At 73.0% G+C, this 108,439-nt stretch carries 122 protein-coding genes, 5 pseudogenes and 1 riboswitch (2 of these 128 running past the window's edge); of the genes and pseudogenes, 36 read left to right on the top strand and 91 right to left on the bottom strand.

The features are described from left to right. Together ABEA53_RS12025 and ABEA53_RS12020 are read right to left on the bottom strand one after the other, a co-directional pair. On the bottom strand, nt 1-1,082 hold the 5' portion of the coding sequence (locus ABEA53_RS12025; RefSeq protein ID WP_345481422.1) for an O-acetylhomoserine aminocarboxypropyltransferase/cysteine synthase family protein. 226 nt of this gene lie to the left of the window's left edge; only the first 1,082 of its 1,308 coding nucleotides appear in the window; it begins with the start codon at nt 1,080-1,082; its stop codon lies beyond the left edge, outside the window. Between the two features lie 74 nt (nt 1,083-1,156). Further along, nucleotides 1,157-2,032 (bottom strand): alpha/beta fold hydrolase, encoded by an 876-nt coding sequence (locus tag ABEA53_RS12020; RefSeq protein ID WP_345481421.1) that lies wholly within the window; start codon nt 2,030-2,032, stop codon nt 1,157-1,159. 45 nt (nt 2,033-2,077) lie between these two features. Here ABEA53_RS12020 and ABEA53_RS12015 point away from each other — a divergent pair, with 45 nt between their 5' ends. Together ABEA53_RS12015 and ABEA53_RS12010 are read left to right on the top strand one after the other, a co-directional pair. Then, nucleotides 2,078-2,470 (top strand): SRPBCC family protein, encoded by a 393-nt coding sequence (locus ABEA53_RS12015; protein ID WP_345481420.1) that lies wholly within the window; start codon nt 2,078-2,080, stop codon nt 2,468-2,470. After that, complete coding sequence (locus ABEA53_RS12010) at nt 2,467-2,883, top strand: hypothetical protein (RefSeq protein ID WP_345481419.1); 417 nt, start codon at nt 2,467-2,469, stop codon at nt 2,881-2,883. The genes ABEA53_RS12015 and ABEA53_RS12010 overlap by 4 nt, the downstream gene beginning before the upstream one ends. A gap of 33 nt (nt 2,884-2,916) precedes the next feature. Here the strand turns inward: ABEA53_RS12010 and ABEA53_RS12005 are convergent, their stop codons facing one another. The 4 genes from ABEA53_RS12005 to ABEA53_RS11990 are packed head-to-tail and all read right to left on the bottom strand — an operon-like array spanning nt 2,917 to nt 7,247. Then, entirely contained in the window at nt 2,917-3,669 is a 753-nt protein-coding gene (locus ABEA53_RS12005; RefSeq protein WP_345481418.1) for an ABC transporter permease, read from the bottom strand. A gap of 40 nt (nt 3,670-3,709) precedes the next feature. Beyond that, nucleotides 3,710-4,831, bottom strand: a complete 1,122-nt coding sequence (locus ABEA53_RS12000) for a bifunctional 2-methylcitrate synthase/citrate synthase (RefSeq protein ID WP_345481416.1) — start codon at nt 4,829-4,831, stop codon at nt 3,710-3,712. An 11-nt stretch (nt 4,832-4,842) separates the two neighbouring features. Next, nucleotides 4,843-5,751, bottom strand: coding sequence for a methylisocitrate lyase (gene prpB / locus ABEA53_RS11995; protein WP_345481415.1), 909 nt, complete (start codon nt 5,749-5,751; stop codon nt 4,843-4,845). Further along, entirely contained in the window at nt 5,751-7,247 is a 1,497-nt protein-coding gene (locus ABEA53_RS11990) for an MmgE/PrpD family protein (protein WP_345481413.1), read from the bottom strand. The genes prpB and ABEA53_RS11990 overlap by 1 nt, the downstream gene beginning before the upstream one ends. 74 nt (nt 7,248-7,321) lie before the next feature. On the opposite strand from ABEA53_RS11990, the gene ABEA53_RS11985 reads away from it, so the two are divergent. Further along, a complete protein-coding gene (locus tag ABEA53_RS11985; protein ID WP_345481412.1) occupies nt 7,322-7,573 on the top strand; it encodes a hypothetical protein in 252 nt (83 codons plus the stop codon). Between the two features lie 30 nt (nt 7,574-7,603). On the opposite strand, the gene ABEA53_RS11980 is transcribed toward ABEA53_RS11985, so the two are convergent. From ABEA53_RS11980 to ABEA53_RS11970, 3 genes are all read right to left on the bottom strand, one after another. Further along, entirely contained in the window at nt 7,604-7,873 is a 270-nt protein-coding gene (locus ABEA53_RS11980; RefSeq protein WP_345481411.1) for a hypothetical protein, read from the bottom strand. Beyond that, nucleotides 7,837-8,886 carry a hypothetical protein gene (locus ABEA53_RS11975; RefSeq protein WP_345481410.1) on the bottom strand — a complete coding sequence of 350 codons (1,050 nt, stop codon included), beginning with the start codon at nt 8,884-8,886 and terminating at the stop codon, nt 7,837-7,839. The genes ABEA53_RS11980 and ABEA53_RS11975 overlap by 37 nt, the downstream gene beginning before the upstream one ends. A 68-nt stretch (nt 8,887-8,954) precedes the next feature. After that, nucleotides 8,955-10,148, bottom strand: coding sequence for a DUF6716 putative glycosyltransferase (locus ABEA53_RS11970; protein ID WP_345481409.1), 1,194 nt, complete (start codon nt 10,146-10,148; stop codon nt 8,955-8,957). Nucleotides 10,149-10,223: 75 nt separating this feature from the next. Here ABEA53_RS11970 and ABEA53_RS11965 point away from each other — a divergent pair, with 75 nt between their 5' ends. From ABEA53_RS11965 to ABEA53_RS11950, 4 genes and pseudogenes are all read left to right on the top strand, one after another. Beyond that, a complete protein-coding gene (locus ABEA53_RS11965) occupies nt 10,224-10,883 on the top strand; it encodes a glycosyltransferase family 29 protein (protein ID WP_345481407.1) in 660 nt (219 codons plus the stop codon). Then, nucleotides 10,880-11,290 (top strand): hypothetical protein, encoded by a 411-nt coding sequence (locus tag ABEA53_RS11960; RefSeq protein ID WP_345481406.1) that lies wholly within the window; start codon nt 10,880-10,882, stop codon nt 11,288-11,290. The genes ABEA53_RS11965 and ABEA53_RS11960 overlap by 4 nt, the downstream gene beginning before the upstream one ends. Next, a complete protein-coding gene (locus ABEA53_RS11955; protein WP_345481405.1) occupies nt 11,287-12,468 on the top strand; it encodes a cytidylyltransferase domain-containing protein in 1,182 nt (393 codons plus the stop codon). Before ABEA53_RS11960 ends, ABEA53_RS11955 begins: the two co-directional genes overlap by 4 nt. Then, a pseudogene (locus ABEA53_RS11950) lies at nt 12,465-13,336 on the top strand (N-acetylneuraminate synthase family protein). The gene ABEA53_RS11955 and the pseudogene ABEA53_RS11950 overlap by 4 nt, the downstream one beginning before the upstream one ends. Nucleotides 13,337-13,406: 70 nt before the next feature. Here ABEA53_RS11950 and ABEA53_RS11945 read toward each other — a convergent pair. From ABEA53_RS11945 to ABEA53_RS11935, 3 genes are all read right to left on the bottom strand, one after another. Further along, nucleotides 13,407-13,778, bottom strand: coding sequence for a glyoxalase superfamily protein (locus tag ABEA53_RS11945; protein ID WP_345481493.1), 372 nt, complete (start codon nt 13,776-13,778; stop codon nt 13,407-13,409). Between the two features lie 163 nt (nt 13,779-13,941). Next, nucleotides 13,942-14,157 carry a hypothetical protein gene (locus ABEA53_RS11940; protein ID WP_345481404.1) on the bottom strand — a complete coding sequence of 72 codons (216 nt, stop codon included), beginning with the start codon at nt 14,155-14,157 and terminating at the stop codon, nt 13,942-13,944. Then, on the bottom strand, nt 14,154-15,311 hold the full coding sequence (locus ABEA53_RS11935; protein WP_345481403.1) for an inorganic phosphate transporter: 1,158 nt from the start codon (nt 15,309-15,311) through the stop codon (nt 14,154-14,156). Before ABEA53_RS11935 ends, ABEA53_RS11940 begins: the two co-directional genes overlap by 4 nt. Before the next feature lie 108 nt (nt 15,312-15,419). Here ABEA53_RS11935 and ABEA53_RS11930 point away from each other — a divergent pair, with 108 nt between their 5' ends. Next, nucleotides 15,420-15,830, top strand: coding sequence for a DUF3054 domain-containing protein (locus ABEA53_RS11930; RefSeq protein ID WP_345481402.1), 411 nt, complete (start codon nt 15,420-15,422; stop codon nt 15,828-15,830). A 12-nt stretch (nt 15,831-15,842) separates the two neighbouring features. On the opposite strand, the gene ABEA53_RS11925 is transcribed toward ABEA53_RS11930, so the two are convergent. Further along, on the bottom strand, nt 15,843-16,766 hold the full coding sequence (locus tag ABEA53_RS11925; protein WP_345481401.1) for an aldose 1-epimerase family protein: 924 nt from the start codon (nt 16,764-16,766) through the stop codon (nt 15,843-15,845). A gap of 182 nt (nt 16,767-16,948) precedes the next feature. Between ABEA53_RS11925 and ABEA53_RS11920 the strand changes: the two genes are divergently transcribed. Next, on the top strand, nt 16,949-17,788 hold the full coding sequence (locus tag ABEA53_RS11920; RefSeq protein ID WP_345481400.1) for a bifunctional 5,10-methylenetetrahydrofolate dehydrogenase/5,10-methenyltetrahydrofolate cyclohydrolase: 840 nt from the start codon (nt 16,949-16,951) through the stop codon (nt 17,786-17,788). Between the two features lie 67 nt (nt 17,789-17,855). On the opposite strand, the gene glyA is transcribed toward ABEA53_RS11920, so the two are convergent. Beyond that, nucleotides 17,856-19,157: a serine hydroxymethyltransferase gene (gene glyA / locus ABEA53_RS11915; RefSeq protein WP_345481399.1), complete on the bottom strand. Its 1,302-nt coding sequence runs from the start codon at nt 19,155-19,157 to the stop codon at nt 17,856-17,858. A gap of 51 nt (nt 19,158-19,208) precedes the next feature. Next, nucleotides 19,209-19,289, bottom strand: a riboswitch (ZMP/ZTP riboswitch). A gap of 389 nt (nt 19,290-19,678) precedes the next feature. Between glyA and ABEA53_RS11910 the strand changes: the two genes are divergently transcribed. Then, nucleotides 19,679-19,840, top strand: a complete 162-nt coding sequence (locus ABEA53_RS11910; protein ID WP_345481398.1) for a hypothetical protein — start codon at nt 19,679-19,681, stop codon at nt 19,838-19,840. A gap of 86 nt (nt 19,841-19,926) precedes the next feature. Here ABEA53_RS11910 and ABEA53_RS16935 read toward each other — a convergent pair. Beyond that, nucleotides 19,927-20,247: pseudogene (locus ABEA53_RS16935) on the bottom strand (transglutaminase-like domain-containing protein); the annotation flags it as partial. On the opposite strand from ABEA53_RS16935, the gene ABEA53_RS11905 reads away from it, so the two are divergent. Continuing rightward, on the top strand, nt 20,153-20,353 hold the full coding sequence (locus ABEA53_RS11905; protein WP_345481397.1) for a hypothetical protein: 201 nt from the start codon (nt 20,153-20,155) through the stop codon (nt 20,351-20,353). The pseudogene ABEA53_RS16935 and the gene ABEA53_RS11905 overlap by 95 nt on opposite strands. 26 nt (nt 20,354-20,379) lie before the next feature. Here ABEA53_RS11905 and ABEA53_RS16930 read toward each other — a convergent pair. The 3 genes and pseudogenes from ABEA53_RS16930 to ABEA53_RS11885 all read right to left on the bottom strand — a co-directional run. Further along, nucleotides 20,380-21,441: pseudogene (locus tag ABEA53_RS16930) on the bottom strand (TgpA N-terminal domain-containing protein); the annotation flags it as partial. Next, on the bottom strand, nt 21,434-22,597 hold the full coding sequence (locus ABEA53_RS11890) for a DUF58 domain-containing protein (RefSeq protein WP_345481394.1): 1,164 nt from the start codon (nt 22,595-22,597) through the stop codon (nt 21,434-21,436). The pseudogene ABEA53_RS16930 and the gene ABEA53_RS11890, both read right to left, overlap by 8 nt. Then, entirely contained in the window at nt 22,598-23,581 is a 984-nt protein-coding gene (locus ABEA53_RS11885; RefSeq protein WP_345481393.1) for an AAA family ATPase, read from the bottom strand. 122 nt (nt 23,582-23,703) lie between these two features. On the opposite strand from ABEA53_RS11885, the gene purU reads away from it, so the two are divergent. Next, nucleotides 23,704-24,564: a formyltetrahydrofolate deformylase gene (purU, locus tag ABEA53_RS11880; protein ID WP_345481392.1), complete on the top strand. Its 861-nt coding sequence runs from the start codon at nt 23,704-23,706 to the stop codon at nt 24,562-24,564. 240 nt (nt 24,565-24,804) lie between these two features. Beyond that, a complete protein-coding gene (locus ABEA53_RS11875) occupies nt 24,805-25,236 on the top strand; it encodes an Hsp20/alpha crystallin family protein (protein WP_345481391.1) in 432 nt (143 codons plus the stop codon). A 57-nt stretch (nt 25,237-25,293) separates the two neighbouring features. On the opposite strand, the gene ABEA53_RS11870 is transcribed toward ABEA53_RS11875, so the two are convergent. From ABEA53_RS11870 to ABEA53_RS11860, 3 genes are read right to left on the bottom strand one after another with little or no spacing between them, the layout of a single operon-like run. Further along, the gene (locus tag ABEA53_RS11870; RefSeq protein ID WP_345481390.1) at nt 25,294-25,623 is read right to left on the bottom strand and encodes a hypothetical protein; all 330 of its coding nucleotides are present in this window, start codon (nt 25,621-25,623) and stop codon (nt 25,294-25,296) included. Continuing rightward, on the bottom strand, nt 25,620-25,931 hold the full coding sequence (locus ABEA53_RS11865) for a DUF7882 family protein (RefSeq protein WP_345481388.1): 312 nt from the start codon (nt 25,929-25,931) through the stop codon (nt 25,620-25,622). Before ABEA53_RS11865 ends, ABEA53_RS11870 begins: the two co-directional genes overlap by 4 nt. Nucleotides 25,932-25,937: 6 nt before the next feature. Continuing rightward, nucleotides 25,938-27,152 (bottom strand): NADP-dependent isocitrate dehydrogenase, encoded by a 1,215-nt coding sequence (locus tag ABEA53_RS11860; RefSeq protein ID WP_345481387.1) that lies wholly within the window; start codon nt 27,150-27,152, stop codon nt 25,938-25,940. Between the two features lie 128 nt (nt 27,153-27,280). On the opposite strand from ABEA53_RS11860, the gene ABEA53_RS11855 reads away from it, so the two are divergent. The 3 genes from ABEA53_RS11855 (at nt 27,281) to ABEA53_RS11845 (ending at nt 28,648) form a co-directional block, all read left to right on the top strand. After that, entirely contained in the window at nt 27,281-27,733 is a 453-nt protein-coding gene (locus ABEA53_RS11855; RefSeq protein ID WP_345481386.1) for a GNAT family N-acetyltransferase, read from the top strand. Nucleotides 27,734-27,806: 73 nt separating this feature from the next. After that, entirely contained in the window at nt 27,807-28,325 is a 519-nt protein-coding gene (locus ABEA53_RS11850) for a GNAT family N-acetyltransferase (protein ID WP_345481385.1), read from the top strand. Beyond that, nucleotides 28,325-28,648 (top strand): MGMT family protein, encoded by a 324-nt coding sequence (locus ABEA53_RS11845; RefSeq protein WP_345481383.1) that lies wholly within the window; start codon nt 28,325-28,327, stop codon nt 28,646-28,648. Before ABEA53_RS11850 ends, ABEA53_RS11845 begins: the two co-directional genes overlap by 1 nt. A 16-nt stretch (nt 28,649-28,664) precedes the next feature. Here the strand turns inward: ABEA53_RS11845 and ABEA53_RS11840 are convergent, their stop codons facing one another. Then, on the bottom strand, nt 28,665-29,258 hold the full coding sequence (locus tag ABEA53_RS11840) for a TetR/AcrR family transcriptional regulator (protein ID WP_345481381.1): 594 nt from the start codon (nt 29,256-29,258) through the stop codon (nt 28,665-28,667). A 61-nt stretch (nt 29,259-29,319) separates the two neighbouring features. Between ABEA53_RS11840 and ABEA53_RS11835 the strand changes: the two genes are divergently transcribed. Further along, on the top strand, nt 29,320-30,726 hold the full coding sequence (locus tag ABEA53_RS11835) for an MDR family MFS transporter (RefSeq protein ID WP_345481380.1): 1,407 nt from the start codon (nt 29,320-29,322) through the stop codon (nt 30,724-30,726). A gap of 69 nt (nt 30,727-30,795) precedes the next feature. Here the strand turns inward: ABEA53_RS11835 and ABEA53_RS11830 are convergent, their stop codons facing one another. From ABEA53_RS11830 to sucC, 8 genes are all read right to left on the bottom strand, one after another. Continuing rightward, nucleotides 30,796-32,607, bottom strand: coding sequence for an ABC transporter ATP-binding protein (locus ABEA53_RS11830; protein WP_345481378.1), 1,812 nt, complete (start codon nt 32,605-32,607; stop codon nt 30,796-30,798). After that, nucleotides 32,604-34,388: an ABC transporter ATP-binding protein gene (locus ABEA53_RS11825; RefSeq protein WP_345481376.1), complete on the bottom strand. Its 1,785-nt coding sequence runs from the start codon at nt 34,386-34,388 to the stop codon at nt 32,604-32,606. Before ABEA53_RS11825 ends, ABEA53_RS11830 begins: the two co-directional genes overlap by 4 nt. Before the next feature lie 362 nt (nt 34,389-34,750). Further along, on the bottom strand, nt 34,751-35,242 hold the full coding sequence (locus tag ABEA53_RS11820) for an AAA family ATPase (RefSeq protein WP_345481375.1): 492 nt from the start codon (nt 35,240-35,242) through the stop codon (nt 34,751-34,753). A gap of 198 nt (nt 35,243-35,440) precedes the next feature. Next, nucleotides 35,441-37,018, bottom strand: a complete 1,578-nt coding sequence (gene purH, locus ABEA53_RS11815; RefSeq protein WP_345481374.1) for a bifunctional phosphoribosylaminoimidazolecarboxamide formyltransferase/IMP cyclohydrolase — start codon at nt 37,016-37,018, stop codon at nt 35,441-35,443. Next, nucleotides 37,015-37,602, bottom strand: coding sequence for a phosphoribosylglycinamide formyltransferase (gene purN / locus ABEA53_RS11810; protein WP_345481373.1), 588 nt, complete (start codon nt 37,600-37,602; stop codon nt 37,015-37,017). Before purN ends, purH begins: the two co-directional genes overlap by 4 nt. Before the next feature lie 10 nt (nt 37,603-37,612). Continuing rightward, nucleotides 37,613-38,776: a cell division protein PerM gene (locus ABEA53_RS11805; RefSeq protein ID WP_345481372.1), complete on the bottom strand. Its 1,164-nt coding sequence runs from the start codon at nt 38,774-38,776 to the stop codon at nt 37,613-37,615. Nucleotides 38,777-38,904: 128 nt separating this feature from the next. Beyond that, nucleotides 38,905-39,789: a succinate--CoA ligase subunit alpha gene (gene sucD, locus ABEA53_RS11800; RefSeq protein WP_345481371.1), complete on the bottom strand. Its 885-nt coding sequence runs from the start codon at nt 39,787-39,789 to the stop codon at nt 38,905-38,907. Nucleotides 39,790-39,803: 14 nt separating this feature from the next. Then, nucleotides 39,804-40,967, bottom strand: coding sequence for an ADP-forming succinate--CoA ligase subunit beta (gene sucC, locus ABEA53_RS11795; RefSeq protein ID WP_345481370.1), 1,164 nt, complete (start codon nt 40,965-40,967; stop codon nt 39,804-39,806). A gap of 126 nt (nt 40,968-41,093) precedes the next feature. On the opposite strand from sucC, the gene ABEA53_RS11790 reads away from it, so the two are divergent. Further along, nucleotides 41,094-41,591 (top strand): MarR family winged helix-turn-helix transcriptional regulator, encoded by a 498-nt coding sequence (locus ABEA53_RS11790; protein ID WP_345481369.1) that lies wholly within the window; start codon nt 41,094-41,096, stop codon nt 41,589-41,591. A 91-nt stretch (nt 41,592-41,682) separates the two neighbouring features. Here the strand turns inward: ABEA53_RS11790 and ABEA53_RS11785 are convergent, their stop codons facing one another. Both ABEA53_RS11785 and ABEA53_RS11780 read right to left on the bottom strand, forming a co-directional pair. After that, complete coding sequence (locus ABEA53_RS11785) at nt 41,683-42,108, bottom strand: GNAT family acetyltransferase (protein ID WP_345481368.1); 426 nt, start codon at nt 42,106-42,108, stop codon at nt 41,683-41,685. Further along, nucleotides 42,105-44,423 (bottom strand): ATP-dependent helicase, encoded by a 2,319-nt coding sequence (locus ABEA53_RS11780; RefSeq protein WP_345481367.1) that lies wholly within the window; start codon nt 44,421-44,423, stop codon nt 42,105-42,107. Before ABEA53_RS11780 ends, ABEA53_RS11785 begins: the two co-directional genes overlap by 4 nt. A gap of 215 nt (nt 44,424-44,638) precedes the next feature. On the opposite strand from ABEA53_RS11780, the gene ABEA53_RS11775 reads away from it, so the two are divergent. Beyond that, entirely contained in the window at nt 44,639-45,400 is a 762-nt protein-coding gene (locus ABEA53_RS11775; protein WP_345481366.1) for a Bax inhibitor-1/YccA family protein, read from the top strand. 173 nt (nt 45,401-45,573) lie between these two features. Then, a complete protein-coding gene (locus ABEA53_RS11770; RefSeq protein WP_345481365.1) occupies nt 45,574-46,812 on the top strand; it encodes a GDSL-type esterase/lipase family protein in 1,239 nt (412 codons plus the stop codon). 21 nt (nt 46,813-46,833) lie between these two features. On the opposite strand, the gene guaA is transcribed toward ABEA53_RS11770, so the two are convergent. Then, on the bottom strand, nt 46,834-48,465 hold the full coding sequence (guaA, locus tag ABEA53_RS11765) for a glutamine-hydrolyzing GMP synthase (RefSeq protein WP_345481364.1): 1,632 nt from the start codon (nt 48,463-48,465) through the stop codon (nt 46,834-46,836). A gap of 125 nt (nt 48,466-48,590) precedes the next feature. Here guaA and ABEA53_RS11760 point away from each other — a divergent pair, with 125 nt between their 5' ends. The 5 genes from ABEA53_RS11760 to ABEA53_RS11740 are packed head-to-tail and all read left to right on the top strand — an operon-like array spanning nt 48,591 to nt 53,116. Next, a complete protein-coding gene (locus ABEA53_RS11760) occupies nt 48,591-49,247 on the top strand; it encodes an NUDIX hydrolase (RefSeq protein WP_345481363.1) in 657 nt (218 codons plus the stop codon). Beyond that, complete coding sequence (locus tag ABEA53_RS11755) at nt 49,244-50,719, top strand: purine-cytosine permease family protein (RefSeq protein WP_345481362.1); 1,476 nt, start codon at nt 49,244-49,246, stop codon at nt 50,717-50,719. Before ABEA53_RS11760 ends, ABEA53_RS11755 begins: the two co-directional genes overlap by 4 nt. Beyond that, complete coding sequence (locus ABEA53_RS11750; protein WP_345481361.1) at nt 50,716-51,270, top strand: cysteine hydrolase family protein; 555 nt, start codon at nt 50,716-50,718, stop codon at nt 51,268-51,270. Before ABEA53_RS11755 ends, ABEA53_RS11750 begins: the two co-directional genes overlap by 4 nt. Beyond that, complete coding sequence (locus ABEA53_RS11745; protein ID WP_345481360.1) at nt 51,267-52,253, top strand: ADP-ribosylglycohydrolase family protein; 987 nt, start codon at nt 51,267-51,269, stop codon at nt 52,251-52,253. Before ABEA53_RS11750 ends, ABEA53_RS11745 begins: the two co-directional genes overlap by 4 nt. Then, nucleotides 52,250-53,116, top strand: a complete 867-nt coding sequence (locus ABEA53_RS11740) for a PfkB family carbohydrate kinase (protein ID WP_345481358.1) — start codon at nt 52,250-52,252, stop codon at nt 53,114-53,116. The genes ABEA53_RS11745 and ABEA53_RS11740 overlap by 4 nt, the downstream gene beginning before the upstream one ends. 144 nt (nt 53,117-53,260) lie before the next feature. Here ABEA53_RS11740 and ABEA53_RS11735 read toward each other — a convergent pair whose 3' ends face one another. The 4 genes from ABEA53_RS11735 to ABEA53_RS11720 form a co-directional block, all read right to left on the bottom strand. Beyond that, nucleotides 53,261-53,713 carry a DUF3817 domain-containing protein gene (locus ABEA53_RS11735; RefSeq protein WP_345481357.1) on the bottom strand — a complete coding sequence of 151 codons (453 nt, stop codon included), beginning with the start codon at nt 53,711-53,713 and terminating at the stop codon, nt 53,261-53,263. A gap of 24 nt (nt 53,714-53,737) precedes the next feature. Beyond that, nucleotides 53,738-54,553 (bottom strand): SURF1 family protein, encoded by an 816-nt coding sequence (locus ABEA53_RS11730; protein ID WP_345481356.1) that lies wholly within the window; start codon nt 54,551-54,553, stop codon nt 53,738-53,740. Further along, complete coding sequence (locus ABEA53_RS11725; RefSeq protein ID WP_345481492.1) at nt 54,550-56,208, bottom strand: glycerol-3-phosphate dehydrogenase/oxidase; 1,659 nt, start codon at nt 56,206-56,208, stop codon at nt 54,550-54,552. The genes ABEA53_RS11730 and ABEA53_RS11725 overlap by 4 nt, the downstream gene beginning before the upstream one ends. Before the next feature lie 184 nt (nt 56,209-56,392). Continuing rightward, entirely contained in the window at nt 56,393-57,511 is a 1,119-nt protein-coding gene (locus ABEA53_RS11720; RefSeq protein WP_345481491.1) for a GuaB3 family IMP dehydrogenase-related protein, read from the bottom strand. 112 nt (nt 57,512-57,623) lie between these two features. On the opposite strand from ABEA53_RS11720, the gene ABEA53_RS11715 reads away from it, so the two are divergent. Beyond that, complete coding sequence (locus ABEA53_RS11715) at nt 57,624-58,931, top strand: nucleotide disphospho-sugar-binding domain-containing protein (protein WP_345481355.1); 1,308 nt, start codon at nt 57,624-57,626, stop codon at nt 58,929-58,931. A gap of 70 nt (nt 58,932-59,001) precedes the next feature. On the opposite strand, the gene guaB is transcribed toward ABEA53_RS11715, so the two are convergent. Next, nucleotides 59,002-60,501 (bottom strand): IMP dehydrogenase, encoded by a 1,500-nt coding sequence (guaB, locus tag ABEA53_RS11710; RefSeq protein WP_345481354.1) that lies wholly within the window; start codon nt 60,499-60,501, stop codon nt 59,002-59,004. Between the two features lie 207 nt (nt 60,502-60,708). Here guaB and ABEA53_RS11705 point away from each other — a divergent pair, with 207 nt between their 5' ends. From ABEA53_RS11705 to ABEA53_RS11685, 5 genes are read left to right on the top strand one after another with little or no spacing between them, the layout of a single operon-like run. Further along, nucleotides 60,709-62,100 (top strand): branched-chain amino acid ABC transporter permease, encoded by a 1,392-nt coding sequence (locus tag ABEA53_RS11705; RefSeq protein ID WP_345481353.1) that lies wholly within the window; start codon nt 60,709-60,711, stop codon nt 62,098-62,100. Between the two features lie 8 nt (nt 62,101-62,108). Then, nucleotides 62,109-63,080 carry a branched-chain amino acid ABC transporter permease gene (locus ABEA53_RS11700; protein ID WP_345481352.1) on the top strand — a complete coding sequence of 324 codons (972 nt, stop codon included), beginning with the start codon at nt 62,109-62,111 and terminating at the stop codon, nt 63,078-63,080. Next, nucleotides 63,073-64,002, top strand: a complete 930-nt coding sequence (locus tag ABEA53_RS11695; RefSeq protein ID WP_345481351.1) for an ABC transporter ATP-binding protein — start codon at nt 63,073-63,075, stop codon at nt 64,000-64,002. Before ABEA53_RS11700 ends, ABEA53_RS11695 begins: the two co-directional genes overlap by 8 nt. Then, nucleotides 63,995-64,747 carry an ABC transporter ATP-binding protein gene (locus tag ABEA53_RS11690; protein ID WP_345481350.1) on the top strand — a complete coding sequence of 251 codons (753 nt, stop codon included), beginning with the start codon at nt 63,995-63,997 and terminating at the stop codon, nt 64,745-64,747. The genes ABEA53_RS11695 and ABEA53_RS11690 overlap by 8 nt, the downstream gene beginning before the upstream one ends. A 12-nt stretch (nt 64,748-64,759) precedes the next feature. Beyond that, nucleotides 64,760-65,584, top strand: a complete 825-nt coding sequence (locus tag ABEA53_RS11685) for a hypothetical protein (RefSeq protein WP_345481349.1) — start codon at nt 64,760-64,762, stop codon at nt 65,582-65,584. A gap of 220 nt (nt 65,585-65,804) precedes the next feature. On the opposite strand, the gene ABEA53_RS11680 is transcribed toward ABEA53_RS11685, so the two are convergent. From ABEA53_RS11680 to groES, 3 genes are all read right to left on the bottom strand, one after another. Beyond that, nucleotides 65,805-67,040: an ABC transporter substrate-binding protein gene (locus tag ABEA53_RS11680; RefSeq protein WP_345481348.1), complete on the bottom strand. Its 1,236-nt coding sequence runs from the start codon at nt 67,038-67,040 to the stop codon at nt 65,805-65,807. A gap of 182 nt (nt 67,041-67,222) precedes the next feature. After that, entirely contained in the window at nt 67,223-68,152 is a 930-nt protein-coding gene (rarD, locus tag ABEA53_RS11675) for an EamA family transporter RarD (RefSeq protein ID WP_345481347.1), read from the bottom strand. A gap of 217 nt (nt 68,153-68,369) precedes the next feature. Continuing rightward, entirely contained in the window at nt 68,370-68,666 is a 297-nt protein-coding gene (gene groES / locus ABEA53_RS11670; protein ID WP_345481346.1) for a co-chaperone GroES, read from the bottom strand. Between the two features lie 155 nt (nt 68,667-68,821). Between groES and ABEA53_RS11665 the strand changes: the two genes are divergently transcribed. Further along, nucleotides 68,822-70,003, top strand: coding sequence for a THUMP-like domain-containing protein (locus tag ABEA53_RS11665; protein WP_345481345.1), 1,182 nt, complete (start codon nt 68,822-68,824; stop codon nt 70,001-70,003). 17 nt (nt 70,004-70,020) lie between these two features. Here ABEA53_RS11665 and ABEA53_RS11660 read toward each other — a convergent pair whose 3' ends face one another. The 4 genes from ABEA53_RS11660 to tsaB all read right to left on the bottom strand — a co-directional run bounded on the left by ABEA53_RS11660 (nt 70,021) and on the right by tsaB (nt 72,574). Continuing rightward, complete coding sequence (locus tag ABEA53_RS11660; RefSeq protein WP_345481344.1) at nt 70,021-70,365, bottom strand: DUF4190 domain-containing protein; 345 nt, start codon at nt 70,363-70,365, stop codon at nt 70,021-70,023. A 90-nt stretch (nt 70,366-70,455) separates the two neighbouring features. Then, nucleotides 70,456-71,520: a tRNA (adenosine(37)-N6)-threonylcarbamoyltransferase complex transferase subunit TsaD gene (gene tsaD / locus ABEA53_RS11655; RefSeq protein ID WP_345481343.1), complete on the bottom strand. Its 1,065-nt coding sequence runs from the start codon at nt 71,518-71,520 to the stop codon at nt 70,456-70,458. After that, a complete protein-coding gene (rimI, locus tag ABEA53_RS11650) occupies nt 71,517-71,972 on the bottom strand; it encodes a ribosomal protein S18-alanine N-acetyltransferase (protein ID WP_345481342.1) in 456 nt (151 codons plus the stop codon). Before rimI ends, tsaD begins: the two co-directional genes overlap by 4 nt. Further along, nucleotides 71,969-72,574 carry a tRNA (adenosine(37)-N6)-threonylcarbamoyltransferase complex dimerization subunit type 1 TsaB gene (gene tsaB / locus ABEA53_RS11645; protein WP_345481341.1) on the bottom strand — a complete coding sequence of 202 codons (606 nt, stop codon included), beginning with the start codon at nt 72,572-72,574 and terminating at the stop codon, nt 71,969-71,971. Before tsaB ends, rimI begins: the two co-directional genes overlap by 4 nt. 86 nt (nt 72,575-72,660) lie before the next feature. Between tsaB and ABEA53_RS11640 the strand changes: the two genes are divergently transcribed. Beyond that, nucleotides 72,661-73,260: a LysM peptidoglycan-binding domain-containing protein gene (locus ABEA53_RS11640; RefSeq protein WP_345481340.1), complete on the top strand. Its 600-nt coding sequence runs from the start codon at nt 72,661-72,663 to the stop codon at nt 73,258-73,260. A 4-nt stretch (nt 73,261-73,264) separates the two neighbouring features. Here the strand turns inward: ABEA53_RS11640 and tsaE are convergent, their stop codons facing one another. Genes tsaE through glmS form a run of 4 tightly spaced genes read right to left on the bottom strand, consistent with a single transcriptional unit; the run spans nt 73,265 to nt 77,130 of the window. After that, complete coding sequence (gene tsaE, locus ABEA53_RS11635; protein ID WP_345481339.1) at nt 73,265-73,711, bottom strand: tRNA (adenosine(37)-N6)-threonylcarbamoyltransferase complex ATPase subunit type 1 TsaE; 447 nt, start codon at nt 73,709-73,711, stop codon at nt 73,265-73,267. Beyond that, nucleotides 73,708-74,877, bottom strand: coding sequence for an alanine racemase (alr, locus tag ABEA53_RS11630; protein ID WP_345481338.1), 1,170 nt, complete (start codon nt 74,875-74,877; stop codon nt 73,708-73,710). Before alr ends, tsaE begins: the two co-directional genes overlap by 4 nt. A gap of 25 nt (nt 74,878-74,902) precedes the next feature. After that, nucleotides 74,903-75,253: a holo-ACP synthase gene (locus ABEA53_RS11625; RefSeq protein WP_345481337.1), complete on the bottom strand. Its 351-nt coding sequence runs from the start codon at nt 75,251-75,253 to the stop codon at nt 74,903-74,905. Between the two features lie 23 nt (nt 75,254-75,276). Then, complete coding sequence (glmS, locus tag ABEA53_RS11620) at nt 75,277-77,130, bottom strand: glutamine--fructose-6-phosphate transaminase (isomerizing) (RefSeq protein ID WP_345481336.1); 1,854 nt, start codon at nt 77,128-77,130, stop codon at nt 75,277-75,279. Between the two features lie 87 nt (nt 77,131-77,217). Between glmS and coaA the strand changes: the two genes are divergently transcribed. Further along, a complete protein-coding gene (coaA, locus tag ABEA53_RS11615) occupies nt 77,218-78,183 on the top strand; it encodes a type I pantothenate kinase (protein WP_425550628.1) in 966 nt (321 codons plus the stop codon). Nucleotides 78,184-78,285: 102 nt separating this feature from the next. On the opposite strand, the gene ABEA53_RS11610 is transcribed toward coaA, so the two are convergent. The 6 genes from ABEA53_RS11610 to ABEA53_RS11585 all read right to left on the bottom strand — a co-directional run bounded on the left by ABEA53_RS11610 (nt 78,286) and on the right by ABEA53_RS11585 (nt 83,085). Continuing rightward, the gene (locus tag ABEA53_RS11610) at nt 78,286-78,747 is read right to left on the bottom strand and encodes a hypothetical protein (protein ID WP_345481334.1); all 462 of its coding nucleotides are present in this window, start codon (nt 78,745-78,747) and stop codon (nt 78,286-78,288) included. Continuing rightward, complete coding sequence (gene glmM, locus ABEA53_RS11605; protein ID WP_345481333.1) at nt 78,744-80,099, bottom strand: phosphoglucosamine mutase; 1,356 nt, start codon at nt 80,097-80,099, stop codon at nt 78,744-78,746. The genes ABEA53_RS11610 and glmM overlap by 4 nt, the downstream gene beginning before the upstream one ends. Before the next feature lie 23 nt (nt 80,100-80,122). Further along, on the bottom strand, nt 80,123-80,605 hold the full coding sequence (rpsI, locus tag ABEA53_RS11600) for a 30S ribosomal protein S9 (protein WP_345481332.1): 483 nt from the start codon (nt 80,603-80,605) through the stop codon (nt 80,123-80,125). A gap of 23 nt (nt 80,606-80,628) precedes the next feature. Continuing rightward, nucleotides 80,629-81,075, bottom strand: coding sequence for a 50S ribosomal protein L13 (rplM, locus tag ABEA53_RS11595; RefSeq protein ID WP_345481331.1), 447 nt, complete (start codon nt 81,073-81,075; stop codon nt 80,629-80,631). 184 nt (nt 81,076-81,259) lie between these two features. After that, nucleotides 81,260-82,120, bottom strand: a complete 861-nt coding sequence (locus ABEA53_RS11590; protein ID WP_345481330.1) for a tRNA pseudouridine synthase A — start codon at nt 82,118-82,120, stop codon at nt 81,260-81,262. 35 nt (nt 82,121-82,155) lie between these two features. Next, nucleotides 82,156-83,085, bottom strand: a complete 930-nt coding sequence (locus ABEA53_RS11585) for a GNAT family N-acetyltransferase (protein ID WP_345481329.1) — start codon at nt 83,083-83,085, stop codon at nt 82,156-82,158. A gap of 66 nt (nt 83,086-83,151) precedes the next feature. Here ABEA53_RS11585 and ABEA53_RS11580 point away from each other — a divergent pair, with 66 nt between their 5' ends. After that, entirely contained in the window at nt 83,152-84,204 is a 1,053-nt protein-coding gene (locus tag ABEA53_RS11580; protein ID WP_345481328.1) for an ATP-dependent DNA ligase, read from the top strand. Then, nucleotides 84,201-84,962 (top strand): type I 3-dehydroquinate dehydratase, encoded by a 762-nt coding sequence (aroD, locus tag ABEA53_RS11575; RefSeq protein WP_345481327.1) that lies wholly within the window; start codon nt 84,201-84,203, stop codon nt 84,960-84,962. The genes ABEA53_RS11580 and aroD overlap by 4 nt, the downstream gene beginning before the upstream one ends. 60 nt (nt 84,963-85,022) lie before the next feature. On the opposite strand, the gene ligD is transcribed toward aroD, so the two are convergent. From ligD to add, 36 genes and pseudogenes are all read right to left on the bottom strand, one after another. Further along, complete coding sequence (gene ligD, locus ABEA53_RS11570) at nt 85,023-86,045, bottom strand: non-homologous end-joining DNA ligase (RefSeq protein ID WP_345481326.1); 1,023 nt, start codon at nt 86,043-86,045, stop codon at nt 85,023-85,025. Nucleotides 86,046-86,175: 130 nt separating this feature from the next. Continuing rightward, complete coding sequence (rplQ, locus tag ABEA53_RS11565) at nt 86,176-86,784, bottom strand: 50S ribosomal protein L17 (RefSeq protein ID WP_345481325.1); 609 nt, start codon at nt 86,782-86,784, stop codon at nt 86,176-86,178. Beyond that, complete coding sequence (locus tag ABEA53_RS11560; protein WP_345481323.1) at nt 86,784-87,776, bottom strand: DNA-directed RNA polymerase subunit alpha; 993 nt, start codon at nt 87,774-87,776, stop codon at nt 86,784-86,786. The genes rplQ and ABEA53_RS11560 overlap by 1 nt, the downstream gene beginning before the upstream one ends. A 130-nt stretch (nt 87,777-87,906) precedes the next feature. Beyond that, a complete protein-coding gene (gene rpsK, locus ABEA53_RS11555) occupies nt 87,907-88,308 on the bottom strand; it encodes a 30S ribosomal protein S11 (RefSeq protein ID WP_119480713.1) in 402 nt (133 codons plus the stop codon). Nucleotides 88,309-88,345: 37 nt separating this feature from the next. After that, a complete protein-coding gene (gene rpsM, locus ABEA53_RS11550; RefSeq protein ID WP_345481322.1) occupies nt 88,346-88,726 on the bottom strand; it encodes a 30S ribosomal protein S13 in 381 nt (126 codons plus the stop codon). A gap of 174 nt (nt 88,727-88,900) precedes the next feature. After that, a complete protein-coding gene (gene rpmJ, locus ABEA53_RS11545) occupies nt 88,901-89,017 on the bottom strand; it encodes a 50S ribosomal protein L36 (RefSeq protein WP_119480711.1) in 117 nt (38 codons plus the stop codon). A 97-nt stretch (nt 89,018-89,114) separates the two neighbouring features. Then, nucleotides 89,115-89,336, bottom strand: coding sequence for a translation initiation factor IF-1 (gene infA / locus ABEA53_RS11540; protein WP_055965022.1), 222 nt, complete (start codon nt 89,334-89,336; stop codon nt 89,115-89,117). A 207-nt stretch (nt 89,337-89,543) separates the two neighbouring features. Beyond that, nucleotides 89,544-90,119, bottom strand: a complete 576-nt coding sequence (locus ABEA53_RS11535) for an adenylate kinase (protein ID WP_345481320.1) — start codon at nt 90,117-90,119, stop codon at nt 89,544-89,546. Further along, the gene (gene secY / locus ABEA53_RS11530; protein WP_345481319.1) at nt 90,119-91,444 is read right to left on the bottom strand and encodes a preprotein translocase subunit SecY; all 1,326 of its coding nucleotides are present in this window, start codon (nt 91,442-91,444) and stop codon (nt 90,119-90,121) included. Before secY ends, ABEA53_RS11535 begins: the two co-directional genes overlap by 1 nt. Before the next feature lie 114 nt (nt 91,445-91,558). Next, complete coding sequence (rplO, locus tag ABEA53_RS11525; RefSeq protein ID WP_345481318.1) at nt 91,559-92,047, bottom strand: 50S ribosomal protein L15; 489 nt, start codon at nt 92,045-92,047, stop codon at nt 91,559-91,561. Next, a complete protein-coding gene (gene rpmD, locus ABEA53_RS11520) occupies nt 92,047-92,229 on the bottom strand; it encodes a 50S ribosomal protein L30 (RefSeq protein WP_345481317.1) in 183 nt (60 codons plus the stop codon). The genes rplO and rpmD overlap by 1 nt, the downstream gene beginning before the upstream one ends. Then, nucleotides 92,229-92,963 carry a 30S ribosomal protein S5 gene (gene rpsE / locus ABEA53_RS11515; RefSeq protein ID WP_425550627.1) on the bottom strand — a complete coding sequence of 245 codons (735 nt, stop codon included), beginning with the start codon at nt 92,961-92,963 and terminating at the stop codon, nt 92,229-92,231. The genes rpmD and rpsE overlap by 1 nt, the downstream gene beginning before the upstream one ends. A 50-nt stretch (nt 92,964-93,013) precedes the next feature. Next, the gene (gene rplR / locus ABEA53_RS11510; protein WP_345481316.1) at nt 93,014-93,373 is read right to left on the bottom strand and encodes a 50S ribosomal protein L18; all 360 of its coding nucleotides are present in this window, start codon (nt 93,371-93,373) and stop codon (nt 93,014-93,016) included. A 2-nt stretch (nt 93,374-93,375) separates the two neighbouring features. Further along, the gene (gene rplF / locus ABEA53_RS11505; RefSeq protein WP_345481315.1) at nt 93,376-93,912 is read right to left on the bottom strand and encodes a 50S ribosomal protein L6; all 537 of its coding nucleotides are present in this window, start codon (nt 93,910-93,912) and stop codon (nt 93,376-93,378) included. 6 nt (nt 93,913-93,918) lie between these two features. Further along, a complete protein-coding gene (gene rpsH, locus ABEA53_RS11500) occupies nt 93,919-94,317 on the bottom strand; it encodes a 30S ribosomal protein S8 (protein WP_345481314.1) in 399 nt (132 codons plus the stop codon). Nucleotides 94,318-94,390: 73 nt separating this feature from the next. Further along, on the bottom strand, nt 94,391-94,972 hold the full coding sequence (gene rplE, locus ABEA53_RS11495) for a 50S ribosomal protein L5 (RefSeq protein ID WP_345481312.1): 582 nt from the start codon (nt 94,970-94,972) through the stop codon (nt 94,391-94,393). Nucleotides 94,973-94,975: 3 nt separating this feature from the next. Further along, entirely contained in the window at nt 94,976-95,335 is a 360-nt protein-coding gene (gene rplX, locus ABEA53_RS11490) for a 50S ribosomal protein L24 (RefSeq protein ID WP_345481311.1), read from the bottom strand. 3 nt (nt 95,336-95,338) lie between these two features. Continuing rightward, nucleotides 95,339-95,707, bottom strand: a complete 369-nt coding sequence (gene rplN, locus ABEA53_RS11485) for a 50S ribosomal protein L14 (protein WP_133764864.1) — start codon at nt 95,705-95,707, stop codon at nt 95,339-95,341. Nucleotides 95,708-95,711: 4 nt separating this feature from the next. Beyond that, nucleotides 95,712-96,038 carry a 30S ribosomal protein S17 gene (gene rpsQ / locus ABEA53_RS11480; protein WP_345481310.1) on the bottom strand — a complete coding sequence of 109 codons (327 nt, stop codon included), beginning with the start codon at nt 96,036-96,038 and terminating at the stop codon, nt 95,712-95,714. Then, entirely contained in the window at nt 96,038-96,388 is a 351-nt protein-coding gene (gene rpmC, locus ABEA53_RS11475; protein ID WP_345481309.1) for a 50S ribosomal protein L29, read from the bottom strand. The genes rpsQ and rpmC overlap by 1 nt, the downstream gene beginning before the upstream one ends. Next, complete coding sequence (rplP, locus tag ABEA53_RS11470) at nt 96,388-96,807, bottom strand: 50S ribosomal protein L16 (protein WP_345481308.1); 420 nt, start codon at nt 96,805-96,807, stop codon at nt 96,388-96,390. The genes rpmC and rplP overlap by 1 nt, the downstream gene beginning before the upstream one ends. Then, nucleotides 96,807-97,553 (bottom strand): 30S ribosomal protein S3, encoded by a 747-nt coding sequence (gene rpsC / locus ABEA53_RS11465; protein ID WP_345481307.1) that lies wholly within the window; start codon nt 97,551-97,553, stop codon nt 96,807-96,809. Before rpsC ends, rplP begins: the two co-directional genes overlap by 1 nt. Continuing rightward, nucleotides 97,553-97,948: a 50S ribosomal protein L22 gene (gene rplV, locus ABEA53_RS11460; protein ID WP_345481306.1), complete on the bottom strand. Its 396-nt coding sequence runs from the start codon at nt 97,946-97,948 to the stop codon at nt 97,553-97,555. The genes rpsC and rplV overlap by 1 nt, the downstream gene beginning before the upstream one ends. Nucleotides 97,949-97,973: 25 nt before the next feature. Then, entirely contained in the window at nt 97,974-98,255 is a 282-nt protein-coding gene (rpsS, locus tag ABEA53_RS11455) for a 30S ribosomal protein S19 (RefSeq protein ID WP_133764853.1), read from the bottom strand. A gap of 12 nt (nt 98,256-98,267) precedes the next feature. Further along, nucleotides 98,268-99,107, bottom strand: a complete 840-nt coding sequence (gene rplB / locus ABEA53_RS11450) for a 50S ribosomal protein L2 (protein WP_345481304.1) — start codon at nt 99,105-99,107, stop codon at nt 98,268-98,270. 16 nt (nt 99,108-99,123) lie between these two features. Next, a pseudogene (rplW, locus tag ABEA53_RS11445) lies at nt 99,124-99,425 on the bottom strand (50S ribosomal protein L23). After that, nucleotides 99,422-100,032, bottom strand: a pseudogene (gene rplD / locus ABEA53_RS11440) (50S ribosomal protein L4). Before rplD ends, rplW begins: the two co-directional pseudogenes overlap by 4 nt. A gap of 2 nt (nt 100,033-100,034) precedes the next feature. Further along, entirely contained in the window at nt 100,035-100,688 is a 654-nt protein-coding gene (gene rplC, locus ABEA53_RS11435) for a 50S ribosomal protein L3 (protein WP_345481303.1), read from the bottom strand. Nucleotides 100,689-100,699: 11 nt separating this feature from the next. Next, nucleotides 100,700-101,008, bottom strand: a complete 309-nt coding sequence (rpsJ, locus tag ABEA53_RS11430; protein ID WP_116648288.1) for a 30S ribosomal protein S10 — start codon at nt 101,006-101,008, stop codon at nt 100,700-100,702. Between the two features lie 698 nt (nt 101,009-101,706). Next, entirely contained in the window at nt 101,707-102,627 is a 921-nt protein-coding gene (locus tag ABEA53_RS11425) for a carbohydrate ABC transporter permease (RefSeq protein ID WP_345481302.1), read from the bottom strand. Between the two features lies 1 nt (nt 102,628). Beyond that, on the bottom strand, nt 102,629-103,564 hold the full coding sequence (locus ABEA53_RS11420; RefSeq protein WP_345481300.1) for a carbohydrate ABC transporter permease: 936 nt from the start codon (nt 103,562-103,564) through the stop codon (nt 102,629-102,631). A 28-nt stretch (nt 103,565-103,592) separates the two neighbouring features. Beyond that, nucleotides 103,593-104,936 (bottom strand): extracellular solute-binding protein, encoded by a 1,344-nt coding sequence (locus tag ABEA53_RS11415; protein ID WP_345481298.1) that lies wholly within the window; start codon nt 104,934-104,936, stop codon nt 103,593-103,595. A gap of 54 nt (nt 104,937-104,990) precedes the next feature. Next, nucleotides 104,991-106,511, bottom strand: coding sequence for an arabinosylfuranosidase ArfA (gene arfA / locus ABEA53_RS11410; RefSeq protein ID WP_345481296.1), 1,521 nt, complete (start codon nt 106,509-106,511; stop codon nt 104,991-104,993). A 102-nt stretch (nt 106,512-106,613) separates the two neighbouring features. Continuing rightward, the gene (locus tag ABEA53_RS11405) at nt 106,614-107,120 is read right to left on the bottom strand and encodes a PaaI family thioesterase (RefSeq protein WP_345481295.1); all 507 of its coding nucleotides are present in this window, start codon (nt 107,118-107,120) and stop codon (nt 106,614-106,616) included. Between the two features lie 25 nt (nt 107,121-107,145). Then, nucleotides 107,146-108,168 carry a LacI family DNA-binding transcriptional regulator gene (locus ABEA53_RS11400; protein WP_345481294.1) on the bottom strand — a complete coding sequence of 341 codons (1,023 nt, stop codon included), beginning with the start codon at nt 108,166-108,168 and terminating at the stop codon, nt 107,146-107,148. A 9-nt stretch (nt 108,169-108,177) separates the two neighbouring features. Then, nucleotides 108,178-108,439: the 3' portion of an adenosine deaminase gene (gene add / locus ABEA53_RS11395; protein WP_345481293.1), read on the bottom strand. It continues 743 nt past the right edge of the window; 262 of the gene's 1,005 nt are visible here — the last part of the coding sequence; the start codon falls outside the window, past its right edge; its stop codon occupies nt 108,178-108,180.

Raw genomic sequence — 108,439 nt, 5'->3', positions numbered from 1 at the left:
CGCCCCGCCTCCAGGCCGCCTGCCACATCGAACGACACGATCGCGCCGCCGCCCTTCGGCAGCAGGCGCTGCGCCGCCGCGGACCACGGCGTGCCGGACAGCGTCGGGTAGTGCACGCGCTCGACCTGCGGGTGCGCGAGCAGGTGCTCGACCACGGCCTGCGCGTTCGCGACGTGCTGCCGCATCCGCAGGCTCAGCGTCTCGAGGCCCTGGATCAGCAGGAAGCTGTTGAACGGGGAGGGGGCGGGCCCGTAGTCGCGCAGCACGGTGCTGCGCAGGCGCCGGCTGTAGGCCTGCCGCTGCGGGGAGAACCGCTCCCAGTAGCCGCCCTCGCCGTGCCCGGCGTCGGGCACGTGGAAGCCGGGCCAGCGCTCGGGCCGCGCGCCGAAGTCGAAGGTGCCGCCGTCGACGACGACACCGCCGATGACGGTGCCGTGGCCAGAGAGGAACTTCGTCGTGGAGTGCACGACCACGTCGGCGCCGTGCTCGAGCGGCCGCAGCAGGTACGGGGTGGCGAGCGTGTTGTCGACGAACAGGGGCACGCCGGCCTCGTCGTGCGCGATGGCGGCGAGCGCCTCCAGGTCCGCCACGGCGCCGGTCGGGTTGCCGAGGCTCTCGACGAAGAACGCGCGCGTGCTCGGCCGGACGGCGGCGCGCCAGGCGTCGTGGTCGTCGACCGGCACCGCCGTCAGCGCGATCCCGATCTCGGCGAAGCGCTGCCCGAGCAGGTTCGTCGTGCCGCCGTAGATCTGGCTCGCCATCACGATGTGGTCGCCGCTGCGCAGCACGTTGAGCAGCGCCAGCGCGGTCGCCGACTGCCCGCTCGCGGTCGCGACCGCGGAGACGCCGCCCTCGAGGTGCGCGATGCGCCGCTCGGCGACCGCAGTCGTTGGGTTGCCCATGCGGGTGTAGCCGAAGCCCTCGACGTCGTCGAGCAGGAACTGCGCCGCGGCCTGCTCGGCGCTGTCGTAGACGAAGCTCGAGGTCGCGAAGATCGGCGTCGCCCTCGCTCCGGTGCCCGGGTCGGGCGAAGCGCCCGCGTGCACCTGCGCGGTGTCGAAGCCCCAGTCGTCGCTGCTCATGTCGAGTGGACGGTAGCCGCGCGCCGCCCCGGACCCCGCATCGCGCCGTAACACGACGACAAGCGGAGGGGCCGTCAGGCGGTGGAAGCGGCGATCGCGGCAGCGAGAGCGGCCGGGTCCTGCTCCTGCACGTTGTGGCCCGTCTCCGTCTCGACCACGGTCGCCCGCGGCACCCGGTCGCGGAACTCGGCCACGACGTCGTCGGTCAGGTAGCCGTGCCGGGCGCGGACGAGCAGCACCGGCACGTCCGTCTCCGTGAGCCCGATCCAGGGCGTGGCGATGTCCGGCAGCGCGGGCGCGTCCTGCGGCGGGTACGCCAGGTGGTGCGACCAGACGACCGAGCCGTCCTCCCGCACGCGCGTGTTCAAGGCGACGCCGCGCTCCAGCTTCCGCCGGTCGCTGCCGATGCCCGCCGCGATCGCGTTGTCCACGATGACGGCGCGGGAGGGGAACACCTGCGGCCCGGCGAGGAACTCGGACACCTGCCGCGCGTCGCCGATCCGGACGCCCGGGCTGATGTCGACGAGCACGAGCGCGCGCACCAGGTCCGGGCGGGTCGCCGCGAGCACCACGGCGGTGAGCCCGCCGAGCGACTGCCCGACGACCAGCTGCGGCGAGCCGTCCCCGACCGCGTCGAGCAGGGCCGCCACCGCTGCGGCGTTCGTCGCCGGGCGGTAGTCGAAGTCCGCGCGCCAGGAGGAGTCGCCGTGGCCGGGCAGGTCGACCGCGAGGGCGTCGCGGCCGAGCGCGAGCAGCACGCCGTCCCAGGTGTGCGCGTTGAGCCCGGCGCCGTGCAGCAGCGTCGTGCCGGGCCGCGCACCCCAGCGCAGCGCGCTGACGCGGCCGCCCGGCACGTCGGCCGCGATGCGCTCGACGGCCGGAAGGGGTCCGGCGACGCCGAGCTCGGCGGCCTCGTCGCGCAGGTGCTGGAACTCGTCGGGGCTGCTCACCCCTCGATCCTCGCGCCGCGCGGACGGGCGAACTACCGTCGGGTCATGGCGAGCACGCAGGTCCGCGTGGTGATCCACGCCTCCCGGTCCGAGGTCTACGACGTCGCCCGCGACCTCTCCGCCCTGCCGGCCTGGGCGGGCGGCCTGGCCTCGGGCGCGATCGAGCCGCTGAGCGACGACGCCCTCGTCGTCGACTCCCCCATGGGCCGCGTGACCGTGGTCTTCGCACCGCGCAACGAGGTGGGCGTGCTCGATCACGACGTGACGCTGCCGAGCGGCGACACGGTGCACAACCCGATGCGGGTGCACGCGCACCCCCACGGCGCCGAGGTCGTGTTCACGCTGCAGCAGGGCGACGCGTCCGACGAGGACCTCGCGCGCGACGCCGCCCTCGTGCAGGACGACCTGCACCGCCTGAAGGCGCTCGTCGAGGGATGAGGGCCCGCCGCGTCGCGAACATCCTGAACCTGTCGACCGCGCTGGGGCTCGTGGTCGCCGCGCTCGGGCGCGCGCGGGTGCGGCGCGGGCCGCACGGGCTGCTGCTCGCGGAGGGCTGCCGCCTGCCGCTCCTCGGGGCGGGCGCGATGACGATCGGGGACGTGGTGCTGACGAGCGGGCGGTTCGCCGACCTGGTCCGCGTGCTGCCGGCCGTGCTCGAGCACGAGTCCCGGCACGCCGCGCAGTGGCGGCGGTGGGGCGGCCTGCCGTTCCTGCTCGCGTACGGCGCCGGAGCGCTGTGGTCCCTGGTGTCGACCGGCGACCGCGGCGCGGGCAACCCGTTCGAGCGGGCCGCCGGGCTGGCCGACGGCGGCTACCGCGAGGTGCCGCGCCGCCGCCTCCTCCGCCGCTGACCCGGCACCCGCACCGCCGCCGCGGGGAGGGGGTCAGCCGCGGACGGGGCGCTGCTCCACCCGGCCCAGGAGGCGGACCGTCAGCGTGGCCGAGACGGCGCCCGCGGCGATGATGGCCGCGAGCACCACGATCTGGAACCGGCCCGCCTCGAACGGCGGCAGGCCGCCGAAGATCGCGCCGACGAAGGCGCCGGGCAGGGTGACGAGACCGGTCGTCTTGGTCTGGTCGACGTTCGGCACGAGCGCGGTGTGCACGGCGCCGCGGGCGAGCAGCCGGGTGGCCTCCTGCGGCTGGGCGCCGAGCGCGAGCCAGCCCTCCACCTCGTCCCAGTGCTCGTCGACGGCCTCGAGGAAGCGTCGGGCGCTCAGGGTCGTGATCGCCATCGCGTTGCCGACGACGATGCCGCCGATGGCGAGCAGGTAGCGCGGCGTCGGCGCGAGGGCGCCGCTCGCGAACACGACCGCGAGCGCCACCAGCGCGCCCGCGCCGATGCCCGCGGCCACCACGCGCAGGTGGCGGCGGCTCCAGCCGAGCCGCCGCGTGGACGTGCCGACCGCGACGGTCAGCATCACGAGCAGCGCGAGCGCGACCCAGAGCGGGCTCGTGATCACGCCGGTGAGCACGAGGCTGATCGCCGCGAGCTGCACCGCTGCCCGCACGACGGCGAGCGTCGGGCCCCACGGCTCGGGCACGCCCGCCACCGCGAGCACCACGACGGACACCGCGCAGAGCAGCAGCACGCCGACGAGCGTCGGCAGCAGCTCGCCGCTCACCACTCCCGCCACGGCGCCATCGTGCCGCATCGGCGACGCGAGGACGGCGGACTCAGCCGCCGACCGGCACCTCGCGCTCCTCCGGGCCGACGTAGGCCGAGAGGGGGCGGATCAGCGCGTTCGCCGCGCGCTGCTCCATCACGTGCGCGGTCCAGCCGACCACGCGTGCGGCGACGAACAGCGGTGTGAACTGCTCGGTGTCGAAGCCGAGCAGCCGGTACGCGGGGCCGCTCGGGTAGTCGAGGTTCGGCTTGATGCCCTTCGCGACATCCATCGCCGCGGCGAGCCGGTCGTACAGCTCGACGAGCGCGTCGGCGCCGTGCTCCTGCACGAGCCGGCGCATCGCCGCCTCCATCGTCGGCACGCGGGAGTCGCCGTGCTTGTAGACGCGGTGGCCGAAGCCCATGATCTTCCGCTTCGCGGCGAGCGCGTCGTCGAGCCACGCCTCCGCCTTCCCGGGGTCGCCGATCTCGTCGAAGGCGATCATCACGGCCTCGTTGGCGCCGCCGTGCAGCGGCCCCTTCAGCGCGCCGATCGCGGCCACGACGGCGGAGCCGAGGTCCGACAGCGTCGAGGTCACGACGCGGGCCGTGAACGTGGAGGCGTTGAAGGAGTGCTCGGCGTACAGCACCATCGAGATCCGGAAGACGTCGGCGGCGGTCGCCGTCGGCTCCTCGCCGAAGGTCATCCAGAGGAAGTTGCGCGACCAGTCGAGGTCGTCGCGCGGCTCGACGGGCTCGAGGTCGCGGCGGCGGCGCTGGTCGTAGGCGACGACTGCGGGGATCGCGGCGAGCAGCCGCTCCGCCTTCGCGAGCTCGGCCGCCGGGCTCGAGTCGTGCGCGTCGGCGTCGAGCGCGCTCAGCAGGCTGACCGCGGTGCGGACCACGTCCATCGGGTGCGCGGTCCGTCCGGCGGCGTCGACCACCGCCCGCACGCGCGGGTCGAGGGCGCGGCCGGCCCGCTCGCGCGCCTCGAACGCGGCGAGCTCCTCCGGGGCCGGCAGCTCGCCGTGCCACAGCAGCCACGCCACCTGCTCGAAGGAGCAGCGCTCCGCGAGCTGCTGCACGGGGTAGCCCCGGTACAGCAGCGAGTTCGTCTCGGGGTTGACCTTCGAGATCGCCGTCGTGTCGACGACGACCCCCGCGAGGCCCTTCCTGATCTCTCCGTCCGCCACGGCGACGCCTCCTAGGACCGGTTGTTCTGCAGGTCGAACGACGCGACCCCGTCGTCGAAGGTCGAGTACGCGGCGTAGTCCACCAGCTCGTACAGCCTGGCCCTCGTCTGCATCGTCGGCACCTCCGCCTGCAGGGAGCCGGAGGCGGCGAGCTCGTCGAGCCCGCGCTCGATCGCGCCCATCGCGATGCGGAGGAGGGAGACGGGGAAGATCACGAGGTCCACGCCGACGTCGCGCAGCGCGTCGACGGTGAACAGGTCGCTCTTCCCGAACTCGGTCATGTTGGCGAGGATCGGCACGTCGACGGCGGCCCGCATGGCCGCGAACTCCTCGAGCGAGGCCATCGCCTCCGGGAAGATCGCGTCCGCCCCCGCATCGACGAGGGCCTTGGCGCGGTCGACCGCGGCCCGCATGCCGCTGACCCCGCGCACGTCGGTGCGGGCCATGATCACGAGGCCCGGATCGCGGCGCCCCTGCACGGCGGCGCGGATGCGCTGCAGCGCGGTCCGCTCGTCGACGACCTCCTTGCCGTCGAGGTGGCCGCACCGCTTCGGGTTGACCTGGTCCTCGATGTGCAGCCCGGCGACGCCCGCGTCCTCGAGCGCCTGCACGGTCCGCGCGACGTTCATCGGCTCGCCGAACCCGGTGTCCGCGTCGACGAGCACCGGCAGGTCGGTCGCCGAGGCGACCTGCGCGGCGCGGGTCGCGACCTCCGTCAGCGTCGTCAGCCCGATGTCCGGCATGCCGAGCTCGTTCGCCATCACCGCGCCGGAGAGGTAGACGCCCTCGAACCCCTTCTCCTGGATCAGGCGGGTCGACAGCGGGGTGAAGGCGCCGGGCATCCGCACGATGCCGTCGGCCGCGAGCAGCTCGCGGAACCGGCGGCGCTTCTCGCTCGCGGTGACGGTGGAGGAGAGCATCAGAAGAGTCCCTTCGGCGCGGCCGGCACGGACCGCGCGGTGATCGTGAGGCCCGTGAGCTCGTCGGGTCGCAGCTCGGGCAGCCGCTCCGCCACGGCGAGGAACCGCTCGATCTCCTCGGGCTCCAGCACGCCGGCGGCGAGCGTGCGGAACTTGCCGACGTAGTCGGCGCGGGCGAACGGCCGGGCGCCGAGCGGGTGGGCGTCCGCGACCGCGATCTCCGCCACGACGCGGCGGCCGTCGGTCAGCTCGATCTCCGCCCGGCCGCCGAAGGCCTGCTCGGCGGGGTCGGTCGAGTGGTAGCGCCGCGTCCACTCCGGGTCCTCGTCGGTGGTGATCGCCCGCCACAGCGCGACGGTGTCGGGACGTCCCGCCCGGTCCGGGGCGTAGGAGGCGACGTGGTCCCACCGGCCGTCCTGCAGCGCGACCGCGAAGATGTAGGGCAGCGAGTGGTCGAGCGTCTCGCGGGTCGCGGCGGGGTCGTACTTCTGCGGGTCGTTCGCCCCGGAGCCGATCACGAAGTGCGTGTGGTGCGAGGTGTGCAGCACGATCCGCCGCACGGCGCCGGGCTCGAGCAGCTCCGGGTGGTCGACGCGCAGGCGGCGGGCGAGGTCGATCCACGCCTGCGCCTGGTACTCGGCCGAGTGCTCCTTCGTGAAGCTCGCGAGGATCGCGCGCTTCGGCTCCCCCGCCTCCGGCAGCGGCACCTCGTACGACGCGTCGGGGCCGTCGAGCAGCTGCGCGATCACGCCGTCCTCGCCCTCCCAGATCGGCGCGGGGCTGGTCTGGCCGCGCATCGCGCGGTCCACCGCCTCGATGGCCGCCTTGCCGGCGAAGGCCGGTGCCGACGCCTTCCAGGTCGAGATCTCGCCCTTGCGCGACTGCCGGGTGGCCGTGGTCGTGTGGAGGGCCTGACCGACCGCCTGGTGGATCGTCTCGGCGGGCAGGCCCAGCAGCGTGCCGATGCCGGCCGCGGCGCTCGGGCCGAGGTGCGCGACGTGGTCGATCTTGTGCCGGTGCAGACTGATCGCGCGGGCGAGGTCGATCTGCACCTCGTAACCGGTCACGATGCCGCGCAGCAGCGCGGCGCCGTCCGCGCCGGTGTGCTGGGCGACCGCGAGGACCGGCGGGATGTTGTCGCCCGGGTGCGAGTACTCGGCGGCCAGGAACGTGTCGTGGAAGTCGAGCTCGCGCACGGCGGTGCCGTTCGCCCAGGCGGCCCACTCCGGCGACCACCGGCCCTCGATGCCGAAGACCGTCGCGCCGGGCGCCGCCGGGTGCGCCTCCGCCTGCCCGCGGGCCGCCACGACGGGCGGCCGGGAGAGGGAGGCGGCCGCGACCGCCGCGTTGTCGATCACGCGGTTCACGACCATCGCGGCGACGTCGTCGTCGATCGCGACGGGGTCGACGGCGAGCTGCGCGATCGCCCAGGCGAGGTGCTGGTCCCGGGGGAACGCCTCGTCGCTGCGACGCGGCCGGACGGTGCGGCTCTGCATGCTCAGCACAGTAGCCACCGCACTCCCGGCGCTCGCTCGGCGCGTCGCGGGCATCGCCCCGGTACCCTCGGGACGTGGCGGGACGGCATGTGAAGAGCGAGGCTCCGGAACCGGGCGACGAGGTCGTCGTCGAGTTCGTGGACGCGCCCGTGCCCGACACCCGCGAGATCATGGTGATCCCCTCCGCCGGGCTGCCGCTGCGGCTGCAGCGCGACGGCGTGGAGTACGCGCTGACCGAGGGCCACGACGGCGACCCGGTGACGTACGACTACTCCTCCGCCGCGGCCGAGGAGGCCGCGCCCCGGCGTCGTCGGCGCCTCTTCTAGCGCCTGCCCGCCCGCCGCGTCCGCCGGGCGTCAGCTCGCGCGCTGCGCCGGCTGCCCGGTGCGGGCGCCGACCGGCGCCGGGAAGGCGACCGCGCGGGCCACGCGCCACAGGTCGGCCTCGTCGACCTCGCCGCCGGACGCCGTGATCGCGGCGCTCAGCAGCAGGTAGGTCAGCTCCACCTGCTGGTTGTCCCAGGTGCGCAGCACCACGTCGTCGACCACCACGCCGTACGTGTCGGTGAGGTGCTCGTCGACGGCCCGGATCAGGCCGCGCTCGTCCCCCGCCTCGATGTCGACCATGCCCGCAAGCGTAGGCGAGCCGGTCGCCGCAGGGCCGTCCCGCGTGCACCGCGCGTCGGCTCGGCGGCCACCTGCAGCGGTGCGAGCCGGCGCTGCCAGGCCTCCGCGGACGACCGCTCCACGGCGCCGAGCCGGTAGGCGCGGCGCAGGCCGGGCCAGGCGAGGAGCAGCCGGACGCGCAGCCGCACGGCGTCCGCCGGCAGCCCGGCGCGGGCTCCGCGGAGGACGGGCTCCCGCACCGGCGGCGCGTCGGGGCCGCGGAGGAGCGTCCGGATCCGCCGGTGCCGCTCGGCGACGACGTCCGTGCGGAACGCGAGCAGGTCGAGCAGGTCGCGGGCGAGGCCGGCGGCCAGCACCCGGGACCGCATGCCGGTCGGGGCATGCACGAGGGCGAGCAGCAGGGCCTCGACCGGTGCGGCGGCGGGGAGCGGCGCCGGTGCGCGCACGACGTCGGGCCGGAAGCCCGCGGCCTCCGCCCGCAGCACGAGCTCGGCGAGCGCGAGGTCCCCCGCCTCAGGAGCCGTGAAGCCGACGGCGCGCACCGCGTCGAGCGGCAGCACCGCGCCCCACCAGGTGGCAGGAGCCGGGCGCGGCGCCGTCGACGCCGTGAGGCCGACCACGTCGGAGGCGGTCGAGGCCTGCGCCCGCCGCGCGGCCTCCAGCAGGGCGTCGGTGTCGGAGACCGCGACGTCGTCGAGCAGCAGCACCGCCTCCGCACCCGGCTCGGTCACCGCCTCCCGCAGCGCCGCGGCGAGCGCGGTGGCGCGGTCCGCGGCCGGCGCGCGCACGGTGTGCACCAGGCCGGCCGGCAGCAGCGCCGCCTCGACGACCGGCGCCGCCGGTGCAGCGCCTCGGTCGACCACCACGACCCGGGCCGCCGCCTCCAGCAGCTCCGGCGTCGCGGCGAGCGCGTGCAGCGCCGCGCCGAGTGCGTCGTCGTCGGTGCGCAGCAGCCCCAGCACGAGCGCGCGGGGCCGCAGCGGCGGGCAACGGGGGTGCGGGAGCGGCTGCATGGGAAGGGCGACCGTACGGAACGCGGGCGTCCGTGCGGGAAGCAGGCGGTGACGACCGGATGAACGCGTCAGCGCTCGACGAGCCGCAGGGCGCGGCGCAGCACCCCCGCGGTGACGCGCTTCGGGGTGTACCGCCGGCTCGCGACCGTGCGCTCGGCGAGCGCCGCGTCGGTGGCGCGGCGGCCCGCGTGGAACGTCGAGTCCCACAGCGCCTGGTGCACGCGGGGCGCCTCGCCCGACGCCACCGCGAGCAGCCGCGCGGCGAACCGCTCGGCGGGCGACGGCCCGTCCGCGGCGGGGAACACGTCGTCGAGCCACGCGGGATCCGGCGTCCCGACGCGGTCGGCGTCGATGTCGTCGAGGCGGCGCAGCAGGCCGGAGGGCAGCAGGCGCGGGTTCAGCGCCGCGTCGTTGACCCACTCGGCGACAAAGGCGACGCGGGTCCCCGCCGCGATCGCCTCCAGCGCCGCGGTCGACGAGACGGTCACCAGCAGGTCGCTCGCGGGGATGAGCGCGTCGATCGGCGCGTGCTCGATCACGAGGTTCTCGGGCAGCCGCCGGCTCGCGGCCCAGGCGACGGGCGAGTGCTCCATGCGGTGGAACGTGTCCTCCCCCGGGCGGTGCCGCGGGCGGAGGAGGACCCGGCGGTCCGGGTGCCGCTCGGCGTAGGCCGCCAGCCGGTCCCACAGGTACGTCCGGTCCGCGGGCCGCCGGGGCACGGTCGGCTGGTCGGCGAACAGCAGGGTGCGCACCGGGCCCTCCCGGAGCGGGGCGGGGGTCGCGGGCAGCAGCGCGAGCCCCGCGAGCAGGAGGTTGTCGGCCGGCAGCCCGAGGCCGTGCGCGGCGCGGGTGAACTCGGCGAGGTCGGTGCGGGAGTTGACCGCGAGCACGTCGGCGAGGGAGCGCGAGAGGTACCCGCCGACGACGTCGTAGAGCACCATGCCGACGTAGCCGGCACCCACGACCGGCATGCGGGCGCCGGCGACCTCGTGCACCTCCCGGATGAACCGCTCGACCGTCGGCCCCTCGAAGACCGGCACCACGACGTCGCTCGCGGCCGCCGCGCGCACCAGGGCGTCCCACGGCTCGTACGAGACGGGACGCCGGGTCGCCGCGTCGACCTGCGCCCGACCGAGCTTGTGGGGCACCACCGTCGTCGGGACGCGGATGTCCGGCTCCGCCCCCAGGGCGGCGACCGCCTCCGCGATGCGCCCCGCGTACTTGAGGCCGGAGTCGAAGTTCGCGATCAGCAGGACGCGCATCGGCAACCTCCCCTTTCCCGTCGGCCGGGGAGGATAGGGGAAGCCGGTTACCGGCCGTGGTTACCATCCGGCCCCGTGCTGCCCCCTCCCGCGCCCCAGCAGACCCAGATCCTGCGGCGCCTGCTGCTGCCGCGAGCCGGCGGCAGGCTCCCCCGCACGGTCGCCGTGGTGGGCAACGCGCCGCTCGGCCCCTCCGCCGATCGCGCCGCGGCGATCGACGGCGCCGACCTGGTGGTGCGGATGACGACGTTCGCGGTCGACGGCGACGAGCCCGCGATCGGCCGTCGCACCGACGTCGTCGTGGTGCACCGGGCGCTGCAGCCCGGCCCGGACACCTTCCGAGACCACGCGCAGCGGCTCTACCTGCTCGCGGAGCCGGGCCGCGCCTACTGGGAGTCGGAGCCGCTGCCCGCGTGGTGGCCCGTCGACCTCGAGCTCGTGCCGATCTCGAACCAGGAGTTCACCTCGCGGACACGCAGCGCGCTGCGGCTCGGGCGTGTCGCCGTCGCATGGCCGACGACGGGGACACTCGCCGTTCACCTGATGCACCGACTGTTCCCGCATGCACGCATCCTGCTCGCCGGTTCGAGCCTCGTCTCGAGCCGTCCTGCGCGCGCTGCCCTCGATCACCACTGGGGCGGCGCCGTGGCGCTGACCCCTGAGCACAAGCTCGCCCGCGAGTCGCGGGCGCTCCGCGCCTGGCAGCGCGCGGGCTGGCTGGAGCCGCTCGCGTGAGCGCCGCCTTCCTCCGCCGGCTCGGCCCGCTGTGGCGGGTGCAGCGGCAGCGCCATCCCCGCGCCGCCGCGCGCATCGAGACCGCGGCCCTCGCCGCGCGGGGCGGTCTCGCCGACGAGGTGCGCACCCTGCGCAGCCGCGTCGCCGAGCTCGAGCGCGACCACCTGCTGCTCGCCGCGCACGTCGCGACCCTCACCGAGCAGGTCGGCTCCGGCACCCGTGCCGAGCCCGTCGACACGGACGCGGAGGCCGCGCGGCAGCGCGCCCGCCTGGCCGCCGTCGCGTTCTACGAGGAGCGGATCGGCCGGCTCGAGCAGCAGGTCGGGCGCCGCGGACACGCGCGGTCGGCCAGGTCTGAGGCGTCAGGCGGGCGAACCTCCGGTGAACGAGAGGGGACGGCCCCGTGAGCGGCTTCTCCCCCGCGGAGGCGGTCGCCGTCATCCCGGCCCGAGGCGGCTCGAAGGGCGTGCCCGGCAAGAACGTCGCCCCGGTGGGCGGGGTGCCGCTGGTCGCCCGCGCCGTCGCCGCAGCGCTCGGCGCGGGCATCGCCGACGTGCGGGTGAGCACGGACGACGCGCGCATCGCCGAGGCGGCGCGCGCCGCCGGCGCGGGCGTCATCGAGCGGCCGGCCGACCTGGCGGGCGACACGGCGACGAGCGAGGCGGCGCTGCTGCACGCCCTCGACGTGCTCGCCGCCGAGGGCGTCGAGCCCGAGGTGCTCGTGTTCCTGCAGGCGACGAGCCCGTTCATCGAGTCCGGCCCGCTGTCGCGCGCCGTGCAGCGGGTGCTCGACGGCGCGGCGGACAGCGTGCTCGCCGCGTTCGAGACCTACGCCTTCCTGTGGCGGCGCAGCGGCGCCGGGGCGACCGGTGTGAACCACGACGCCTCCTTCCGGCCGCGCCGCCAGGACCGCGAGCCCCACTTCCAGGAGACGGGCGCGTTCTACGTGCTCCGCGCCTCCGGGTTCCGGGAGGCACGGTTCCGGTTCTTCGGCCGCGTCGCGATCGAGCCGGTGTCGGCCGCTCGCGCGGTCGAGATCGACGACGCGCACGAGCTGGCGCTGGCCCGCACCCTCGCGCCGGTGTTCGACGACGTCCCTCGACACCTGCCGGTCGACGCCCTCGTCACCGACTTCGACGGGGTGCACACCGACGACGCGGCGCTCGCCTCCGGCGACGGCTCCGAGGCGGTCCGCGTGCACCGCGGGGACGGGCTGGGCGTCGAGCGGCTGCGCGCAGCCGGCGTGCCGATGCTGATCCTGTCGAAGGAGCGGAACGGCGTCGTCGCCGCCCGCGGGGCGAAGCTGCGGGTGCCCGTCCTGCAGGCGGTCGACGACAAGGCGACCGCGCTGTCGGCGTGGCTCGCCGAGCAGGGCGTGGACCCGGCGCGATGCGCCTACGTCGGCAACGACGTCAACGATCTCAGCGCCATGGCGCTCGTCGGCTGGCCCGTCGCGGTCGCCGACGCGCACCCGGCGGTCCAGCGCGCGGCACGACTGGTGCTGCGGAACCGAGGCGGCCACGGCGCCGTCCGAGAGGCGGCCGAGCTCGTGCTCGCGAGCCGGAACAGGAAGGAAGAGGCATGAGCGACGAGGTGAGGATCGGCCGGTTCACGGTCGGCGAGGGGCACCCGGTCTACGTGATCGGCGAGATCGGCCTGAACCACAACGGCGACGTCGAGATCGCGAAGCGGCTCGTCGACGTCGCCGCGGTCGCGGGCGTGCAGGCGGTCAAGTTCCAGAAGCGGACGCCGGAGATCTCGACGCCCGAGCACATGAAGCAGGTCCCCCGCGAGACGCCGTGGGGCACGATGACCTACCTGGAGTACCGGTACCGGTCGAGTTCGACCGCGACCAGTACGCCGAGATCGCCTACGCCGACAGCCGCGGCCTCGACTGGTACGCCTCCCCGTGGGACGAGCCGGCCGTCGACTTCCTCGAGGACCTCGACGTCGTCGCCCACAAGGTCGCGTCGGCGTCGGTGACGGACCTCGGGCTGCTGCGCCGCCTGCGCGAGACGGGCAAGCCGATCATCCTGTCGACGGGCATGTCGACGATCGAGCAGATCGACCGCGCGGTCGAGGTGCTGGGCACCGACGACCTGGTGATGCTGCACGCGACGAGCACCTACCCCCTCCCCGCGGAGGAGGCGAACCTGCTCATGATCCCGACGCTGAAGGAGCGCTACGGCGTGCCCATCGGCTACTCGGGCCATGAGCCGGGCCTGCAGATCTCGCTCGCCGCCGTGGCGATGGGCGCGGTCGCGGTGGAGCGCCACATCACGCTCGACCGCGCGATGTGGGGCAGCGACCACGCCGCCTCCCTCGAGCCGCACGGCCTGATGAGCCTCGTGCGCGACATCCGGATCATCGGCACCGCTCGCGGCGACGGCGTGAAGCGCGTCTTCCCGGGCGAGCTCGCTCCCCTGTCGAAGCTGCGCCGCGTCGACGGCTAGCCGCACCCCTCTTTGCTCACGCTTCTTGCCGCGCGACATCCGTTCGTGCGGCAAGAAGCGTGAGCGAAGCTCAGCGCTGCGGGAGCTGCTGCAGGGTCCAGCGGTTGCCGTCGGGGTCCCGGAACGTGACGAAGCGGCCCCACGCCTGCTCGTCGACGCCCTCCGCCTCGACGCCGGCCGCCCGCAGCTCGGCGAGCGCCGCATCGGCGTCGTCGACGACGAGCATCACCGCGTCGAGCGACCCGGGCGCCATCGGCGAGATGCCGGGGCCGAAGGCGATCGAGCACGCGGAGCCCGGCGGCGTGATCTGGACGAAGCGCAGCTGCGGGTCCACGACCCGGTCGTGGTCGACGTGCCACCCGAGCGCGTCGGCGTAGAACGCCTTCGCCCGGTCCGCGTCGCTCACCGGCACGAGCACCACCTGGATCTCCGCGCGCTGCATCCCGACCTCCTCGTCGAACACGTGGGATCAGCCTCCTCCGCAGAGGCCGGCACGGGAAGAGCCACCCGGCCCGCCCGCGTCGCGTTCCGCGACTCGGTCCACGAGCCGCGGAGCGACACCGCCCTGCGATCCGCCGGCGGATCGCAGGGCCATGAGCACCGGCTCAGTGGAACTGCGGGACGACGACCCAGAGCCCGAACAGGACCGCGGCGATGCACACGGCGAAGCACGCCCAGGCGCCGACGCGGGCGGGCGCGCTGGTGGTGCCGGCGGTCTCGAGCAGCCGCACGCCGCCCGAGTAGAACAGCGGCAGCACGACGCTCGCGAGCAGGACCACGCCGGCCACGATCGCGAACTTGCCCCAGTCGATGTCGATCACGCGGCGGCTCCCTGCAGCTGCGGCGCGGCCTCGGGCGCGCCCTCGTTGACGTTCCCGGCGTTGACGGGCTTCTTGGCGGCCAGGCGGAAGATCACGGCCACGCCGACGACGGCGACCACCGCGACGGCGACCAGGCCGATGGTGCTGCTGATCGCGACGAGGGCGGCGACGGCGCCGACGACCGCGGCGGCCGGCAGGGTGAAGATCCAGCCGAGGCCGATGCGCCCCGCGACGCCCCAGTCCACCTGCGCGAGCCGCTTGCCGAGCCCCACGCCGACGATGGAGCCGGACACGACCTGGGTGGTCGACAGCGGGAAGCCGAGGTGGGAGGAGGCGAGGATCGTCGCGGCGGAGGCGGTCTCGGCGGCGAAGCCCTGCGGCGACTCGACGGGCGTGATGCGCGTGCCGACCGTGCGCATGATGCGGAAGCCGCCGATCGCCGTGCCGAGCCCGATCGCGAGCCCGCAGGTGAGGATCACCCAGAGCTGCGGCCCGGTGCCGGCCTGCTGCACGTTCGCGGCGATCAGCGTCAGCGTGATCACGCCCATCGTCTTCTGCGCGTCGGAGGTGCCGTGCGCGAGGGCGACGAGGGAGGCGGAGACCGTCTGCGCGATGCGGAACGCCGGCTTCGCGTGCGGCACGGTGGCCTGCTTCGTCATCCGGTAGACGATCACGGTGCCGATCAGCGCGGCGACGCCCGCGACGAGCGGGGCGAGCAGCGCGGGGATCACGATGCTCGTGATCACGCCGCTCCAGCTGATCGCGCCGAGGCCCGCGCCGAGGATCGCGGCGCCGATCAGGCCGCCGAACAGGGCGTGGGAGGAGCTCGACGGCAGCCCGAGGTACCAGGTGACGAGGTTCCAGATGATGGCGCCGACGAGGCCCGCGAAGATCAGCGCCGGCGTGATCATCTCGTGCCCGCTCGAGTCGGTCTTGATGATCCCGGAGCTGATCGTCTTCGCCACCTCGGTGGAGAGGAAGGCGCCGACGAGGTTGAGCACGCCGGCGATGACGACCGCGGTGCGCGGCTTCAGCGCGCCGGTCGCGACGGAGGTGGCCATGGCGTTCGCCGTGTCGTGGAACCCGTTCGTGAAGTCGAACACGAGCGCGAAGACGACGACGAGCACGACCGTGACGAGCAGGGTGGTGTCCACGGCGGCGAAGCTAGGCGCGGGACGTGAACGGCGGGGAACGCGCTGCTGCGAGTCCGCCGACCGCGCCGCGCGCCCCTCCCCGATCGGGATCGCTGGGAGGATCGCGGGATGGACACTCGTCTGCGCTCACTCGTCGCGTTCGCGGTCGACCTCGTGCTCGTCGCGGTGTTCGTCGGCATCGGCCGCGCCAGCCACGGCGAGGACCAGTCGGCCTGGGTGGCCACGTTCTGGCCGTTCGCGATCGGGCTGGCCGTCGGCTGGGCGGCCGCGCGCGGCTGGCGCCGTCCGTTCGCGATCGCGCGCACAGGCCTGCCCGCCTGGGTCGGCGCGGTGGTCGTCGGCATGCTGCTGCGCGCCGTCAGCGGGCAGGGCGTGCAGGTCGCGTTCGTGGTGGTGGCGTCGATCGTGCTCGGCGCCTTCCTGCTCGGGTGGCGCTTCCTGCTCGTGGCGCTCGACCGGTCTGCGAGCCGCAGCGCGAACACCCCGGGTCCGGTCGGCTTCTTCCTCCGCCGCCGCTGACCGCGGCCGTCCTCAGGGGCGGACCAGCGCGAGGCTCCAGCCGCCGACCCACTGCTCGCCGGGCTCGAGCCACTGCAGGCCGGCGCCGGAGTTCAGCGCGTCGGGCGCGCACGTCATCGGCTCGATCGCGACCGCGTCGATGCGGCCGTCGTCGGTGTCGTAGACCGGGTTCGTGAAGACCTGCGCGTAGGCGAACACCGGCTCGGCCGACAGCTCCACCGCGGTGCCGTCGGGCGCGGTGATGCGGTGCCGCACGCGCCCGTCGACGGTCTCGAGGCCGGTGTACGCGGTGTCGAGGTCGAGATCCCGCAGCGCCGCCCCGGCGCGGAGGTCCTTCGGCGACCCCGCCACGGGCACCTCGCCCACGGGGAGGCTGCGCTCGTCGGTCTCGAGCATGCGGTCGCCGGACACCGTGACGACCAGGTCGCGCATCGCCGTGTCCCCCACGCGCAGGTACGGGTGGCAGCCGACGCCGAACGGCGCCCGCTCCGTCCCGACGTTGTGCACGCCGTGCGTGATCTCGACGCCCGTCGGCGTCAGCGCGTACCGCACGGAGGTGTCGAGGTGGAACGGCCAGCCGTGCTGCGGGAACACGGTCGCCGACAGCGTGATCGCGGACTCGGAGCGGTCGGTGACCCGGTAGCCGGTGTTCCGCAGCAGGCCGTGGGAGGCGTTGCCCTTCGCGGGCTCGGTGAGGTCGAGCTGCTGTGTCGTCCCGTGGAGCGTCCACCGGCCGTCGCGCACCCGGTTCGGCCACGGCACGAGCACGATCCCGGAGCCGCCGGAGGGCAGCGCGTCGGCCCCGTAGTCCTGCACGATCTCGGTGTCGCCGACGCGCACGCGGCGGAGGCACGCCGCGAGCTCGGCGATCGTCGCGGTGACGGTCCCCTCCTCCGCGTCGAGCCGGAGGACGTGCTGCTCACCGGTCGCGGGCATCCGCTGCTCCCTCGGGTCGTCGATCGCGGCCGGGTCCGGCCCGGGACGATGATCCCGCCGCTTGCTGAACGGGAGGACCCCGGTACCGTGGGGGCACGACCGGCGAAGGTGGGCCACCACCGGGGAGTACCGGCGGTGGCGTCGTCCGCCTGGGTGCCACCGCATGCAGCCCAGGAGGCACCATGCCCGCTCGCCTGATCGACGGCTCCGCACTCGCGGCCACCACCCTCGACCGCATCGCGGAGGAGGTCCGCGCCGGCGTCGAGCAGGGCCTGCGGCCGCCCTGCATCGCGACCGTGCTGGTCGGCGGCGATCCCGCCTCCCACACCTACGTTCGCATGAAGGTGCGCCGGGCGCAGCACGCGGGCCTCGCCACCCGCCGCGTCGACCTGCCGGACACGACGACGACGGAGCGGCTGCTCACCACCATCGAGGCCCTCTCGGCCGACCCCGAGATCGACGGGATCCTGCTGCAGCACCCCGTCCCGCCGCAGGTGGACGAGCGCGCGGCGTTCGAGGCCATCGCCGCCGACAAGGACGTGGACGGCGTGACCCTCACCTCCTTCGCGCGCATGGCGGAGGGCCGGGGCGGCTTCTCCTCCGCGACGCCGGGCGGGATCCTGCGGCTGCTCGAGGCCTACGACGTGGAGCTCCGGGGGCTGGAGGCCGTCGTCGTCGGGCAGGGCCCGATCCTCGGCCGGCCGCTGACCGCGCTGCTGACCGCGCACGGCGCGACGGTCACGGCCTGCCACGTGCTCACGAAGGACCTGCGCGCCCACGTCGAGCGCGCCGAGCTGCTCGTCGCCGCGGTCGGCAGGCCGGGCCTGATCCCGGGCGACTGGGTGCGGCCCGGCGCCGTCGTCATCGACGCGGGCTACACGGACGGCGCGGGCGACGTCGACTTCGAGGGCGCGAAGGACCGCGCGGCGCTGATCACCCCGGTGCCCGGCGGCGTCGGCCCGATGACGATCGCGACCCTGCTCGACCAGACCGTGGCGGCCTGGCGCACCCACGTCTCCTGACGCCGACCGCTTCTCATCTTTCCGGAGTTCTGGCTCCGCCAGAACTCCGGAAAGATGAGAAGGAGGGCTACCAGCCCTCGAGGCCCTGGTAGAGCGGGAACCGGCCGGCCAGCTCGCCGACCTCGGCGCGCAGCGCGGCGACGTCGGCGCCCGGCGTCAGCACGCGGGCGATGACGTCCGCCACCTGCCGGAACTCGGTCTCGCCGAAGCCGCGGGTCGCGAGCGCGGGCGTGCCGATGCGGACGCCGGAGGTGCGCATCGGAGGCCGCGGGTCGAACGGCACGGAGTTGCGGTTCACGGTGATGCCCGCCGCGTGCAGCAGGTCCTCCGCCTCCCGCCCGTCGATCGGGGACTCCCGCAGGTCCGCGAGCACGAGGTGCACGTCGGTGCCGCCGGTGAGCACGTCGACGCCGGCCTCGCGCGCGTCCGGCGCCGTGAGGCGCTCGGCGAGCGCCTGCGCGCCGGCGATCGTGCGGCGCTGGCGGTCGCGGAACTCCTCCGACGCCGCGATCTTGAACGCGGTCGCCTTCGCGGCGATCACGTGCATGAGGGGACCGCCCTGCTGGCCCGGGAAGACCGCGGAGTTGAGCTTCTTCGCGTACGTCTCGTCGCGGGACAGGATCAGGCCGGAGCGCGGACCGCCGAGCGTCTTGTGCACGGTGGTCGAGACGACGTCGGCGAACGGCACCGGGTTCGGGTGCAGCCCGGCCGCGACGAGGCCCGCGAAGTGCGCCATGTCGACCCAGAGCTTCGCGCCGACCTCGTCCGCGATCGCGCGGAACGCGGCGAAGTCCAGCTGGCGCGGGTAGGCGGACCAGCCGGCGATGATCACCGCGGGCCGGTGCTCGAGCGCGGCGTCGCGCACGCGGTCCATGTCGATGCGGAAGGTCTGCGGGTCCACGCCGTAGGCGACGGCGTCGTAGAGCTTTCCCGAGAAGTTCAGCTTCATGCCGTGCGTCAGGTGACCGCCGTGCGCGAGCTCGAGCCCGAGGATCGTGTCGCCCGGCTGCGCCAGCGCGGCGAGCACCGCGGCGTTCGCGGTGGCGCCGGAGTGGGGCTGCACGTTCGCGAAGCCCGCGTCGAACAGCGACTTCGCCCGGGCGATCGCCAGCTCCTCGGCGACGTCGACGACCTCGCAGCCGCCGTAGTAGCGGCGACCGGGGTACCCCTCGGCGTACTTGTTGGTGAGCACGCTGCCGGTCGCGGTGAGCACGGAGCGGGGCACGAAGTTCTCGCTCGCGATCATCTCGAGCGTGGTGCGCTGGCGCTCCAGCTCGTCGTGCAGGACGGCGGCGATCTCCGGGTCGACCTCCTCCAGCGGAGCGCTGAACGAGGACGCGGTGGCGGAGGGGATGACGGTGTCGGTCACGTGTGGCTCCTGGTCGGGAGGCGGGTGCGCAGGTCGCGCGGCAGCGGATGCGGACGGCGCCCAGGCGAACGGCGCGGTCCGATCAGCCGCTCCCCGGTGGTGACCACCTGAACGCCAGTCGCGGCGCCACGAGTGTACCGAAGAGCGATCGCGGCGCGAGGGTCGCCGCGAGACGGGCGCCGCCCGTCACCTGGCCGCGCAGCGCGTCGATCACCTGCTCGACGTCGCGCCTGGTCGCCGCCGCGGAGACCCGCGAGTACGCCTGCCGCTCGTAGGCGGCGCGCAGCCGTGCGAGCGCCGCCTTCGCCTCGGGCGAGCGCCCGGTCCGCTCGGCGAGCTCGGCCTCGATCCCCCGCGGGCTCCGGCCGCGCGCGGTCGGCAGGCCGAGGTCGCGCGCCGTGTCGAGCAGCTCCCGCCACGCCCCCGCCGGTCCGTCCTGCTCGAGCCGCCCGAGCCGGCGTCGGCGGAGGCCGCGGCGCAGCAGCCCCGGCAGCGCGAGCACGGCGCCGATCAGCAGCACGATGCCGCCGCCGCGCAGCAGCGCGCCGGTCGCGACCCCGGTGCCACCGCGGTTCGCGGCGGCCGCGGGGTCGGACTCGGTCGGCACGGGCGTCGCCGCAGCGGCGGAGGAGGCGCCGGGGGTGGGCGTCGAGGTCACGTCCGCGGTCGGCAGCGGCGCGTAGCTGGGCACGGCGCCACGGCCGGGGGTCGGCTCGAAGCGCACCCAGCCGATGCCGTCGAAGTAGAGCTCGGGCCAGGCGTGCAGGTCGTCGCTCGACACGGTCCGGGCGCTCGAGCCGACCCGCGTCTCCCCCGGCTGGTAGCCGACGACGATGCGGGCCGGGATGCCCTCGAGGCGCGCCATGACCGCCATCGTCGACGCGTAGTGGATGCAGTAGCCCGCCTTCACGGACAGGAACTTGGCGATGACCCCGAGTCCGTCGCCGTCGTAGCCCTGCTCGGCCGGCGTCTGCTCGTCGTAGGAGAAGGCGCCGTTGCGCAGCTGGTTCTGGATCGCGAGCGCGATGTCGTACGGGTTCGACGCGTTCCGGGTCCAGCGCTCCGCGGTCGTGCGGATGATCGACGGCACGTTCGAGGGCATCGCCAGCGACTGCTCGTCGCCCGCCGGCACGGAGACGGACGCGGCGCGCAGCTGCGAGGCCGTCGCGTCGACCTGCGCGGACCGCACGACGTAGGAGCCGACGGCGCCCGCGCCGAACCGAGAGAGCGTGAGCCCCCGGTCCTCCCAGCGGAAGCGGCCCTGCACGCCGGTGACGGAGGTCGCGGGGTACGGCAGCGGCAGCCGGTCGCCGATCGAGGACTCCGACGCGGGCGTGATCGTCGTCGAGGTCGTCCGCCGGTCCGCCGACTCGGGCGCTCCGGGCGCCTGCGGCACGGCCGTGAACCCGAGCGGTCCGCCGTCCGCGGGGTTCGGCGACCAGGTGCGGCCCGTGAAGTCCTCGAGCACCGCGAGGCGCAGGTAGACGGGCGCGTTGTTCCGGCTGGTGTACGACAGCACCGGAGTGTCCGCACCGCGGCGGAGGTCCTGCCCGAGCCGCAGCAGCGGGTTGGCGCCGCCGTCGATGACCGGCGCGCCGCCGGCCTGCGCGGAGGACGCGAACGGCGTCGGCAGCACGACCTGCACGAGCAGGGCGACGACGACCGCGATCGCGCCGCCCGCGGCGAGCCCGACGACCCTCGGGGCCCTTCCGCGGCGGCGGCGGTCGACCGCGATGAGGGCGAGCGCCGCGACGGCGACCGCGAGCAGCAGCAGGCCGTTCGTGCCGGTCGCGAAGGCCTTGCCGGGCACGATCGCGACCGCGACGACCACGAGCGTGCCGGCGACCGGGGCGCGCAGGCCGACGGTGACCAGGTCGGCGACGACCGCGACGACCGCTGCGCCGGCGGCGATGAGGATCGCGAGCTCGGCGGTGCCCTGCGCGGGCACGGAGTCGATGTAGATCTGCCGGAACGCGCTCGAGAACGCCTCCACGACCGCGTCCGCCGCGGCGTTCGGCGAGGCCCCGGCCGCCGCCGACGAGCCGGAGACGATCAGTGCGAGCACGATCGGCACCGTCGAGAGGCCGATCAGCGCCGCGGCCGCGGCGGGCAGCCCGACCCGGCGCGAGCCGGCGGCGGCGGCGAGCGCGATGGCGACGGTGACGCACGACTCGATCCACCAGAGTACGCCGTGCACGACGGGCAGCAGGGACAGGGCGGCGACGAGCACGGCGGCGCCGACGACGGCGGTCACCGCGCCCGATCCGCGGGGCGCCTCACGCATGGTGCTCCGCCCCGACCGCCTGCGCGCTGTCGCGCTGCACGACCTGCCAGCCGAGCGGCGGATCCACCTGGGCCGGCCGCGTCGCCACGATCGAGACGAGACCGAGCGCGCCGGTCGGCAGCGCGGGCAGCCGCGCCGCGTCGCGCGCCCCGCCGGGCCCGGTGATCACGTGCACGACCTGCACGTCGGTGGTCGCGAGCTCCGGCAGCACGCGCTGCGGCTCCGGGGCGCCGTACACGGGCTGCACCGTCGCGAGCGCGACGAGGGCGTCGATCGCGTCGCCGGTCGTCTGCCGACCGGTTGCGAGGCGCACCGGTGCATGCCGCTCGTCGAGCGCTGCCACGAGGGAGGCCGTGTACTCGACGGCCCACTCGAAGGCCGTCGCGTCCGGCCACGACTCGCTCCGCACGTCGAGCAGCAGCCCCGTGGCGGCGGTCGTGGCGGCGGTCTCGGTGCGCACCATCAGCTCGCCGCGGCGGGCGGTGGCGCGCCAGTCGACGCTGCGCATCGGGTCACCGGCCCGGTAGCCGCGCGCGACGATGTCGAGCTGGTCGCCGACCGCGCCGAACACCGTGCTCGCGCCGGTGTCTGGGTCGTTGCGGCGGATCGCGAAGGGCAGCTCGACGGGGTGGATGCGGGGCAGCACGACGACGTGGTCGACGCCGCCGACGCGCCGACGGGTCGAGGCGAGGCCGAGCGGGTCCGTGCGGGCGATGCGGAGGGGGCCCACCGGCACCGAGCCGCGGCTCCTGGGGGCGAAGTCGTAATCGATCAGCTGCGAGGGGCGGTCGGGCCGCACCGCCTGGAGCACGCCCTCGGCGCGCCCGGTGACGACGACCGAGCGGGGCAGGTCCTCGGTCCACTCGAGCGCACCGGGCGCTCGGCCCTTCACCGTGACCCGCACGTGCACGGGCCGCCGCTGCTCGGCGATCGCCGGCTCGATGCGCCGCTCGATGGACAGCTGCACGGGAGCGACGATCACGGCGACGACGCCCGCGATCACGGCGCCGAACAGGAACAGCGCGACGGCGAGCAGCGCGGGCCAGCCAACGGCGTAGGCGACGATCAGCCCGACGAAGGCGGCGCCGAGGAACACCCCGCCGCGGACGGTGAGGCGCACGGTCCTGAGGCCGGCCAGCGGCTGCATCGCCGCCATCTACTGCAGCGGGACCGGCGTGGAGGAGACGACCTGGCGGACGATGCGGGTGGCCGCGACGACCTGCCCCTCCCGGGCGTCCACACCGGTGCGCCGCAGCACGAGGCGGTGCGCGAGCACGTCGACCGCGAGCGCGTCGATGTCGTCCGGCAGCACGAAGTCGCGCCCGTCGATCAACGCGGTGGCCTTCGCCGCGCGCAGCAGCTGCAGGCTCGCCCGCGGGCTGGCGCCGAGCCGCACCTCGGCGTGGCCGCGGGTCGCGCCCACGATGCGCAGCACGTACGTCTCGACCGCCGGGGAGACGTACACGTCCCGCGCCTGCGCGGCGAGCGACGCGAGCGCGCCAGTGGACAGCACGGGCTGCAGCCGGTCGATGGGGTCGAGGCGGCCGTGGGAGCGGAGCATCGCCCGCTCCGCCTGCTCGTCGGGGTACCCCATCGAGATGCGGGCCATGAAGCGGTCGCGCTGCGCCTCGGGGAGCACGTAGGTGCCCTCCATGTCGACGGGGTTCTGCGTCGCGACGACGAGGAAGGGGTCCGGCAGCGGCCAGGTCGAGCCGTCGACGGTGACCTGCCCCTCCTCCATGCACTCGAGCAGGGCCGCCTGCGTCTTCGGCGAGGCGCGGTTGATCTCGTCGCCGATGACGACGTTCGCGAACACGGCGCCCGGCTTGAACTCGAACCGCGCCGAGGACTGGTCGAACACGGACGCGCCGGTCACGTCGGAGGGCAGCAGGTCGGGCGTGAACTGGATGCGGCTGATCGTGCCGCCCGTCGCGCGGGCCAGCGCCTTCGCGAGCATCGTCTTGCCGACGCCGGGCACGTCCTCGATGAGCAGGTGCCCGCCGGCGAGCATGACGGCGAACGCGGAGCGGATCACGTCGTCCTTGCCGTCGATCACGGTCGCGACGGCTGCGACGACCTCGTCCGCGGTCGAGCGCACCGACTCGGCGCCTCGGGAGTCGAGCGTGATTCCGTCCGTCATGGCGCCTTCCGTACCGAGCGATTCGCGATCACCATAAGCGAGTTCCGCCGCTGCGCAGCGCGAACGGGGAGGTCCCACCGTTACCTCTCCGTGATCGCACGCCGCTCGCTAGGGTGAGCGCCGTGACGGACGCCTCAGACGCCCACTGGGTGCTCACGTTCGTGTGCATCGACCGGCCCGGGATCGTGCATGCGCTGTCCGGGGCGATCGTGGCCGCGGGCGGCAACATCACGGAGAGCCAGCAGTTCTCCAGCCACGACACCGGGCGCTTCTTCCTCCGCCTGCAGGTGCAGTCGCCGTCGACCGCGCAGCAGTTCGCCGCGCACCTCGTGCCCGTGGCGAGCCGGTTCGACGCGGAGTGGCGCCTCGACCGCGTCGCCCGCCCCGTGCGCACCCTCGTGCTGGTCTCGAAGGCGGGTCACTGCCTGAACGACCTGCTGTTCCGCAGCCACTCCGGCCAGCTGCCGATCGAGGTGCCGCTCGTGCTCGGCAACCACGCGACGCTCGAGGGGCTCGCGGGCTTCTACGACGCGCCCTTCGAGCACCGCGCGGTCACGTCGCCGGAGACGAAGGCGCTGTTCGAGGAGCGCGTGGTCGCGGCGGTCGAGGAGCACGACATCGAGCTCGTCGTGCTCGCCCGCTACATGCAGATCCTCTCCCCCGAGCTCTGCGCGCGCCTCGCCGGTCGGGCCATCAACATCCACCACTCGTTCCTGCCGGGCTTCAAGGGCGCCAACCCGTATCGGCAGGCGCACGCCCGCGGCGTGAAGCTGATCGGCGCGACCGCCCACTTCGTGACCGAGGACCTCGACGAGGGCCCGATCATCGAGCAGAACGTGATCCGCGTCGACCACAGCGCGGACCCCCACGAGCTCGTGCGCATCGGGCAGGACGAGGAGAGCCGCACCCTCACGCAGGCGGTCCGCTGGTTCGCGGAGCACCGCGTCCTGCTCGACGGCCGCCGCACCATCGTCTTCCGCTGAACTCACCGCCTTCGATCCGCAGGGAGATCGAAGGCAGTGCCGCTTCGCAGCGCTGAACGCGCTGCGGTACGCGGCGGATGGTCGCGTCCGCGGGCGGTCGCCCGAGTCGACTGTTCCAAGCGGATTCTCGGGTTCGAAAGGCTTGGCACTCGTTGGGGGCGAGTGCTAATTTCTGTCATGTTGAGCCCGGTCGGCTCAACTTCGAGAACTCATCGCAGCCACGACTGGAAGGACGACACCATGGCGATGAACTTCGACCCGTTCCGCGAGCTGGACCGGATGACCTCGGCGCTCCTCGACAGCCGCCAGGGCCCGCAGCTGATGCCGATGGACCTCTACCGCGACGGGGACCACTACGTGCTCGCCGCCGATCTGCCCGGCATCGACCCCGGCTCGGTCGACATCGACGTCGACGGGCAGCTGCTGACCGTCCGCGCCGAGCGCACGATGCGCACGGCGGAGGGCGTGAAGTGGCTCGCGCAGGAGCGTCGCGGCGGCTCGTTCCTGCGTCAGCTCAGCCTGGGGCAGGGCGTCGACACCGAGCACATCGCGGCGACCTACGAGAACGGCGTGCTGACCGTGACGATCCCGGTCAGCGAGCGCGCGAGGCCCCGCAAGGTCGAGGTGGTCGCCGGCGGCTCGTCCGGCCGGCAGCACGCCGTCGAGGCCTGATCGGGCTGGAGCGCGGAGGGCCCGCCGCGTCTCGCGGCGGGCCCTCCGCACGTCCCGCTACGCGAGGGGGTCGAACTCGTCGAGTGCCGGGCCCGGGTCGTCGTCGCCGATGATGAACGTGGTGCGCACGCGGATGCGGTGCTCGAGGTCCGCGACCGCGTCCGCCACGTCCGTCTCGAAGACCTCGTCCTCCGCCCAGGCCGTGATCTGGCTCGCCGGCCCGATGAGGACCGTGATGGGCTCGATGAGCCCCGCCTCCGTCCGGCCCGGGATCGTGACGGTGTCCGACGAGTCGCCGTCGGCGAGCAGCCGCGCATACTCCAGCACGAGGTCGGCGAGGTGGTCGTCGGTCCCGAAGGTCTGCTCCGCGTAGGCGACGCGCTTCACTCGCGGGTCTTCACATCCGGCTCCGGCAGCAGGCGCAGCCCGGTCGGCTGGTTCGCCAGCTCCCGCAGCTGTCGCAGCCACTCCCGGTTCACCGCCGGATCGCGGCTCCCCGCGTACTTGAAGACGATCGGCACTCCCGGGGAGATCCAGAGCGAGCCGTGCCCGTCGCCCACGCCGGGCTCGTCCCGCCACGTGAACGAGAACGACTCGTGCGCCCGCAGCTTCGCGTAGATCACGAGCTGCAGGTGCGCGAGCGCCCGGTCGTCGACCGGGATGGTGACGTTCGTCCCGTAGATCAACGACCCCATGCGGACTCAGCCCAGCCGGGTGCGGAGGTTCTCGGTGATCGACGCGAGGAACTCCTCCGTCGTCTCCCACTTCTGATCCGGGCCGACGAGCAGCGCGAGGTCCTTCGTCATGGACCCGCCCTCGACGGTCTTCACGACGACGTCCTCGAGGGTGTCGGCGAAGTCGATGAGGGCCTGGTTGCCGTCGAGCTTGCCGCGGTGCTGCAGGCCTCGGGTCCACGCGTAGATGGAGGCGATCGGGTTGGTCGACGTCGGCTTGCCGGCCTGGTGCTGGCGGTAGTGCCGGGTCACCGTGCCGTGGGCGGCCTCCGCCTCGACGATCTTCCCGTCGGGCGTCGTCAGCACGCTGGTCATCAGGCCGAGCGAGCCGAAGCCCTGCGCGACGGTGTCGGACTGCACGTCGCCGTCGTAGTTCTTCGTGGCCCAGACGTAGCCGCCCTCCCACTTCAGCGCCGACGCGACCATGTCGTCGATCAGGCGGTGCTCGTAGGTGAGGCCGGCGGCGTCGAAGCGCTCCTTGAACTCGGTCTCGTAGATCTCCTGGAACAGGTCCTTGAAGCGACCGTCGTAGGCCTTGAGGATCGTGTTCTTCGTGGAGAGGTAGACCGGGTAGTTCCGGGCGAGGCCGTAGTTGAGGCTCGCGCGGGCGAAGTCGCGGATCGACGCGTCGAGGTTGTACATCGCCATGGCGACGCCGCCGCCCGGGGCCTGGAAGACCTCGAAGGACTGGGCCTCGCCGCCGTCCTGCGGCTGGAAGCTGATGGTCAGGGTGCCGGGGCCGTCGAAGACGAAGTCGGTGGCGCGGTACTGGTCGCCGAACGCGTGGCGGCCGACGATGATCGGCTTGTTCCAGCCCGGGACCAGTCGCGGGATGTTCGAGATGATGATCGGTTCGCGGAAGATGACGCCGCCGAGGATGTTGCGGATGGTGCCGTTCGGGCTCCGCCACATCTTCTTCAGGCCGAACTCCTCGACGCGCGCCTCGTCGGGCGTGATCGTCGCGCACTTGACGCCGACGCCGTGCTTCTTGATGGCGTTCGCGGCGTCGATCGTGATCTGGTCGTCGGTCTCGTCGCGCTTCTGGATGCCGAGGTCGTAGTACTCGAGGTCCACGTCGAGGTACGGGTGGATCAGCGTGTCCTTGATGGACTGCCAGATGATGCGGGTCATCTCGTCGCCGTCGAGCTCGACGACCGTTCCCTCGACCTTGATCTTCTCCACGAACACTGCCCTTCGGAAGTACGGATGCGCCCGGCGCACACCGCCGATCACTGTAGCGAGCCCTTCTCGGCGTCTCCCCGGGAAGCGACGGGATGACCGGGACGGGGCCCGCTCGCTACTCTGAGCGCGTGGCGGACCTCCACCTCGAACCCCTCTCGGCGGCGACCGTCGTCGCGGCGAACTCCCTGACCCTCAAGCCGGGCCAGGAGCAGTACGCCGTGCCGATCTCCCATGCGGAGGCGGAGCAGACCATCGACCCCGAGGCGGCGTGGCCCCGTGTGGTCCTCGAGGACGGCGAGGTCGTCGGCTTCATCAAGGGCAGCTTCGACCCGCACGAGTCGCGCCCGGAGTTCCGCTGCTGCATCTGGTCGATCAACGTCGCCGCGACGGCGCAGGGCCACGGCGTCGGCCGCTTCGCGGTGCACGGCCTGGCCGACGAGGCACGATCGCGCGGCTTCACGCGGCTGACGGTGATCTGGGAGCGCGGCGACGCGGGCCCCGAGGACTTCTTCCTCCACGTGGGCTTCCGCCCCGAGGGCGAGACCCGCTTCGGCGAGGTCATCGGCGCGCTCGACCTGTGATCCCGGGCGTCCTCGGACGTCCCGGGCGGCCGTGCAGGCCCGCCTCGTCCGATCCCGCCCGGGGACGCGGGGCGTGACCGCGTCCCCGGCTCGCCTGGCGCACGTCGCTGCCGGCGCGATCGACGTCGAGGCGCTGGCGTCGGTCTACACGGTCGTGTTCCGCGAGCCGCCGTACTCGGAGCCCGACGCGAGCGATCTGCGCCGCCGCCTCCCGATCCACGCGGAGCGCCCGGGGTTCCGGCTCGTCACGGCGTCCGTCGACGACCGGGTCGTCGGGTTCGCGTACGGCTACACCGGCGAGGGACGCGGGAGGTGGATCGAGCGGCTCGCCGCGCAGCTCGGCACCGCGACCGCGGGTCGCCCGCTCGGCGGCCACCTCGTGCTCGCCGAGCTCGCCGTCCTGCCCTCCGTCCGAGGCCGGGGCATCGGCGCGACGCTGCTGGACGCGATGCTGCGCGACCGCGCCGAGCCACGCGTCCTGCTGCAGACGCACGACGGCGACACCCCCGCGATGCGCCTCTACGAGCGGGCGGGGTTCCGTCGGCTCGCTGCGATGCCGCCGGACGTCGCGCTGATCCGGGACCTGCCCTGATGGCGGTCTTCGACACGAGCGGCGACTACACGCAGGCGGTGCTCGAGGTGGTCGCGGACATCCCGCCCGGCCGCGTCATGACCTACGGCGACGTGGCGTGGACCTTCGGCCGCCCGGGTGCGCGGGCCGTCGGCATGGTGATGCGGTTCCACGGCTCCGAGCTGCCGTGGTGGCGGGTGATCCGCGCCGGCGGCCATCCGCCGACCGGGCACGAGGACGCGGCCCGAGCGCATTACGAGGAGGAGGGCACCCCCCTCCTGCCCGCCACCACTCCAGCGGGCTACCGCATCGATCTCGCGAAGGCCGGGTGGTCCCCCTCCTGACCGCGGCCCAGGACGATCAGCGCAGCAGGGGCAGCCAGAGGTCGTCGACGATCTCGAGGATCCGCCGCTCCGGCACGGGCGCGAGCGTCAGCAGGAGGTCGTGCCGGAACAGGTCGAAGGGCAGCGTGACGAGGCCGTCGGACCGCTCGCGCGCCGGGATCTCGCCGCGCGCCATCGCGCGGTCGAGGAGCACCCGCCCACTGCCGGCCCGCTCGCCGAGCAGGCGGTCCCGCAGGTCGGCGGGCGACAGCCCGGTGTCGGAGGCGATGTTCGCCATGAGGACGCTGATCGCGGTGATGAAGCCGGCGCGGCTCGCGTTGAAGTCGCGCAGGCTCGTGAGCACGTCCTCGCGCAGCGAGCCCGTGTCGGGCAGCTCGCGGCGGACGAAGAGGCCCGCGTGGTGCATGGCTGCGACCACGAGGTCCGCCTTGCCCGGCCAGCGCCGGTAGAGCACGGGCTTGCTCGTGCCCGCCCGGGCGGCGACGGCGTCGTAGGTGGTGCCCGCGTAGCCCTGCTCCTGCAGCTCCTGCCAGGCGGCCTCGAGCAGGGCGTCCTCGAGCTCCGGTCCTCGTCGCCGGCGCTGCGTCGCCCCGTCCTCCTCAAGATCCACTTGCGTATCTTATCGCCCGCGTCTACCTTCCGAAGAAACGTCTTCGTATCTCAGGAGGATCATGGACCGGGACCTCAAGCGGCTCGCCGCCGCGCTCGTCGTCGGCGCGATGGCGCCGCTTTTCGACTCCACCATCGTGAGCGTCGCGCTGCACGGCCTCGCGGCGGACCTGCACGCCTCGGTGGACACCATCCAGTGGGTGACCACCGGGTACCTGCTCGCGCTCGGCGTGACGGTGCCGATCGTCGGCTGGCTGCAGCGCCGCGTCGGCGGCAAGCGGCTGTGGATGGCCGCGCTCGTCGTGTTCCTGATCGGCTCGGTGCTCTGCAGCCTCGCCTGGAACGCCCCGAGCCTCATCGCGTTCCGCGTCGTGCAGGGGATCGGCGGCGGGGCGATGCTGCCGCTGCTCACGACGCTGCTCATGCAGGCGGCCGGCGGGCAGGGCCTCGGCCGGCTGATGTCCATCGTCTCGCTGCCCACCGCGCTCGGGCCGATCCTCGGCCCGGTGATCGGCGGGCTCATCCTCGCTGCGGGCGACTGGCGCTGGCTGTTCTGGGTGAACGTGCCGTTCGTGCTCGTCGGGCTCGTGCTCGCCCAGCGCCTGATGCCCGCCGATGGACCGACGGTGCGCGCCCGGCTCGACGTCGTCGGGCTCGTGCTGCTCTCGCCGGCGGTCGTCGGCGTCCTGTACGGCCTCAGCGACGTGACGAAGGACGGCGGGTTCGCCCGCATCGACGTGTGGGCGCCACTCGGCGCGGGCGTCCTGCTGCTCGCCGGGTTCGCCGGGTGGGCGCTGCGCCGTCGAGACGGCGCCCTCGTCGACCTGCGCCTGCTGCGCCACCGGCCCCTCGCGGCATCCGCCTCCCTCATGTTCCTGACCGGCGCCACGCTCTACGGAGCGATGCTGCTGCTGCCGCTGTCCTTCCAGGAGCTGCGCGGCACGGACGCCCTCGGCGCCGGGCTGCTGCTCATCCCCCAGGGCGTCGGCTCGCTCCTCAGCCGGTCCATCGCGGGCCGGTTGAACGACCGCGTCGGCGGCCGGGCGGTGGCCCTCGTCTCGTTCGCCGTCGTCGGGCTCGCGACCGTGCCGTTCGCCTACGCGGGGGCGGCGACGCCGGAGTGGTGGCTGCTGCTCGCCCTGCTGGTGCGGGGAGTCGGCCTCGGTGCGGTGTTCATCCCGCTGATGGCGGTCGGCTTCGTCGGCCTCGCCAGGGAGGAGGTGCCGCACGCGAGCATCGTCACCCGCATCGCGCAGCAGCTCGGCGGCGCGGCCGGCACCGCGGTGCTCGCCGTGATCTTGCAGGGCGCGGCCGCGACGCTCGGCCCGGTCGCCGGGTTCCAGCACGCGTTCTGGTGGGCGGTCGGCTTCACCGCTCTCGCGGTCGTGCTGTCCCTGCTCCTCCCGGGCCGCCCGGAGCCGGTCGAGCAGGTCCCGGAGGCGGAGCGCCTGGAGGAGGTCGCCGCCTAGCGCCGAGTTCCATCTTCACGGAGTTCTGGCGCGCTGTCCCGCGCCAGAACTCCGTGACGACGAAGCGGGTCAGACCAGGGAGTCGCGCCAGGCGGCGTGCAGCGCCGCGAAGCGGCCCGTGCCCGAGATGAGGTCGGCGGGCTCGCCGTCCTCCACGATCCGGCCGTGCTCCATCACGAGCACCCGGTCCGCGATCGCGACCGTCGACAGGCGGTGGGCGATGATCAGCGCCGTGCGGTCGGCGAGCAGCGTCTGCAGCGCCTCCTGCACGAGCCGCTCGCTCGGGATGTCGAGCGAGGCCGTCGCCTCGTCGAGGATCAGCACCTCCGGGTCCGCGAGGAACGCCCGCGCGAAGGAGATCAGCTGCCGCTGCCCCGCGGAGACGCGGCCGCCGCGCTTGTTCACGTCGGTGTCGTAGCCGTCGGGCAGGGAGCGGATGAACTCGTCCGCGCCGACCGCCTTCGCGGCCGACTCGATCTCCGCACGGGTGGCGCCGGGCCGCCCGAGCTCGATGTTGTCCGCGACCGAGCCGGAGAACAGGTACGCCTCCTGCGTCACCATCACGACGGCGCGGTGCAGGTCCTGGTTCGTCAGGTCCCGCAGGTCGACGTCGTCGAGGGTGATGCGGCCGTCGCTCGGGTCGTAGAAGCGCGCGATCAGCTTCGCGAGGGTCGACTTGCCGGCGCCGGTGGAGCCCACGAGCGCGATCGTCTGCCCCGCCGGCACGTCCAGGTCGAAACGCGGCAGCACCTCCCGGTCGGTCCGGTACGCGAACCGCACGCCCTCGAAGCGCACCCGCCCGGTGACCCCGGTGCCCAGCGGCTTCGGGGAGACCGGCTCGGGCACCGTCGGGCTCTCCTCGAGCACGCCCGAGATCTTCTCGAGCGCCGCCTCCGCCGACTGGTACGCGTTGTAGAAGGTGGCGATGTCCTCCATGGGGTCGAAGAACCGCCGGCTGTAGAGCACGGCCGCGAGCAGCGCGCCGATCTCCAGCCCGCCGTCGATCACCCGGAAGGCGCCGAACAGCAGCACCGCGGCGACCGTGAGGTTGCCGATCAGCGTGAGACCCGGCTCGAGCACCGCGAACAGGCGGATCGCCCGCGCGTTGATCGACCGGTAGTCCTCGGCGAGCGCGCTGTACTCCTTCTGGTTGCGGGGCTCCTTGCGGAACGCCTGCACCGCGCGGATGCCCGTCATCGTCTCCACGAAGAACACGATGAGCTTCGCGGAGGAGACGCGCGACTCGCGGAAGGTCGCCTCGCTGCGCCGCTGGAACCAGCGGATCAGGAAGGCGAGCGGGATGAACGAGCAGAACAGGATCAGGCCGCTCCACCCGTCGAGCAGCACCAGCGCGACGGCCGTGAAGAGCATGTAGAGCACGCTCATCACGAGCTCGTTGATGCCGCCGTCGAGCAGCTCGCGGATGGAGTCGAGGTCGCTCGTCTGGCGGGAGATGATCCGGCCCGACGTGTACTGCTCGTGGAACTCGAGGCTGAGCCGCTGCGTCTGCACGAAGACCCGCTCGCGCAGGTCGATGAGCACGGCCTGGCTGATGCGCGCGGTCTGCACCGTGTACGAGGCGATGAGCACCCCGGACAGCACGCCGGCGATCAGGTACACGATCACCGAGCCGGCGAGCGGCATCGCCTGGCCCTTCAGCAGGGCGGGCAGACCGGAGTCGATGCCGTAGGCGATGATCGCCGGCCCGATGACCTGCAGCGCGGTGCTGACCAGCACGACCAGCGCCGTGACGATCAGCCGCTTCTTCAGCGGGGCCAGCAGGCTGCCGAGCAGGCGCAGCGAGCGCGCCCGCAGCTCCTTGCGCTCCTGCTTGGTGAAGTCGCGGCGCTCCTCGCCCGCGACGCCCGTGATCGCGCTCACGCGTCCACCTCCTCGAAGTGCTGCTCGTCCTCGAGGCTCGAGATGACGAAGCGGTAGCGCTCGCTCGTGGCGAGCAGCTCGCTGTGGGTGCCGACGGCGACGATCCGGCCGTCCTCCAGCAGCGCGACGCGGTCCGCGAGCTGCACGGTGGAGGGGCGGTGCGCGACGATCAGCGCCGTCGTGCGGGTGAGCACCTGGCGCAGCGCCGCCTCGACGAGCGCCTCCGTGTCGACGTCGAGCGCCGACAGCGGGTCGTCGAGCACGAGCACGGCGGGGTTCGCGGCGACCGCGCGGGCGAGCGCGAGGCGCTGCCGCTGGCCGCCGGAGAGGCTGAGCCCCTCCTCGCCGATCGTCGTGTCCAGCCCCTGGGGCAGGTCGTACACGAAGGACGCCTGGGCGATCTCGAGCGCCTCCTTGAGGACGTCCTCCCCCGCCTCCGGCCGGCCGAGCAGCACGTTGTCGCGCACCGAGGCCGAGAACAGGGTCGCCTCCTCGAACGCCATGGCGATGTGCGTGCGCAGCTCCTGCCGCGTGAGGTCGCGGATGTCGACGCCGTCGAGCAGGATCCGTCCGCCGGTGACGTCGTACAGGCGCCCCGCGAGCTCGACCAGCGTCGTCTTGCCGGAGCCGGTCAGGCCGACGAGGGCCATCGTCTCGCCGGGCTCGATCGAGAGGTCGACGCCGGCCAGCTGCGGCCGGGCCGCACCGGGCGCGTCGGGGTACGCGAACCGCACGTCCTGGAACTCGAGGCGTCCGTGCGCCTCCGTGATGTGCTTCGGCGTCTCGGGGTCGCGGATCGTGTTGTCCTCGTCGAACACCTCGAACAGCCGGTCGGTGGCCGTGCGGGTGTCGAAGAGCATCGACAGCAGGAAGCCGATCGACTCGAGCGGGAAGCGCAGCACCGTGGCGGTCGCGAAGAACGCCACGAGCTCGCCGACGGTCATCGCGCCGACGCTCGCCTGCTGCACGCCGACCAGCAGGCACAGCGCGAACGCGACGTCGGGCACGAGCAGCAGCCACAGCCAGATCTGCGCGACGGCCTTCGCCTTCTCGATCTCCGTGCCGCGCAGCTCCTCGGCGCGCTGCAGGAAGCCCTGCAGCTTGGTGCGGCCCCGGCCGAACGCCTTCAGCACGCGGATGCCGTGCACCGACTCCTCGACCAGGGTCGCGAGGTCGCCCTGCTGGTCCTGGCTGCGCCGCGCGACGACGTGGTAGCGCCGCTCGAAGCGGAAGCCGTTGATCCAGAGGGGGACGGAGCAGACCGTGAACACCGCGGCCAGCAGCGGGTTCAGGAAGGCGAGCACGACGACGCCGACGCCGATCGTGATGACGTTGACGATCAGGTAGATGAAGCCGAACGCGATGAAGCGCCGGATCAGGCTGAGGTCGCTCATCGCGCGCGACAGCAGCTGGCCGCTCGGCCAGCGGTCGTGGAAGGCCACCGGCAGGTCCTGCAGCTTCGCGTAGAGCGCTCGCCGCATGCTCGCCTCCACCCCGGTGGCGGGACCGACGATGTAGAGGCGGCGGGCGAAGTACAGCAGCGCCTCGAGCACGCCGAGGCCCGCGATCAGCGCGACCGCGCCGGGCACCCGGGACGCGTCCTTGGCCGCGAGGGGGCCGTCGACGATGTGCTGCAGCACCTGCGGCACCGCGAGGGAGACGAGCGAGGCGGCGAGCGCCATCGCCATGGCGACGACGATGCTGCGGCGCACCGGTCGCACGAAGGGGTCGAGGCGCCGCAGGGCCTGCAGCGTGGTGGGTTGCCGACTGGGCACGGTCATAGGGGATTCCTTCCCGCGGCCGCGTCGCCGGTCGGGCGCGCGGGAGCGGAGACGTCGGGAGCGCCGTCATCGGCGCCGGACGGGAGGTCGCGGCGGGCGCGACCGGAGGTGGAGCGGAGAGGAGGCTGCGCGTCAGGCGCGGGGGCGCGGCGCGAGCAGGACGACGGGCTCGACGAGGGTCGTGGACATGTCGGCCTCCTGCTCCTCGGCGGCCGGGCGCTCGGGAGCGGTCCGGTCGGCCGTCGCGCTCTCCCCGCCCGAGGGAGGTGTGGACGAGCTGCGGCAGCCCTCCAGCTTATGGAACGCACTGCCTTCGCACAACACTCCATCGGGAACAGATGCTGCGGGGCTCCCGCGACGGTTCACGGACCGCCGAGGACGCGTCGCACGACTGCAGCGACGCTCTCGTCGGCGCCGATCCGCTGCTCCTCGACGAAGGGCAGCGGGTTCCAGCCGTGGTACCAGCCGCGCATCTCCTCGACGTCGAACGCGGACGCCTTCGGCCGATCGGCGTGCCGCCGCACGGTCTCCTCGAACGACAGGTCGAAGGCGAGGAAGCGGGCGTCGTCGGCGAGCGCGGCGATGCGCTCCAGCATCCCGGCGTACCGCTCAGCGTTGAAGACGCCCTCGAGCACGAGGTGCTGCCCCTGCCCGAGGCAGTGCGCCGCCGCGGCCTCGAGCAGCGCGGCGTGCGCCATGCCGGTCGGGTGCGTCCGCCCCTGCCGCTCCGCGTAGACGACGCGGCGGAAGTGGTCCTGCTCCAGCACCGCCGTCGGCCACCCCAGCTCCTGCTGCAGCGCCTCGGCGACCGTGCTCTTGCCCGACCCGGAGTTCCCGCGCAGGACGATCAGCACGCCCCGAGCCTAGGCAGCAGCACGATCCCGGCGGCGGCCCGCCCGCGCTCCTGCTCATGGTCGGAGGCGGGGACGCGGCACCGCCTCCGGGTCCCCTCAGCGTCCGTGTCAACCACACGGCCGCAGATCGCCCGGCCCGTTCAGGGCCGGGCGACGCGGCACCGCCTTCGATCCGCCCGCGGATCGAAGGCCATGAGCTCAGTGGAAGAAGTGGCGCTCGCCCGTGAAGTACATGGTCACGCCGGCGGCTTCGGCCGCGGCGATCACCTCCGCGTCGCGCATGGAGCCACCGGGCTGCACGATCGCCTTCACGCCCGCCTGCAGCAGCACCTCGGGGCCGTCCGCGAAGGGGAAGAAGGCGTCGGACGCCGCGACGGAGCCCTCCACCCGGCTGCCGGCGCGCTGCACCGCGAGGTGGCACGAGTCGACGCGGTTCACCTGGCCCATGCCGATGCCGACGGAGGCGCCTCCGGCGGCGAGCAGGATCGCGTTCGACTTGACCGAGCGCACGGCCCGCCAGGCGAAGGCGAGGTCGGCGAGCGCCGCCTCGTCCGCGGCCGGACCGGCGGCGAGCGTCCAGGTGGACGGGTCGACGACGCCGTACCGATCCGGGTCCTGCACGAGCACGCCGCCCGACACCTGCTTGAACTCGCGGGTCGGCCGCTCGAAGTCGCGCGGAAGCACGAGGATGCGCAGGTTCTTGCGCTGGCTGAGCACCGTGACGGCCTCGGACGCGTAGGAGGGGGCGACGATCACCTCGGTGAAGATGCCGGCGACGGCCTCCGCCATCCCCAGCGTGACCTCGCGGTTCGCGGCGATGACCCCGCCGAACGCGGACACCGGGTCGCAGTCGTTCGCGAGCCGGTGCGCGGCGGCGATCGGGTCGACCGCGTGGGCGGGCGCGACCGCGATGCCGCAGGGGTTCGCGTGCTTCATCACGGCGACCGCGGGCTCGTCGAAGTCGAGCACCGCGCGGACCGCCGCATCGGCGTCGACCATGTTGTTGTAGCTGAGCTCCTTGCCGTGCAGCTGCGTCGCCTGGGCGAGGCCGCGCCCGGCGGGGTCGCTCCACAGCGCCGCCGCCTGGTGCGCGTTCTCGCCGTAGCGCAGCGGGGTCTCGACGAAGCGGTACTCCCCCGAGCGCACGGTCGCGTCGGCGCCGTCCGCGAACCAGTCGGCGATGGCGCGGTCGTACTGCGCGATGCGCTCGAACGCGGTCGCGGCGAGGCGTCGGCGCAGCTCGAGCGAGGTGCCGCCCTGCGCGACGGCCTCGAGCACGCCGGCGTAGGCGTCCGGCGCCGTGACCACGGCGACGTTCGCGAAGTTCTTCGCTGCGGCGCGGACCATGGCGGGCCCGCCGATGTCGATCTGCTCGACGATCGCCTCGTCGTCGGCGCCGGAGGCGACGGTCTGCTCGAACGGGTACAGGCTCGAGACGACGAGCTCGAAGGGGCGGATGCCGAGCGAGGTCAGCTCCTCCGCGTGCTGCTCGCGCCGCAGGTCGGCGAGCAGCCCGCCGTGCACCGCGGGGTGCAGGGTCTTCACGCGGCCGTCGAGGGACTCGGGGAAGTCGGTGACCTCCGACACCTCGGTGACGGACAGGCCCGCGGCACGCAGCGTCGTCGCCGTCGAGCCGGTCGAGACGAGCTCGACGCCGGCCGCGACGAGGGAGGCGCCGAGGTCGACGAGGCCGTGCTTGTCGCTGACGGACAGCAGCGCCCGGCGCACGGGCACGACGTCGGCGTCGCCGGGGTTCACGACTCGGGCGGTGGTCACGATGCGGCCTCCAGTTCGATCCGTCCCTCCGCGATCCCCTGGATCACGTCGGCGAGCAGTCGCCGTTCGACGGGTTTGATGCGGTCGTGCAGCACGCCCTCGGTGTCGCCGGGCAGCACGGGCACGCGCTCCCTGGCGAGGATCGGGCCGGTGTCGGCGCCGTGGTCGACGAGGATCACGCTGGCACCGGTCTCGGTCGCGCCGGCGGCGAGGGCGTCGCGCACCGCGTGCGCGCCGGGGAACTCGGGAAGGTATGCGGGATGCGTGTTCAGCAGCCCGGGCCGCAGCTCGTCGACGACCCGCGGCGGCAGCAGGCGCATCAGGCCGGAGAGGACCACGACGTCCGGCGCCCAGATCCGCACCGCCTCGAGCAGCGCCTCGCCCCACGCCTCCCGGGTCGCGTACTGCGGGAACGGCACGACGAAGGAGGGGACGCCGAACTCGTCCGCGTGGACCAGGCCGCCCGCGTCGCGGTCGGCGCCGACGGCGACGACGTGGGCCGGGAAGTCCGCGTGGTCGCAGCGCTCGAGCAGGGCGCGGAGGTTGCTGCCGCCGCCCGAGATCAGCACGACGAGCCGGAGCACGCGAGCGAGCCTACTGGGGCTCGTCCACCGCCTCCGACTGCGGGGGCGGCGCCCGCACGACGGCTCCCGCGACCAGGGCCGGCAGCCCGACCAGCACCGCGGAGAGCCCCGCGACGAGCAGCGCGTCGGGACCGACGGCCGCGAACCGCCCCGGTCCGGCCGCGCCGGCGGAGGCGGCGGCGAGCACTCCTGCGCCGATCCCGGCCACGACGCCGGTCAGGGCGCCGAGCGGCACGGCGCCGGTCGCGGCACCGCGTCGGCGCACGAGCAGCACGGCGGCGAACCCGGCGACGACGGGGAGCACGAGCACGGCGGCCGCGATCGCGGGCGGGTCGACGGGCACGGCACCGAGCACGGGCAGCGCGGGCAGCGGCCCGCTGGAGCCGGCGAAGGGGCCGATCGCGGAACCGGTGCCGAGGCTCGCGCCCGCGCCGACGATCCAGGCGAGCGCCCAGACGACGAAGGTCGGCAGGGCGAGCAGCTGCGCGCAGGTGAGCACGAGGCCGCCGACCGGTCCCGCGTCCAGCGACTCGTCGAGCGCGACGACGTCGGCGAAGCGGGCCAGCAGCAGCAGGGTGAGCAGCACGGCTGCCGCGGCTACGAGCAGGAGGAGGGCGATCAGGCCGGCCCGCACCCCGTCGGGCAGCGGTCGGACGCCCGCTCGGGTCGAGCGCAGACCGACGAGGGAGGCGGCGGCGGCGAGCAGCAGGGGCAGCAAGAGCCCCTGCCAGACGACGGGTGCGGCGATCGTCGAGGTGCCGACCCGGACGAGCACGGCGGAGGCGGCGAGGACGGCGACGAGCTGGGCGGCCCAGGCGAGGGCGGGCGCGCCCGTGGCGGCGGCTCTCCGGCCGGCCCGGACCGCGCACAGCGCGGTCACGAGGGCGGGACCGAGCGCGGCCGCGGTGACGGTGAAGGCGCCGCCCGGAGCGGCGAACCGCACGTCGACGCCGTGCCCGAGCAGCCAGACGTCGGCCGCGGCCGAGGCGTAGGGCGTCCACCCCTCCGCCCGCCCGAGCCCGGCCCACGCCAGCACGGCCAGCGCGGCGAGCACCGCGAAGGGCAGCGCGACGGCGAGCAGCCCGTCGACCGCGCCCACCACGGCGGCGCCGGCCCGGCGCGATCGCGGCCGGGTCGGCTTCTCGGGGGCGACGTCGGGTGCGTCGTCGATCACGGAGGAGGCGATGCCTCGAGGCTATGCAGCCCACTCCGCGATCGATCGAGCCCCGCCGGGGTGTCCCTCTTTCACGGATACGGGGATCCGGTCGCGGACCGCCGGATCCCCGTATCCGTGAACGGAGGTCAGGCGGAGAGGATCTCGCGCATCAGGGCGGCGGTCTCGGACGGCGTCTTGCCGACCTTGACGCCGGCGGCCTCGAGGGCCTCCTTCTTCGCCTGCGCGGTGCCGGCGGAGCCGGAGACGATCGCGCCCGCGTGGCCCATCGTCTTGCCCTCGGGGGCGGTGAAGCCCGCGACGTAGCCGACGACCGGCTTGGTGACGTTCGCCTTGATGAAGTCGGCCGCGCGCTCCTCGGCGTCGCCGCCGATCTCGCCGATCATCACGATCGCCTTCGTGTCGGGGTCCGCCTCGAACGCCGCGAGGGCGTCGATGTGCGTGGTGCCGATGATCGGGTCGCCGCCGATGCCGATCGCGGTGGAGAAGCCGAGGTCCCGCAGCTCGTACATCATCTGGTAGGTCAGCGTGCCGGACTTCGAGACGAGCCCGATCGGGCCCTTGCCCGTGATGTTCGCGGGCGTGATGCCGACGAGGGACTCGCCGGGCGTGATGATGCCGGGGCAGTTCGGCCCGATGATGCGGGTCTTCCCGCCCGTCGCCTTCGCGTGCGCCCAGGCCTCCGCCGCGTCCTGCACCGGGATGCCCTCGGTGATCACGACGAGCAGCGGGATCTCGGCGTCGATCGCCTCGATCATCGCGTCCTTCGCGAACGCCGGCGGCACGAAGGCGATGGAGACGTCGGCGCCGGTCTCGGCGATGGCCTCCTTCACGGTGCCGAAGACGGGCAGCTCGACGTCGCCGTGCGTGACGGTCGTGCCGGCCTTGCGCGCGTTCACGCCGCAGACGACCTGCGTGCCGGCCTTCAGCATCAGCGCGGTGTGCTTGGTGCCCTCGCCGCCCGTGATGCCCTGGACGATGACCTTGGAGTCCTTGTTGAGGAAGATCGACATGGCTGGTCCCTTACCTACTTGCGAGCGAGCTCGGCGGCCTTGGCGGCGCCGTCGTCCATGGTCAGCGCGAGGGTGACGAGCGGGTGGGCCGCCTCCGTGAGGATGCGGCGCCCCTCCTCCACGTTGTTGCCGTCGAGGCGCACGACCAGCGGCTTCGTCGCGGCGTCGCCGAGCATGCCGAGCGCCTGCACGATGCCGTTCGCGACCGCGTCGCAGGCGGTGATCCCGCCGAAGACGTTCACGAACACGCTCTTCACCTGCGGGTCGCCGAGGATCACGTCGAGGCCGGCGGCCATCACGGCCGCGGAGGCGCCGCCGCCGATGTCGAGGAAGTTGGCCGGCTTCACGCCGCCGTGCTGCTCGCCCGCGTAGGCGACGACGTCGAGCGTCGACATCACGAGCCCGGCGCCGTTGCCGATCACGCCGACCTCGCCGTCGAGCTTCACGTAGTTCAGGTTCGAGGCCTTGGCCTTCGCCTCCAGCGGGTCCGCGGAGGCCTTGTCCTCGAGCGCCTCGTGCGCGGGGTGGCGGAAGTCGGCGTTCTCGTCGAGCGAGACCTTGCCGTCGAGCGCGACGACGTCGCCGCCGCCGGTGAGCACCAGGGGGTTCACCTCGACGAGCGTGGCGTCCTCGCCCGTGTAGACCTCGTAGAGCTTCACGAAGACGGGCGCGACCTTCTCGATCAGCTCGGCCGGGAAGTTGCCCGCCTTCGCGATCGCGGTCGCCTTCTCCAGCGTGACACCCTCGGCCGGGTCGACCTCGATGCGCGCGAGGGCCTCCGGCCGCTCGACGGCGAGCTCCTCGATCTCCATGCCGCCCTCGAAGCTGGCGAGGGAGAGGTAGGAGCGGTTGGCCCGGTCCAGCAGGACGGAGAAGTAGTACTCCTCCTTGATGTCCGCGCCGGCCGCGACCATCACCCGGTTCACGGTGTGGCCCTTGATGTCCATGCCGAGGATCGCGCGGGCGGCCGCTTCGGCGTCATCGGGCGTCTTCGCCACCTTGACGCCGCCGGCCTTGCCGCGGCCACCGACCTTCACCTGCGCCTTGACCACGGTCACGCCGCCGAGGCGCTCGGCCGCAGCCCGCGCCTGCTCGGGGGTGTCCGCGACGATGCCGGCGAGAACCGGCACCCCGTACTGCTCGAACAGGTCGCGTGCCTGGTACTCGAAGAGGTCCATGGGACGTCCACGTCTCCTTGCCGTTGAGAACCGTGCAACCCTAGCCGCCGCCTGCTCGGCGCATCATGCGCGGGCGGCGCACCGCCCGCGTTGCCACGTCAACCCTCGCCGGGATACGGTGCCGGGATGGCCCCGGAGCTGACGAGCGGGGAGGCGTCGACCTGGCGCCTCATCCAGCGCCTGTCCGACCTCGCCAACGGCGTGGTCGAGCACCAGATCCGCTCCGCCGCCGACCTGTCGTCCGCGGAGTTCGAGGTGCTGCGCTGCCTCGTGGCGGCGCCCGAGCGGCAGCTGCGGCAGAACGAGCTGGCCGCGCTGCTCGGATGGGACAAGAGCCGCCTGTCGCACCAGCTGACGCGCATGCAGCACCGCGAGCTGCTCGACCGTCGCAAGTCCGGCCGCGTCCACGCCGTCGCGGTGACGCGCATGGGCGTGCAGAAGTTCGAGCTCGCCGACAACGCCCACGTGGCCGCCGTCCGCTCCCTGCTGCGTGAGCACCTGTCGACCGCCGAGCGGGAGGCGCTCGAGCGCACGGCCGCGGAGTCCGCCGCCGAGGCCCCCGCGCCCGTCCGGCCGATCACGGCCGCGGCCCCGCCGCGCATGCTGCGCGCCCGCACCACCTGATCGATCCCGCCCCTCGGAACGTGCTCCGGATCCCTGCCGCTCCCCGGCGTCCGATGCGGCACGGATCCGGAGCAGCTCCGTCCTCGAGGCGTCAGCCGTCGGGGACGAGGCGCTTGCCGAGGCTCGTGGCGGCATCGGACGCGTAGCCGAGGCGGTCGTAGAACGCGGCCACGGCCTCGTTGCCCGACCGGATCTGCACGTTCACCTTCGGGCAGCCCAGCGCGAGCAGGCGCGACTCCGCCTCCGCCATCAGCGTGCGGCCGAGGCCGCCGCCCTGCCGGTCCGGCGCCACCGCGAGGTAGTAGACCCAGCCGCGGTGGCCGTCGTAGCCGGCCATCGCGGTGCCGATCACGGCGCCGTCCTCTTCCGCGACGAGGAACAGCTCGCGCTGCACCTGCTTCTTCCGGGCGATGTCCCGGTGCGGGTCGTTCCACGGCCGCGTGAGCCCGGCCGCCGCCCACAGCGCGACGACCGCGTCCTCGTCGTCGTCCGCGAAGGGGCGGACGGAGGCGTTCACAGCTTGACGATCGGCGCGACCTTGACGAGCAGCCGCTTGCGCCCGGCGCTGTCGAACTGCACCTCGGCGATGCGCTTCGCGGCGGTGCCGGTGATGCCCTGGACGCGGCCCTCGCCGAAGTCGTCGTGCTTCACGCGGTCGCCCACCGCGAGCTCGAGGTCGCCGTTGTCGCGCACCTTGCCCGTGACGCGGTTCGTCCACTCCGTCTTCGGCTTCTGCTGCGCCGCGCCGCCGCCGGCGGCGCCGCTGGACGACCCGCCCCAGGCGAGGCTGCCCGCCACGCGGCTGCCGCCGCCGGGGCCGGCCATGCCGGGCGACTGCTTCCACTCGATGAGCTCGGCCGGCACCTCCGCGAGGAAGCGGCTGGGGGCGGAGACGCTCGTCTCGCCGTAGCTGTTGCGCGTCATCGCGAGCGACAGGTACAGCCGCTCCCGGGCGCGGGTGATGCCGACGTAGAACAGGCGCCGCTCCTCCGCGGGGCCGCCGGGCTCGTTCGCGCTCATCCGGTGCGGCAGCAGGTCCTCCTCGATGCCGGTGAGGAAGACCGCCTTGAACTCGAGGCCCTTCGCCGTGTGCAGCGTCATGAGGGAGACGGTGCCGGACGTGTCGTCGAGCTCGTCCGCGGCCGCGACCAGCGCGGTCTCGGTGAGGAAGTCGATCAGCAGGCCGTCGGGGTTGTTCCGCTGGAACTCCTTCGTGACCGCGAGCAGCTCCTCGATGTTCTCGAGCCGCGCCTCGTCCTGCGGGTCCTTGCTGGCGCGCAGCGCGTCGACGTAGCCGCTCCTGTTCATCAGCAGCGCGAGCACGTCGAACACCGGGACGGGCGCCATGCCCTCCTCCGGCGGCGCGGTCAGCGCGGTCGCCTCGTCGAGCAGGTCGGACAGCCCGGTGATGGCCTTCGCGATCTTCGGGCCGAACCCCTGCTCCCCCGCGTGCCGCAGCGCCGCCCGGAAGGTCATCCCGTTGCGCTCCGCGAAGTTCGCGAGCTGGGTCTCGGTGACCGAGCCGATGCCGCGCTTCGGCGAGTTGAGGATGCGGCGCACGGCGAGCGCGTCGGCGGGGTTGGCGACGGCGATCAGGTACGCCATGGCGTCCTTGATCTCGGCGCGCTCGTAGAACTTCGTGCCGCCGAGGATCCGGTACGGCACGGCCGACCGGATCAGGATCTCCTCCAGCGCGCGGGTCTGCGCGTTGGTCCGGTAGAACACCGCGATCTCGCGGTACTCGGTGCCCTCGCGGTGCAGCTGCTCGATCTCGTCCGCGACGAACTGCGCCTCGTCGTGGCCGGAGTAGCCCGTGAAGCCGACGATCTTCGCGCCCGGGCCGCCGGCGGTGAACAGGTTCTTCGGCTTGCGGTCGAAGTTGTTCGCGATGACGGCGTTGGCCGCGTCGAGGATGGTCTGGGTCGAGCGGTAGTTCTGCTCGAGCAGCACGACGGTCGCGTCGCGGTAGTCCTGCTCGAACTCGATGATGTTGCGGATGTCCGCGCCGCGGAACGCGTAGATCGACTGGTCCGAGTCGCCGACGACGGTGAGCGACGCGGGCTCGATCGCCGGCGCGGGCTTCGTCAGCTCGCGGATCAGCGCGTACTGGGCGTGGTTCGTGTCCTGGTACTCGTCGACCAGGATGTGCCGGAAGCGCCGCCGGTAGGGCTCCGCAACGTGCGGGAAGGCCCGGAACAGGTACACGGTCTGCGCGATCAGGTCGTCGAAGTCGAACGCGTTCGCCGCCTGCAGCGTCCGGGAGTACTCCCGGAACATGGTGAGGAACATCGCCTCCTTCGGGTCGGCGAGGTTCACCTGCCGCGAGAAGGTCTCGGCGTCGACGAGCTCGTTCTTGAGCTTCGAGATCTTCGCGGCGACGTTCGCGACCGAGAAGCCCATCACGTCGGCCTCGTGCTGCTTGATGATCCGCTTCAGCAGCGGTCGGGAGTCCCCGGAGTCGTAGATCGTGAACCCCGAGGCGTAGCCGAACACCTCCGCCTCGCGCCGCAGGATGCGCACGCAGGCGGAGTGGAACGTCGAGATCCACATGCCGTCCGCGGCATGACCGACGAGGTGGCGCACGCGCTCCCGCATCTCGCCGGCGGCCTTGTTCGTGAACGTGATGGCCAGGATCTGGCTCGGCCAGGCCTCCCGCGTCTCGAGCAGGGAGGCGATGCGGCGGGTCAGCACGCTGGTCTTGCCCGACCCGGCGCCGGCGACGATGAGCAGCGCGGGACCGCGGTAGAGCACGGCCTCCCGCTGGCGGGGGTTCAGCCCCTCGAGCAGCGCGGACGACACCGGTACCGACGAGGGCTGCAGCAGCTGCGTCATGATGCCGTCAAGGGTAGGCGCGTGCCCCGACATCGGGGGGCCCGCACGGCGTGGCGGAGACCGGGACCGCCGCGGTCCGGGACCGCGCCGGCAGCGGCGCGGCGGGACGCGATCCATAGGAACCGCATAGCGCTCCCCCCGCTGCGGCGGGGCGGATCTTCCTACACTCGTCTCTCCGGCGCAGGACCGCGTCGGCCCAGAACAGGACAGGACTCATGGCGAACCCCGCCCTCTCCAACAATCCCGCGTTCAAGAACAACAGCACGGTGAGCGCGGAGCAGCTCCAGGAGCTGTACGAGCGCCCCGCCGCCTCCTCGGCCGACACCGGCCGGATGACCTACGAGGACACCGCGGTCAAGACCGTCGTCCTCTTCGCCGTGCTCATCGCCACGTCGGCGGTCGGCTGGTTCGTCCCCGCCCTCGCGATCGTGGGCGCCCTGGTCGGCTTCGTGCTCGCCATGGTGAACACGTTCAAGCGCGAGCCGTCGGTGCCGCTGATCGTCCTCTACGCCGCGGCGCAGGGCCTCTTCGTCGGCGGCATCTCGCAGTTCTTCAACGTGCAGTGGTCGGGCATCCCGCTGCAGGCCGCGCTGGCGACCTTCGTGACGGTCGGCGTGACGCTGGCCCTGTTCGCGAGCGGCAAGATCCGCGCCTCGGCGAAGGCCACCAAGATCTTCCTGATCGCGATGGTCTCGTACCTGGTGTTCCAGCTCGTCAACGTCGTGCTGCAGCTCACCGGCGTCGTGCAGTCGCAGTTCGGCCTGCAGAGCGGCTGGCTCGGCATCGTCATCGGCCTGCTCGTCGTGGTCATGGCCGCGTACTCGCTGGTGCTCGACTTCGACCAGATCCAGCAGGGCGTCCGTCGCGGCATCCCCGCGAAGTACGGCTGGACCGGCGCCTTCGGGATCATGGTCACCGTCATCTGGCTCTACGTGGAGTTCCTGCGGCTCATCGCGATCCTGCGAGGCAACAACTAGCCGTCGCGACCGCCTGATCGGAGGGCGCCCGGGGAGCTCCCCGGGCGCCCTTCCCGCGTTCGGGGCGCCGCCCGGTGTTCCGTGCACCGTCTCGGCGTGTCGAGCCGGACGGGGGCGGTGACGCCGGGAGCGCGACCTAGCGTGGGCGGTCCTCCTCGAAAGGCCCCCGCTCCATGCGCGTCACCGCCCTGCTCGCCCCCTTCGCCGCCCGCTGGTCCCAGCGCGTGCGGAACGAGCTCGACCTCGTCCCCCACCCCGCGGACGCCGCCCGGCAGTTCGTCGCCGGGCCGGACCCCGACCGGGTGCTCGTGCTCGGCAACGGTCCGGCCGTCGGGTTCGGCGTGCTGACGCAGGAGCTGTCGCTGCCCGGTCATCTCGCCCGCCGGCTGGCCGCCGGCACCGGTCGCGGCGCCTCCGTCGACGTGGTGGCGCGACGGGGCGTCACCGCCGCAGCGGCGCCCGCGCTGCTCGGCGAGGCGCGCACCTCCCGCTACGACGCGGTCGTGCTGTGCATCGGCGCCAGCGACGCCTACAACCTGCTCGCGGAGGAGCGGTGGCGCGCCGACCTGGGCCGCCTGCTCGACGCCGTGCGCGCCGCCACGGCGCCCGAGACGGCGATCGCCGTGCTCGCGATCCGTCCCGTCCAGCGGCCGAGCGCGGCGCTCGGGCAGGCGGGCAGCCTCGTCGACGGCCACGCCGCTCGGCTCGACCGGATCGCGCAGGAGGTGTGCGACCGACGGCACGGCGTCGTGCACGTGACCGCCGCGGGCGCGCTGCCGGAGGCCCCGCGGTCGGCCGAGGCCTACGACCGACTCGCCGGGCTGATCGCACCGGTGCTCGTCGAGCACCTCGACCGGCTGGCCGCGAGGCCCGCGCCCGCCTCCGCCAGGCCCCTGCGCGCGCAGCCGGATCCTGAGGACGAGCGGCAGGCGGCGCTCGACCGCACCGGCCTCGTCGCGGCCGGGTCGAGCCCGCGGCTGGACCGGCTGCTGCGCACCGCCCGGGACCTGTTCGGCACCACGGGGGCGGCCGTCACGCTCGTGGACGGCGACCGCGTCGTCCTCAAGTCGTCCGTCGGCATGGACCCGCACGACATCCCCCGGTCGGTGTCCCCGTGCGACCGCACCATCCGGCAGCACGGCACCACGGTGCTCGGCGACCTGCGGGGCGAGCCGATCGCCGCGGACGGCTGGCGCTTCTACGCCGGGCACCCCCTCGAGTCCCCCGACGGCTACCGCATCGGCGCGCTCTGCCTGCTGGACACCCGGCCGCACGAGCCGCACGGCGTCGACCGCGTCGCCCTCGCGGAGGCCGCTGCCCGCATCGAGGCGCAGCTCTGGGCCGAGGTCGCCGCGCAGATGGAGCACGACGCCGCCGCGGAGCAGCCGCGGCAGCGCCTCGCCGCCTCCTGACCCCGCCGGGTCAGAAGGCGGTCACTCCCACTCGATCGTCCCCGGCGGCTTCGAGGTGACGTCGAGCACGACGCGGTTCACCTCGGCCACCTCGTTCGTGATGCGGTTCGACACCTTCGCCAGCAGGTCGTAGGGCACCCGCGTCCAGTCGGCGGTCATCGCGTCCTCGCTGGACACGGGGCGCAGCACGATCGGGTGCCCGTAGGTGCGGCCGTCGCCCTGCACGCCGACGCTGCGGACGTCCGCGAGCAGCACGACCGGGCACTGCCAGATCTCGCCGTCGAGGCCCGCGGCCGACAGCTCCTCGCGCACGATCGCGTCCGCGCGGCGCAGCGTCGCCAACCGGTCGCGGGTGACGCTGCCGACGATGCGGATCCCGAGGCCGGGGCCCGGGAACGGCTGACGGCCGACAATCACCTCGGGCAGCCCGAGTTCGCGGCCGATCGCCCGCACCTCGTCCTTGAACAGGGTGCGCAGCGGCTCGACGAGCGCGAACTCGAGGTCCTCCGGCAGCCCGCCGACGTTGTGGTGGCTCTTGATGTTCGCGGTGCCGCTGCCGCCGCCCGACTCGACGACGTCGGGGTAGAGCGTGCCCTGCACGAGGAAGCCGACCTTGCCGCCCTCCTCCTTCGCCTGCTCGACGACGTCCGCCGCCGCCCGCTCGAAGGCGCGGATGAACTCGCGGCCGATGATCTTCCGCTTGGTCTCGGGGTCGGAGACGCCCTCGAGCGCGTCGAGGAACACGTCGACGGCGTCGACGACGACGAGGTTGACGCCGGTCGCCGCGACGTAGTCCCGCTCGACCTGCTCCGCCTCCCCCTCGCGCAGCAGCCCGTGGTCGACGAAGACGCAGGTGAGCCGGTCGCCGACCGCGCGCTGCACGAGCGCCGCGGCGACCGCGGAGTCGACGCCGCCCGAGAGGCCGCAGATCACGCGGGCGTCGCCGACCTGCGCCCGGATGCGCTCGACCTGCTCCGCGATGACGTTGCCCGGGTTCCAATCCGCGGGGATCCCCGCGGCGTCGTGCAGGAAGCTCTCGATGACCTGCTGCCCGTGGACGCTGTGCTTCACCTCGGGGTGCCACTGCACGCCGTACATGCGGCGCTCGTCGCTCGCGAACGCCGCGACCGGGGTCGAGTCGCTGCTGGCGAGCACGCGGAACCCCTCCGGCGCCTCGGAGACCGAGTCGCCGTGGCTCATCCACACGACCTGGTCGCCCGGCTGGCCCGCCACGAGCGGGGCGTCCTCGCCGGCGGCCTCGGCGGACAGGCGCACCGCGGTGGAGCCGTACTCCCGCCGGCCCGTGTGGGCGACGGTGCCGCCGAGCTGCTGCGCCATCACCTGGAAGCCGTAGCAGATGCCGAGCACCGGCACCCCGAGCTCGAGGATGCCCGGGTCGAGGGCCGGGGCGCCCTCCTCGTACACGCTGGAGGGCCCGCCGGACAGGACGATGCCGGAGGGCTTCCGCGCCTTGATCTCCTCGGCGGTGACGCCGTGGGGGACGATCTCGGAGTAGACGCCGGCCTCGCGCACGCGGCGCGCGATCAGCTGCGCGTACTGGGCGCCGAAGTCCACGACGAGGACGGGGTTGGCCTCCCCGGGCGGACGCGCAGGAACGGCGGAGGGAGCGGATTCGGGCGGGGTGCTCGTCACCCCGCCAAGCGTACGGACCGCGGAGGCGCTCCGGCGTCGCGCGACGACCGAGTAAGGGTCGAGCGCACCCGAAGTGCTACGCTCGCGCCCACCACTTCGTGTCGAGTCGACCTTTAGGGGGTCCGGTGCCCGAGCAGCCCGTCACCGTCGCCGTGTCCACGGTGATCTTCGGGCTGCGCGAGCACGACGGCGAGCAGGCGCTGCACCTCCCGCTCGTGCAGCGCGTGCGGGAGCCGCACCTCGGGCGCTGGGCGCTGCCGGGCGGTCCGCTGCGCGCCGACGAGTCCCTCCGCGACGCCGCGCGGCGGAACCTCGCGGACACGACCGGGCTGAACCCGGCCCACCTCGAGCAGCTGTACACGTTCGGCGCCGTCGACCGCGGCGCCGCCGACCGCGTGGTCTCGGTCGTCTACTGGGCGCTCGTGCGCACCGAGGAGGCCGCGCTCACCCGCGACGACCCGCACGTCGCCTGGTACCCGGCGCACGCGCTGCCGCCGCTGGCCTTCGACCACGAGGAGATCGTCGGCTGGGCGGTCAAGCGCCTGAAGGCGAAGCTCGAGTACACGCACCTGTCCCACGCGCTGCTGCCCGACGAATTCACGCTCGGCCAGCTGCGGGAGGTGCACGAGGCGATCCTCGGGCGCCGCCTCGACCCCGCGAACTTCCGGCGCCGCGTCGAGGCGACCGGCACCGTCGCGCCCACCGGCGCGCACCAGGCCGGCGTGCGCCACCGCCCGCCCGCGCTCTACCGCTCCACCGCACGAGAGGAACTGCTCACATGACCGCCCTCGACCACGGCGCCCCGCCGACCGCACCGCCCGCACCGAACGGCATCGAGGCGAACGGCCTCAACGTCATCGCCGAGTCCGAGCGGAAGGGCCGCGCCCGCGACCTGTTCTGGCCCTGGTTCGGCGCGAACGTCTCGGTGCTCGGCCTCAGCTACGGCTCGTTCGTCCTCGGGTTCGGCATCACCTTCCTCCAGGCGACCGTCGTCGCGCTCATCGGCATCGTCGTGTCCTTCGCGCTCTGCGGGATCGTCGCCCTCGCGGGCCGCCGCGGCTCGGCGCCGACCATGCTGCTCAGCCGCGCCGCCTTCGGCGTGCACGGCAACCGGCTCGCCGCGGTGATCTCCTGGGTCCTGCTCGTCGGGTGGGAGACCGCGCTCACCTCGCTCGCGGTGCTCGCGACGTCGACGGTCTTCGGCGAGCTCGGCATCGACCTCGGGCCCTTCACGAAGATCGTCGCGCTGATCGTCGTCGCGGCGCTCACCGTCGGCGGCGGCATCGCGGGCTTCGACGCGATCATGCGGATGCAGAAGTGGATCACCGTGATCACCGGCGTCCTGACCGTCGTGTACATCGCGCTGACCGCCGGCTCCATCGACCTCGGCGCCGTGGCGAAGCTGCCCTCCGGCGACGCGACGGCACTGATCGGCGCGCTCGTGTTCGTGATGACCGGCTTCGGCCTCGGCTGGGTGAACGCGGCCGCGGACTACTCGCGGTACCTGCCGCGCAGCACCCGCGGCGGCGGCGTCTTCGGCTGGACCACGTTCGGCGGCGCGGTCGCGCCGATCGTCCTGGTGGTCTTCGGGCTGCTGCTCGCGGGCTCGTCGCCGAAGCTGTCGTCGGCCATCGGCGCCGACCCGATCGGCGCGCTCACGAGCCTCCTCCCGACCTGGTTCCTCGTCCCCTTCGCGATCGTCGCGATCCTCGGCCTCGTCGGCGGCAGCGTGCTGAACATCTACTCGAGCGGCCTCGCGCTGCTGTCCGCCGGCGTCCGGGTGCCGCGCTACGTCGCCGCCGGCATCGACGGCGTGCTCGTCATCGCGGGCACGATCTACGTCGCGTTCTTCGCGAACGACTTCGTCGGCCCGTTCCAGGCGTTCCTCATCACCCTCGGCGTGCCGATCGCGGCCTGGTGCGGCGTCTTCATCGGCGACGTCGCGCTGCGGAGGAGGGCGTACGCGGACGCGGAGCTGCTCGACCGGCACGGCCGGTACGGCTCGATCCGCCCCTCCGCGGTGCTGCTCGTGATCGTCGGCACCGTGCTCGGCTGGGGCCTCGTCGTCAACGGCACGGCCGGCTTCACCTGGCAGGGCTACCTGCTCGGTCCCCTCGGCGGCCGCGAGGGCGCCTGGGCGTACGCGAACCTCGGCGTGCTGCTCGCGCTCGTGCTCGGGTTCGTCGGCACGGTGGTCCTGACCCGCGGCGCGGTCCGCCGGCAGGAGTCCCTCCCGCTGCCCGAGGCGCGATGAGCGACGACGCCCGCCTCGTCGTCGTCGACATGCAGCGGGTCTTCGCCGACGCGGACAGCGCCTGGGCCACGCCCGGGTACGCGGCCGCGTCGGCGGGCGTCCGCCGCCTGCTGCCCGCGTTCACCGGCCGCACCGTCTACACGCGGTTCGTCGCGCCCGAGCACCCGGTCGGCGCCTGGGCGCCCTACTACCGGGACTGGGCGGACCAGCTGCGGCCGCCGACCGACCCGCTGTGGGACCTGACCGCCGAGTTCGCGCCCGGCGACGCGCCGATCGTCACCGCGACCACCTTCGGCAAGTGGGGCCCGGACCTCGCGGCGGCGACCGGCGGCGCGGAGCACCTCGTGGTGACCGGCGTCTCCACCGACTGCTGCGTGCTCTCGACCGCGCTCGCCGCCGCGGACGCGGGCCGCTTCGTCACGGTGCCCGAGGACGCCTGCGCGGGGCTGTCGGAGGCGGACCACCGGCGGGCCCTCGACGCGATGGCGCTCTACGGCCCGCTGATCACCATCAGCAGCGTCGACGACGTGCTCAGCAGAATGGGGGCATGAGCAGGAGGGACCGCGCGCTCGGGGCGCTCACCGGCCTCGCGATCGGCGACGCGCTCGGCATGCCGACGCAGACGCTGCCGCGCGAGGCCGTGCTCGCGTCCGGCGGGGTGACGGGCTTCCGCGCGGCGGCGCCGGACCACCCGCTCGCGCACGGGCTGCCGGCCGGGCACGTGACCGACGACACCGAGCAGGCGCTGCTGCTGGCGGACGTGCTGATCGCGGGTCGCGGCCGCGTCGATCCTGCGGACCTCGCGGAGCGCCTCGAGCGCTGGGAGGACGACGCCCGCGCCCGCGGCTCGCTCGACCTGCTCGGCCCGTCCACCCGCTCGGCGATCCGCGCGGTGCGGGAGGGGACGCCGCCGCAGCTCGCGGGGGCGAACGGCATGACGAACGGCGCCGCGATGCGCATCGCGCCGGTCGGTCTGGCGTGCCCCGCGACCGACCTCGGCGTGCTCGTCGACGCGGTGGAGGAGGCGTGCCTCGTCAGCCACGCCACCTCCGTCGCGATCGCCGGCGCGGCCGCGGTCGCCGCCGCGGTCAGCGCCGGCGTCGACGGCCTGGGCACCGCGACGTCGGTCGCGCTCGGCATCGCGGCGGCGCGCGCGGGCGCCCGGCGCGGCCGCTGGGTGGCGGGCGCGGACGTGGCCGCGCGGATCGCCTGGAGCACGGAGCTCGCCGGGCGGCACGACGTGGTCGTCGCGACCGATCGCGTGGTGTCGCTGATCGGCACGAGCCTCGCGACGCAGGAGTCGGTGCCCGCGGCGTTCGCCATGCTGCTGCTGCACCCCGACGACCCGTGGGCCGCGTGCTGCGCCGCCGCCTCGCTCGGCGGCGACTCGGACACGATCGCGGCGATGACGGGCGCCATGGCCGGCGCGATCCACGGGGTCGGGGCCTTCCCCGCCGAGGCGGTCGCGACGGTGCAGCGGGTGAACGACCTGCGGCTCGACGAGCGGGTGGACGCCCTGCTGGCGCTGCGATGACCGGCCGCGTCGTCAGCACGGGGAACGCCCTGGTCGACGTCGTCGCCGCGGTGCCGCACCTGCCCGACCGGGGCTCGGACGTGCTGGCGACGGGCGGGCGGCTCGAGGTCGGCGGCGGCGGGTACCGCGCCCTCGTCGCCGCCCGGGCAGCGGGGGCGGAGGCCCTGTTCGCCGGCCGCATCGGCATCGGGCCGCTCGGCGACCTGGTGCGCGCCGCGCTCCGCGGCGCCGGGATCCCGGCGCCGCTGCCGCCGGTGCCCGGCTCCGACTCCGGCTTCGTCCTCACGTCCGTTGAGCCCGACGGCGAGCGCACCTTCACGACCGTGCCCGGTGCGGAGTCGACCGCGCCCGCACTCGAGGGCTTCTCGATCGCGGCGGGGGACGTCGTGCACGTGCACGGCTACGGCCTGGTCGCGCCGGAGCGCGGGGCTCCGCTGGTCGACTTCGTCCTCGGGCTGCCGGCGGACGCGGTCGTGCTGCTCGACCCGGGCCCATTCGGCGCCGACGCCCCCTCCGTCCTGCTCGCCCGGCTGCTGCCGCGCATCGACTGGTGGAGCGGCAACACCGATGAGGCGCGCGCGGCCACGGGCCTCGGCGATCCGGCCGAGGCCGCCCGGCTGCTCGCGGCGACCGCGCGACGGGGCGCGGTCGTGCGGCAGGGCGCCGACGGCTGCCTGGTCGCGCTCCGCGGCGGCGAGGTCGCGGCGCTGCCGGCGCCGCCGGTCGTCGCCGTCGACTCGAACGGGGCGGGCGACACGCACGTCGGCACGTTCCTCGCGGCCCTGGCGGCCGGCACGGCGCCGCTCGATGCGGCCGCGCAGGCCAACGAGGCGGCCGCCCGCTTCGTCGCGACGCCCCGCTGACCCGCTGGCTCCGCGCGCCGGCCGAGAGCACGACAGCGGGAGCGTCCGAGCACGTCAGCAGGACGGAACGACGTCAGCAGGACGCAGAGACCCGAATCGTCCTGCTGACGTCGAATCGTCCTGCTGAAGCGCTCCGGACGGAGGTCAGGCCGGGAAGGGGGTCGCCGTGCGCTCGCGCTGGGCGAGGTACGAGCGGACCTCGCGCTTGACGCGGCCCTCCATGATGAACGAGAGCAGCGGCACGACGCCGCCGGCCGCGATCAGGATGAACCGCGTGATCGGGTACCGCATCACGGTGATCAGCACGAAGTCGCTGATGAGGTAGGCGATGAACAGGTACCCGTGCGCGATGAGGACGGCGAGGCTCAGGTTGAAGCCGCCGACCGCGCGCACCTGCTCGGGCTGCACGAGCGCGACCGGGCCGAGCGCCCCGCCCACCACGATCTCCGAGCCGAAGACGTAGCGCAGCAGCACCTCGGCGCAGACGAGCAGCAGGAAGGTGCCCGTCGCGTACGCGAAGACCTTGTAGAAGAGCAGGCTGCGCCGGATCGTGGGGAAGTCCCGCGTCGGCGGGACTCGAAGAGGGCTCCAGGGCACGAGCACCGATCGTAAGCGCTTTTTCTACACGTCGTGGTGGAGCTCGTCGTCCGCGATCGCGACCGCCTGGTCCTGCTCCCAGCGGTCGCGCACTAGGCGGTACCAGACGTAGAACGCGGCGACCGCGAACAGCGCCCACTCCGCCGCGTAGAGCAGGTTGAGCAGGTTCAGCTCGACGTCGCCGCCGGGCTTCGGGGAGTAGATCTCCTCGAGGCCGGCCGGCGCCTGCTCCAGCGTGAGCACGCCCTCGTAGGTCGGGGCGGTCACGTCCTGCGTCCACACGTTCACGAGCCGCGCGGTCGACACCGCGGTCAGCGCGGCCGGATCGCCGGAGGTGGAGGGCTCTGCCGGGTCGCTGTCCACGTACCGGCCGACCAGCGGCCCGTCGGTCGCAGGAGCGGCCTCGATCCGCTCCGCGGCGGCCCGCGCCTCCTGCTCCGTCGGCGCCCAGCCGAGGCCGACCGCGAGCGACGCGCCCTCCGGATCGTCGACGACGGCGTGGCCGACGACCCACCAGCCGCGCTTCCCGTCGTTGAGCCGGTCGCCCGCGATGACGGTGTCGGCGGGCAGCAGCCGGCCGCGGGCGCTGACCCGCTGACCGACCGATGCGTCCGTCTGCTGCTGCGCGGGCTGCGCGATGCTCGACAGCGCCACGCTGCGCTCCGTGGGCCGCTCGACCACCGTGCCCTGCTGGATCGCGCGGGAGATCTGCCACTGCCCGAGCGCCGCGAACAGCCCGGCGATCACGAGCGCGAGCAGCAGCAGGCCGATGGCCCTCGGCGTGCGGAACTCCGCCCGCAGGCTCCGGGTCGGAGCCTGCGCGGGCGGGGCGTCCGTCATACGGCCTGCACGATCTCCGGCGCCTCGAGCCGCACGCGGTCCGCCGACTCGTCGTCGGGCATCGTCTGGCTCTCGCGCTCGGCGCGCACCCGCTCGAGGTAGGTGTCGACCTCGAGCTGCTCGTGCTCGGCGTCCCAGCCCAGCACCTCCGCCATCAGGGCCGCGGCGACGGGCGCCGCGGACACGCCCCGGTCCCACGCCTCGATGGAGATGCGGGTGCGGCGGGCGAGCACGTCGTCCAGGTGCAGGGCGCCCTCGTGCGTCGTCGCGTACACGATCTCGGCCTGCAGGTAGTCGTCCGCGCCCGGCACCGGCGCCGCGAGCGCGGGACGCTCGGCGATCAGCGCGAGCACCTCCTCCGCCAGGGTGCCGAAGCGGTTGAGCAGGTGCTCGATGCGGGCCGGGTGCAGCCCCGTGCGGGCGGCGATGGCGGCGCGCTGGTTCCACGCCGCCTGGTAGCCCGCGCCGCCGACGAGCGCGATGTCCTCGGTGACCGACCCGGGCACGCGGCCGTCGAGCGCGCTCGCCGCGGCGTCGATCGCGTCCTTCGCCATCACGCGGTAGGTGGTCCACTTGCCGCCCGCGATCACGACGAGCCCCGGCACCGTGTGGGTGACGATGTGCTCGCGCGACAGCTGGCTGGTCTGCTCGCTCTCGCCGGCGAGCAGCGGCCGCAGGCCGGCGTACACGCCCTCCACGTCCTCCCGCGTCAGCGGGGTCGCGAGGACCTCGTTCACGTGGTCGAGGATGTAGTCGATGTCGTGCGCGGTCGCGGCGGGGTGCGCCTTGTTCAGCTCGTACTCGGTGTCGGTGGTGCCGACCAGCCAGTGGCGGCCCCACGGGATCACGAAGAGCACGCTCTTCTCGGTGCGCAGGATCATGCCCATCGTCGACTGGATGCGGTCGCGGGGCACGACGAGGTGCACGCCCTTCGAGGCGCGGACGTGGAACCCGCCCCGCTCCCCCACGAGCCGCTGCGTGTCGTCGGTCCAGACGCCCGTCGCGTTCACGACCTGCTTCGCCTTGATCTGGAACCGCTCGCCGGTCTCGAGGTCGATGGCGTCGACCCCGACCACGCGCTCACCGACCTTGACGAAGCCCTCGACGCGGACCCGCGTCGCCACGTGGGCGCCGTAGCGGGCAGCCGTGCGAGCGACCATCGTGCCGTAGCGCGCGTCGTCGACCTGCGCGTCGTAGTAGGTCATCCCGCCGACCATCGCGCCCTTCTTCAGCGAGGGGATGGCGCGGTACAGCTGACGGCGGGAGAGGTGCCGGTGGTGCGGGACGCCCGGAGGGCGGCCGCCGGTCCAGCTGAAGGCGTCGTACATCAGCATGCCAGCGCCGATGTAGAAGCGCTCCCACACGCGGTGCGTGAGGGGGAAGAGGAACTTGACGGGCTTGACCAGGTGCGGCGCGATGCGCTGCAGCAGCAGGCCGCGCTCGATGAGCGCCTCGCGCACCAGCGTGAAGTTCAGCTGCTCGAGGTAGCGGATGCCGCCGTGGACCAGCTTCGACGAGCGGCTCGACGTGCCCGCCGACCAGTCCCGCGCCTCCACGAGCCCCACCGTCAGGCCGCGGGTCACGGCGTCGAGCGCCGACCCGGCGCCCACGATGCCACCGCCCACGACCAGGACGTCGAGCTCCTGATCCCGCATCGCGCGGATCGCCGCGCGGCGCTGCGACGGGCCCAGCCCGCCCGCTCCGGTCGCCGCCGCGGGCGGCACCTCGTCGTCGATTCTCACCGGGTTCTGCGTGACCATGGCGCGCCTCCTCGAGTGCGGAAGCGTACCTTCGCCGCCTTCAGCCGCCCGGTCCCTGGCGGGCAGATTGCACGGATGTTCAGCGGTTGTCGTACGGCGCGACGACGACCTCGACGCGCTGGAACTCCTTGATGTCGGAGTAGCCCGTGGTGGCCATCGAGCGGCGCAGCGCACCGGCGAGGTTCACGGTGCCGTCGGGGCGGTGCGCCGGCCCGAACAGCAGCTCGTCGAGCGGCGCCGCCTGGCCGACCCAGACCCGCCGGCCGCGCGGCAGCTGGTCGTGGTGCGCCTCGAGGCCCCAGTGCCAGCCGCCGCCGGGCGCCTCGGTGGAGCGCGCGAGCGTGGTGCCGAGCATGACCGCGTCCGCGCCCACGGCGATCGCCTTCACGATGTCGCCGGAGTTGCCGAGCCCGCCGTCCGCGATGACGTGCACGTAGCGCCCGCCCGACTCGTCGAGGTAGTCGCGGCGAGCGCCCGCGACGTCGGCCACCGCGGTGGCCATGGGCGCGTGGATGCCGAGCGAGCTGCGCGTCGTGGTCGCCGCGCCGCCGCCGAAGCCGACGAGCACGCCGGCGGCACCGGTGCGCATGAGGTGGAGGGCCGCCGTGTAGGTGGCCGCGCCGCCCACGATCACGGGCACGTCGAGCTCGTAGATGAAGCGGCGCAGGTCGAGCGGCTCGGTCGACTTCGACACGTGCTCCGCGGAGACGGTCGTGCCCCGGATGACGAACAGGTCGACGCCCGCGTCGATGACCGTCTGCGAGAACTCCTGCGTGCGCTGCGGCGAGAGCGCCGCGGCGACGGGGACGCCGGAGGCGCGGATCTCCGCGATCCGGGCGGTGATGAGGTCCGCGCGGATCGGGCTGCGGTAGATCTCCTGCATGCGGGCGGTGGCCCGGTCCTCCGGCAGCTCGCGGATCTCGGCGAGCAGCGGCTCCGGGTCCTCGTAGCGGGTCCAGAGCCCCTCGAGGCCGAGCACGCCGAGGCCGCCGAGGCGGCCGAACGCGATCGCCGTCGCCGGCGAGGTGACCGAGTCCATCGGCGCGGAGAGGAACGGCACCTGGAACTGGAACGCGTCGATCGACCACGTCGTCGACACGTCCTCGGGATCGCGGGTGCGCCGCGACGGGACGACGGCGATGTCGTCGAACGCGTAGACCCGACGTGCCCGCTTCGCGCGGCCGATCTCGAAGTCCATGCTCACGGTCGGCAACCCTACCGAGGCGTCCCGACCGACCCGTCGATGCGTGCACCCGGACTGGGGGCGGCGTGCACCCCGCCTCGCCGCGCGGTGCACGGGAGGCTGAGGCGTGGCCCGCGTCCTGTTCACGAGCGCGCGCCAGGACGGCTTCGTCCTGCCGCTGCTGCAGCTCGTGCGGGCGATGGCGGCGCGGGGCGACGAGGTCTGGTTCCTGTGCGGCGAGGCGCACCGCGAGCGCATCGAGGAGGCGGGCGCGACGTTCCTGCGCCTCCCCTACGACGCCGAGGTGCCGCCGGGCCGCGTGCCGCGACGGCGCGGGCGCCGGAGACGGTCGCACGAGGTCCCCGACCTGCTGTGGACGCTCTTCCTCGGCACCGTGGAGGCGGACTTCCACGCGGTCATGGCCCTGCACCACCGGATCGGGTTCGATCTGCTCATCGCCGAGCCCACCTTCGTCGGCGCCACCGCCGTCGGGCTGCTGCCGCGCTACGAGCGCCCGGCGGTGCTGACGCTCGGGATCCTGCCGCTGCCCTTCTCCAGCCCCGACGTCGCCCCGTTCGGCGCGGGTCGGGTACCGCTGGAGGGACCGCTGAACCCGCTGCGGAACGCCCTGCTGCAGGTCGCGGCGAACGCGACCCGCACCGGGGCGCTGCGCCAGGCGTTCGGGGAGACGATCGAGCGGCTCACCGGGCACCGCCCGACCGGGCAGCTGTTCGACCTCGGCCTCACCGCGGACGTGTGGGCGCAGGCGTCCGTGCCGCAGTTCGAGTACCCGCGCCGGTCCACGCCGGACCGGGTGCGGTACGTCGGGCCGCTGCCCGCGCCGGCCGGGTTCCCGCTGCCGGACTGGTGGTACCACCGCGACGGCCGCCGGATCGTGCACGTGACCCAGGGCACCTACGCGAACCAGGACCCGACCGAGCTGATCGTGCCGACGATCGCGGCGCTGGCCGACGAGGACGTGCTCGTCGTGGCGACCACCGGCGGCCCGGATCCCGCCTCGGTCGAGCGCGCGCTCGGCGGCGCGCTGCCGGCGAACGCCCGGGTGGAGCGCTTCCTGCCCTACGACCACCTGCTGCCCGCGGCGCACGTGATGGTCACGAACGGCGGCTTCGGCGCCGTGCACCACGCGCTGCGCCACGGCCTGCCGCTGGTCGTGGCGGGCACCACCGAGGACCGTCTGGAGGTGAACGCGCGCGTCCGGTGGACCGGCGTCGGCGTCGACCTGCAGCAGCAGCGCGCGGACCCCGCGCGGGTGCGGACCGCGGTGCGGCAGGTGCTCGACGAGCGCGCACGGTTCCGACGAGCGGCGTCCCGGCTGGCGAGCGCGATCGCCGCGACCGACGCCGTGGCCTCGGTGCTCGACATCGCCGACGAGCTCACGAGCGCGCCGGCAGGCCGCCCCGCCCGACGCTGACGGGCAGTCGCGCGCCCTGGTCCCGGTCGCGCGAGACCGGGACTGCGGCGCGCAGCTGCGCGCGGGCGGGTCAGCGGCGGTAGTTCGGGGCCTCGGCGACCATCTGCACGTCGTGCGGGTGGGACTCCTTGAGGCCCGCTGCCGTGATGCGCACGAAGCGGCCGCGGTCCTTCAGCTCGGGGATCGTGCGGCCGCCGACGTAGAACATCGACTGCCGCAGCCCGCCGAGCAGCTGGTAGACGACGCTGCCGACCGGGCCGCGGTAGGGCACCTGGCCCTCGATGCCCTCGGCGATCAGCTGCTCGTCGCTCGGCACGTCCGCCTGGAAGTAGCGGTCGCGGGAGTACGAGGTCTTCTTGCCGCGGGTCTGCAGCGCGCCCAGCGAGCCCATGCCGCGGTACGTCTTGAACTGCTTGCCGTTGACGTAGATCAGATCGCCGGGGCTCTCGTCGGTGCCGGCGAGCAGGGAGCCGAGCATGACCGACTCCGCACCCGCGACGAGCGCCTTCGCGATGTCGCCGGAGTACTGCAGGCCGCCGTCCGCGATCACCGGGACGTCCGCCTCCCTCGCCGCGAGCGACGCCTCGTAGACCGCGGTCACCTGGGGCACGCCGACGCCGGCGACGACGCGGGTCGTGCAGATGGAGCCGGGGCCGACGCCGACCTTGACCGCGTCGACGCCCGCCTCGATGAGCGCCTGCGCGCCGCTGCGGGTCGCGACGTTGCCGCCGATCACGTCGATGTGCGCCGCGCGGGGCTCCGCCTTCAGCCGGCGGACGATGTCGAGCACGCCGCGGCTGTCGCCGTTCGCGGTGTCGACGACGAGCACGTCGACGCCCGCGTCGACCAGGGTCATCGCCCGGTCCCAGGCGTCTCCGAAGAAGCCGATGGCCGCCGCCACGCGGAGGCGCCCGGCCTCGTCCTTCGTCGCGTTCGGGTAGCGCTCGCTCTTCTCGAAGTCCTTCACCGTGATCAGACCGGTGAGGCGGCCCTGCTCGTCGACGAGGGGCAGCTTCTCGATGCGGTGCTGCGCGAGCAGGCCGATCGCGTCGTCGGGCGCGATGCCCTCGCGACCGGTGACGAGCGGCTGCTTCGTCATCACGTCGGCGACGCGCGTCGTCTCCTTCTCGAACGGCGAGACGAAGCGGATGTCGCGGTTCGTGACGATCCCGACGAGCTTCCCGTCCGCGTCGACGACGGGCAGCCCGCTGACGCGGAAGTGCGCGCACAGCCGGTCGACGTCCGCCACGGTCGCGTCGGGCGTCGTCGTCACGGGGTGCGTGATCATGCCCGACTCGCTGCGCTTCACCTGGTCGACCTGGCCGGCCTGGTCCTCGATGGAGAGGTTGCGGTGCAGCACGCCGATGCCGCCCTGGCGCGCCATGGCGATCGCCATCCGCGACTCCGTGACCGTGTCCATCGCGGAGGAGATCAGCGGCGAGGCGATCCGGATGCGGCGCGTGAGACGCGTGGTGGTGTCGGCCTCGCTCGGGATCACGTCGGTGTGCCCCGGCAGGAGCATCACGTCGTCGTAGGTGAGTCCGAGGAGTCCGAACGGATCGTCTGCCATGCATCCCCCAACCGGTGATTCGTGCGGGAATTCCCGTAGGCCAATGGTAGGAGGGCGCGGCGCTTCCACGTCACGGTCCGGTTGCGATCGGTCCCTGCACGGAGGATGGACACACGCCTGAAACACCCGAGGCAATACGGTCGAGGCCTTCCCACCGACAGCGGCGGCCCATCGACGCGCCGTCCCCGCCCCGGAGGTCCATCCCACTTGCGCCCCGACACGACCCGCCGACGAACCGGCCCGGCCGCGTTGCTGACGGTGTTCGCGACCGCTGCACTCGCCCTGATCCTCGCCTTCGCGGGCGGGACACCGGCGAACGCGTCGAGCAGCCCGTCGCCCTCACCGAACGCGAGCGCCGCTCAATCCATCCAGGTCTGGATCCGCAAGGCGTCCGACCGCAGCAACGTCTCGGGCGTGAAGGTGACGGTCTCGTCCGGCTCCTTCTCGCAGACGGTCACCACCGGCGACGACGGCAAGTCCCTCGTCGGCCTGCCCGGAGGCGGCACCTACAAGGTCCAGCTCGACGAGAAGAGCGTGCCGGAGGGCGCCGGATCCGTGCCGAACGGGCTGAACCCGCGGCAGGTGGTCGTCTCCGAGGGGAACCAGGCGGTCCCCGCCTACTTCATCCTCGTCGCGGCCGGAGCGGGGACCACGCCGACCCCCGGCGCGACGAGCGGCAGCAGCACCGCCGGTGACAGCGACGCGGGCCCGAGCGCGAGCCCGTTCGAGCTGGTCGTGCCGCGCATCGTGACGGGCCTCATCTTCGGCCTGCTGCTCGCCCTGGCCTCCATCGGCGTCTCGCTGATCTACGGCACGACGGGCCTGAACAACTTCGCGCACGGCGAGCTCGTGACGTTCGGCGCGCTGATGGGCTACGTCTTCTCCGCGGTCCTCGGCCTGCCGGGCATCGTGGCGATCATCGCGGCGACCGTGCTCGGCGGGGCCTTCGGCTACCTGCAGGACCTCGGGCTCTGGAAGCCGCTGCGCAAGCGCGGCGTCGCGCTGGTGCCGCTGATGATCGTCAGCATCGGCCTGTCGCTCGCGCTGCGCTACATCTTCCAGTTCATCTTCGGCCCCGACCAGCTCGTGCTGCCGGCCGACAACCGGGCCGCCCTGATCCTCGGCCCCGTCCGTCTCCGCTCGACCGACATTATCAGCGCGATCATCTGCATCGTCCTGCTGCTGCTCGTCGCGTTCGTGCTGCTGCGCACCCGCATCGGCAAGGCCACCCGCGCGGTGTCCGACAACCGCTCCCTCGCGGCCGCGTCCGGCATCGACGTCGAGAAGGTCATCCGCACCGTGTGGGTGGGCGCCGGTGCGCTCGCTGGCCTCGCGGGCGTGCTGATCGGCTACTACCAGTCGCTGCGGTGGGACACCGGCGCGAGCATCCTGCTGCTGATCTTCGCGGCGGTCACCCTCGGCGGCTTCGGCACCGCGTTCGGCGCCCTCGTCGGCTCGCTGGTGATCGGGGTGATCACCGACGTCTCGACCGTGTTCATCCCGAACAACCTGAAGTACGTCGCCGCGCTGGTCGTGCTGATCCTGATCCTGCTGGTCCGTCCGCAGGGCATCCTCGGCAAAGCCTCACGGATCGGATAGGACCGACCATGGACCTCAGCTTCCTGCTGCTGGCGCTCGGCCAGCTCATCTCGCCGCAGACGATCGCCTACGCGCTCGCCGCCCTCGGCCTCGCCGTGCAGTTCGGCTTCACCGGCCTGCTGAACTTCGGCCAGGCCGGCTTCATGGCCATCGGCGGCTACGCCTTCGCCATCACCACCCTGCGGCTCGGCTTCCCGTTCTGGCTCGCGGTGCTCAGCACCATCGTCGCGACCACGGTCATGGCGCTGATCCTCGGCATCCCGACCCTGCGCCTCCGCGCCGACTACCTGGCCATCGTCACCATCGCCGCGGCGGAGATCGTGCGGTACGTCGTGAAGACGCCCGACCTGATCCCGCTCACGGGAGGCTCGGACGGTCTGAACGGCTCGTCGACCACGTTCGACGCGCTGAACCCGATCCCTCCCGGCTCGTACGGCTTCGGCCCGCTGCGCTACGACGAGAACGACCTCTGGATCATCATCGTCGGCTGGATCTTCGTGCTGCTCGTCGCGCTGCTCGTGCGCCAGCTGATGCGCAGCCCCTGGGGCCGCGTCATCAAGGGCATCCGCGAGGACGAGGACGCGGTGCGCAGCCTCGGCAAGAACGTCTTCTCCTACAAGATGCAGAGCCTGATCCTGGGCGGTGCGCTCGGCGGTCTGGCGACGATCATCAACATCATCCCGACGTCGCTGCAGCCCGACAACTACGGCACCCAGACGACGTTCTTCCTGCTCACGATCATCCTGCTCGGCGGCGCGACCACGGTCTTCGGCCCGCTGGTCGGCGCGATCGTGTTCTGGGTCGTGCTGTCGCTCGCGGACGGCGTGCTGTCGTTGCTGATCAGCAGCCACGTGCTGCCGATCTCGACGGTGCAGCAGGGCCCGATCCGGTTCATCATCGTGGGGGTGGCGCTGATGCTCATCGTCATCTTCAGGCCGTCCGGACTGGTCGGCAAGAAGCGGGAGGCGTTCTTTGCCTGACACGACGGCTTCGGCGGCGCAGGCGCCGCTCATCGAGGGCGCGCCCGCGCCCGGCGTGAAGAAGGTCGACCCGATGGTGGTCGCGGACGGCGTGCAGCGCACGTTCGGCGGCGTCCACGCGGTCGACGTCGACCACGTGGAGATCCCCCGCGGCGCCATCACGGCGCTGATCGGCCCGAACGGCGCCGGCAAGACGACGTTCTTCAACCTCCTCACCGGCTTCGACAAGCCGAACAAGGGCACCTGGTCGTTCGACGGCAAGCCGATCGGCGGCGTGCCCGCCTACAAGGTCGCCCGCCGCGGCATGATCCGCACGTTCCAGCTGACGAAGGCGCTGAGCATGCTCTCCGTGATGGAGAACATGCGTCTCGGCGCGCAGGCGCAGCCGGGCGAGAACATCGCCCGCGCCCTGATCCCCGGGCTCTGGAAGCCGCGCGAGCAGGAGATCACCGATCGCGCGCGTGACCTCCTCGCCCGCTTCAAGCTCGACACGAAGGCCGACGACTTCGCCGCCAGCCTGTCGGGCGGGCAGCGGAAGCTGCTCGAGATGGCGCGGGCCCTCATGAGCCAGCCGAAGATGATCATGCTCGACGAGCCGATGGCGGGCGTGAACCCGGCGCTGACGCAGTCGCTGCTGCACCACATCCTCGACCTGAAGCAGACCGGCATGACCGTGCTGTTCGTCGAGCACGACATGCACGTCGTCCGCGAGATCGCCGACTGGGTCATCGTCATGGCCGAGGGGCGGATCGTCGCGGAGGGCTACCCGGACCAGGTGATGTCGGACCAGGCGGTCATCGACGCCTACCTCGGCTCCCACCACGACACGGACCTCGGCGACCTGTCGGAGGAGCAGCAGGCGGAGCTGCTCGACGAGACGCAGGCCGCGGTCGAGCGCGAGGAGGACGGCACCCATGGCTGACGACGACGTGGTGCTGCGCACCGACGCGCTGCACGCGGGCTACCTGCCCGGCATCAACATCCTGAACGGCTGCACGGTCGAGGTCGGCAAGGGCGAGCTCGTCGGCATCATCGGCCCGAACGGCGCCGGCAAGTCGACGCTGCTCAAGGCGATCTTCGGCCAGGTGAACATCCGCAGCGGCACGGTCACCCTGCGCGGCGAGGACATCACCGGCCTCGGCGCCGACAAGCTCGTGACCAAGGGCGTCGGCTTCGTGCCGCAGACGAACAACGTCTTCCCGAGCCTCACCATCCAGGAGAACCTGGAGATGGGCGTGTTCCAGCGCCCGAAGCTCTACGACCAGCGCATCGACGAGGTGCTCGGGCTGTTCCCCGAGATGAAGAAGCGCCTCAAGCAGCGGGCGGGCTCCCTGTCGGGCGGCGAGCGCCAGATGGTGGCGATGTCGCGCGCGCTGATGATGGACCCCTCCGTGCTGCTGCTCGACGAGCCGAGCGCGGGCCTCTCCCCCGTGCGGCAGGACGAGACGTTCCTCAACGTCGCCCGCGTGAACCGCGCCGGCGTCTCGGTGCTGATCGTCGAGCAGAACGCCCGCCGCGCCCTGCAGATCTGCCACCGCGGCTACGTGCTCGACCAGGGCCGCGACGCCTACACGGGCCGCGGACGCGAGCTGATGAACGACCCCAAGGTGATCGAGCTGTACCTCGGCACGCTCGCCGCGGACCAGGAGGCGGCGCGGGCCAAGTGACCCGTCGGCGGCGTGCGGCGACCGCGTGGGTCGCCGCTGCCGCCGGGGGTCGCCCTCGCGGGCTGCTCCTTCCCCACCGCCCCGGCACCGCGTGCGACGACGCTGCCCGGCGTCTCGGTGCGGGTCGTGCAGTACCGGTCGGACATCCCGCTGCGCCACGTGCAGCTCGAGGTCGTCAACGGGTCCGCGCGCACCGTCGTGGTCGCTGCGGCGTCGCTGCGGGGAGCGGGCTGGTCCCCCGCACCGCACTGGTCCGACGACGACCCGGCCGAGATCCGCGCCGGCACCACCGTCGACCTCCCCGCCGCGCTCACGACGGCCTCCTGCGAGGCCCGGTCGCCCCTCTCCTCCGCCCGGCTCCGGCTGCCGGACGGCTCGACGCGGACCGTGCGGGCGGAGGACTCGCACGGCACCCTCGCGCGGCTGCACGAGCAGGCGTGCTTCGCCCAGGCCGCGACGAGCACGGCGACGATCGTGTTCCAGGGGTTCCGCCCGGAGGGCCGCACCGCCGAGATCCTGCTCGACGTCCGGGGCGGCCCGGACGTCCGTCGGGGGCTGGTCGTCGAGCAGGTGCTGCCCACGACGCTGCTGTCGCCCCGCAGCGGCGACGAGACGTGGCGGGTGGACCGTCGCCTCGCCGCATCCGGCACCGTGCGCCTGCCGGCCGCACCGACGCGCTGCGACCTGCACGCGGTCGCGGAGGACAAGGTCGGGACCGTCCTGCCGGTGCAGGTCCGGCTGGCGGACGGCCGCAAGGGCACGATCGACGCGGTCGCGCCGAAGGCGCTGAAGGACCGCGTGCTCGCCTGGGTCGTCCGCGCCTGCGGCAACACCTGACCAGCGCCGCAGCACTGGAAGCACCGCAGGTGGCGCAGCATCGAGGACGCCCGGGACCCTTCAGACCATCCCGCCTCCCGCACCCCGAGCGCGAAGCGACGCGTACCGCGGCCCGTTCAGGGCCGCGAAGCGTACGAGCTGCGCCGCGGCGGCGCAGCAGTAGACGAAAGGCCCGGGACCGGCTCGCGCCGGTCCCGGGCCCCTGAGGGACTCCTGCGACCTAGTTCTTGGTCAGGTCGCCGAACTCGGAGCCCACGGCGGAGCTCTCGTTGCCCTTGGAGTACTTGTAGATCGAGACGTACGCCTGCGACGGGTCACCGTTCTTGTCGAGGCTGATGGGCCCCGAGATGCCGTCGTAGTCGATGTTCTTCGTGCCGGCCTTGACGAGCTTCGCGCACTCGGCGAACGTCTTGCACTTGGTGCCGCCCGACGTCACCTGCGAGAGGTTGTCGCGGATGGTCGTGCCGTCCGTCTTGCCGCCGACGAGCGCCGCGAGGGCGATCGAGACGGTGGCGTCGTAGGACTCGGGGCCGTAGGAGAACACGGTCAGCGCCTTGAGGCCGTCCGCCTTCGCCTGCGCCTGCATGCGGTCCTTGAAGTCGCTGGTCGCGACGACGCCCGGGTTCGTGAACTGGGCGCCGGCGATGTCGACGTTCTTGAAGTCGGGGGTGATGACGCCGTAGTTGCCGTCCGCGCCCCAGACCTTCGAGAAGGGGTAGCCCGCCTTGTCGATCTCCTGCGAGATGGACTTGATCTGGTCGAACGAGATCACGATCAGGGCGTCCGGCTTCGACGCCAGCGACTTGCTGACCTCGGAGGAGAAGTTCGTCGCGTTCGCGTCGAACGACACGTCGGAGGCGACCTGGCCGCCACCGCTCGTGATGGCCTCCTTGACGCTGTCGTTCAGGCCCTGGCCGTAGGAGTCGTTCTGGTAGAGGACGGCGACGTTGATCGCGCCCTGCTTCAGCACGGCCTGGCCGAGCACGCGGCCCTGGAGCACGTCCGACGGGGCGTCGCGGAAGAAGTAGCCGTTGTCCTTGTACGTGGTGAACGCGGGCGAGGTGTTGGCCGGCGAGAACTGCACGACCTTCGCCTTCGCGATCTGGTCGATGACCGTCAGCGACACGGAGGAGGACGCGGCACCGATGATGGCGCCGACGCCCGAGGAGAGCAGCGACGTCACGGACTGCGTGGCGATGTTCGTGCTGGTGTCGCCCGAGTCCTTCTGGATCGCGCTGACCTTGATGCCCGCGTTCGCCTTGTTGATGTCGGAGACGGCGAGGTTCACGCCGGTGATCTCGGGCGGGCCGAGCACGGCGAGCGTGCCGGTCTGCGGCAGGATCGTGCCGATCTTCAGGTCGAGCGACCCGGCGGAGCTCGAGGACGAGCCGCTCGGGGACGAGCCGGAGCAGGCGGTGAGGGCGACCGCAGCGGCAGCGGTGAGGGCGATCGCCACCGCAGCGCGACGTCCGCGTCGAATTCCAGGCATGGATGTCCTTACTTCTTCGGTCAGGGCAGGTCCGTGCGCGGGGCGCCGAACACGAGGAACCTACGGAAATCAGGTTCCGGGCGTGTTTCAGGCGGCGTTCATGTCCGATTCGTTGTGAATCCGTGACCCTTTCGCGGGCCGTGCGGCGCTCAGGCCGCGGAATCCGCGGGAACGGCGGCGGCCCGACGGGGCCGGGAGCGGACGACCGACTCCCCGACGAGGATTGCGAGCGCGGCCCAGACGAGCGCGAAGCCGGTCCAGCGCGCGGAGGACATCGGCTCGTGCAGCACCGCGACGCCGATCGCGAGCTGCAGGATCGGCGCGACGTACTGCAGGAACCCGACGATGGAGAGCGGCAGGCGCCGGGTCGAGGCGGCGAAGAGCAGCAGCGGGACCGCGGTGCCGATGCCGGCGGAGGTGAGCATCAGGGTCGGGAACCAGCCGGCGGTGCCCCACGCGAGCCCGGAGGTCGTGCCGACGACGATCAGCTGCACGATCGCGACCGGCACGAGCCAGGCGGTCTCCAGGGTGAGGCCGGAGACCGCGTCGACGCGGCCGAGTCGCTTCTTCACGAGGCCGTAGAAGCCGAAGGACGCCGCGAGCGCGAGCGAGATCCACGGCAGCGAGCCGGTCTCGACGGCGAGCACCACGACCGCGAGCGCGCTGACGCCGATGGCGACCCACTGCACGGGGCGCAGCCGCTCCCGCAGCACGACCACCCCGAGCAGGATCGTGACGATCGGGTTGATGAAGTAGCCGAGGGCGGCGTCGACGACGCGGCCGGAGGTGGAGGCGATCACGTAGACCGTCCAGTTCACCCAGATGAGCGCACCGGCGAGCGCGAAGGACGCCACGGCGGACCGGTCGCGGAGCACGCCGCGGAAGCGCCCGAAGCCGCGCGTGACCCCCAGCAGCAGGAGGCAGAAGACGAGCGAGAAGACGATCCGCATGCCGACGATCTCGAACGCGCCGGCCGGCTTCATCAGGAGGAAGTAGACGGGCATCGCGCCCCAGAGCCCGTAGGCGCCGATCCCGAACAGCAGCCCCGCCCGGGTCGACCCCTGGTCCTCCGACGTCACCGGGCGAGGGTAGTCCGTCGCGGCTCAGCGCTCAGACCGCGGTCGGCCCCTGACCACCCGAGCCCACCCGCCTCACCGACGACCCGCTGTCGCGTACCGCGGCGCGTGCAGCGCCGCGAAGCGACACAGGGCTTCGATCCGCCGCGGATCGAAACCCCATGAACACGGAAGGCCCCCGCACCGAGCGGTGCGGGGGCCTCCGAGAAGCGGGATGCGCTCAGCGCACCACGACGGCGAGCACGTCGCGGGCGGAGAGGACCAGGTAGTCCTCGCCCTGCACCTTGACCTCGGTGCCGCCGTACTTCGAGTAGATGACCCGGTCGCCGACGGCGACGTCGAGCGGCACGCGGTTGCCGTTGTCGTCGATGCGACCCGGTCCGACGGCGACGACCTCGCCCTCCTGGGGCTTCTCCTTGGCGGTGTCGGGGATGACGAGCCCCGACGCGGTCGTCTGCTCGGCCTCGACCTGGCTGATCACGATGCGATCCTCGAGCGGCTTGATGGAGACCGGCACGGTCCACCTCTGCTTTCCTGAGTGCTTCCTGCTGCCAATCGGAAGGACTGGCACGTGTGGGTTGGCACCCCGCACCGCAGAGTGCCAGCTCCCAACCCTAGGGCCCCCCTGGCACTCATGCAATGCGAGTGCCAGGCGCCGCCTACGGTGGAGGGATGGAACGCAGCGAGCTCGAGGCGCTGCTCAGCAGCCGGGTGCTCACGGCCGTCGACGACGAGGCGCGGCCGGAGACGCCCGCGGACGTGCTGGCCCGCTCCACGGCCCTGCGCCGCGCGGGCTTCGCGCCCGAGGAGGCCGCGGCGATCCTCACGCAGGCGGCCCTCCGCCGCCGCGCGCGGGTGAAGTTCGGCGAGTTCGCGGACCGCATGCTGTTCACCCGCGCGGGGCTCGAGCAGGCGACGCGGCTCGACGTGGCCGCCCGGCACGCCGCCCGCTTCCGCGATGCGGGCATCCGCCTCGTCGCGGACCTCGGCTGCGGCATCGGCGGCGACGCCCTCGCACTGGCCGCGATCGGGCTGCAGGTGCGGGCCGTGGAGCGCGACGAGGTCACGGCCGTGCTCGCGCAGTACAACCTGGCGCCGTTCCCGGAGGCGGAGGTGGTCGTCGCCGACGCCGAGCAGGTCGACCTGGCCGGGGTCGACGGGGCGTGGATCGACCCCGCCCGCCGCACGGCCGGCCACACCGACACCCGGCGGGTCGACGCGGCCGACTACAGCCCCTCCCTCGCCTTCGTCGAGCGCACGGCGGCCCGCCTGCCGACCGGCGTGAAGCTGTCCCCGGCGCACGACCGGGCCGACCTGCCGGAGGACGCCGAGGCCCAGTGGGTGTCCGACCGCGGCGAGGTCGTGGAGCTGGTGCTGTGGCGCGGCGGGCTGCAGCGCGAGGGCGTGCGCCGCGCGGCCCTGGTGTCGGGTCCCGGCGGCGTCGCGGAGCTGACCGCCGCGGCGGACTCGGCGGACGAGCCCGTCGGCGGGCTCGGCGACCACGTGCACGAGCCCGACGGCGCGGTCATCCGGGCCCGCCTGATCGGCGACCTCGCCCGGGCGACCGGCACCCGGCCGATCGGGCCGGGCATCGCCTACCTGACCGGCGACGGGCCGTCCCCGTCGCCGTTCACGACGTCCTTCGCCATCGACGCCGTGCTGCCGTTCGACAAGCAGCGGATCCGCAAGGAGCTGCACGCCCGGGGCATCGGGCGGCTGGAGATCAAGAAGCGCGGGGTCGACCTCGACCCCGCGCGCTTCCGCAAGGAGCTCGCGCTGCGGGGTGACGAGGAGGCGGTGCTCCTCGTCACCCGCACGGCGGGCTCCCGCGTGGCCCTGCTCTGCCACCGCTGACGCGGCGGCAGGAGGCGTCAGGGGGCGGTGGTGCTCGCGTCCTGCGACGCCGCGTAGGCGAGCGCGACGATGACCAGCACGATGACGATCAGCGAGATCAGGAAGCCGACGATGCCGAGGATCAGGCCGGTCAGCCACAGGCCCTTCGCCTGGGGCTCGCGTCGGCGCGCGATGAAGCCGAGCACGGCGCCCGCGGCGCCGAACAGCAGGCCGATCCAGAACAGCGAGGTGAGGATCCCGAGGATGCCGCCGATCAGCGACAGGATGCTCAGGACCGGGGTCTGGTTGGTCGGGCGGGGCCCGGCGGCGTAGGCGTCGGCCGAGTTCGGCGTGGACGGCGGGGTGGGCTGGTAGTCGCTCATGGCTCCTCATCGACGGGAAGGTCGCGCCATGGTCCCAGCGCGCGGAGCCGAGCGTCAATGCGAGGGGCCGGAACGGTGCCCGGATTGGGGTCAGCCGACCAGGACCCGACCGACCGGCAGGCTGGAGTCGACGCCGAAGCCGGCGCCGCTGGGCGCACTGCCCGCCTCCACGAGCCGCGCGCCGAGGCCGGCGATCATCGCGCCGTTGTCGGTGCAGAGGTCGAACGGCGGGATCCGGAGGCGCACCCCGGCGGCCGCGGCGCGCTCCGCGGCCACCTCGCGGAGACGGCGGTTGGCGACGACGCCGCCGCCGAGCAGCAGGCGGGGCACGCCCGTCTCCGCGCACGCGTCGAGCGCCTTCGCGACGAGCACGTCGACGACCGCCTCCCGGAAGGACGCGGCGACGTCGCCGACGGCAACCGGTGCCCCCTCGGCCGCCCCGCGCTCGACGTGGCGCGCGACCGCCGTCTTCAGGCCGGAGAACGAGAAGTCGAAGCGGTGCCGCTCGCGGTCCTTGCCCGCGGTGAGCCCGCGGGGGAAGCGGATCGCGCGCGGATCCCCCTCGGCCGCCGCGCGGTCGATCGACGGGCCGCCCGGGTAGGGCAGGCCGAGCAGCCGCGCGGTCTTGTCGAAGGCCTCGCCGGCGGCGTCGTCCAGGGTCTCGCCGAGCAGCTGCACGTCGTCGACGAGGTCGCGCACGAGCAGCAGGGAGGTGTGCCCGCCGGAGACCAGGAGGGCGACGGTCGGCAGCTCGACGGGCTGCGGCTCCTCCCCCGGCAGGTGCAGCTGGTCCGCGGTCACGTGCCCCACGAGGTGGTTCACGCCGTAGAGCGGCTTGCGCGCGGTGACGGCGAGCGCCTTCGCGGCGCCGACGCCGACCATCAGCGCGCCGGCGAGCCCCGGGCCCGCGGTCACGGCGACCGCGTCGAGGTCGGCGATCCCGACGCCCGCGACCTCCAGCGCCCGCTCGAGGGTCGGGCGCATGGCCTCCAGGTGGGCGCGCGCGGCGATCTCCGGCACCACGCCGCCGTAGCGGGCCTGCTCGTCGACGGAGGAGGCGATCACGTTGGCGAGCACCTCGCGGCCCCGCACGATGCCCACGCCCGTCTCGTCGCACGAGCTCTCGATGCCGAGGATCAGCGGGCCGGACGTCATCGGGTGCGCTCCAGGTCGAGCCGCATGACGATCGCGTCGACGCCGTCCGGCTGGTAGTAGCGGGGGCGGCGGCCGACGACCCCGAACCCGCGCGAGGCGTAGAGGGCCTGGGCGACCGGGTTGTCGGCCCGCACCTCGAGGAACACGCGCTGCGCGCCGCGCTCGGCCGCGGTCGCGAGCATGCGCCGCAGCAGCGCCGCGCCCGTGCCCTCGCCGCGGTGCGCCTCGTCGACCGCGATGGTCAGCACGTCGGCGTCGCCGCTGCCGGGCGGCGCGAGCACGGCGGCGTACCCGACCACGCCGCGCTCGTCCTCGGCGACGAAGGCGTCGCCCGACGCGAACGTCTCGCGCATCGCCGGCTCGGACCAGGCGTCCGTGGGGAAGCTCGCGCGCTCGATCGCCATGACCGCGTCGACGTCGTCCGCCGTCGCGGCGCGGACGGGCGCGCTCATCCGAGCACCGACTTGCGCACCGTCGAGATCGTGACGTCGGGGCTGCGCAGGTACCGCGCCTCCTGCGGCTCGGCCGCGATGCCCGCGCCGCGGCGCAGGGCGGCGATCGCGCCGAGCACGCCCGCGTCGACGGCGCCGACCACGCGGGTCAGGTCGGGGATCCCGTCGTCCGGTCCGACGACCGGCTCGCCGTCGCGCACCGGCGTCCCGGCCTCGTCGAGCCGGCGGTAGACGGTCGTGAAGTGCTCGCGCCGCTTCGCGTCGGCCACCACCACGAAGGGCAGCGCGACCCCGCGCCGGACCGCGGCGAGCGCGACCGCGTCGTGGCTCAGCACCGGCAGCTCCTCCGCTCCGAGCACGAGGGCGGCGGTGCGGGCGGCGGCCATGCCGACGCGGAGGCCCGTGAAGGGTCCGGGGCCGGTTCCGTACGCGACGGCGTCGATCGCCGGGCGGCCGGCGCGGTCGAGCACGGCCTCCAGCAGCGGGCCGATGTGCTCGGCGTGCGCGCGCGCGTCCTCGTCGAGCAGGGAGGCGACCACGCGGCCGTCGTCGTCGACGACCGCGGCGGAGGAGGCGCCGGAGGTGTCGATGGCGAGCAGCACGAGAGAGCAGCCTACGAGCGATGGCCGCGCCCGCGCGCCCAGGGGTCGCTCGTGGCACGACGAGGCGGGCGGGCTACCGTGCGCGGATGGAGCCCGGCCCGCGCGAGCAGGAGGCGCTGCGGCAGCGCCTCTACCGCCCGGACGCCTCCTCCGCCGACGTGCACTCGTACCTGGGCGCGGCCGCACCGGAGCAGGATCCGCAGGCCCCGCACGACGGGGCCGAGCCGGCGCCCGGGACGCCGGTCGCCGTCGCTCCGGTGCGGCGGCGGCGCGTGCGGCCCGTGCTCGCCGCCGCGGGGCTCGCGGTCGTGCTCGCCGCCGCCGCCTTCGCCGCCGGCAGGCTGGCACCGGCGCCGTCCTCGCCGCCGTCGAGCGCCGCCGCCTCCTTCACCACCTCCGCGCCGCGCGCCCCGGACGACTCGCTGGTCGGCACCGCGGTCGTCGACGGCGGCAGCCGCGACCGCGCCCGCGGTCGTGCGGCGAGCGCGGACCAGGGCGAGCTGTACACGGTCGCTCGCGGGGACACCGTGCCCGGCATCGCGCGACGGTTCGACCTGTGCACCGCGGACGTGATCGTCGCCCTGCCCTACGGCGCGGACCCCGCCGACCCGCCGGCCGGGCAGCGGCTGCTGCTCGTGCGCGGCGCGGTCGCGCAGCCGGCGTCCGCGTCGCCCGGTGCCTGCTGATCCGTCAGAGCACCGGCTCCGCCCAGCGCGGTCCGGCGCCGTCGAGCTCGACCGCGCGCGTGTCGTCGTCCTCCCGCGCGATGCGCACCTCGAGCACCGAGTCCGCGATGCCGTCGACCATGCCGGCGCCCCACTCGACGATCACGACCGACGCCTCGAAGTCCAGGTCCAGGTCGTCGAACTCGGCCGCGGAGGCGAGCCGGTAGGCGTCGACGTGCACGAGCGGCGGCCCGTCGACCAGCGACGGGTGCGTCCGCGCGAGCACGAACGTGGGGCTGCTGACCGGGCCCCGCACGCCCAGCCCCTCCCCGATCCCGCGGGTGAGCGTCGTCTTGCCGGCGCCGAGCGGCCCGGTGAGCACGACCAGGTCGCCGGCCCGCAGCGCGCCGCCCAGCCGCACGCCCAGCGCGTGCATCGCCTCCGGATCGGGGACGACGAGCCGTTCGATCACGCGGGCACCCGGCGCACGCGCGGCCCGATGCGGGTGACGATCTCGTAGCCGATCGTGTCCGCCCAGACGCCCCAGTCGTCGGCGGACGGGGCGCCGGTCGCGGGGTCGCCGAACAGCACGACCTCGTCGCCCACCCGCACCTCGTCGTCGCCGACGTCGACCAGGAGCTGGTCCATCGCGATCCGCCCGCGGACCGGCCGGCGCTTCCCGCCGAGCAGCACCTCGGCGCGGTTCGACGCGGCGCGCGGCACCCCGTCGGCGTACCCGAGGGGCACCAGCGCGAGCGTCGTCGCGGCCGGCGCCCGCCAGACGTGGTCGTAGGAGACGCCGGTGCCCGCCGGCACGCGGCGCACCGCGGCGACCTCGGTCGCGAGCGTCATCGCCGGGCGCAGGCCCGCGGGCACGCGCGCCGGGTCGCCGAAGGGCGAGACGCCGTAGAGGCCGATGCCGCAGCGGACCATCGTGAACGCCGACTGGTCGCGCGTCGTCGCGGCCGCGGTGCTCGACAGGTGCAGCAGCGCCGGATCGAGGCCGGCGCCCCGGGCGAGGCGGACCGCGTCGGCGAAGCGGTCCTCCGCCCGCGCGTCCTCCTCCGCCGAGGTGTTCGCCAGGTGGCTGAACAAGCCGCGGACGCGCAGGGCGCCGTCGCGCTCCAGCTCCGCCGCCGTCTCGAACACGCGGCCCCACGACCGCGCCTCGACGCCGTTGCGGCTGAGGCCGGTGTCGAGCTTGATCTGCACCGCGGCGCCCGGCGCGGTCGCCGCGACGCGCTGCAGCTGCGCCTCCGACGAGACCCCGAGGTCGATCGCCTCCGCCGCCACCGGGCCGAAGTCGGCGTCCGTGTGCAGGATCCAGGCGAGCAGCGGGGCGTCGACGCCGGCCGCCCGCAGCGCCAGCGCCTCCTCCGGATCCGCCGTGCCGATCCAGGTCGCGCCGCCGGCGAGCGCCGCACGTGCGGCCGTGACGGCGCCGTGCCCGTAGCCGTCCGCCTTCACGACCGCGAGGAACTCGGGGGTGCCCGCGGCAGCCCGCAGCGCCCGCACGTTGTCCGCGATCGCCGACGCGTCGATCCGGGCGCGGCGCAGCGGGGCGGCGTCGGAGACGGGCACCTCGCGCTCCGGTTCCGGCCCCTGGCCGCCCCCGGTCGCGAGCGTCACGACGTCCATGGCTCCCCTTCCGCGCCCGTCGGGCTCAGCCTTCCAGCACGACGAACGCGGACGCGATGCCCGCGTCGTGGCTCAGCGACAGGTGCGTGGTCGTGACGCCGAGCAGCGCGAGCCGCTCCGCGACCACGCCGGTCGTCATCAGCCGCGGCCGGCGCGACGGATCGCTCTTCACGACCATGTCCTGCCAGGTGAAGCCGCTGGAGTCGCCCGACGCCTTGATCAGCGCCTCCTTCGCCGCGAACCGCGCGGCGAGGGAGGACAGCGGCAGGTCCCGCTCGCTGCGGGCGAAGAGCCGGTCGCGCAGGGGCGGCGTGCGTTCGAGCGAGCGGCCGAACCGCGCGATGTCGACGACGTCGACCCCGATGCCCAGGATCATGCGGTGCGCCAGGACATGAGCGCCTACTCGACCGTGACGGACTTCGCGAGGTTGCGCGGCTGGTCGACGTCCAGGCCCTTGGCGGCCGCGAGCTCCATCGCGAACTGCTGCAGCGGCGCGACCGCGAGCAGCGGCTCGAACATCGGCCCGGCCAGCGGGATGCGCAGCACCTCGTCGGCGAACGGCAGCACGGCGACGTCCCCGGCCTCCGCGATCGCGAGCACGTGGGCGCCGCGGGCGCGGATCTCCTGGATGTTCGAGACCACCTTCGGGTGGAGGCTCGAGGAGTCGCGCGGGCTCGGCACGATCACGAAGACGCGCTGGCCCGGCTCGATCAGCGCGATCGGGCCGTGCTTCAGCTCGCCCGCCGCGAAGCCCTCCGCGTGGATGTAGGCGAGCTCCTTGAGCTTCAGCGCCCCCTCGAGCGCCACCGGGTAGCCGACGTGGCGGCCGAGGAACAGCACGCTGCGGGTGTCGGACATCTGCCGCGCCATCTCGCGGACCGCATCGCCCTGCAGCAGCACCTCCTGCAGCTTCGCGGGCAGCGCCTGCAGCTCGGCGACGTGCGCGCGGGAGTCCTCGTCGCTCAGCACGCCCCGGACACGGCCGAGGTGGAGGCCGAACAGGTACAGCGCGACGACCTGGGCCGTGAACGCCTTCGTCGAGGCGACCGCGACCTCCGGCCCCGCCCGCGTGTACAGCACGGCGTCGGACTCGCGGGCGATCGTCGCGCCCTGGGTGTTGCAGATCGACAGGGTGCGGGCGCCGCGCTCGGAGGCGTACTTGACCGCCATCAGCGTGTCCATCGTCTCGCCGGACTGGCTGATCGAGACGACGAGCGTGTTCGGGCCGAGCACCGGGTCGCGGTAGCGGAACTCGTGCGCGAGGTCGACCTCGACCGCGACGCCCGCCCACTTCTCGATCGCGTACTTGCCGAGCAGCCCGGAGTAGGCGGCGGTGCCGGCGCCGAGGACCACGATGCGGTCGACGGCGCGCAGCGTCTCGTCGTCCACGCCGCCGCTGATCTCGTCGAGCACGACGAGGCCGTCGTGGACGCGGCCGAGCAGGGTCTGCTCGAGCGCCTCCGGCTCCTCGCTGATCTCCTTCGCCATGAAGCTCGACCAGCCGCCCTTCTCGGCGGCGGAGGCGTCCCAGGCGACCTCGTACTCCTCGCCCTCGACGGCGTTGCCGTCGAAGTCGGTGAGCTCGATGCCCTCGGGGCGGATCGCGACGATCTGGTCCTGCCCGATCGCGAGCGCGCGGCGGGTGTACTCGACGAACGCGGCGACGTCGGAGCCGAGGAACTGCTCCCCGTCGCCGAGCCCGACCACGAGCGGGGAGTTGCGGCGGGCGCCGACGACGAGCCCGGGCTCGTCCTCGTGCACGGCCAGCAGCGTGAAGGCGCCGTGCAGGCGGCCGACGACGGCGCGGAAGGCGGTGAGCAGGTCGCCCGCCTTGCGGTACTCGCTGCCGAGCAGGACCGCCGCGACCTCGGTGTCCGTCTCGCTCGTGAAGACGTGGCCCTCGTCGAGCAGCTCGTCCTTCAGCGCCGCGAAGTTCTCGATGATCCCGTTGTGGATGAGCGCGAGCTTGCCGTCGTCGCCGAGGTGCGGGTGCGCGTTCCGGTCGGTCGGACCGCCGTGCGTCGCCCACCGCGTGTGGCCGATGCCCGTCCGGGCGTCGGGCAGCGGCGCGCGCAGCAGGTCGCCCTCGAGCACGCCGAGCTTGCCCGCCCGCTTGTGCGTGACCAGCGTGCCGTCGTCATCGATCACCGCGACGCCCGCGGAGTCGTAGCCCCGGTACTCCAGCCGCCGCAGCCCGCCGACGAGCACGTCGATCGCGGCCCGAGGTCCCACATACCCGACGATTCCGCACATTCGGGCGATTGTATCGGGCGGTCCCGCCGCCCTCGCGGGCGCCCGCCCCGCCGAGTCGCCGATCCGCGGAGGCACGGGAACGGCCGGATACGCTGCTCCCTCGTGTCGGATCGCACCGCGGCCACCGCCGGTCACGGCCCGAGCCCCTACGTCGAGATCGAGCGCGCGCGCTGGGCGGCCCTCGCCGCGGGCGTCGCGCAGCCGCTCAGCCCGGTCGAGCTGCACCGCCTCGCGGGTCTCGGCGAACCGCTCGACGAGCACGAGGTGAGCGAGGTCTACCTGCCGCTCAGCCGCCTCCTGAACCTCTACGCGACCGGCGCGCGGCAGCTGCACGCCCGCACGAGCGCGTTCCTCGGCACTCGTGCGGAGACGACCCCGTTCGTCATCGGCGTCGCCGGATCGGTCGCCGTCGGCAAGTCGACCGTCGCCCGCCTGCTGCGCGAGCTGCTCGCGCGCTGGGACGACACCCCCAAGGTCGAGCTGGTGCCGACCGACGGATTCCTCCTGCCGAACGCCGAGCTCGAGCGGCGCGGGATCCTCGACCGCAAGGGGTTCCCCGAGTCGTACGACCGGCGCGGCCTGCTGCGCTTCGTCAGCGCGGTGAAGAGCGGTGCGGAGGAGGTGCGGGCGCCGTTCTACTCGCACGAGCAGTACGACATCGTGCCGAACGCCGACATCGTCGTCCGCCGGCCCGACGTCCTGATCGTCGAGGGCCTGAACGTGCTGCAGTCCCCAAAGCAGAACGCGCTCGCCCTCAGCGACCTGTTCGACTTCTCCGTCTACGTCGACGCCCGGACGCAGGACATCGCCGAGTGGTACGTGCGCCGGTTCCAGCGGCTGCAGACCGCCGCGTTCGCCAGCCCCGCGTCGTACTTCCACCGCTTCGCGGACCTCGGCCCGGAGGAGGCGCGCACGACGGCGCTGCAGTACTGGTCGTCGATCAACGAGCCAAACCTGCGGGAGAACATCCTCCCGACCCGCTCGCGCGCGACGCTGGTGCTGAAGAAGGGCGCGGACCACGCGGTGAGCACGGTCCTGCTCCGCAAGATCTGACGCCGACCCCGCCACGCGCGGTGCTCCTGGCGCCGCGCGGGACGCATGCCGACCGCGCGTCGCCGCAGCGACCGCGGGATGCGCCTCCCGCCGACCCGAGGGTCAGGCGCGGCGGGTGCGCCAGCGGGTGACGGCGACGCCGATCGACCCCACGACGAGCATCAGCCCGAGCTGCGACACCGCGCCGAGCAGCAGGTACAGGTACTGGTGCAGCACGACCGGCGCCGGGGCGACGAGCCCGCCGTCGAAGGCGACGGGCGCGCCCTGCGCCGGGAACGCGGCGACGAGCACGCCCGCGAGCACCACGCCGACGAGACCGGCGACCACGATCGGCAGCACCCGCTCGGTGCGCAGCGCGACGAACTGGAACACCGCGATGGCTATCGCGAGCAGGCCGCCGACGAACAGCAGCGTCACGGCGATCAGCAGCAGGTCGTAGGCGGGCGGCAGCACGAGCCACGCGAGGACCAGCCGCGGCACGACGCACGCGACGCCGATCAGCAGGGCGCGGCGGGCCCGGCGGCGCAGCACCGCGGGCTCCGGAGGCGGCGCGACGCGGCTCATGAGGCGGGCGGGAGGGCCAGCCGGTCGCGGACGACCGCGACGAGTCCTTCGGCCACGGACTCGGCGTCGGCGAGCTCGGCCGCCTCCACCATGACGCGCACGACCGGCTCGGTGCCGGAGGGGCGCAGCAGCACGCGGCCGGAGTCGCCGAGGCGCGCCTCCGCCGCCGCGACCGCGGCGAGCACGACCTCGTCATCGGCGCGGTGCCGGTCGACGTCGCGCACGTTGACGAGCACCTGCGGGTAGATCGTCACCTCCGCGGCGAGGTCCGCGAGCGTGCGGCCCGACCGCGCGACCTCGGCGAGGAGGTGCAGGCCGGTCAGCAGGCCGTCGCCGGTCGTGGCGTGGTCCGCCATGATCACGTGCCCGGACTGCTCGCCGCCGAGCGACAGGTCGCGGGCACCGAGCTCCTCGAGCACGTAGCGGTCGCCGACGCGGGTCTGCAGCACGCTGATGCCGGCCTCCCGCATCGCGCGGTGCAGGCCGATGTTGCTCATCACCGTCGTGACGAGGGTGTCCTCGCGCAGCGCGCCCCGGGCGTGCATCGCCTTCGCGAGGATCGCCATGATGCGGTCGCCGTCGAGCACGTTCCCGTGCGCGTCCACCGCGAGGCAGCGGTCCGCATCGCCGTCGTGGGCGATCCCGGCGTCCGCACCGGTGCGCAGCACCTCGGCCGCGAGGTGCTCGAGGTGCGTCGACCCCACGCCGTCGTTGATGTTCATGCCGTCGGGGTCGTTGCCGATCGGGACGACCTCGGCGCCCGCGAGGTGGAACGCCTCCGGGGACACGCCCGCGGCGGCGCCGTTCGCGCAGTCGAGCACGACCGTCAGGCCCTCGAGGCGGTGCGGCAGCGACTCGATGAGGTGGACCACGTAGCGGTCCTCGGCGTCGGCGAACCGGGTGATCCGGCCGACCTCCGCGCCGACCGGCGCGAGCGGCGGTTCGGCCATCGCGGCCTGGATGCGGTCCTCGGTCTCGTCCGGCAGCTTCCTGCCGCCCGCGGCGAAGATCTTGATGCCGTTGTCGGGGGCCGGGTTGTGCGAGGCGCTGATCATCACGCCGAAGTCGGCGCGGATGTCCGCGATCAGGAACGCCGCGGCGGGCGTCGGGATCACGCCGGCGTCGAACACGTCGACGCCCGAGCCCGCGAGGCCCGCGGCCACCGCCGCCGAGATGAACTCACCGGAGATGCGCGGGTCGCGCGCGAGCACGGCGACGGGCCGCCGGCCTTCCGACCGGGGCCCGTCGCCCAGGACGTGCGCGGCCGCCTGGGCGAGGGACAGGGCCAGCTCGGCCGTGACCTCGCGGTTGGCGAGTCCGCGCACGCCGTCCGTGCCGAAGAGCCTGGGCATGGAGCGGGAGGGGGAAGCGCTGATCAGCGCTTGGAGAACTGGGGCGCCTTGCGGGCCTTCTTCAGACCGGCCTTCTTGCGCTCCTTGACCCGAGCGTCGCGGCTCAGGAAGCCCGCCTTCTTCAGGTCGGGACGGTTGTTCTCCTCGTCGATCTGGTTCAGCGACCGCGCGATGCCGAGGCGGAGCGCACCGGCCTGGCCGGAGGGGCCGCCGCCGGAGATCTTCGCGATGACGTCGTAGGCGCCGGTCAGCTGCAGGATCGTGAACGGGTCGTTGATCAGCTGCTGGTGGAGCTTGTTCGGGAAGTAGTCCTCGAACGTGCGGCCGTTGACCGTGATGGTGCCGCTGCCGGGGACGAGGCGCACGCGGGCGATCGCCTGCTTGCGGCGGCCCACGGCGGCGCCGGGGACGGTGAGCGGCGGGCGCTCGACGGCGGGGGCGGCGGCCGGCGTGGACGAGGTGCTGAAGGTCGCCGGGACGTCGATGGAGTCTGCGATCTGTGCCATGGTCTGTGCTTCTCTTCCGCGCCCTACTGGGCGACCTGGTTCAGGGTGTACGGCGTCGGCTGCTGGGCCGCGTGCGGGTGCTCGGGGCCGGCGTAGACCTTGAGCTTCTTGATCTGGGCGCGGCCGAGGGAGTTCTTCGGCAGCATGCCGCGGATCGACTTCTCGACGGTGCGCTCCGGCTGCTTCTCGAGGAGCTCGGAGTACTTGGTCGCCGTGAGGCCGCCCGGGTAGCCCGAGTGGCGGTAGGCGAGCTTCTCGTCGCGCTTCGAACCGGTGAGCGCGACCTTGTCGGCGTTCACGATGATGACGAAGTCACCGCTGTCGAGGTGCGGCGCGAAGGTCGGCTTGTGCTTGCCGCGCAGCAGTGCCGCGGCGTGGCTGGCGAGGCGGCCCAGCACGATGTCGGTGGCGTCGATGACGACCCAGTCATGGGTGATCTCGCTCGCCTTGGGGCTGTACGTACGCGTCACTGTGGGCACGCTTCCTGTTCGAGGTGGTCGTGGATCCCGCTCCGTGCCGATTCCATGACCTCACGCCGTTTCCGTGGCGCTGCGAGGTCGGAACGGGCCCTGGAGGGCTCGAAGCCGCGACGGAGCGTTCCGCGCGGCCGATCGAGAGTACCCGATCCCGGGGGCCGCCGCGACCGGGGCGGGTTCAGCCGAGCTCACGCCGCGCGCGGGCCCTGTGCACCTGGTCGGCGAGCGCCTCGTCGGCCGGGTAGCCGACCTCCACGAGCGTGAGCCCGTGCGCCGGCGCGACCGCGAACTCGTTCGACCGCACCGGGTCCTCGAGCAGCGCCGCCATGCGCTCGGGGGCGATGCGCCCCGACCCGACCGCGATGCTCGCGCCGACGAGCGCGCGCACCATGCTGTGGCAGAACGCGTCCGCGCGCACCTCGGCGATCAGCACCCCGCCGTCGTCGCGCCGCCACTCGAGGGACTGCAGCTCGCGGATGGTCGTCGCGCCGGGCCGCGGCCGGCAGTAGGCGCCGAAGTCGTGCAGCCCGATCATCCCGGCGCCCGCGGCGCGGATGCGGTCGTCGTCGAGCGCGCGCGGGTGGTGCAGGGTCCGTCGGCGCTCGAGCGGGTCGCGGGCCGCGAGCCCGTCGGCGATGCGGTAGCGGTAGCGGCGGAAGACCGCGCCGAAGCGGGCGTCGAACCCGGCAGGCGCGAGCGTCGAGCGGTGGACGACCACGTCCCCCGCCTCCGCCAGCAGGCCCGTGAGGCGCAGCGCGACGGAGGCGGTCTCGGGCTCCCCCGCGTGCCGTCGCGTCAGCGCCTCCAGCTGCGACGGCGTGAGGTCGACGTGCGCCACCTGGCCCGTGGCGTGCACCCCCGCGTCGGTGCGGCCCGCGACCACGAGCCGGGGCGGCTCCCCCTCCGCGCGGCCGGTCGCGACGGCGAGCGCCGCCTCGAGCTCGCCCTGCACGGTCCGCAGCCCCGGCTGGGCGGCCCAGCCGGCGAAGCCGGTGCCCTCGTAGGCGAGGTCGAGCCGCACGCGCACGGTCCCGTCCATGCCCCCATGGTCCCGCACCGCGCGCCGCGACGGCGTCAGCGGAGGGGGCGGCTCCAGACCGTCGCGCGCGATACCTCGACGAAGGCCGCCCGGGCGTAGACCCGGTCCGCTCCGGTCGGACTCGTCGCGTCGACGTCGAGGTCCGCCTCCGTCAGGCCGGCGTCGGCCGCAGCGGCGAGCATCGACGCGAGCAGCGCGCGGGCGACCCCGCGGCCGCGGTGCGCGGCGGCCGTGCCGACGAGCGGGAGGTGGACCCGCCCCGGGTGCTGGTCGACGCGCCAAGCGAGCACGAAGCCGGCGATCGCGCCGTCGGCGTCGACCGCGATCCGCGACAGCTCGCGCCGCAGCTGCGGTCCGAGCATCCGGGACCGCCACTCCTCCGGCCCGTCGACGAGCCCCTGCCAGTGGTCCCGGAACACCGCGTTCTTCACGAGCCGCAGCGGCTCGTCGAGGGCGGCCTCGAAGGGCGCGAGGCGGAGGCCGCCGGGCAGCGCCGCCGACTCGACCGGCAGCGCGAGGTCCCGCCGCATGGTGACGAACTCGCGCGCCGGAGCGAAGCCGGACCGGCGGGCCAGCGGCGCGACGCCGCCGCCGCCGACCGACCGCACCGTCGCCTGCTCCGCGCCGGGCTCGTCGACCCGCGCCGACTCGAGCAGCGCCGCCAGCAGCGCGCGACCGACGCCGCGCTCCCGCACCTCGGGCGCGACCGCACCGAGCAGGCGGACCGGCCCGCCGCCGGGGCGGAACCGCGCGCCGAAGGCGACGGGACGGCCGGCGCGCTCCCCCACGAGCACCGCACGCGACGGGTCGACGACGGCGAGCAGCTGCTCGGCCTCGTCCCGCGTGCGCGGATGCCCGGGCACGTCCACCCGGTCGGCCGCGGCGCCCACCGCGGTCAGCGCGTCGGCGTCGTCCGCACGACCTGGGCGCCAGCGGATCCCGGCGACGGACGGCGGCGGCTGCATCCCCTCATCGTGCCGCCCCGTTCCGGGGCGTGGGGCGCACGGTGCGCCGCGCGGCAGGATGTGGGCATGCCGCTGCCCGTGGACCACGCGATCGAGCCGATGCTCGCGAAGGCGGTGACCGGCGTGCCCGCGACCGCCCCGGGCGGGGGGCCGCTGTCGTACGAGCCCAAGTGGGACGGGTTCCGCGGCGTCGTCGCCTACGACGGCGAGACCGTCGAGATCGGCAGCCGCGGCGGCAAGACCCTGACCCGGTACTTCCCGGACCTCGTCGAGGGGCTCGCCGCGGCGCTGCCCGGCCCCTGCGTGCTCGACGGCGAGGTCGTCGTGCCCGCCGGCGAGCCCGGCTCGCAGCGGCTCGACTGGGAGGCGCTGTCGCAGCGCATCCATCCCGCTGCGTCGCGGGTGGCGAAGCTCGCCGCCGAGACCCCCGCCTCCTTCATCGCGTTCGACCTGCTGGCGGAGGGCGACCGCTCCCTGCTCGACGCGCCGTTCCGCGAGCGCCGAGCCGCGCTGGAGGCCCTCCTCCCCGCGCCGGCCGCGCCCCTGTTCATCACCCGCGTCACGGAGGACGCCTCGCTCGCGGAGCGCTGGCTGGCCGAGTTCGAGGGAGCGGGGCTCGACGGCGTCGTCGCGAAGCCGCTCGACGCGGTCTACGCACCGGGCAAGCGCACGATGCTCAAGGTGAAGCACCACCGCACGGCGGACGTGATCGCGACGGGCTACCGGATCCACGCGAGCGGCCACGGCGTCGGGTCGCTGCTGGTGTCCCTGTACGACGACGAGGGCGTGCTGCGCCAGGTGGGCGGGGTCTCGGCCTTCACCACGAAGGTGCGCGACGAGATGATCGACGCCCTCGCGCCGATGGTGGAGCGCGACGAGCACGGCGAGCCGGTGCGGGGCTCCAGCGAGCGCAACCGCTTCTCCTCCTCCAAGGACACGTCGTTCGTGGTCCTGCGGCCCGAGCTGGTGCTCGAGGTGCGGTACGACCAGATGGAGGGCGACCGCTTCCGGCACACCGTGCAGCTCGAGCGCTGGCGGCCCGACCGCGACGCGCGCTCCTGCACGTTCGAGCAGCTCGAGGTCCCGCACGCCTACGACCTCGGGGCCGTGCTCGCGTGACGGCACGGATCGGCGACGTCGTGCTCGGCCCCGGCCGGCCGCGGATCTGCGTGCCGCTCACCGGGGCGACCACGGACGCGCTCGTCGCCGAGGCGGCGGCGGTCCCGCCGGACGTGGCCGACCTCGTCGAGCTGCGGATCGACCGCTTCGCGGACGTCGACGACGTCGTGTCGGTGCGCGAGGCGGTGGCGGCGGTGCGCGCCGCGCTGGACGACCGCCTGCCGCTGCTGTTCACGCTGCGCACGGCTGCGGAGGGCGGCGGCGCGCAGCCGTCGCCGGAGGCGCTCCGAGCGCTCCTCGTGGACGCGGCCGGTCTGGACGGGGTCGCCGCAGTCGACGTCGAGGCGGCCCTGCCCGCCGACCTGGTCGGCGCGGTCGTCGCGGCGGCGCACACGGTCGGCAAGCCCGTCGTGACGTCCTTCCACGACCTCGTCGGCACTCCGGCGCGGCAGGCGATCGTCGAGCGGCTGGTGGCCCAGCAGGCGCTCGGCGCCGACGTCGTCAAGCTCGCGTGCACCCCGACCGGACCCGAGGACGTGCTGACGCTCCTCGCTGCCACCCGCGACTACGCCGCGCGCCCCGACGCCCGGCCGGCGATCACCATGGCGATGGGACCGCTGGGCGTCGTGTCCCGCCTCGCGGGCGAGGCGTTCGGCTCCGCCGTCACCTTCGGCGCGGTCGGCGCCGCCAGCGCGCCCGGCCAGGTGGACGCCGCCCGCCTCCGCGACGCACTCGAGCTGATCCACGCCGCCCGCTAGCGGGGCCCGCCGCTGCAGGACCGGCGGTGCGCACCGGCGGATCAGCAGCGGACGGCCCCGCTAGGAGGAGCGGGCGCGCGAGGGCTGCACGCGGGGCGGCTCGCCCGGCATCTTCGGGTAGTCGGGCGGGAACGGCAGCTCGCCCTCGCCGTTCGCGAGGTCGCGCTCCCACCAGCCCAGCAGCGTCTCCAGCCCGCCCGCCGCGTCCCGCATGCCCGTCCAGGGGTCGCCGACGGTCGCGAGCCGCTGCGGCACCGTGAGCACGGTGAACGCGCCCGGGTCGACGCCCGCCTCCAGCTCGTCCCAGGTGACCGGGCAGGACACGGTCGCCGTCGGCAGCGCCCGGGGGCTGTAGGCGCCGGCGATGGTGCGGTCGCGGGCCGCCTGGTTGTAGTCGAGGAAGATCCGCTCGCCGCGGAGCTCCTTCCACCAGGCCGTGGTCACCTCCTCAGGGCGCCGGCGCTCGAGCTCGCGCGCCGCCGCGATCACCGCGTGCCGCACGTCGAGGAACTCCCACTCCGGCCGGATCGGCGCGTAGAGGTGCAGCCCGCGGTTCCCCGAGGTCTTCACGAACGCGGTGAGCCCCGCCTCCGCGAGCACCTCGCGCATGCCGGATGCGGCGCGCGTCGCCTCCGCCAGCGCCGTGCCGGGCTGCGGGTCGAGGTCGATGCGCAGCTGGTCAGGGTTGTCCGACGCGTCCGCCCTGGACGGCCAGGCGTGGAACACGACGGTGTTCATCTGCGCCGCCCACACGATGCCCGCGGGCTCGTCGAGCACCAGCTGCGGGTGCGCGCGCGCCGACGGGTAGGTCACCACGACCGAGCGGAGCCACTCGGGCGCGCCCTTCGGCGGGTTCTTCGAGAAGTAGGAGTCCCCGGTCACGTCGCCGCCGAAGCGCTGCAGCGAGACGGGCCGGTCGCCGTTCGCGGCGAGGAAGGCGTCGGCGACCTGCACGAAGTAGTGCACGAGGTCGAGCTTCGTGATGCCCGCCTCCGGCCACAGCACGCGGGACGGGCTGGACACCCGCATGGTGCGGACGCCGTGCGGTCCCGGGACGTCGACCGTGGTCGCTTCACTCGCCATGCGCCTCATCCTCACGGAGTCGGGCTGCGCGCGGCACTCCCCCGAAGGCGCCGGACGACGAAGAGGCCTGCACCCCGGCGGGGTGCAGGCCTCTTGCGCTGCTGTGATGCGTTCCGCGTGTGCGACGCGATCAGGAGGTGGTCGTCGCCGGCTTCTCGTCCGGCACGGCCGGCTCGTCCGCGGCGGGCGCCTCGACGTCGGGCGCCTCGGACGCCGTCTCCGCCGCCGACTCCTCGACCTCGGCGGCAGCCGGGGTCTCGGTCTCGGCCTCGATCGGCGCGGACTCCTCGATCGTGTTCGTCTCCTCGACGGGCACGTCGGAGCCGGCGGCCGGCGCGGTCGCGGCAGCGGTGCGGCTGCGCGACGAGCGCTTCGGGGTCACGGGCTCGAGGACGAGCTCGATGACCGCCATGGGGGCGTTGTCGCCCTTGCGGAAGCCGGTCTTCACGATGCGGGTGTAGCCGCCCTGGCGCTCGGCGACCAGCGGCGCGATCTCCGTGAAGAGCTCGTGCACGACGGTCTTGCTGCCGATGCTCCGCATGACGCGGCGGCGCGAGGCGAGGTCGCCGCGCTTCGCGAACGTGATGTACCGCTCGGCCACGGGGCGCAGGCGCTTGGCCTTGGCCTCGGTGGTCTGGATCGAGCGGTGCTCGAACAGCTGCGACGCGAGCTGCGCGAGCAGCAGGCGCTCGTGCGCCGGTCCGGCGCCGAGCCGGGCGCCCTTCGCTGGCCTGGGCATTATGCGTTCTCCTCGTCGTCGTAAGCGGAGTAGAAGTGCGTGCCGTCGAAGCCGGGCACGGCGTCCTTCAGGGAGAGGCCGAGCTCGACGAGCTTGTCCTTCACCTCGTCGACCGACTTCTGGCCGAAGTTGCGGATGTTCATCAGCTGCGTCTCGGACAGGGAGACGAGCTCGCTGACCGTGTTGATGCCCTCGCGCTTGAGGCAGTTGTAGGACCGGACCGACAGGTCCAGGTCCTCGATCGGCATCGACAGCTCGGAGGAGACCAGCTGGTCCACCGGCGCCGGGCCGATCTCGATGCCCTCGGCGGCGCTGTTCAGCTCGCGGGCGAGGCCGAACAGCTCGGTGAGGGTGCGGCCGGCGGACGCGATGGCGTCGCGCGGCGAGATGGCCGCCTTCGTCTCGACGTCGACCACCAGGCGGTCGAAGTCGGTGCGCTCACCGGCGCGCGTCGCCTCGACGCGGTAGGTGACCTTGAGGACGGGCGAGTAGATCGAGTCGACCGGGATCTGGCCGGCCTCGCTGAACTCGCTGCGGTTCTGCGTCGCGGAGACGTAGCCGCGGCCGCGCTCGATGGTGAGCTCGAGGTCGAAGCGCGCCTTGTCGTTCAGCGTCGCGATGAGCAGCTCGGGGTTGTGGATCTCCACGCCGGCGGGCGCCGAGATGTCGGCGGCGGTGACCGGGCCCTCGCTCTGCTTGCGCAGGTAGGCCGTGATCGGCTCGTCGTGCTCGGAGGAGACGACCAGCTGCTTGATGTTCAGGATGATCTCGGTGACGTCCTCCTTCACACCGGGGATCGTCGTGAACTCGTGCTGGACGCCCTCGAGGCGGATGGACGTGACCGCGGCGCCCGGGATGGACGAGAGCAGGGTGCGGCGGAGCGAGTTGCCGAGGGTGTAGCCGAAGCCCGGCTCGAGCGGCTCGATGACGAACCGCGAGCGGAACTCGCTGATGGGCTCCTCGGCGAGGGTGGGGCGCTGTGCGATGAGCACGGTGGTGGTGTCCTTTCGTGTCCGCTATATGACACAAGGGTGGGTGGGTCCGGGCGGTGGCCCGGGGGTCTGGAAGGCGTCCAGGCACGGCGGCAGGAGGGGGCGCCGGAGCACCCCCTCCTCGCTCGTGCTAGACGCGGCGGCGCTTCGGCGGGCGGACGCCGTTGTGCGCCTGCGGCGTCACGTCGTTGATCGAGCCGACCTCGAGGCCCGCGGCCTGGAGGGAGCGGATCGCGGTCTCGCGGCCGGAGCCCGGACCCTTCACGAAGACGTCGACCTTCTTCATGCCGTGCTCCTGCGCCTGGCGCGCCGCCGACTCGGCCGCGAGCTGCGCGGCGAACGGCGTCGACTTGCGGGAGCCCTTGAAGCCCACGCCGCCGGAGCTGGCCCAGCTGATCACGGCACCGGTGGTGTCCGTGATCGAGACGATCGTGTTGTTGAACGTCGACTTGATGTGGGCCTGCCCAATCGCGACGTTCTTCTTCTCCTTGCGGCGCGGCTTGCGGCCGGCGCCGGCCTTCGGTGCTGCCATGTCTGTTCTCTCCTACGAAGTCTGCGGTGGGCGAGCGCTACTTGCGCCCGGCCTTCTTCTTGCCGGCGACGGTGCGCTTCGGGCCCTTGCGGGTGCGCGCATTGGTCTTGGTGCGCTGACCGCGCACCGGCAGGCCGCGGCGGTGGCGCAGGCCCTCGTAGGAGCCGATCTCGACCTTGCGGCGGATGTCGGCGGCGACCTCGCGTCGGAGGTCGCCCTCCACCTTGTAGGTGCCCTCGATGTGGTCGCGGAGCGCGACCAGCTGGTCGTCGGTGAGGTTCCGGACGCGGGTGTTCGGGTCGATGCCCGTCGCCTGCAGCGTCTCGGTGGCACGGGTGCGTCCCACGCCGTAGATGTAGGTGAGTGCGACCTCCACGCGCTTCTCGCGCGGGATGTCGACGCCGGCAAGTCTCGCCATGCGTCTGCTCCTTGTCAGGATGCGGAGGTGTGATGCGGCAGCTGTGCTCGGGCCTCCGACCCGGGGTGTCCCCCTCCTTCCCGAGGGTTCCGCTGCCGCTGGATGTTCAGTTGTGGGTGGTGCAGGTGCTGCGTCCGGACCCTCGCCCGAGGGCGGGGATCCGGTCGCGGCGGGTCAGCCCTGGCGCTGCTTGTGGCGGACGTTCACCGAGCAGATGACCATCACCCGGCCGTGACGGCGGATGACGCGGCAGTGCTCGCAGATGGGCTTGACGGAAGGCGCGACCTTCATGGGATTTCCTCTTCTCGCTGTCCTCGTACCGACCGGTGACCCGGTCGGCCGTTACTTCTCAGCGATCGTGCGACGCTCCGCCGTCGCAGCCGGACGGCTACTTGTAGCGGTAGACGATCCGGCCGCGGGTCAAGTCGTACGGGCTCAGCTCGACGATGACACGGTCCTCAGGAAGGATGCGGATGTAGTGCTGCCGCATCTTGCCGGAGATGTGTGCCAGCACCTTGTGCCCGTTGCTCAGCTCCACCCGGAACATCGCGTTGGGCAGTGCTTCGACCACCGCGCCCTCGATCTCGATGACACCGTCTTTCTTGGCCATAGCCTCACGCGGTCACTGGTCGTGCCGGCCGCTTCACGGACGGACACGACGGATCACTGGTCATGCGGGACGTCAGCGGGCGGGATGCCCGGCAGACGGATCGGCCGACCTGCAGCGCCACAGGGCGCGCGATGGCCGACGGATGATCATACGTGATAACGCCGTGGAGGCGAAATCATTCCTGCTCCTGCTGGGCGCCTCGGCGCGTCAGCGGGGTGCGCGGGCTTCGAGCGAGTCGAAGATCCGCTGCGTGACGACCTCGACCGAGCCGATCGCGTCCACGCTCACCAGCACGCCGCGGTCCGAGTAGACCTGGGCGAGCGGATGGGTCTGCTCCTGGTACACCGCGAGCCGCTTGCGGATCACGTCCTCCGTGTCGTCGCTGCGCCCCTGGTCCTCCGCCCGGCGCAGCAGCCGCTGCACGATCTCGTCGCCCTCGATCACGAGCTGCACCACGACGTCGAGCTCGCTGTCGAGCGACCGCAGGCAGTCGTCGAGCGTGTAGACCTGCGCGAGCGTGCGCGGGAACCCGTCGAGCAGGAAGCCGGAGGCGGTGTCGTCCTCGGACAGGCGGTCGAGCACGAGCGCGTTCGTCAGGTCGTCGGGCACGTAGGCGCCGCGGTCCATGTACTCCTTGGCCTGCAGCCCGAGGGGCGTGCCCTCGGTCACGTTGGCCCGGAAGATGTCGCCCGTCGAGATGGCGGGGATCCCGTAGGCCTCGGCGACGCGCACGGCCTGCGTGCCCTTCCCGGCGCCGGGAGGGCCGATCAGCAGCATCCGCATCAGCGGAGCAGGCCCTCGTAGTGGCGCTGCTGCAGCTGCGAGTCGATCTGCTTCACGGTCTCGAGGCCGACGCCCACGATGATCAGCAGGGAGGCGCCGCCGAACGGGAAGTTCTGGTTCGCGCCGATCGCCACGAAGGCGACCAGCGGGATCAGCGCCAGCAGGCCGAGGTAGATCGACCCCGGCAGCGTCACGCGGGTGAGCACGTAGTCGAGGTACTCGGCCGTCGGGCGCCCGGCGCGGATGCCCGGGATGAAGCCGCCGTACTTCTTCATGTTGTCCGCGACCTCCTCCGGGTTGAAGGTGATCGCGACGTAGAAGTACGTGAACCCGACGATGAGCAGGAAGTACATCGCCATGTAGAGCGGGTGGTCGCCCGTCGTCAGGTAGTTCTGGATCCACGTCACCCAGCCGGGCGCCGGCGAGCCGTTGCGGGGCTGGTTGAACTGGGCGATCAGAGCCGGCAGGTACAGCAGGCTCGACGCGAAGATGACCGGCACGACGCCCGCCATGTTCACCTTGATCGGGATGTAGGTGTTGTTGCCGCCGTACGTGCGGCGGCCGACCATGCGCTTCGCGTACTCGACGGGGATGCGCCGCTGCGACTGCTCGACGTAGACGACCAGGCCGACGATGACGACGCCGATCAGCACCACGACGACCGCGACCTCGGGGCTCTGCGCCTGGCCGATGGCGATGATCGACTGCGGGAAGCGGGCGGCGATGGCCGTGAAGATCAGCAGCGACATGCCGTTGCCGACGCCGCGCTCGGTGATGAGCTCGCCCATCCACATGATGAGGCCGGTGCCGGCGGTCAGCGTCAGCACCATGAGCACCGTCGCCCACCACTGCGTGTTGGAGATCAGGGAGGAGCACGCCGCGTTGTCGGTCGTGCCGAACAGCGCGCCGCTGCGCGCCACCGTGATCAGCGTCGTCGACTGGAGGACGCCGAGCGCGATGGTGAGGTAGCGCGTGTACTGGGTCAGGCGGGCCTGACCCTCCTGCCCCTCCTTGTAGAGGGCCTCGAACCGAGGGATGACCACGCGCAGCAGCTGCACGATGATCGACGACGTGATGTAGGGCATGATGCCCAGCGCGAAGATCGACAGCTGGAGCAGCGCGCCGCCCGAGAGCACGTTGACGAGCTGGTACAGCCCGCTCGCGCCCGTCTGCTGGCTCGCGAGGCACTGCTGCACGTTCGAGAAGTCCACGAACGGCGCAGGCACGAACGACCCGAGCCGGAAGACCGCGATGATCGCGAGGGTGAACAGCACCTTGCGGCGCAGATCGGGGGTGCGGAAGATCCGCGCGACAGCACTCAGCACTTGTCTCCCTAAGGCCTTCCGTCAGTCCACTGCGCCCGCGGCGCCCGGGTGTCGGGCTGGACGCATGCGTCGGGGCCCCCGCCTGTCAAGCGAAGGGCCCCGACACGTTGCAGATCAGTTGACCGAACCGCCGGCGGCGACGATCTTCTGCTGCGCCGACTCGGAGACCTTGTCGACGGCGACGTTCAGACTAACCGCGATATCCCCGGAGCCGAGGACCTTGACCTTCTCGTTCTTCCGCACGGCGCCCTTGGCGACCAGGTCGGCGACGGTCACGTCGCCACCGGTCGGGTAGAGCACGGCGAGCTTCTCCAGGTTCACGACCTGGTACTCGACGCGGAAGGGGTTCTTGAAGCCCTTGAGCTTCGGGGACCGCATGACGAAGTTCAGGTTGCCGCCCTCGAGGCCCGCACGGACCTGGTAGCGCGACTTCGTGCCCTTCGTGCCGCGGCCCGCGGTCTTGCCCTTCGAGCCCTCACCGCGACCCACGCGGATGCGGTCCTTCTTGGCACCGGCTGCGGGACGCAGGTGGTGCACCTTCAGGAGCGAGACCTTGTCGGCCTTCTCCTCCGCCGTACCGGCGGTCGGCTTGCTGTCGGACATCAGTCGATCTCCTCAACCTTGACGAGGTGGGCGACGGTGCGGACGTAGCCGCGGTTCTGCGTGTCGTCCGGGCGCTCGACCGTCTGGCCGATGCGCTTCAGACCCAGCGAACGCAGGGTGTCGCGCTGGTTCTGCTTCTCGCTCACCTTGGACTTGATCTGCGTGACGCGCAGGGTGGCCATCAGGCGCTCACCTTCTGGGCCGCAGCGGCCGCCGCCTGATCGCGCAGGAGACGGGCCGGCACGACCTCGTCGACGTCCAGGCCACGACGACCGGCGACCGCGCGCGGCTCTTCGAGCTGCTTGAGGGCCGCGACCGTCGCGTGGACGATGTTGATGGTGTTCGACGAGCCGAGGGACTTCGACAGCACGTCGTGGATGCCGGCGCACTCGAGGACGGCGCGCACGGGGCCGCCCGCGATGACGCCGGTACCGGCAGCGGCGGGGCGCAGCAGGACGACGCCGGCCGCGGCCTCACCCTGCACGGGGTGCGGGATGGTGGCGGCGACGCGGGGGACGCGGAAGAAGTTCTTCTTCGCCTCCTCGACGCCCTTGCTGATGGCGGTCGGGACCTCGCGGGCCTTGCCGTAGCCGACGCCGACGGTGCCGTTGCCGTCACCGACGATCACGAGGGCGGTGAAGCTGAAGCGACGACCGCCCTTCACGACCTTCGAGACGCGGTTGATCGTCACGACGCGCTCGAGGAAGTTGCTGTCCCCGCTGCGGTTGTTGCGGTCACGGCCGCCGCGGTCGTTGCGGTCGTTGCCACGACCGCCCTGACCGGCGCTCTGACCGCCACGGCCCCGGCTCAGCCGGTTGTCGCGGCTGACCGAGTCGGTGCCGGCCGCGGTCTCGACCGGCGCCTCGACGACGGGCTCCGCCGGCGCGGAGGTCGACGCGGCGACGGCCGCTGCCAGCTCGGCGGCGGCGGTGTCGGTCGGCTCCGGAGTGGTGTTGGTGGTGTCGCTCACAGGCTCAGCCCGCCTTCCCGGGCGCCGTCGGCGACAGCCGCCACGCGTCCCGCGTACTTGTTGCCGCCGCGGTCGAACACGACGGACTGGATGCCGGCGGCCTTGGCGCGCTCGGCGACGAGCTCGCCGACGCGCTTCGCCTTGGCGGTCTTGTCGCCCTCCAGGCTCCGCAGGTCGGCCTCGAGGGTCGATGCGGAGGCCAGGGTGCGGCCGACGGTGTCGTCCACGACCTGCACGAAGACGTGCCGGGCGGAACGGTTCACGACGAGCCGCGGAGCGGTCGCGGTGCCGGAGATGTGCTTGCGCAGCCGCGTGTGACGCTTCTCACGCGCGGCGGTCCGAGAGGTGTTCGCCATGCTTACTTCCCACTCTTCCCGGCCTTGCGGCGCACGTTCTCGCCGGCGTACCGGACGCCCTTGCCCTTGTAGGGCTCGGGCTTGCGGATCTTGCGGATGTTCGCGGCGACCTCGCCGACGGCCTGCTTGTCGTTGCCGGACACCGTGAGGCGGTTGTTGCCCTCGACGGTGAACGTGATGCCCTCGGGCGGGTCGACGAGCACGGGGTGCGAGAAGCCGAGCGCGAACTCGATGCTCGCGCCGCGGGCCTGCACGCGGTAGCCGGTGCCGACGACCTCGAGGCCCTTGGTGTAGCCCTGCGTCACGCCGACGATCTGGTTGGCGATCAGCGTGCGCGTGAGGCCGTGCAGCGACTTGGAGCGGCGCTCGTCGTCGGGCCGGGCCACGATGACCTTGCCGTCCTCGAGCGCAGCGGTCAGCGGCGCGGGGATCGTGTGGCTCATGGAGCCGCGCGGGCCCTTCACCGACACGGTCGGCCCGTCGATCGTCACGTCGACGCCGGCGGGGATTTCGATGGGGAGTCGTCCGATTCGCGACATGTCAGCTCACCACACGTAGGCGAGGACTTCCCCGCCCACGCCCTTCTTCGTCGCCTGCCGGTCCGTGAGGAGTCCGGAGGAGGTGGACAGGATCGCGACGCCGAGGCCGCCGAGCACCGTGGGCAGCTCGGTCGACTTCGCGTACACGCGGAGGCCGGGCTTCGAGACGCGCTTGATGCCCACGATGGACCGCTCCCGGTTCGGGCCGTACTTCAGGTCGAGCGTCAGGGTCTTGCCGACGCGGGCGTCCTCGACGCTCCAGTCGGAGATGAAGCCCTCGCGCTTCAGGATGTCCGCGATGCCGGCCTTCAGCTTCGAGTGCGGCAGGGACACCGACTCGTGGAAGGCCGAGTTCGCGTTGCGCACCCGCGTGAGCAGGTCCGCGACCGGATCGGTCATCGTCATGTGGATCTTCTTTCGTCAGGTTTCCGGGAAGGTCCCGGACCTCATACGGAGCCCGTCGTCAGCGGGCGGTGCGTCAGGAAGCGGCGCGGAACGGGAAGCCGAGGGCACGCAGCAGCGCACGGCCCTCGTCGTCGGTCCTGGCGGTCGTGACCACGGTGATGTCGAAGCCGCGGACCCGGTCGATGCGGTCCTGGTCGATCTCGTGGAACACGCTCTGCTCGGTCAGGCCGAAGGTGTAGTTGCCGTTGCCGTCGAACTGGCGGTCCGACAGGCCGCGGAAGTCGCGGATGCGGGGCAGGGCCAGCGACAGCAGGCGGTCGAGGAACTCCCACGCCCGGTCGCCGCGCAGCGTCACGTGGGCGCCGATCGGCTGACCCTCGCGCAGCTTGAACTGCGCGATGGACTTGCGGGCCTTCGTGACCTGCGGCTTCTGCCCGGTGATCTTGGTCAGGTCCGCCACGGCGCCGTCGATGATCTTGCCGTCGCGGGCGGCCTCGCCGACACCGGTGTTGACGACGACCTTGACGAGGCCGGGGACCTGGTGGATGTTCCCGAAGCCGAACTCCTTCTGGAGGTTCGGCACGATCTCGGTGCGGTACTTCTGCTTCAGGCGCGGCTGAACTTTCTCAGCCGGCGCAACAGTCGTGTCCGTCATGGGTTACAGGTCCTTCCCGGACTTCTTCGCGTAGCGCACGCGGACGGTCTTGGTGACGCCGTCCGTGGTCTTGGTCTCGACGCGGTGGCCGACGCGGGTCGGCTTCTTCGTGTCGGGGTCGACGAGCGCGACGTTGGAGATGTGGATGGGGGCCTCGACGGTCTCGATGCCGCCCGTGCGGGTGCCGCGCTGGGTCTGGCCCACGCGCTCGTGCTTCGTGACGAAGTTCACGCCCTCGACGACGACGCGGTTCTTCTCGACGAGGACCTCGAGGACCTTGCCCTGCTTGCCGCGGTCACCGCCGCGGGTCTGCGAGGCGCCCGAGATCACCTGGACGAGATCGCCCTTCTTGATCTTGGCCATGGTTCAAATCACCTCCGGTGCGAGCGAGATGATCTTCATGAACTTCTTGTCGCGGAGCTCGCGACCGACCGGACCGAAGATGCGCGTCCCGCGGGGGTCGCCGTCGTTCTTAAGGATGACGGCGGCGTTCTCGTCGAACTTGATGTAGGAGCCGTCGGGACGACGGGTCTCCTTGACCGTGCGCACGATGACTGCCTTGACGACGTCGCCCTTCTTGACGTTGCCGCCGGGGATCGCGTCCTTGACGGTCGCGACGATCGTGTCGCCCAGGCCGGCGTAGCGACGGCCGGAGCCGCCCATCACGCGGATGGTGAGGAGCTCCTTGGCGCCGGTGTTGTCGGCGACCTTGAGTCGGGATTCCTGCTGGATCATCGGGTCACTTCGCCTTCTCGAGCACCTCGACGAGGCGCCAGCGCTTCGTCGCGGACAGCGGACGGGTCTCGCTGATCAGCACGAGGTCGCCGATGCCGGCCGACCCGGCCTCGTCGTGCGCCTTCACCTTGCTGGTGCGGCGGATGACCTTGCCGTACAGCGGGTGCTTCACGCGGTCCTCGACCTCGACGACGATGGTCTTGTCCATCTTGTCGCTGACGACGTAGCCGCGGCGGGACTTGCGGTACCCGCGGGCAGCCTCGTCGCGGACGTCGTGCGCGCCGTGCTCGTGGCCGGCGGCCGGAGCCGTGGTCTCCTGAGCCTTCGCCATTACTTCGTCTCCTCGGACTCCGAGGCCTGCGTGGCAGTCGCGCTGCCGGTCTCGGTGGTCGTGTCGTCCGCGTCCTTCTTGGCGCGGCTGCGCTTCGGCTTCGCCTCGGTGACCGGGGCGGGGGCCGGGGTGGTCCGGATGCCGAGCTCGCGCTCGCGCATCACGGTGTAGATCCGGGCGATGTCGCGCTTGACGGCGCGGACGCGCCCGTGGCCCTCGAGCTGGCCGGTCGCGGACTGGAAGCGGAGGTTGAACAGCTCCTCCTTCGCCCGGCGGAGCTCCTCCGTCAGACGGCTGTCCTCGAACGAGTCCAGCTCGGACGGAGCGAGGTTCTTGGAACCGATCGCCATCAGGCGTCTCCCTCCTCACGGGTGATGATGCGTGCCTTGAGCGGCAGCTTGTGGATGGCACGGAGCAGCGCCTCGCGGGCGAGCGACTCCTCGACGCCGGCGACCTCGAAGAGGACGCGGCCCGGCTTGACGTTGGCAACCCACCACTCGGGCGATCCCTTCCCGGAACCCATGCGGGTCTCGGCGGGCTTCTTGGTGAGCGGGCGGTCCGGGTAGATGTTGATCCAGACCTTGCCGCCGCGCTTGATGTGGCGGGTCATGGCGATACGGGCGGACTCGATCTGCCGGTTCGTCACGTAGGCCGGGGTGATGGCCTGGATGCCGAACTCGCCGAAGGAGACCTTCGTGCCGCCGGTGGCCTGGCCGCTCCGGCCGGGGTGGTGCTGCTTGCGGTGCTTGACTCGACGCGGGATCAGCATCAGGCGTTCGCCCCTTCCATGGCCTCGTTGCGACGGCCGCCACCACGACGGTCGCCGCGCTCGGGCCGGCGGCCGGGCTGGCTCGCCTGCTCGCGGGCGAGCTCCTTGTTCGTGATGTCGCCCTTGTAGATCCAGACCTTCACGCCGATGCGGCCGAACGTCGTCTTGGCCTCGTAGAAGCCGTAGTCGATGTTCGCGCGGAGCGTGTGCAGGGGCACGCGGCCCTCGCGGTAGAACTCGCTGCGGCTCATCTCCGCGCCGCCGAGGCGGCCGGAGACCTGCACGCGGACGCCCTTGGCACCGGCGCGCTGGGCGCTCTGCAGGCCCTTGCGCATCGCGCGGCGGAAGGCCACGCGGGCGGAGAGCTGCTCGGCGATGCCCTGCGCGACGAGCTGGGCCTCGGCCTCGGGGTTCTTCACCTCGAGGATGTTCAGCTGGATCTGCTTCTTCGTCAGCTTCTCGAGGTCGCCGCGGATGGCCTCGGCCTCGGCGCCGCGGCGGCCGATGACGATGCCCGGGCGCGCCGTGTGGATGTCCACGCGGACGCGGTCGCGGGTGCGCTCGATCTCGATCTTCGCCACGCCGGCGCGGTCGAGGCGCTTGAGCAGCAGGCGCCGGATCGCGACGTCCTCCGCCACGAAGTCCTTGTACCGCTGACCGACCTTCTGCGAGTCGCTGAACCAGCGCGAGGTGTGGTCGGTGGTGATGCCGAGACGGAAGCCGTACGGGTTGACCTTCTGGCCCATCAGCGGTTCCCCTTCTTCTGCGTTGCCGGAGCCGCGGCGTCGGCCGCGGGGGTCGACAGCACGACGGTGATGTGGGACGTGCGCTTGTTGATGCGGAACGCCCGACCCTGCGCACGCGGCTGGAACCGCTTGAGCGTGGTGCCCTCGTCGACGTAGGCCTTCTCGATGAAGAGGTCCTGCTCGTCGAGGTAGGTGCTCTCGGCGTCGGCCTTGACCTTGGCGTTCGCCATCGCCGAGGCGACGAGCTTGTACACCGGGGTCGCCGCGGCCTGCGGCGAGAACTTGAGGATCGCGAGGGCCTCCGCGGCCTGCTTGCCGCGGATGAGGTCGACGACGCGACGGGCCTTCTGCGGGGTGATGCGGACCTGCCGCAGCCGCGCGGTGGACTCCACCATGACTGTCTCCTTACCGTCGCCGCGGTTAGCGGCGACGACCCTTCTTGTCGTCCTTCTCGTGCCCGCGGAACGTGCGGGTGGGGGCGAACTCGCCGAGCTTGTGCCCGACCATCGCCTCCGTCACGAAGACGGGGATGTGCTTGCGGCCGTCGTGCACGGCGATGGTGTGGCCGAGCATCGCGGGGATGATCATCGAACGGCGCGACCAGGTGCGGATGACCTGCTTCGAGTTGTTCGTGTTGGCGTTCTGCACCTTCGTCAGCAGGTGGTCGTCGACGAAGGGGCCCTTCTTCAGGCTGCGAGGCATTCTTCGCTACTCCTACTTGCGCTTCTTGCCGACGGTGCGACGGCGGACGATGAGCTTGTCGCTCTCCTTGTTCGGGTGGCGGGTGCGACCCTCGGCCTGACCCCACGGGGAGACCGGGTGACGACCACCGGAGGTCTTGCCCTCACCACCACCGTGCGGGTGGTCGATCGGGTTCATCGCGACACCGCGGACCGTCGGGCGCACGCCCTTCCAGCGCATGCGGCCGGCCTTGCCCCAGTTGATGTTCGACTGCTCGGCGTTGCCGACCTCGCCGATCGTCGCGCGGCAGCGCACGTCGACGTTGCGGACCTCGCCCGAGGGGAGGCGCAGCTGGGCGTAGGGGCCGTCCTTCGCCACGAGGCGCACGGAGGCGCCCGCGGAACGGGCCATCTTCGCGCCGCCGCCCGGCTTCAGCTCGATCGCGTGCACGACCGTGCCGACCGGGATGTTCTTCAGCGGCAGGTTGTTGCCCGGCTTGATGTCCGCGCCGGGGCCCGTCTCGATGACGTCGCCCTGCTTCACGCGGGTCGGCGCCAGGATGTAGCGCTTCTCGCCGTCCACGAAGTGCAGCAGCGCGATGCGCGCGGTGCGGTTCGGGTCGTACTCGATGTGCGCGACGCGGGCGTTCACACCGTCCTTGTCGGCGCGGCGGAAGTCGATCACGCGGTACTGGCGCTTGTGACCGCCACCGATGTGCCGCGTGGTGATGCGGCCCTGCGCGTTGCGGCCACCGGTCTTCGGCAGCGGGCGCAGCAGGCTCTTCTCGGGCGTGGTGCGCGTGATCTCCGCGAAGTCGGCGACGGAGGAGCCGCGGCGACCGGGGGTGGTCGGCTTGTACTGACGAATAGGCATGTGTTTCCCTCCGGCCCTAGCCGACGGCCGTGAAGATGTCGATGGAGCCCGACTTCAGCGAGACGATGGCGCGCTTGGTGTCCTTGCGCTTGCCCGTGCCGAAGCGGGTGCGGCGGGTCTTGCCCGTGCGGTTCGCCGTGGTGACCGACTTGACCTGGACGCCGAAGATCTTCTCGACGGCCAGCTTGATCTCGGTCTTGTTGGCGCGCGGGTCCACGAGGAACGTGTACTTGCCTCGTCGATCAGGCCGTAGCTCTTCTCGGAGACCACGGGACGCAGGATCACGTCGCGCGGGTCCTTGTAATCGATGGCGCTCACTCGGAGACCTCCACAGCGGACGAGCCCTTGGCCGCGATGAACGCGTCGAGGGCGGCGGGGGTGAAGACGAGGTCGTCGCTCTTCAGGACGTCGTACGCGTTCAGCTGGTCCACGTACAGGACCTCGACGTGCTTGAGGTTGCGGATGCTCTTCAGCGCGACGGTGTCGGCGCGGTCGAGCACGACCAGCTGGCGCTTGCCGTTGCGGGTCGCCTCGAGGGCGGCCGCCGCGGCCTTCGTGGAGGGCACGCCGCCCAGGTCGAGCGAGACCTGGTGGATGCGGCCGGCGCGGGCGCGGTCCGAGAGGGCGCCGAGCAGGGCCGCGGCGATCATCTTCTTGGGGGTGCGCTGCGAGTAGTCGCGCGGGGTCGGCCCGTGCACGACGCCGCCGCCGCGGTGCTCCGGCGCGCGGACGGAGCCCTGACGGGACCGGCCGGTGCCCTTCTGCTTGAACGGCTTGACGCCGGAGCCGGAGACCTCGCCCGGTTCTTCGTCTTGTGCGTGCCCTGACGGGCGGCCGCGAGCTGCGCCACGACCACCTGGTGGATCAGGGGGACGTTCGTGGGTGCGTCGAACAGCTCGATCGGCAGGTTCTTGACGTCGGCCATGTTCAGTTCCCCTTCACGGCGTCGCGGACGAAGACGAGGCGGCCCTTGGCGCCGGGGACGGCGCCCTTGACGAGCAGCAGGCCCTTCTCGGCGTCGACCGCGTGGACGGTGAGGCCGAGCACGGTGACGCGCTCGCCACCCATGCGGCCGGCCATGCGCATGCCCTTGAAGACGCGCGACGGCGTCGAGGAGGCGCCGATCGAGCCGGGCTTGCGGTGGTTGCGGTGCGCACCGTGGCTGGCCGAGACGCCCTTGAAGTTGTGACGCTTCATGACGCCGGCGAAGCCCTTGCCCTTGCTGGTGCCGACCACGTCGACCTTCTTGCCGGCCTCGAAGACGTCGACGGCGAGCTCCTGGCCGAGCGAGTACTCGGCGGCGTTCGCAGTGCGGACCTCGGTGAGGTGGCGGCGGGGCGTGACGCCGGCGGCCGAGAAGTGGCCCGCCTCCGGCTTGTTCGCCTTGCGCGGGTCGATCGCGCCGGCGGCGATCTGGACGGCCTCGTAGCCGTCCTTCTCCGCCGTGCGGATCTGGGTGACGACGTTGGGCGTCACCTGGATGACCGTGACGGGGATGAGCCTGTTGCCCTCGCCCCAGACCTGGGTCATGCCGAGCTTCGTGCCGAGAAGCCCGGAGAACGTGCGGGTCGCGTTGGACATCCGTTCCTCTCCTAGAGCTTGATCTCGATGTTGACGTCGGCGGGGAGGTCGAGCCGCATGAGCGAGTCGACGGCCTTCGGCGTCGGGTCGATGATGTCGATGAGCCGCTTGTGGGTGCGCATCTCGAAGTGCTCGCGGCTGTCCTTGTACTTGTGCGGCGAGCGGATCACGGCGATGACGTTCTTCTCCGTGGGGAGCGGCACCGGGCCGACGACCGTGGCGCCTGCACGGGTGACCGTGTCGACGATCTTGCGCGCCGAGCTGTCGAGCCCCGCGTGGTCGTACGACTTCAGTCGGATGCGGATCTTCTGTCCCGCCATGGATTCCTCGTTCCGTGCGCGCCGGAGCGCGCGGTTCGTGGCTTGCCGGCCGACTCGCTCCGCACCCCCGGGTCTCCCCCGAGGTGCAGCGCGATCCGCACCGCTGTTCTGCTTTGGGTGTCGGCGTCCGTGTCGACCCGGCGGACGCGCGCAGGCGGAATCGATCCGCAGCGCGTCTGCGCAGGCCCCCGCGCCTTCCCGGAGGAAGGAGCACCGGAGCGCCGAGGTGTTCTGCCGTCCGCGGCCCGATCCTTCGATCGTGCACAGCCTGACGGTGATCCAGGGGCCCGCATGCACGTCGTGCACGGGTCCACCCGGAATGTGGAACCCGGATATCTTGCCACGCCCCAGGACAGGGTGCAACCCGGGCGTGTCGCGCCGCACCCCGTGTGCACTCGCCTCCGACGAAGCGTGCCACGCCCCGTGCGCGGCACCCGACCGCGCTGCGCGGCGCCGCCGCCTCCGCGCGGCGGGTCCACCTGCCGAGCGAGGGCGACGAGCACCCAGGTGGGCCTCCGCCTGCTGCCGCGGGCCCGCGACCGCGCGCGGACCCCGGGTGGCCCGGGTCCGTCGGGAGCCGTGGAGCCGGACCGGGGTGCAGCGCCTCGGGCCCCCGCGTCCGGAGCTCCGGTCCGTCGTCACCTCCGACGGCCTCGGGCGGTGGAGGCACTGCGCGCGACGCCGCGCGCGGCCGGCTGTCAGCCCTTCAGGCCGCTGCCCGTCACGCCCTCGACGATCTGCCGCTGGAAGATCACGTAGAGGATCACGAGGGGCAGGGCGCCGAGGATGGCGCCGGCCTGGATGTCGGAGTAGCGCTGGCCGAAGCTGCCCTGCACCGTCGCCAGGCCGACCGGGATCGTCATCAGGTTCGGGTTGGCCACGACGAAGAGCGGCAGGAGCAGGTTGTTCCACACCCCGACGAAGGTGAGGATCGACACCGCCGCGATGACGGGGCGCGACAGCGGCATGATCACCGACCAGTAGACGCGCCAGCGGCTGGCGCCGTCGATGCGCGCGGCCTCCTCCAGATCCTTCGGGATCCCGTCGAAGAACTGCTTGAAGATGAAGACCGCGATGACGGCGGGCACCTGCGGCAGGATCACGCCCCAGTAGGTGTTCAGCAGGTCCACGCTGCCGAGCATCTGGAAGATCGGCACGATCAGCACCTGCGTCGGGATCATGATGCCGAGCACGATCAGCAGGAACACGAGGTTCCGGCCCCGGAACTGCAGCCGCGAGAGCGCGAACGCCGCCATCGAGGCGAACAGCACCGTGAGCACCGTCGTCAGCACGCTGGTGATGCCGCTGGCGATGTACCAGTTCCAGATGTCCCCCGCGTTGAACAGCGACGCGAACGAGTGGAGCGTCGGCGAGAACGAGGAGATGATCGGTCCTGCGCCGAGCGCCGCCGTGCCGTTGTCGGTGAGCGAGGTCTTCAGCGCGAACAGGCTCGGGACGAGCCAGAGGACCGCGAGCACGACCAGCACGACCAGGGCGACCACGTTGAACACGCGGTCGCTCCGCTTCGTCGTCGTCGCCGTCGCGACCCGTGCCGGCGCGGCCGGCGAGACCGCGTTGCGGACGGCGGACGGCTTCCGCGTGGTGGACGTCGTCGTCATCTCACGCCTCCTTCGTGCGGTCGGTGAGCTGCCGGATCACTGCGATCGCGACGATCAGGACGAAGAGGATGGTCGAGGCGGCGGAGGCCGCGCCGATCCGGTTGTCGGTGAACGCGGTGCCCGTCACGAGCTGCAGCGCGACCTGGGTCGCGGTGCCGGGGCCGCCCTGCGTCATCAGGTACACCTGGTCGAAGATCTTCAGGCTCGCGATGATCTGCAGCAGGATCACGAGGGTCGTGGTCCTGCGCAGCAGCGGCAGCGTGATGTAGCGGATCTGCTCCCACTGGCTCGCGCCGTCGACGGCAGCCGCCTCGTAGATCTCGCGCGGGATCTCCTGCAGCCCCGCGAGGTAGAGCACGAAGTTGAAGCCGAGCGTCCACCAGACGGTGGCCAGCGCGACGCCGATCATCGCCGTCGCCGGCGACGCGAGCACGCCCGGCCCGGGGGTGAGCCCGATCAGCTGCTCCCCCAGCGCCCACAGCCCGGTGCCCGGCGTGAAGATGAACAGCCAGATGAGCGAGATGGTCGCCGACGGCAGCACGAACGGCAGGAAGAACGCCAGCCGGAAGAACCACTGCCCGCGGCCGATGCGGTTCGTGAGCACGGCGAGCACGAAGCCGAGGATCACGAGCGGCGGCGTCGTGTAGATCGTGAACTGCACGGTGTGCCACATCGCGTCCCAGAAGTCGGCGCGACCGAACATCTCCGCGTAGTTGCCGAACCCGGCGAAGCTGCCGAGCCCCGACTTCACGGTGGAGCTGTTGAAGAAGCTGACGACCAGCATGATCGCCGCGGGCCCCAGCAGGAACAGCACGTAGAAGACGCCGAACGGGGCGAGGAAGCCCCACGCGGTCCGGCCGCCGCCGCGGTCGATCGGGTTGCTCCGGGAGCGGCGGGCGGCGACTCCCGCGGGTGGGACGGAGATGGCTTGCGTCATTGCGATGGCCTTCCGGTTCGTCGGCGGATCAGAGCGGGGACGGGGTGCGCAGGTAGGTCTGCAGCTGGTCGCTCGCCGACCTCAGCGCACCCTCGGGCGTCGAGGCGCCCTGCTGCACGAGCGCGAACTGCGAGCCGACGATGGTCTCGAACGTGGATCCGGAGCCCGAGTACCAGGCGGTGGGGTCGTACGCCGCGTTGTCCGCGGCCGCCGCGTAGTCGGCCTGCGGCTCGAGGTCCTTGTACTTCCGGCTGTCCCGCAGCGGGAGGTAGGCGGGCACGTGGCCGCCCTGCGCCCAGGTGTAGCTCTGGTCGAGCATCGACTTGATGAAGCCCATCGCCTGCTTGCGCTGCTCGGGCGTGCGGTCCTTCTTCGGCAGCACGAAGGTGTGCGAGTCGGCCTGGCTGGCCGGCTTGTCGAAGAGCTGCGGCACGGGCGCCATGCCGAACTTCAGCCCTTTGATCGACTGGGCGGTCGTGATCTCCCACTCGCCCTGCAGGTAGAAGCCCGCCTTGCCGGTGAACATCGGCGTCTGGCTGCCGGCGTAGTCGAGCGCCTTGTTCAGCCAGCCCTTCTGGCCCCAGCGCGCGATCGTGGCGAGCACCTCCTTCGCCGCGTCCTGGTCGACCGTGATCGTCTTCCCGTCGTCGCCCAGGTAGGGCTTCACGTCGCTGAACTGGCTGTAGAGCGTCTGGAACAGGCGCCAGGGGGTCGCCGTCTCGTTGACGTTGGCGGAGGTGATGGCGCCGCCCTTGGTCACCCTGCTCACCTCGGCGAGCGCGGCCTCGAAGTCCTTCAGCCCGGAGATCGGCTTGAGCTTCCCGTTCTCCACCAGCCCCGCCTTCTCGCAGACGTCCTGGTTGAAGAACATGACGAACGGGTGCGTGTCGAGCGGGATGGCGATGTTGCGGCCGTCGGTCCGCTGCGTGTTCCACGACTTCTGGTCGAGGTCGGAGGCGGAGAGGCCGACGGAGGACAGGTCCTCGTCGGTGATCTCGTCGAGCACGCCGCCCTGCGCGAGCAGCTTCGCCCGGGTCAGGTGCGCCACCGCGACGTCGGGCGGCTTGTTCCCGACGGTCGCGAGCGTCAGCTTCGAGTAGTACGGGTTGCCCCAGGCGAAGACGGTCGCCTGCAGCGACGCCTCCCCGCCGTGGGTCCTCCGGTAGCCCGCCTCCATCTCCTGCATGCGGCTGCCGTCACCGCCGCCGAAGAGGTTCCAGAAGACGAGCGTCTTCGGATCGAGCGCAGCGCCCGTGAGCCCCGCCACCGCCGGGGTGGAGCACGCGGCGAGCGAGGGCACGGCGAGCGCCGCGAGCCCCGCGCCGAGCAGCCCGCGCCGGGTGAGCTGCATCCTGGTGATCGAATCGGCCATGCTGACGACCTCCTTGTCGTTCGTTGCCTGCTCGCCCCCTCGCGGGGCCGCGTCCTAGCCCTCCGCGGTCAGCCCGACCGCCGTCCACGAGACGGGCGGGAGGGTGATGGTGAGGGAGCCGTCCGACACCGTCGCCGAGTCGTTGGGCGAGGGCGTGACGCGGTCCGGCTCCGCGGCGGTGTTGACGGCCTCGAGGTCGTCGTCCGCGAGCGTCGCCGTCTCCGTGATCGAGACCCCGCCCAGCCCGTGCAGCGCGACGGACACCGTGATCGGCTCGGTGCGCGACCGGTTCACGAGGAAGACGGCGGCGGTGCCGGCCTCCGCGTCCCGCGTCACGACCGCGTCGACCGCCGACACGTCGCCGAAGCGCTTCGTGGGGATCGTCGGGCCCGCGATCTCCGCCCGCAGCGCCTCGCCGCGCCCGAGGCGGGCGGTGATGGCGAACGGGTGGAAGGTCGTCTGCCGCCAGGCCGACCCGCCGGGCTCGGTCATGATCGGCGCGATCACGTTCACGAGCTGGGCGAGGCTGGCGGACTTCACGCGGTCGGCGTGCTTCAGCAGCGAGATGAGCAGGCTGCCGACGACCACCGCGTCGGTCACCGTGTAGACGTCCTCGAGCAGGCGGGGCGCCTTCGGCCAGTCGTCGTCGCCGGTGATCTTGTCGACGTCCTCGTACCGGCTCAGGTACCAGACGTTCCACTCGTCGAACGAGATGAAGATCGTCTTGTCGCTGCGCTTCTCGGCCTTCACGTGGTCGGCGGTCGCCGCGACGACGTCGATGAACCGGTCCATGTCGACCGCGGAGGCGAGGAAGCTGTCCACGTCGCCGTCGTGCGGCTCGTAGTACGCGTGGGCCGAGATGAAGTCGACGTCGTCGTACGACTGCTCGAGCACCTGGCGCTCCCAGGTGCCGAAGGTCGGCATCGCCGCGCCGGAGCTGCCGCAGACGACCAGCTCGAGGTCCGGCTGCAGCTGCCGCAGGGCCTTCGCGGTGCGGCTCGCGAGCTTGCCGTAGTCGACCGCATCGCGGTGGCCGAGCTGCCACGGCCCGTCCATCTCGTTGCCGAGGCACCACATGCGCACCCCGAAGCCCTCCTGGGCGCCGTTCGCGACGCGCTGGTCGGACAGGGCGGAGCCGGCGGGCAGGTTCGTGTACTCGACGAGGTCGAGCGCCTCGAGCTCGCCGCGGGTGCCGAGGTTCAGCGCGAGCATCGGCTCGCTGCCGGCCTTCCGGTTCCAGTGCGCGAACTCGTGCAGGCCGACCTCGTTGGTCTCCGTGGAGTGCCAGGCCAGATCGCGGCGGACCGGCCGCTGCTCACGGGGACCGACGCCGTCCTCCCAGCGGTAGCCCGAGACGAAGTTGCCGCCCGGGTAGCGCACGGTCGTGACCCCGAGCTCGCGCACCAGGGCGAGCACGTCCTCCCGGAAGCCCTGCTCGTCCGCGGTCGGGTGCTGCGGCTCGTAGATGCCGTCGTAGACGCAGCGGCCGAGGTGCTCGACGAACGAGCCGTACACCCGCGGGTCGATGGCGCCGATGCGCGCTCCGGTCGAGACGGTGATCAGGGCTTTCGACACGATCCTGGGGCTCCCCTTCGTGCGCACGTCGGTGTGGCCTGCTCACGATTACATCGTTGGAACCGCGCGTCAAGTGCCCGGGTGAGCGCTCATGGCGTGTCGTCAGTCCCCGCGGGGCGGCAGCGGCAGCACGAGCAGCGACGAGGTGGCCGTGGCCACCACCGCGCCGGCCGCGTCGCGCAGCTCGGCCTCCGTGAACACCACCCGCCGGCCCGGCTTCACCACGCGGCCGACCGCGGTGAACGGCCCGCCCGCGGGGAGCACCGGCCGCAGGTAGCGCACCTCGAGGTCGATGGACGTGTAGCCCGAGCCCGCCGGCAGCACCGTCTGGCCCGCGCACGCCGCGGCGCTGTCGAGCACGGTGCAGGCGTACCCGCCGTGGACGGTGCCGAGGGGGTTGAAGTGGGAGCCGTCCGGCACGCAGCGGAACTCGACGTGCCCGGGCTCCGCGAGGACGGCCTCGCAGCCCATGGTCGCCATGATCGGCGGCTGCGGCAGCTCGCCGCGCACGATCGCCCGCAGGAACTCGAGGCCGCTCATCGCCGGCAGGGCGGCCGCGAGGGGCGCCGGGTCCTGCCACTCCACGACCTTCGCGTGCCGATCCGTCATCGCGTCCTCCTCCTCGTCGCGGCGCTCAGCGCCCGGTGCTCCGCCGCGTGCTGGCGCGCTCCACGATCTCGACCGCCACCTCGATGCGGGTCGGCGGCTCGTCGGAGCCGTCGATCCGCGACACCAGGTGCTCGAGCGCGGCCTCCGCGTACGCCCGCTTGTCGAAGCGGACGGTGGTGAGCGGAGGCGCCGCGAAGGCGGCCTCGTCGATGTCGTCGAACCCGGCGACCGAGACGTCCTCGGGCGCCCGGATGCCGCGGCCCCACAGCGCGGACAGCGCGCCGATCGCGATGGAGTCGGTGGCGCAGAACACGGCGTCCGGGCGCGCGCCGCGGTCGAGCAGCTCCTCCATCGCCGCGAACCCGCCGGCCGGGCGCCAGGTGCGGCAGGCGACCTCGAGGGCGGGATCGACGGGCAGCCCCGCCTCCGCGAGCGCCCGCCGGTAGCCCTCCCGCCGCTGCGCGCCGGTGGCGGTGTCCACGTCGGGCCCCGGCACGCCGAGCATCGCGATGCGGCGGTGCCCGAGGGCCAGGAGGAACCGCGTCATGCGCGCCGCAGCGGCGACGCTGTCGACCCACACCTGGTCGACGTCGTCCTGCAGCACCTCGCCCAGCATCACGAGGGGCACCGAGCCGCCGCCGCCCGTCAGCACGACGTCCCGCTCCTCGGCCGTGGTCGGGTTCATCACGACGCCGTCGACGAGGTGGCGCCGCGCCTGGGCCATCAGCTCGCGCGTGCGGTCGAGGTCGTCCCACGACTGCTCGATCTGCACCGCGAGGCCCCGGCGGTGCGCCAGCTCGACGAAGTGCTGCGACACCTCCGCCGAGAACGGCGCCCGCAGGTCGGGCATGACGAGCGCGACGATGCCGGTGCGCCCGGACCGCAGCCCCCGCGCCGCGAGGTTCGGCACGTAGCCGAGCCGCTCGATGGCGGCCTCGACGCGCGAGCGGGTGTCCGGCGCGACGGGCACGGAGCCGCCGAGCACGTTGGACACGGTCTTCGGCGACACGAGCGCCAGCGCCGCGACGTCCTTGACGGTCGGTCGCACCGCCTCAGGCTAGGGCGCTGCAGCGGCGGCGTCCGCCGCGTACGCCTCCAGCCCGGCGAGCAGGCGGTCGCGGCGGAACGGCGCGAGCCAGGACACCTCGAGGGCGTTGCGCTGCAGCTGGACCAGGTCCGCCTCGCTCAGGTCGCCCGCGCGGGCCAGCGCCAGGAGGTTCTCGGTGACGTAGCCGCCGAAGTACGCGGGGTCGTCGGAGCTCACCGTCACCTTCACCCCGGCGCGCAGCAGCTGGACGATCTCCGCCGCCTTCATGTCG

It is taken from the genome of Amnibacterium soli, from assembly GCF_039544415.1.
In the GTDB taxonomy this organism is placed as follows: domain Bacteria; phylum Actinomycetota; class Actinomycetes; order Actinomycetales; family Microbacteriaceae; genus Amnibacterium; species Amnibacterium soli.
This window is presented reverse-complemented; position numbering and strand designations above follow the sequence as displayed.

Bases quoted from the DNA above. Each gene is read 5' to 3' on its own strand.
- ABEA53_RS12015 (WP_345481420.1), top strand. From the start codon at position 2,078: ATGGCGAGCACGCAGGTCCGCGTGGTGATCCACGCCTCCCGGTCCGAG.
- ABEA53_RS12010 (WP_345481419.1), top strand. From the start codon at position 2,467: ATGAGGGCCCGCCGCGTCGCGAACATCCTGAACCTGTCGACCGCGCTG.
- prpB (WP_345481415.1), bottom strand. From the start codon at position 5,751: ATGCTCTCCTCCACCGTCACCGCGAGCGAGAAGCGCCGCCGGTTCCGC.
- ABEA53_RS11990 (WP_345481413.1), bottom strand. From the start codon at position 7,247: ATGCAGAGCCGCACCGTCCGGCCGCGTCGCAGCGACGAGGCGTTCCCC.
- ABEA53_RS11980 (WP_345481411.1), bottom strand. From the start codon at position 7,873: ATGGTCGACATCGAGGCGGGGGACGAGCGCGGCCTGATCCGGGCCGTC.
- ABEA53_RS11975 (WP_345481410.1), bottom strand. From the start codon at position 8,886: ATGCAGCCGCTCCCGCACCCCCGTTGCCCGCCGCTGCGGCCCCGCGCG.
- ABEA53_RS11970 (WP_345481409.1), bottom strand. From the start codon at position 10,148: ATGCGCGTCCTGCTGATCGCGAACTTCGACTCCGGCCTCAAGTACGCG.
- ABEA53_RS11945 (WP_345481493.1), bottom strand. From the start codon at position 13,778: ATGCAGCGCGCGGAGATCCAGGTGGTGCTCGTGCCGGTGAGCGACGCG.
- ABEA53_RS11930 (WP_345481402.1), top strand. From the start codon at position 15,420: ATGGACACTCGTCTGCGCTCACTCGTCGCGTTCGCGGTCGACCTCGTG.
- ABEA53_RS11925 (WP_345481401.1), bottom strand. From the start codon at position 16,766: ATGCCCGCGACCGGTGAGCAGCACGTCCTCCGGCTCGACGCGGAGGAG.
- ABEA53_RS11920 (WP_345481400.1), top strand. From the start codon at position 16,949: ATGCCCGCTCGCCTGATCGACGGCTCCGCACTCGCGGCCACCACCCTC.
- ABEA53_RS11910 (WP_345481398.1), top strand. From the start codon at position 19,679: ATGCCGCCGCCGCGCAGCAGCGCGCCGGTCGCGACCCCGGTGCCACCG.
- ABEA53_RS11890 (WP_345481394.1), bottom strand. From the start codon at position 22,597: ATGGCGGCGATGCAGCCGCTGGCCGGCCTCAGGACCGTGCGCCTCACC.
- ABEA53_RS11885 (WP_345481393.1), bottom strand. From the start codon at position 23,581: ATGACGGACGGAATCACGCTCGACTCCCGAGGCGCCGAGTCGGTGCGC.
- ABEA53_RS11875 (WP_345481391.1), top strand. From the start codon at position 24,805: ATGGCGATGAACTTCGACCCGTTCCGCGAGCTGGACCGGATGACCTCG.
- ABEA53_RS11865 (WP_345481388.1), bottom strand. From the start codon at position 25,931: ATGGGGTCGTTGATCTACGGGACGAACGTCACCATCCCGGTCGACGAC.
- ABEA53_RS11845 (WP_345481383.1), top strand. From the start codon at position 28,325: ATGGCGGTCTTCGACACGAGCGGCGACTACACGCAGGCGGTGCTCGAG.
- ABEA53_RS11835 (WP_345481380.1), top strand. From the start codon at position 29,320: ATGGACCGGGACCTCAAGCGGCTCGCCGCCGCGCTCGTCGTCGGCGCG.
- ABEA53_RS11825 (WP_345481376.1), bottom strand. From the start codon at position 34,388: ATGACCGTGCCCAGTCGGCAACCCACCACGCTGCAGGCCCTGCGGCGC.
- sucD (WP_345481371.1), bottom strand. From the start codon at position 39,789: ATGTCGATCTTCCTCAACAAGGACTCCAAGGTCATCGTCCAGGGCATC.
- sucC (WP_345481370.1), bottom strand. From the start codon at position 40,967: ATGGACCTCTTCGAGTACCAGGCACGCGACCTGTTCGAGCAGTACGGG.
- ABEA53_RS11790 (WP_345481369.1), top strand. From the start codon at position 41,094: ATGGCCCCGGAGCTGACGAGCGGGGAGGCGTCGACCTGGCGCCTCATC.
- ABEA53_RS11780 (WP_345481367.1), bottom strand. From the start codon at position 44,423: ATGACGCAGCTGCTGCAGCCCTCGTCGGTACCGGTGTCGTCCGCGCTG.
- ABEA53_RS11775 (WP_345481366.1), top strand. From the start codon at position 44,639: ATGGCGAACCCCGCCCTCTCCAACAATCCCGCGTTCAAGAACAACAGC.
- ABEA53_RS11770 (WP_345481365.1), top strand. From the start codon at position 45,574: ATGCGCGTCACCGCCCTGCTCGCCCCCTTCGCCGCCCGCTGGTCCCAG.
- ABEA53_RS11755 (WP_345481362.1), top strand. From the start codon at position 49,244: ATGACCGCCCTCGACCACGGCGCCCCGCCGACCGCACCGCCCGCACCG.
- ABEA53_RS11750 (WP_345481361.1), top strand. From the start codon at position 50,716: ATGAGCGACGACGCCCGCCTCGTCGTCGTCGACATGCAGCGGGTCTTC.
- ABEA53_RS11745 (WP_345481360.1), top strand. From the start codon at position 51,267: ATGAGCAGGAGGGACCGCGCGCTCGGGGCGCTCACCGGCCTCGCGATC.
- ABEA53_RS11740 (WP_345481358.1), top strand. From the start codon at position 52,250: ATGACCGGCCGCGTCGTCAGCACGGGGAACGCCCTGGTCGACGTCGTC.
- ABEA53_RS11730 (WP_345481356.1), bottom strand. From the start codon at position 54,553: ATGACGGACGCCCCGCCCGCGCAGGCTCCGACCCGGAGCCTGCGGGCG.
- ABEA53_RS11725 (WP_345481492.1), bottom strand. From the start codon at position 56,208: ATGCGGGATCAGGAGCTCGACGTCCTGGTCGTGGGCGGTGGCATCGTG.
- ABEA53_RS11720 (WP_345481491.1), bottom strand. From the start codon at position 57,511: ATGGACTTCGAGATCGGCCGCGCGAAGCGGGCACGTCGGGTCTACGCG.
- guaB (WP_345481354.1), bottom strand. From the start codon at position 60,501: ATGGCAGACGATCCGTTCGGACTCCTCGGACTCACCTACGACGACGTG.
- ABEA53_RS11700 (WP_345481352.1), top strand. From the start codon at position 62,109: ATGGACCTCAGCTTCCTGCTGCTGGCGCTCGGCCAGCTCATCTCGCCG.
- ABEA53_RS11690 (WP_345481350.1), top strand. From the start codon at position 63,995: ATGGCTGACGACGACGTGGTGCTGCGCACCGACGCGCTGCACGCGGGC.
- ABEA53_RS11665 (WP_345481345.1), top strand. From the start codon at position 68,822: ATGGAACGCAGCGAGCTCGAGGCGCTGCTCAGCAGCCGGGTGCTCACG.
- ABEA53_RS11660 (WP_345481344.1), bottom strand. From the start codon at position 70,365: ATGAGCGACTACCAGCCCACCCCGCCGTCCACGCCGAACTCGGCCGAC.
- tsaD (WP_345481343.1), bottom strand. From the start codon at position 71,520: ATGACGTCCGGCCCGCTGATCCTCGGCATCGAGAGCTCGTGCGACGAG.
- rimI (WP_345481342.1), bottom strand. From the start codon at position 71,972: ATGAGCGCGCCCGTCCGCGCCGCGACGGCGGACGACGTCGACGCGGTC.
- ABEA53_RS11640 (WP_345481340.1), top strand. From the start codon at position 72,661: ATGGAGCCCGGCCCGCGCGAGCAGGAGGCGCTGCGGCAGCGCCTCTAC.
- alr (WP_345481338.1), bottom strand. From the start codon at position 74,877: ATGGACGTCGTGACGCTCGCGACCGGGGGCGGCCAGGGGCCGGAACCG.
- ABEA53_RS11625 (WP_345481337.1), bottom strand. From the start codon at position 75,253: ATGATCCTGGGCATCGGGGTCGACGTCGTCGACATCGCGCGGTTCGGC.
- glmS (WP_345481336.1), bottom strand. From the start codon at position 77,130: ATGTGCGGAATCGTCGGGTATGTGGGACCTCGGGCCGCGATCGACGTG.
- ABEA53_RS11610 (WP_345481334.1), bottom strand. From the start codon at position 78,747: ATGAGCCGCGTCGCGCCGCCTCCGGAGCCCGCGGTGCTGCGCCGCCGG.
- glmM (WP_345481333.1), bottom strand. From the start codon at position 80,099: ATGCCCAGGCTCTTCGGCACGGACGGCGTGCGCGGACTCGCCAACCGC.
- rpsI (WP_345481332.1), bottom strand. From the start codon at position 80,605: ATGGCACAGATCGCAGACTCCATCGACGTCCCGGCGACCTTCAGCACC.
- ABEA53_RS11590 (WP_345481330.1), bottom strand. From the start codon at position 82,120: ATGGACGGGACCGTGCGCGTGCGGCTCGACCTCGCCTACGAGGGCACC.
- ABEA53_RS11585 (WP_345481329.1), bottom strand. From the start codon at position 83,085: ATGCAGCCGCCGCCGTCCGTCGCCGGGATCCGCTGGCGCCCAGGTCGT.
- ABEA53_RS11580 (WP_345481328.1), top strand. From the start codon at position 83,152: ATGCCGCTGCCCGTGGACCACGCGATCGAGCCGATGCTCGCGAAGGCG.
- ligD (WP_345481326.1), bottom strand. From the start codon at position 86,045: ATGGCGAGTGAAGCGACCACGGTCGACGTCCCGGGACCGCACGGCGTC.
- rplQ (WP_345481325.1), bottom strand. From the start codon at position 86,784: ATGCCCAGGCCAGCGAAGGGCGCCCGGCTCGGCGCCGGACCGGCGCAC.
- rpsK (WP_119480713.1), bottom strand. From the start codon at position 88,308: ATGGCAGCACCGAAGGCCGGCGCCGGCCGCAAGCCGCGCCGCAAGGAG.
- rpsM (WP_345481322.1), bottom strand. From the start codon at position 88,726: ATGGCGAGACTTGCCGGCGTCGACATCCCGCGCGAGAAGCGCGTGGAG.
- rpmJ (WP_119480711.1), bottom strand. From the start codon at position 89,017: ATGAAGGTCGCGCCTTCCGTCAAGCCCATCTGCGAGCACTGCCGCGTC.
- infA (WP_055965022.1), bottom strand. From the start codon at position 89,336: ATGGCCAAGAAAGACGGTGTCATCGAGATCGAGGGCGCGGTGGTCGAA.
- ABEA53_RS11535 (WP_345481320.1), bottom strand. From the start codon at position 90,119: ATGCGGATGCTGCTGATCGGCCCTCCCGGCGCCGGGAAGGGCACGCAG.
- rplO (WP_345481318.1), bottom strand. From the start codon at position 92,047: ATGTCCGACAGCAAGCCGACCGCCGGTACGGCGGAGGAGAAGGCCGAC.
- rpmD (WP_345481317.1), bottom strand. From the start codon at position 92,229: ATGGCCACCCTGCGCGTCACGCAGATCAAGTCCAAGGTGAGCGAGAAG.
- rplR (WP_345481316.1), bottom strand. From the start codon at position 93,373: ATGGCGAACACCTCTCGGACCGCCGCGCGTGAGAAGCGTCACACGCGG.
- rplF (WP_345481315.1), bottom strand. From the start codon at position 93,912: ATGTCGCGAATCGGACGACTCCCCATCGAAATCCCCGCCGGCGTCGAC.
- rpsH (WP_345481314.1), bottom strand. From the start codon at position 94,317: ATGACGATGACCGATCCGGTCGCGGACCTGCTCACGCGGGTGCGCAAC.
- rplE (WP_345481312.1), bottom strand. From the start codon at position 94,972: ATGACGGACACGACTGTTGCGCCGGCTGAGAAAGTTCAGCCGCGCCTG.
- rplX (WP_345481311.1), bottom strand. From the start codon at position 95,335: ATGGCCAAGATCAAGAAGGGCGATCTCGTCCAGGTGATCTCGGGCGCC.
- rplN (WP_133764864.1), bottom strand. From the start codon at position 95,707: ATGATCCAGCAGGAATCCCGACTCAAGGTCGCCGACAACACCGGCGCC.
- rpsQ (WP_345481310.1), bottom strand. From the start codon at position 96,038: ATGGCGAAGGCTCAGGAGACCACGGCTCCGGCCGCCGGCCACGAGCAC.
- rpmC (WP_345481309.1), bottom strand. From the start codon at position 96,388: ATGGCGATCGGTTCCAAGAACCTCGCTCCGTCCGAGCTGGACTCGTTC.
- rplP (WP_345481308.1), bottom strand. From the start codon at position 96,807: ATGCTGATCCCGCGTCGAGTCAAGCACCGCAAGCAGCACCACCCCGGC.
- rpsC (WP_345481307.1), bottom strand. From the start codon at position 97,553: ATGGGCCAGAAGGTCAACCCGTACGGCTTCCGTCTCGGCATCACCACC.
- rplV (WP_345481306.1), bottom strand. From the start codon at position 97,948: ATGGTGGAGTCCACCGCGCGGCTGCGGCAGGTCCGCATCACCCCGCAG.
- rpsS (WP_133764853.1), bottom strand. From the start codon at position 98,255: ATGCCTCGCAGCCTGAAGAAGGGCCCCTTCGTCGACGACCACCTGCTG.
- rplB (WP_345481304.1), bottom strand. From the start codon at position 99,107: ATGCCTATTCGTCAGTACAAGCCGACCACCCCCGGTCGCCGCGGCTCC.
- rplC (WP_345481303.1), bottom strand. From the start codon at position 100,688: ATGTCCAACGCGACCCGCACGTTCTCCGGGCTTCTCGGCACGAAGCTC.
- rpsJ (WP_116648288.1), bottom strand. From the start codon at position 101,008: ATGGCGGGACAGAAGATCCGCATCCGACTGAAGTCGTACGACCACGCG.
- ABEA53_RS11425 (WP_345481302.1), bottom strand. From the start codon at position 102,627: ATGACGACGACGTCCACCACGCGGAAGCCGTCCGCCGTCCGCAACGCG.
- ABEA53_RS11420 (WP_345481300.1), bottom strand. From the start codon at position 103,564: ATGACGCAAGCCATCTCCGTCCCACCCGCGGGAGTCGCCGCCCGCCGC.
- ABEA53_RS11415 (WP_345481298.1), bottom strand. From the start codon at position 104,936: ATGGCCGATTCGATCACCAGGATGCAGCTCACCCGGCGCGGGCTGCTC.
- ABEA53_RS11405 (WP_345481295.1), bottom strand. From the start codon at position 107,120: ATGACGGATCGGCACGCGAAGGTCGTGGAGTGGCAGGACCCGGCGCCC.